Source organism: Verrucomicrobiia bacterium, assembly GCA_036405135.1.
Classification (GTDB): domain Bacteria; phylum Verrucomicrobiota; class Verrucomicrobiia; order Limisphaerales; family JAEYXS01; genus JAEYXS01.
Genome location: DASWYF010000022.1, coordinates 115,344 through 230,686, shown reverse-complemented (window position 1 = coordinate 230,686; position 115,343 = coordinate 115,344). Strand labels below are relative to the sequence as shown.

Annotated in this window: 87 protein-coding genes (1 of these 87 only partly in view); 20 read left to right on the top strand and 67 right to left on the bottom strand. The window is 56.3% G+C overall.

Translation table 11 applies throughout. From position 1 onward, the window contains the following. Window positions 1-464: 464 nt before the first annotated feature. Window positions 465-2,954, top strand: coding sequence for a hypothetical protein (locus tag VGH19_11450; protein HEY1171977.1), 2,490 nt, complete (start codon window positions 465-467; stop codon window positions 2,952-2,954). Between the two features lie 422 nt (window positions 2,955-3,376). Here VGH19_11450 and VGH19_11445 read toward each other — a convergent pair whose 3' ends face one another. After that, on the bottom strand, window positions 3,377-3,601 hold the full coding sequence (locus tag VGH19_11445) for a hypothetical protein (protein ID HEY1171976.1): 225 nt from the start codon (window positions 3,599-3,601) through the stop codon (window positions 3,377-3,379). Between the two features lie 312 nt (window positions 3,602-3,913). Between VGH19_11445 and VGH19_11440 the strand changes: the two genes are divergently transcribed. Continuing rightward, window positions 3,914-4,339: a fibronectin type III domain-containing protein gene (locus VGH19_11440; protein ID HEY1171975.1), complete on the top strand. Its 426-nt coding sequence runs from the start codon at window positions 3,914-3,916 to the stop codon at window positions 4,337-4,339. Window positions 4,340-4,635: 296 nt separating this feature from the next. On the opposite strand, the gene VGH19_11435 is transcribed toward VGH19_11440, so the two are convergent. The 11 genes from VGH19_11435 to VGH19_11385 all read right to left on the bottom strand — a co-directional run bounded on the left by VGH19_11435 (window position 4,636) and on the right by VGH19_11385 (window position 20,740). Then, on the bottom strand, window positions 4,636-7,905 hold the full coding sequence (locus tag VGH19_11435; protein HEY1171974.1) for a DEAD/DEAH box helicase: 3,270 nt from the start codon (window positions 7,903-7,905) through the stop codon (window positions 4,636-4,638). A gap of 361 nt (window positions 7,906-8,266) precedes the next feature. Continuing rightward, the gene (locus VGH19_11430) at window positions 8,267-8,605 is read right to left on the bottom strand and encodes a hypothetical protein (protein HEY1171973.1); all 339 of its coding nucleotides are present in this window, start codon (window positions 8,603-8,605) and stop codon (window positions 8,267-8,269) included. Window positions 8,606-8,695: 90 nt separating this feature from the next. Next, on the bottom strand, window positions 8,696-9,877 hold the full coding sequence (locus tag VGH19_11425; GenBank protein ID HEY1171972.1) for an aldo/keto reductase: 1,182 nt from the start codon (window positions 9,875-9,877) through the stop codon (window positions 8,696-8,698). A gap of 53 nt (window positions 9,878-9,930) precedes the next feature. Then, complete coding sequence (locus VGH19_11420) at window positions 9,931-10,065, bottom strand: hypothetical protein (protein HEY1171971.1); 135 nt, start codon at window positions 10,063-10,065, stop codon at window positions 9,931-9,933. Window positions 10,066-10,128: 63 nt separating this feature from the next. Continuing rightward, window positions 10,129-11,034 carry a hypothetical protein gene (locus VGH19_11415; protein ID HEY1171970.1) on the bottom strand — a complete coding sequence of 302 codons (906 nt, stop codon included), beginning with the start codon at window positions 11,032-11,034 and terminating at the stop codon, window positions 10,129-10,131. Window positions 11,035-11,085: 51 nt separating this feature from the next. After that, complete coding sequence (locus tag VGH19_11410; protein HEY1171969.1) at window positions 11,086-15,993, bottom strand: tetratricopeptide repeat protein; 4,908 nt, start codon at window positions 15,991-15,993, stop codon at window positions 11,086-11,088. Between the two features lie 10 nt (window positions 15,994-16,003). Beyond that, window positions 16,004-17,665 carry a tetratricopeptide repeat protein gene (locus tag VGH19_11405; protein HEY1171968.1) on the bottom strand — a complete coding sequence of 554 codons (1,662 nt, stop codon included), beginning with the start codon at window positions 17,663-17,665 and terminating at the stop codon, window positions 16,004-16,006. 131 nt (window positions 17,666-17,796) lie between these two features. Next, the gene (locus VGH19_11400; protein ID HEY1171967.1) at window positions 17,797-18,723 is read right to left on the bottom strand and encodes a CsgG/HfaB family protein; all 927 of its coding nucleotides are present in this window, start codon (window positions 18,721-18,723) and stop codon (window positions 17,797-17,799) included. 15 nt (window positions 18,724-18,738) lie between these two features. After that, window positions 18,739-19,572: a hypothetical protein gene (locus VGH19_11395; protein ID HEY1171966.1), complete on the bottom strand. Its 834-nt coding sequence runs from the start codon at window positions 19,570-19,572 to the stop codon at window positions 18,739-18,741. Further along, entirely contained in the window at window positions 19,569-20,174 is a 606-nt protein-coding gene (locus VGH19_11390; GenBank protein HEY1171965.1) for a hypothetical protein, read from the bottom strand. Before VGH19_11390 ends, VGH19_11395 begins: the two co-directional genes overlap by 4 nt. Further along, window positions 20,171-20,740 carry an RNA polymerase sigma factor gene (locus VGH19_11385; GenBank protein ID HEY1171964.1) on the bottom strand — a complete coding sequence of 190 codons (570 nt, stop codon included), beginning with the start codon at window positions 20,738-20,740 and terminating at the stop codon, window positions 20,171-20,173. Before VGH19_11385 ends, VGH19_11390 begins: the two co-directional genes overlap by 4 nt. A 287-nt stretch (window positions 20,741-21,027) precedes the next feature. Between VGH19_11385 and VGH19_11380 the strand changes: the two genes are divergently transcribed. Beyond that, window positions 21,028-22,239, top strand: coding sequence for a hypothetical protein (locus VGH19_11380; protein ID HEY1171963.1), 1,212 nt, complete (start codon window positions 21,028-21,030; stop codon window positions 22,237-22,239). A 21-nt stretch (window positions 22,240-22,260) separates the two neighbouring features. Here the strand turns inward: VGH19_11380 and VGH19_11375 are convergent, their stop codons facing one another. Next, on the bottom strand, window positions 22,261-23,544 hold the full coding sequence (locus VGH19_11375) for a Xaa-Pro aminopeptidase (GenBank protein HEY1171962.1): 1,284 nt from the start codon (window positions 23,542-23,544) through the stop codon (window positions 22,261-22,263). Window positions 23,545-23,792: 248 nt separating this feature from the next. Here VGH19_11375 and VGH19_11370 point away from each other — a divergent pair, with 248 nt between their 5' ends. The 5 genes from VGH19_11370 to VGH19_11350 all read left to right on the top strand — a co-directional run bounded on the left by VGH19_11370 (window position 23,793) and on the right by VGH19_11350 (window position 28,111). Further along, window positions 23,793-24,464, top strand: a complete 672-nt coding sequence (locus tag VGH19_11370) for a hypothetical protein (GenBank protein HEY1171961.1) — start codon at window positions 23,793-23,795, stop codon at window positions 24,462-24,464. Between the two features lie 15 nt (window positions 24,465-24,479). Continuing rightward, a complete protein-coding gene (locus VGH19_11365; GenBank protein HEY1171960.1) occupies window positions 24,480-25,835 on the top strand; it encodes a HEAT repeat domain-containing protein in 1,356 nt (451 codons plus the stop codon). A gap of 129 nt (window positions 25,836-25,964) precedes the next feature. Then, complete coding sequence (locus VGH19_11360; protein ID HEY1171959.1) at window positions 25,965-26,474, top strand: hypothetical protein; 510 nt, start codon at window positions 25,965-25,967, stop codon at window positions 26,472-26,474. A 111-nt stretch (window positions 26,475-26,585) separates the two neighbouring features. After that, window positions 26,586-27,722: an aldo/keto reductase gene (locus VGH19_11355; GenBank protein ID HEY1171958.1), complete on the top strand. Its 1,137-nt coding sequence runs from the start codon at window positions 26,586-26,588 to the stop codon at window positions 27,720-27,722. 14 nt (window positions 27,723-27,736) lie between these two features. Continuing rightward, complete coding sequence (locus VGH19_11350; protein ID HEY1171957.1) at window positions 27,737-28,111, top strand: DUF423 domain-containing protein; 375 nt, start codon at window positions 27,737-27,739, stop codon at window positions 28,109-28,111. A gap of 6 nt (window positions 28,112-28,117) precedes the next feature. On the opposite strand, the gene VGH19_11345 is transcribed toward VGH19_11350, so the two are convergent. The 3 genes from VGH19_11345 to VGH19_11335 are packed head-to-tail and all read right to left on the bottom strand — an operon-like array spanning window position 28,118 to window position 31,819. Next, window positions 28,118-29,602: an NADH:flavin oxidoreductase gene (locus tag VGH19_11345; GenBank protein HEY1171956.1), complete on the bottom strand. Its 1,485-nt coding sequence runs from the start codon at window positions 29,600-29,602 to the stop codon at window positions 28,118-28,120. A gap of 11 nt (window positions 29,603-29,613) precedes the next feature. Continuing rightward, window positions 29,614-30,843, bottom strand: a complete 1,230-nt coding sequence (locus VGH19_11340; GenBank protein ID HEY1171955.1) for a PDDEXK nuclease domain-containing protein — start codon at window positions 30,841-30,843, stop codon at window positions 29,614-29,616. Between the two features lie 10 nt (window positions 30,844-30,853). After that, window positions 30,854-31,819, bottom strand: coding sequence for a dihydrodipicolinate synthase family protein (locus tag VGH19_11335; protein HEY1171954.1), 966 nt, complete (start codon window positions 31,817-31,819; stop codon window positions 30,854-30,856). Between the two features lie 318 nt (window positions 31,820-32,137). Here VGH19_11335 and VGH19_11330 point away from each other — a divergent pair, with 318 nt between their 5' ends. Beyond that, entirely contained in the window at window positions 32,138-33,052 is a 915-nt protein-coding gene (locus VGH19_11330; protein HEY1171953.1) for a LysR family transcriptional regulator, read from the top strand. A 117-nt stretch (window positions 33,053-33,169) separates the two neighbouring features. Here the strand turns inward: VGH19_11330 and VGH19_11325 are convergent, their stop codons facing one another. After that, the gene (locus tag VGH19_11325; protein HEY1171952.1) at window positions 33,170-33,553 is read right to left on the bottom strand and encodes a response regulator; all 384 of its coding nucleotides are present in this window, start codon (window positions 33,551-33,553) and stop codon (window positions 33,170-33,172) included. Window positions 33,554-33,718: 165 nt separating this feature from the next. Beyond that, the gene (locus VGH19_11320) at window positions 33,719-36,346 is read right to left on the bottom strand and encodes an FAD-dependent oxidoreductase (protein HEY1171951.1); all 2,628 of its coding nucleotides are present in this window, start codon (window positions 36,344-36,346) and stop codon (window positions 33,719-33,721) included. Window positions 36,347-36,431: 85 nt separating this feature from the next. On the opposite strand from VGH19_11320, the gene VGH19_11315 reads away from it, so the two are divergent. The 5 genes from VGH19_11315 to VGH19_11295 all read left to right on the top strand — a co-directional run bounded on the left by VGH19_11315 (window position 36,432) and on the right by VGH19_11295 (window position 42,759). Next, window positions 36,432-36,761 carry a cupin domain-containing protein gene (locus VGH19_11315; GenBank protein HEY1171950.1) on the top strand — a complete coding sequence of 110 codons (330 nt, stop codon included), beginning with the start codon at window positions 36,432-36,434 and terminating at the stop codon, window positions 36,759-36,761. Window positions 36,762-36,814: 53 nt separating this feature from the next. After that, window positions 36,815-37,801: a hypothetical protein gene (locus VGH19_11310; protein ID HEY1171949.1), complete on the top strand. Its 987-nt coding sequence runs from the start codon at window positions 36,815-36,817 to the stop codon at window positions 37,799-37,801. 70 nt (window positions 37,802-37,871) lie between these two features. After that, window positions 37,872-39,773 carry a hypothetical protein gene (locus tag VGH19_11305; GenBank protein ID HEY1171948.1) on the top strand — a complete coding sequence of 634 codons (1,902 nt, stop codon included), beginning with the start codon at window positions 37,872-37,874 and terminating at the stop codon, window positions 39,771-39,773. A gap of 71 nt (window positions 39,774-39,844) precedes the next feature. Beyond that, window positions 39,845-42,028 (top strand): PQQ-binding-like beta-propeller repeat protein, encoded by a 2,184-nt coding sequence (locus VGH19_11300; GenBank protein ID HEY1171947.1) that lies wholly within the window; start codon window positions 39,845-39,847, stop codon window positions 42,026-42,028. Then, complete coding sequence (locus tag VGH19_11295; GenBank protein HEY1171946.1) at window positions 42,025-42,759, top strand: type II secretion system protein; 735 nt, start codon at window positions 42,025-42,027, stop codon at window positions 42,757-42,759. Before VGH19_11300 ends, VGH19_11295 begins: the two co-directional genes overlap by 4 nt. Before the next feature lie 19 nt (window positions 42,760-42,778). Here VGH19_11295 and VGH19_11290 read toward each other — a convergent pair whose 3' ends face one another. Beyond that, on the bottom strand, window positions 42,779-44,035 hold the full coding sequence (locus VGH19_11290; GenBank protein HEY1171945.1) for a M14 family metallopeptidase: 1,257 nt from the start codon (window positions 44,033-44,035) through the stop codon (window positions 42,779-42,781). 106 nt (window positions 44,036-44,141) lie between these two features. Between VGH19_11290 and VGH19_11285 the strand changes: the two genes are divergently transcribed. After that, window positions 44,142-44,603, top strand: a complete 462-nt coding sequence (locus VGH19_11285; protein HEY1171944.1) for a GNAT family N-acetyltransferase — start codon at window positions 44,142-44,144, stop codon at window positions 44,601-44,603. Between the two features lie 55 nt (window positions 44,604-44,658). Here the strand turns inward: VGH19_11285 and VGH19_11280 are convergent, their stop codons facing one another. From VGH19_11280 to VGH19_11240, 9 genes are all read right to left on the bottom strand, one after another. Then, window positions 44,659-46,434 (bottom strand): phosphoenolpyruvate carboxykinase (GTP), encoded by a 1,776-nt coding sequence (locus VGH19_11280; GenBank protein ID HEY1171943.1) that lies wholly within the window; start codon window positions 46,432-46,434, stop codon window positions 44,659-44,661. A 900-nt stretch (window positions 46,435-47,334) separates the two neighbouring features. Further along, window positions 47,335-49,728, bottom strand: coding sequence for a DEAD/DEAH box helicase family protein (locus VGH19_11275; GenBank protein ID HEY1171942.1), 2,394 nt, complete (start codon window positions 49,726-49,728; stop codon window positions 47,335-47,337). A gap of 14 nt (window positions 49,729-49,742) precedes the next feature. Beyond that, window positions 49,743-50,612: a GIY-YIG nuclease family protein gene (locus tag VGH19_11270; protein ID HEY1171941.1), complete on the bottom strand. Its 870-nt coding sequence runs from the start codon at window positions 50,610-50,612 to the stop codon at window positions 49,743-49,745. A gap of 17 nt (window positions 50,613-50,629) precedes the next feature. Further along, entirely contained in the window at window positions 50,630-51,796 is a 1,167-nt protein-coding gene (locus tag VGH19_11265) for a restriction endonuclease subunit S (protein ID HEY1171940.1), read from the bottom strand. After that, on the bottom strand, window positions 51,793-53,247 hold the full coding sequence (locus tag VGH19_11260; GenBank protein HEY1171939.1) for an N-6 DNA methylase: 1,455 nt from the start codon (window positions 53,245-53,247) through the stop codon (window positions 51,793-51,795). Before VGH19_11260 ends, VGH19_11265 begins: the two co-directional genes overlap by 4 nt. A 230-nt stretch (window positions 53,248-53,477) precedes the next feature. Next, window positions 53,478-54,449: a c-type cytochrome domain-containing protein gene (locus VGH19_11255; protein ID HEY1171938.1), complete on the bottom strand. Its 972-nt coding sequence runs from the start codon at window positions 54,447-54,449 to the stop codon at window positions 53,478-53,480. A gap of 207 nt (window positions 54,450-54,656) precedes the next feature. Continuing rightward, window positions 54,657-55,619: a prepilin-type N-terminal cleavage/methylation domain-containing protein gene (locus VGH19_11250; protein ID HEY1171937.1), complete on the bottom strand. Its 963-nt coding sequence runs from the start codon at window positions 55,617-55,619 to the stop codon at window positions 54,657-54,659. A 265-nt stretch (window positions 55,620-55,884) separates the two neighbouring features. Then, entirely contained in the window at window positions 55,885-56,646 is a 762-nt protein-coding gene (locus VGH19_11245) for a Sir2 family NAD-dependent protein deacetylase (GenBank protein HEY1171936.1), read from the bottom strand. Further along, a complete protein-coding gene (locus VGH19_11240; protein ID HEY1171935.1) occupies window positions 56,643-57,611 on the bottom strand; it encodes a bile acid:sodium symporter family protein in 969 nt (322 codons plus the stop codon). The genes VGH19_11245 and VGH19_11240 overlap by 4 nt, the downstream gene beginning before the upstream one ends. Before the next feature lie 196 nt (window positions 57,612-57,807). Here VGH19_11240 and VGH19_11235 point away from each other — a divergent pair, with 196 nt between their 5' ends. Further along, window positions 57,808-58,191 carry a hypothetical protein gene (locus VGH19_11235; protein HEY1171934.1) on the top strand — a complete coding sequence of 128 codons (384 nt, stop codon included), beginning with the start codon at window positions 57,808-57,810 and terminating at the stop codon, window positions 58,189-58,191. 35 nt (window positions 58,192-58,226) lie between these two features. Here VGH19_11235 and VGH19_11230 read toward each other — a convergent pair whose 3' ends face one another. The 21 genes from VGH19_11230 to VGH19_11130 form a co-directional block, all read right to left on the bottom strand. Further along, window positions 58,227-59,297, bottom strand: a complete 1,071-nt coding sequence (locus VGH19_11230; GenBank protein ID HEY1171933.1) for a prolyl oligopeptidase family serine peptidase — start codon at window positions 59,295-59,297, stop codon at window positions 58,227-58,229. 102 nt (window positions 59,298-59,399) lie between these two features. After that, window positions 59,400-61,358, bottom strand: a complete 1,959-nt coding sequence (locus tag VGH19_11225) for a hypothetical protein (GenBank protein ID HEY1171932.1) — start codon at window positions 61,356-61,358, stop codon at window positions 59,400-59,402. A gap of 75 nt (window positions 61,359-61,433) precedes the next feature. Further along, the gene (locus tag VGH19_11220; protein ID HEY1171931.1) at window positions 61,434-71,966 is read right to left on the bottom strand and encodes a LamG-like jellyroll fold domain-containing protein; all 10,533 of its coding nucleotides are present in this window, start codon (window positions 71,964-71,966) and stop codon (window positions 61,434-61,436) included. A gap of 317 nt (window positions 71,967-72,283) precedes the next feature. Further along, complete coding sequence (locus tag VGH19_11215) at window positions 72,284-73,252, bottom strand: glycosyltransferase (protein HEY1171930.1); 969 nt, start codon at window positions 73,250-73,252, stop codon at window positions 72,284-72,286. A gap of 202 nt (window positions 73,253-73,454) precedes the next feature. Next, window positions 73,455-74,567 (bottom strand): glycosyltransferase family 4 protein, encoded by a 1,113-nt coding sequence (locus VGH19_11210; protein ID HEY1171929.1) that lies wholly within the window; start codon window positions 74,565-74,567, stop codon window positions 73,455-73,457. Next, window positions 74,554-75,429 carry a class I SAM-dependent methyltransferase gene (locus VGH19_11205; protein ID HEY1171928.1) on the bottom strand — a complete coding sequence of 292 codons (876 nt, stop codon included), beginning with the start codon at window positions 75,427-75,429 and terminating at the stop codon, window positions 74,554-74,556. The genes VGH19_11210 and VGH19_11205 overlap by 14 nt, the downstream gene beginning before the upstream one ends. Continuing rightward, window positions 75,426-76,337, bottom strand: coding sequence for an FkbM family methyltransferase (locus VGH19_11200; GenBank protein ID HEY1171927.1), 912 nt, complete (start codon window positions 76,335-76,337; stop codon window positions 75,426-75,428). Before VGH19_11200 ends, VGH19_11205 begins: the two co-directional genes overlap by 4 nt. Continuing rightward, window positions 76,327-77,670 carry an oligosaccharide flippase family protein gene (locus tag VGH19_11195; protein HEY1171926.1) on the bottom strand — a complete coding sequence of 448 codons (1,344 nt, stop codon included), beginning with the start codon at window positions 77,668-77,670 and terminating at the stop codon, window positions 76,327-76,329. The genes VGH19_11200 and VGH19_11195 overlap by 11 nt, the downstream gene beginning before the upstream one ends. 1 nt (window position 77,671) lies before the next feature. Continuing rightward, window positions 77,672-78,529, bottom strand: coding sequence for a methyltransferase domain-containing protein (locus VGH19_11190; protein ID HEY1171925.1), 858 nt, complete (start codon window positions 78,527-78,529; stop codon window positions 77,672-77,674). A 101-nt stretch (window positions 78,530-78,630) separates the two neighbouring features. Further along, window positions 78,631-79,935 carry a S41 family peptidase gene (locus VGH19_11185; GenBank protein ID HEY1171924.1) on the bottom strand — a complete coding sequence of 435 codons (1,305 nt, stop codon included), beginning with the start codon at window positions 79,933-79,935 and terminating at the stop codon, window positions 78,631-78,633. 242 nt (window positions 79,936-80,177) lie between these two features. After that, window positions 80,178-80,855, bottom strand: coding sequence for a 2-C-methyl-D-erythritol 4-phosphate cytidylyltransferase (gene ispD, locus VGH19_11180; GenBank protein HEY1171923.1), 678 nt, complete (start codon window positions 80,853-80,855; stop codon window positions 80,178-80,180). Between the two features lie 157 nt (window positions 80,856-81,012). Then, the gene (gene recJ, locus VGH19_11175) at window positions 81,013-82,731 is read right to left on the bottom strand and encodes a single-stranded-DNA-specific exonuclease RecJ (GenBank protein ID HEY1171922.1); all 1,719 of its coding nucleotides are present in this window, start codon (window positions 82,729-82,731) and stop codon (window positions 81,013-81,015) included. 4 nt (window positions 82,732-82,735) lie between these two features. Next, a complete protein-coding gene (locus tag VGH19_11170) occupies window positions 82,736-83,368 on the bottom strand; it encodes an exopolysaccharide biosynthesis protein (protein ID HEY1171921.1) in 633 nt (210 codons plus the stop codon). A gap of 14 nt (window positions 83,369-83,382) precedes the next feature. Further along, window positions 83,383-84,426, bottom strand: a complete 1,044-nt coding sequence (locus VGH19_11165; protein HEY1171920.1) for a TerC family protein — start codon at window positions 84,424-84,426, stop codon at window positions 83,383-83,385. A 7-nt stretch (window positions 84,427-84,433) separates the two neighbouring features. Continuing rightward, on the bottom strand, window positions 84,434-86,980 hold the full coding sequence (gene secD, locus VGH19_11160) for a protein translocase subunit SecD (protein ID HEY1171919.1): 2,547 nt from the start codon (window positions 86,978-86,980) through the stop codon (window positions 84,434-84,436). A 23-nt stretch (window positions 86,981-87,003) separates the two neighbouring features. Then, on the bottom strand, window positions 87,004-87,351 hold the full coding sequence (gene yajC / locus VGH19_11155) for a preprotein translocase subunit YajC (protein HEY1171918.1): 348 nt from the start codon (window positions 87,349-87,351) through the stop codon (window positions 87,004-87,006). A 182-nt stretch (window positions 87,352-87,533) separates the two neighbouring features. Next, the gene (tgt, locus tag VGH19_11150; protein HEY1171917.1) at window positions 87,534-88,700 is read right to left on the bottom strand and encodes a tRNA guanosine(34) transglycosylase Tgt; all 1,167 of its coding nucleotides are present in this window, start codon (window positions 88,698-88,700) and stop codon (window positions 87,534-87,536) included. Window positions 88,701-88,872: 172 nt separating this feature from the next. Then, the gene (locus tag VGH19_11145; GenBank protein HEY1171916.1) at window positions 88,873-90,594 is read right to left on the bottom strand and encodes a proline--tRNA ligase; all 1,722 of its coding nucleotides are present in this window, start codon (window positions 90,592-90,594) and stop codon (window positions 88,873-88,875) included. 11 nt (window positions 90,595-90,605) lie between these two features. After that, window positions 90,606-91,112, bottom strand: coding sequence for a type II toxin-antitoxin system VapC family toxin (locus VGH19_11140; protein HEY1171915.1), 507 nt, complete (start codon window positions 91,110-91,112; stop codon window positions 90,606-90,608). Next, window positions 91,084-91,260 (bottom strand): hypothetical protein, encoded by a 177-nt coding sequence (locus VGH19_11135; protein ID HEY1171914.1) that lies wholly within the window; start codon window positions 91,258-91,260, stop codon window positions 91,084-91,086. Before VGH19_11135 ends, VGH19_11140 begins: the two co-directional genes overlap by 29 nt. A gap of 38 nt (window positions 91,261-91,298) precedes the next feature. Further along, window positions 91,299-92,054, bottom strand: a complete 756-nt coding sequence (locus VGH19_11130) for a fumarylacetoacetate hydrolase family protein (protein HEY1171913.1) — start codon at window positions 92,052-92,054, stop codon at window positions 91,299-91,301. 230 nt (window positions 92,055-92,284) lie between these two features. Here VGH19_11130 and VGH19_11125 point away from each other — a divergent pair, with 230 nt between their 5' ends. Beyond that, window positions 92,285-93,673, top strand: a complete 1,389-nt coding sequence (locus VGH19_11125) for a S8 family serine peptidase (protein ID HEY1171912.1) — start codon at window positions 92,285-92,287, stop codon at window positions 93,671-93,673. 17 nt (window positions 93,674-93,690) lie between these two features. Here the strand turns inward: VGH19_11125 and folB are convergent, their stop codons facing one another. The 10 genes from folB to VGH19_11075 form a co-directional block, all read right to left on the bottom strand. Continuing rightward, complete coding sequence (gene folB, locus VGH19_11120) at window positions 93,691-94,041, bottom strand: dihydroneopterin aldolase (protein ID HEY1171911.1); 351 nt, start codon at window positions 94,039-94,041, stop codon at window positions 93,691-93,693. 64 nt (window positions 94,042-94,105) lie between these two features. Next, window positions 94,106-95,170, bottom strand: coding sequence for an NUDIX domain-containing protein (locus VGH19_11115; GenBank protein ID HEY1171910.1), 1,065 nt, complete (start codon window positions 95,168-95,170; stop codon window positions 94,106-94,108). Between the two features lie 21 nt (window positions 95,171-95,191). Continuing rightward, a complete protein-coding gene (locus VGH19_11110) occupies window positions 95,192-96,415 on the bottom strand; it encodes an MFS transporter (protein ID HEY1171909.1) in 1,224 nt (407 codons plus the stop codon). Between the two features lie 239 nt (window positions 96,416-96,654). Further along, entirely contained in the window at window positions 96,655-96,954 is a 300-nt protein-coding gene (locus tag VGH19_11105) for a DUF4404 family protein (GenBank protein ID HEY1171908.1), read from the bottom strand. A 100-nt stretch (window positions 96,955-97,054) separates the two neighbouring features. Continuing rightward, window positions 97,055-99,331, bottom strand: coding sequence for a DUF6797 domain-containing protein (locus VGH19_11100; GenBank protein ID HEY1171907.1), 2,277 nt, complete (start codon window positions 99,329-99,331; stop codon window positions 97,055-97,057). Window positions 99,332-99,349: 18 nt separating this feature from the next. Continuing rightward, window positions 99,350-100,309 carry a methionyl-tRNA formyltransferase gene (gene fmt, locus VGH19_11095; GenBank protein HEY1171906.1) on the bottom strand — a complete coding sequence of 320 codons (960 nt, stop codon included), beginning with the start codon at window positions 100,307-100,309 and terminating at the stop codon, window positions 99,350-99,352. A 61-nt stretch (window positions 100,310-100,370) separates the two neighbouring features. Beyond that, window positions 100,371-100,952: a nucleoside monophosphate kinase gene (locus tag VGH19_11090; GenBank protein HEY1171905.1), complete on the bottom strand. Its 582-nt coding sequence runs from the start codon at window positions 100,950-100,952 to the stop codon at window positions 100,371-100,373. 19 nt (window positions 100,953-100,971) lie between these two features. After that, window positions 100,972-102,003: a hypothetical protein gene (locus tag VGH19_11085; protein ID HEY1171904.1), complete on the bottom strand. Its 1,032-nt coding sequence runs from the start codon at window positions 102,001-102,003 to the stop codon at window positions 100,972-100,974. Between the two features lie 61 nt (window positions 102,004-102,064). Then, the gene (locus VGH19_11080; protein HEY1171903.1) at window positions 102,065-103,474 is read right to left on the bottom strand and encodes an NAD(P)H-hydrate dehydratase; all 1,410 of its coding nucleotides are present in this window, start codon (window positions 103,472-103,474) and stop codon (window positions 102,065-102,067) included. 259 nt (window positions 103,475-103,733) lie between these two features. Further along, window positions 103,734-104,195, bottom strand: a complete 462-nt coding sequence (locus VGH19_11075) for a hypothetical protein (GenBank protein ID HEY1171902.1) — start codon at window positions 104,193-104,195, stop codon at window positions 103,734-103,736. Window positions 104,196-104,370: 175 nt separating this feature from the next. On the opposite strand from VGH19_11075, the gene VGH19_11070 reads away from it, so the two are divergent. From VGH19_11070 to VGH19_11060, 3 genes are all read left to right on the top strand, one after another. Further along, window positions 104,371-104,868, top strand: coding sequence for a GNAT family N-acetyltransferase (locus VGH19_11070; GenBank protein HEY1171901.1), 498 nt, complete (start codon window positions 104,371-104,373; stop codon window positions 104,866-104,868). Between the two features lie 95 nt (window positions 104,869-104,963). Continuing rightward, window positions 104,964-105,659, top strand: a complete 696-nt coding sequence (locus VGH19_11065; GenBank protein ID HEY1171900.1) for a glycosyltransferase — start codon at window positions 104,964-104,966, stop codon at window positions 105,657-105,659. A 199-nt stretch (window positions 105,660-105,858) separates the two neighbouring features. After that, window positions 105,859-106,443 carry a DUF1287 domain-containing protein gene (locus VGH19_11060; GenBank protein HEY1171899.1) on the top strand — a complete coding sequence of 195 codons (585 nt, stop codon included), beginning with the start codon at window positions 105,859-105,861 and terminating at the stop codon, window positions 106,441-106,443. Window positions 106,444-106,622: 179 nt separating this feature from the next. Here the strand turns inward: VGH19_11060 and VGH19_11055 are convergent, their stop codons facing one another. From VGH19_11055 to VGH19_11020, 8 genes are all read right to left on the bottom strand, one after another. Continuing rightward, window positions 106,623-107,720: an alkaline phosphatase family protein gene (locus VGH19_11055; protein ID HEY1171898.1), complete on the bottom strand. Its 1,098-nt coding sequence runs from the start codon at window positions 107,718-107,720 to the stop codon at window positions 106,623-106,625. Window positions 107,721-107,803: 83 nt separating this feature from the next. Beyond that, window positions 107,804-108,706, bottom strand: a complete 903-nt coding sequence (locus VGH19_11050) for an alpha/beta hydrolase-fold protein (protein ID HEY1171897.1) — start codon at window positions 108,704-108,706, stop codon at window positions 107,804-107,806. A 62-nt stretch (window positions 108,707-108,768) separates the two neighbouring features. Next, entirely contained in the window at window positions 108,769-110,661 is a 1,893-nt protein-coding gene (gene glsA, locus VGH19_11045; GenBank protein ID HEY1171896.1) for a glutaminase A, read from the bottom strand. Window positions 110,662-110,793: 132 nt separating this feature from the next. Further along, on the bottom strand, window positions 110,794-111,117 hold the full coding sequence (locus VGH19_11040) for a hypothetical protein (GenBank protein ID HEY1171895.1): 324 nt from the start codon (window positions 111,115-111,117) through the stop codon (window positions 110,794-110,796). Next, on the bottom strand, window positions 111,114-112,586 hold the full coding sequence (locus VGH19_11035; protein ID HEY1171894.1) for an aspartate aminotransferase family protein: 1,473 nt from the start codon (window positions 112,584-112,586) through the stop codon (window positions 111,114-111,116). Before VGH19_11035 ends, VGH19_11040 begins: the two co-directional genes overlap by 4 nt. Next, the gene (gene bioF / locus VGH19_11030) at window positions 112,583-113,800 is read right to left on the bottom strand and encodes an 8-amino-7-oxononanoate synthase (GenBank protein HEY1171893.1); all 1,218 of its coding nucleotides are present in this window, start codon (window positions 113,798-113,800) and stop codon (window positions 112,583-112,585) included. Before bioF ends, VGH19_11035 begins: the two co-directional genes overlap by 4 nt. Window positions 113,801-113,820: 20 nt before the next feature. Continuing rightward, window positions 113,821-114,540 carry an SDR family NAD(P)-dependent oxidoreductase gene (locus VGH19_11025; GenBank protein HEY1171892.1) on the bottom strand — a complete coding sequence of 240 codons (720 nt, stop codon included), beginning with the start codon at window positions 114,538-114,540 and terminating at the stop codon, window positions 113,821-113,823. A 7-nt stretch (window positions 114,541-114,547) separates the two neighbouring features. Continuing rightward, window positions 114,548-115,343 carry the 3' portion of an amidohydrolase family protein gene (locus tag VGH19_11020; GenBank protein HEY1171891.1) on the bottom strand. Its footprint extends 425 nt past the window's final position, so 796 of the gene's 1,221 nt are visible here — the last part of the coding sequence; the start codon falls outside the window, past its right edge — the gene reads right to left on this strand; it ends in the stop codon at window positions 114,548-114,550.

The following is a 115,343-nucleotide window of genomic DNA, read 5'->3' as shown; positions in this document are numbered from 1 at the left end:
GAGAAAGCATCGCTATGCTTGATGACCTGGGATTTCGGCTTTCCTGTCCTCAATTCAAAACTTAAAACTGAGAACTTAAAATTACCTAAGCCCTTCCTTTACCAGCAGCGAGCTGCCAGCACTTAAATCTATCTCACAAACCCTCAAGAAAACCATCACTTTTCGCTAAAATTTGCAATGGAAACACAACCATTTGATCCCCAGTAAATTACAAAAAACGTCAATCGCGTAACTCGCATTTTAACTTATTTCTTATTGCGCGACAAAAGCCCGCAATTCGATACTCTTTCATCCCGTCACTGGAATTTGAGGGGCCTTGGAGCATGAATACAATCCGCGCATCCGTCAGGAAACTAGTTGAGCACGCGTTGGCCAATCCTGTTGGCCACGACTCGCAGGAGATTACTCGCACAGTCAAATTCAAGGTTCGCACCGCGTCAGGCACTCCACTTTATGAGGCTCTCATGACGCAATTCGATGCGTTACAAGATTTACGTCGGTCAGTGCTCAGAGAACTGGAACAGATGTGGGTAGAGAAGCCCGAAGATTTCTGGCGTATGGTCAAGGCGTCTCCCACAAACCCTTACGAGGATAAATCCGATTGTGTCGGCTGGTTACTCACTCGCTTTGTCACCGGCAAAAATTTTCCATCGACAGTGGACCGGGACACCATCACAGCCACTGTGCGCGATCTGGCTGGCAACCTGAAAAGCTTCTGCTCTCGGCGTGAAGGTCTCTGTGAAGAGTTCCGCGTCATTATCCAAAGCAATGCCAAACTGTGGCGGGAAGATTTGCCGAAGCTCGCTGCCGAATTGCAACTGACACATATCCCACCGGCCCCACCAGAGCCGGACGCCGCATCCCTTACCGCCGCAGACGTCGCTTCATATAATGACTGGGTGGGGCAATCGCGCGTTTGGTGCAATCTGATATTGTTGCAAAAGCACAAACTCAGCCGTGAAGACGCCTGCTTGCCGCGCAGCATCAAAGGCTATCCCGGTTTCGTTGGCAGTCAGCGTTATGCAGAGATCGTTCCTCTCACCACTGCCATTCAATCATTTTGGAAGGCGGGCCAAAACATCATGACGGCTCAATTAACTACTTTCCCCTCCGTCAGCGATTCCGTTTGGCTCAGTATCTTGGACCGCTTCTCTCCGCCCATTGAGACTTCTTCCATCACTCCGCTCAAGACTCTGACGCTCCGCCTGCACACTTTGGCGCGGTTACATCCAGACTGGTCGCCGCAAGCCATAGTTGCGGAAGTTTTTCGGGGCGTGGCCTGTTCCGTCGCTAAACTCCTTCGTCATCTCGAATCACGGAAATATTCTGACCGTCAAGCCGTCATCAAGCTGCTTAATCTGGTCAACAATTCGGTGAAGCTGGCTTTAGAACCATTGCGTCTGTCTGGAGACTACGTGTCTTTCTTCCGTGCGGACGTCCCTCGGCGTCAAGGATTCGGGGCCGTTCGCGGTGCCCTGCACGAAGCAGGTGATGAGAACGCCATCCTGCCAGTTCTTGGCTTTTCCCTCATGGACAATGGCACCGTCCGTTATCGGGCAGCTCTGGGCATGCGCCGTGAGGGTGGTCACGATGAATGGGCCTTTATCCTCAGCCATCCCAGAGGGAAGCCCATCGTCCTGGCGGAAGCCCATAAATCCGTCCGGGGACGTGTCATCACAGGCTGGACGGGGTTTGCCACGACCGGCGGCTCACGCAAGAAGGCCTTGTTTCGTCCCAAAGCGCTGGTGCGTAAACCGGTCTGGTCGGATGTGGATCATCCGCCCTTGGTGTTGCCGCTGGAGTTCGGCAAGCGTCAGGGCCGCGAGTATCTCTGGCACTTTGACCGTAGTTTGAAGAACACTGATTACTGGACCTTCACTAACGCCCGCCTCATACGGATACTCCCCTCTGGTTCGCGCTCTCGGGCTGAATATTTTCTCACTGTCACCATGCAGCGTGAAACCCCGCCTGTTGCCCAACCCCTGCCAGACAAACTGATCGGCGTTGACCGTGGCGAAGCCACTCCTGCGGCCTATGCGCTGCTCACCCGGCAGGGCAAGGTGTTGGCGGCAGGCAAGATTGCTGAGGAGTATCGGGAGCAGCAGCGCCGGTTCGACGAACAGAAACGCGTTCTGCAGAGCACTAAAGGCGGTTACCACCGCTCCTTAAAGACGAAGGAACGTAATCGCGCTTTATCTCTCTCGGGTGAGGTCACCCGCCATTTGCTTCATTTGGCTTCGGAACATTGTGCCCCCTTGGTCTTGGAGCGCCTCGGTTCCGGCCTCGCCACGCGAGGTGGCAGTGGCACACGCATGAGCCATATGCAGTACGAGCGGATTCTCACCAGCATCGAGCAAAAGCTGGCGGAAGCAGGTTGCTATGAGATGCCTGGTTCCGCCAAGTTCCGCAAAAACCAGAACCATTTCCTTTGGCTAGTCGGGCCCGCCTATACTTCCTCAACCTGCAGCGCCTGTGGCCATGTCCACTCCCGGGAGTTCTATGAGACTCTGGCTCATTCCCTCTCCCGCGATTCTGAGGGTTATTGGTGTGTGACCCTGCCTGAAGCTGGGGGCACACGCCGCTTGCCCGTAGATTATGCCTATTACGTCAGGGGCCAAGGGCTGAAAACGCGGGCAGTGGACGATCGGCTCGCTGAATTGCTGAAAGGCCGCGAGGTCAAATCGCTGCCTGCTGCTCAGTTCAAAATGCTGGCCAATCTTTTGATGAAAGCCTGGCTGCCGTTCCGGCCCAAGCAGGCCGTGTTCATTTGCCTCGCTTGCGGCACACAGGCAGATGCTGACGTGCAGGGTGCCATCAATATTGCTCGCAAGAGCCTCTTTGCTCTGGAGTATCCCAAACTGCCCGATGAAGCAGACGATGCCCGCCGGAAGAAAATGGCCGGTTTATGGTCCTCTTGGTATCGTCAACGGACCTTGGCCGGTTGGGGAGATTGACAGCGCTTGCTGAATACCTTACCTAAGCCTTGTTATTATTTACTTTTGCATACGGCACCTTTCCGCGAACCGGAATAGTTGTCACCTTGATTAATATTGGCTGGTTTAATAGGCGGTGCTGTTTGGGAATCAAGAAGTTGAGCCTTACACGTTTGCTCGCCTCAAAATTTCGAGGGATGTAAAAGATACTTCCTTTCTGATTGTTAAGATTAGGGCGTTTGCACGCCTCATAATTTCGAGGAATGCAAAAGTTTGCTCAGTGTCATATTTTCTCCGTTGTTCGTTTGCACGGCTCATAATTTCGAGGGAAGCAAAAGATGGGGTTGGGTGGTTAGTTATTTATCGCGCGTGCACGCCTCAAAATTTCGAGGGAGGCAAAAGCGCGACCTTCTCCAAGTCGGAGTGCTTTTCGTTTGCACACCTCATAATTTCAAGAGATGCAAAAGGTCAGTGTCATATTTTCTCCGTTGTTGCGCGTTTGCACGCCTGCCACAACCAAAGCCCAATCCAAGCGTAAAGCCAAACCCGTCGCCAACGGCCAAAGCTCCCCCCAATCCGAAGCCAACGCCGCCCACTACTACGTCATCAAAGACCAGCCCCCAGAATACAAAACCAAATAGCGCACGCAGAAACGTCCAAACTGGCATGAGCGCTGGAAATGTTAACCCCCTCTCCCCAAGGGAGAGGGCCGGGGTGAGGGGGAAGGCGATATCCTTAAGCAAATGCCACGTCCAGTTCTTAACCAACGCTTTCTTTTCCGGCTCTATGGTTCATGACCGTCTCTAGTCGAGGAACGAGACTCAACCTCTTGCTTTCGATGTTGGAAGTTGGGCGTTCGATGTTCGATGTTTCCCCGGCTCACCGCCTTTTTGGTCTGTTTTCTCTCCTAAAAAATTTCCCACTTTTCTTCCCACTAGGACAGCCGTTGTCCTACCCTCTCTGCCATGCTTCCCCGCGTTATGGGAAACATTGCTGATCTTGATCATCCGTATTCAACCGCGCTTTACCGCGCCAAACGCCTGCCCGGCTCCGTCCACCGTCTCAACGCCTCTGTGCTGTGCGACCGGACCCTCCTCCTGCGCTGGCAGAAGCCCAAGAGCAAAAGCTGGCTCACCGGCTACCGCGTCGAACGCACCCGCGAAGGCCGTGACTACGAACTGCTCGCTGAAACCACCAGGACCGATTGGTTTGTTTACGACCCACCCCCCGGCGAAGCCTGGTTCTACCGCGTCACCGCCTATAACAATCGCGGTGCCGGCCCTTTCCGCATGGTGATCCTCTATCGTCATGGCCGTCCCGCCGCTCCCGGCCAGGAACCCTTGCGCAACCGCATTCTGAACATCCCGGCCCTCCCCGGCATGAAAATCGACATCGACCTTGATTGACTGCTGGAATGCCCCTCACGAACCGTCTGTCCTCAGCGGGCCGTTTCTTCCTCAGTCGAGGAACGAGACTCAACCTCCTGCTTTCGATGTTGGAAGTTGGGCGTTCGATGTTCGATGTTTCCCAAGTAATAGGCCCGCCGGTGCAACCGGCTTTTGCGCCTTTTGCGCTTTTTTGCGGCCATCTCTCCTCCCCTCTAATTCGTGCAAATCCGTGAAACTCGTGTCTTTTCCCTTTCTTTCCCAAACAAAAAAGGCCGCACATCCCTGTGCGGCCTTTCGAATTCCAAAACCTATCCTCAATCCTCCGAGAACAGATACTCCAGATCCGTCTGCGACAGACTCCGCGCGAACCCTTCTTCGCCCAGCACGTCGCTGATCGTCTGCGCCTTGCGCTGTTGCAAGTCCCAGATCTTCTCCTCCACCGTGCCCGGTGCGATGAGACGATACGCGAACACGTTCCGCGTCTGGCCGATACGGTGTGAGCGGTCGATCGCCTGCGCTTCCACCGCCGGATTCCACCACGGATCGTACAGCACCACGTAGCTCGCCGTCGTGAGGTTCAAGCCCGTGCCCGCCGCGCGCAAGCTCAGCAGGAACAACCCGCCGCGCTCGTCTGCCTGGAAAGCATTCACCACTTCCTGACGGTCCTTCGTCTCGCCCGTGAGCAAGTGTGTGGCGATGTGACGGTTCACGCACTCCGCTTCGATGAGTTTCAACATCTGCACGAACTGCGAGAACACCAGCACCTTCTGCCCTTGCATGACCAATGGCTCAATCAGCTCGAACAACGTCTCCGTCTTGCCCGATGCGGAATCGTTGCCGACGAGTTGCGGATGGCAGCAGATTTGGCGCAAGCGCGTGAGCGCGGCCAGCACATGGATCTTGCTCTTCGCGAGCCCCTTCTCCGCCACCGTCTTGAGCACCTGCTCGCGGCTGCGACGCAGCTCGGCGAGGTAAAGCTTCCGTTGCGCTTCGCCGAGATCGCAATCGCGACGCTCCTCGATACGGTCCGGCAGATCCTTCGCCACCTGCTTCTTCACGCGGCGGATCATCAGCGGGCGCAAGCGCGCGGCCAAGCGACGGCGCGCCACCTTGCCCGACCACTCCGCGCTCTCACCCTTCGGCTCGTAACGCTCCACGAAATCCGCCTGCGTGCCGAGGTAACCCGGCTGGATGAAATCCATGATGCTCCACAAGTCGAGCAACCGGTTCTCCAATGGCGTGCCCGTCAGAGCCAGACGTTGTTCCGCCTGCAATTGCTTCACGGACTGCGTGATCTGCGCCTGCGGATTCTTGATGAACTGCGCTTCGTCCAAGACCATCGCGCCGAAGTCGAACTTCTGCAGCTCTTCCAGGTCACGGCGCAACAGCGCGTAATTCGTGATGATGATGTCGTGCTGCGGGATCTGCTTGCGCAGGTTATGCCGCGCATTACCGCTCTCCAGCACCAGCACCTTCATGTGCGGCGTGAACTTCTCCGCCTCACGACGCCAGTTGTGCAACACGGACGCCGGGCAGATGACCACCGCGGGCTTCGACTTCTTCGAACGCTCCTTGAGCCACGCCAGCCACGTCAGCGTCTGCAGCGTTTTGCCGAGACCCATGTCGTCGGCCAAAATACCGCCCGTCTTCATGTTCGTCAGATGCGCGAGGAATTCGAAACCTTCCTTCTGGTAAGGCCGCAACTCCGCCACCACTGACTTCGGCAGGTCGATCTCCGGCACCGCCTTGAACTCCACCAGCTTCTGCTTCAGTGCCTTCAACTGCGGCTGGTTCGCGAAAAACTCCATCGTCGTGTCAGACGCCTGGCTCGCGTGCAAGATGTCCACCTTCTGCGGCATCGCGTTCAGGCCATCCAGGCCGAAGTCCGCCATCGCCTCATGCGCGGATTGCACCGCACCCGTATCCAGCTCGATCCAGCCGCTGTCCGGCAGCTTCACGAAGCGGCCCGTGGCCGCCTGCAAGCGTTCGAGGTCCGCCTTCGTCAGGCGCATGCCTTCCGCTTCCCATTCGGCAGAAACGGACAACCAGTCGATGCCCGAGCCATGCAAGATCAGCTTCGGCTTCAAGCGACGCGGCGCGAGGAACAACCGTTGGAACGAGGGATTGCCGAGATATTCCGCCCCTTCCGGCTTATACGGCCAAGCCGTCGCCAGCGTGTGCAGGAAATTCTCATTCGCATCACCGATCCACAAACCGGGCTCCGGCGTGAACCAGTCCAAGCGACGCAACCACGCCACAGCGGGATCAAGGCGCGGATCATCCAGCAACTCCGGCTTGTCATCGCTCTTGCGAACGTGCTCGCCATACGGCTGCCAGTCATGCCCGCTCCACTGCCATACGGAACCGTCCTTTTCACTGCGCGCCAGCAGGCGCAGGCGCACCGTGTCATCGCTCAATTCAAACGTGAATTGCGGGATGGCCGCGTGCGTATCGCACAGCTCCTGCCAAGGCAACGCCCCACCTTGGGCCGAGCCCGTATTGCGCAGATGCTTCAGCAAGCGATGCGTCAGCTTCTTCACCGGCAGCACCGGATTCTTCAACCAGTCACCCAGCAACGCCGAGGACGGCGCATTGCGCAGCAGATAGAAACTTCCCCCCACCAACGCCAGCGAAGGCGCACCCGCAAAGAATTTCGCCTCCTTCAACGTCAGCTTCTCACCCGAAGGCAACGAAAGCTGCTGCGTGAACGACAGATCAATGTCGTTGTTCAACAGATGCGGCGTGAGATCCACCAGTTCACCATGGAACTCCAGACGATGCGAACCATCCAACAGCTCCAAGCGCTTCGTATTACCCCACCGCGTGAGCCACTGCACCAGTTCGAGGCCGTTCAGCGAGATCGTCCCCATGTCCGCCGCCCGGGCAGAATACAGATCAGACAACCACGTGATGAACTCCCAATCTTCCGTCGAGAAAAGCTCCTGCTCATGCGCCGCGCGCGTGGTCAGTTCGATGATCTCTTCTAGCGAACGCACTGTCTCACCCGAACGCGGCCGGTTCAGCACCAGCTCCACGCGCAAGGTATGCAGGGAAGGCGTCTCCGGCACCACCACCGGCTCGCACATCACGCGCACCCGCGCACGCGGCGAATCCAAGTGGCTGACTTCCTTCGGCAAGAGCCAGCGCTCCAGCCTTTGCACAAGGGCATTTTCCTTCTCCGCCTGCTCTAGCTCGGCAAAGCGGTCAAAGTTTGCATGGGAGATCAGTTCCGAGGGCAACGGACGGTTCGCCTTCAGGAACAGCATCGCCACTTCTTCGAGGCGGGCTTCGCCCTTGGCCCCGACCAGACGCGGCCACCACTCCTCGCTCGGGAAATCCTTGCGGGAGAGGGACAGCTTCTCGAAATAGTCTTCCAGGATGAGCCAGGCCCGTTGCGGATCCTGACAGGCGGAAAAGCTCTTCAGTATCTCGCTACGTTCCCCGACCGCGACTTTGGAATCGGACAATTCCCGGCGGAGATCGGCCATCGCGCCATAGGTTTTGTCCAGCACCGTATGGTGCGCATCATACCGCGTGGCCCCTGCCGAGCGCGGACTGCCAGTTTTCTTTGCTACTCTTGCCATTGCCAAAAAATGCTCTTTCAGCCCCCAGTACGGGAGCCCTTTATCACCACCTTAAAACGCCTTTGGGGTCAATCAGAATGTTTTTTGAAAACAGGTTGTTTGGGCTTGATTTCCTCCTAAATCCTTCGCGAAAAACCTCACCAGAACCCACCTCCACAGCAGGAAAAACAACCCACCACAGCTTATCCTCCTTCTAAACTCGCCGTTTGTTTCTGCACTCCTGTTTTCTCCCCACTCCCGCAGAGACACCCGACAATAGCCCAGCAATTTGTCGCTCGGGTTTCGATATGGAAATGGAAAAAAGTCCCGTCAGGGACGAAGAAAAGCGAAGCTGCTCCCAGCTTCGACACCCCATGAAGTTCTAATTAAAGAGCATCTTGAGCTTCACCAGATCAACCCCCAGATACTTCACCCTCTCTGTGCTGATAATCTTGTCATAGTGATTAAACACAAGCACTACCCCTTCCCTCTCTTCGTGAACATGGTAGACAGCATCTTCCATCAGTTGCCGTTGTGTGGGTTCCTTTTCATAATCGATGCCATATCTGTGCTTCTTATACGGTTCAGGCATCAAAGGCTCAACCTCCGCCCAGGTCATACCAACTTTGTATCTCTCAGGCTTCAACCACTCCCTCAGCACAAACAGCAAAAGCAAACCGCATATGATGCAGAAGACGTATTTAAATTTTAGTTTCCTCATAACCTGAGGCTCTCAAAATACTCACCCCATCCGCATTCCCCATAGGCTGCCCGACCCGAAACCAGAAACCCAAAACTCGAAACCAACGCCCTAACTCTGGCTCAACCGCTTCACCGGCGCCTCAAACAACATCTCATGCGCCTCCCTTAAAACTCCGGGAATCTTCTCCGCAAACGGACTCTTCGCCAGCACCGGCTTCATCACTGTATCCGAAAACTCCGCCGCCGTATTCCCCGGGAACCAATGGTCCCCCTGCCCCAGCAAGTTGTAACGCATCTTCCCCCAGCCCGTGATATCCAGCGCCTTCGCGTAAGTCCACAGGCGCAGGATCTCCAGCACATTGATATCACCCGGCACCTCGAAATATTCCGGCAACTCTTCGGACCACCGCGCACACCAATCCGCCCCATGCACCCGCTCCAGTTCCGCGCGCAACTTCTTCTCGATCGGCGCAATCACCTCCGCCGCCTTGTCGTAATGATCCAGCATCTGGATATGGTCATCGAAGTCCGATGGCCTTGCCGCGCCGCAGCTCAGCGTATGCACCTCCGTCCGCGCCAGACAGTAGAGGCTGTTGAACTGCATCGGTGTCAGCGGCGCGCACATCTGCACCAGCTTCGGCGGCGGCGCATACAGCTTCCCGCCCTTGTCATTCGGGCTGATGATGAAGACGCCCATATCGTGCTTCGTCGCCGCCTGCACCGCCTTCCAGTTCAGGTCATTCACGAAATACCAATGCAGGTTCACGTAATCGAACTCCCCGCAATTGATCGCATCCACGATCACATCCGGCGTCGCATGCGTGGAGAACCCGATATGTTTCGCCCGCCCCTGCTTCTGAATCTCCTTCGCCACCGCCAGACACCCATTCTTCTTCAACGAAAACTCCAACAACTCGCGATTATTGATCCCATGCAGCGACAGTAGATCGACATGATCCAGCTTCAGATACGCCATGGACTTCTCGAACTCTGCCAAAAACTCCTTGGGATTCGCCCGCGGGGGCACCTTCGTCTGCACGATGATCTTGCTGCGCGGCAGCTTCGGCAGGACATCGCCAAGTTGCATCTCCGATGTCCCATAATGCCGCGCCGTCTCGATGTGATTGATGCCCAACTCCAACGCGCGATGAATCGTCGCCTCCAGATTCCTCTGGTTCTCCGCCGGGATATCCTGCGGCTTCACATCCTGCCACTTGAACTGATACCGCATCCCGCCACACGAGATGACAGGCATCGCCAGTTCCGTCCGACCAAAGCGACGATATTTCATCGCGCCCACACTAGAGGACAGACCTCCTGCGGTCAAACGAGGAGCCGCAACCTTCAAAGCGTCCTTGCCTGCTTCCGCTTCTCCTTCGCAAAGAACTCGATCCGGCTTCCCTTGGGCAATCCCGCTATCAGTAAGCTCTTGGAAAGCGTATCCAAACTGCGCTCACCATCGAATAGCAGGAAATCCATATACGCATACTGCTCCCCCATCGCCCCGCCAATAGATATCCCGCTATCCTCCGCAGCCAATGCCTAAATGGCGGCATCCTCAAATCGACCACGTTCATCCACCTCATTTCCCGCAGACAATATGGCCCGGTCAAACTGTACAAACACAAAATCAGCTCCCGTGTTTGGCAAGGGATTCTCCATCTCGTCACCTGCCGACCAGTGCTCGTTTAATAATATCAAATTTCGTGTGGAGCCGGCAAAAATATCACCGCGAGGATAATCTCCGCCAGCCTCACGTTGATAACTGCTCCACGATTCCACCGGCGAACACTTCTTCCACTCATGCTCCCTTTCAACTTTTTGGATAAACAAGCAGAGTTCCGCAATAGGCATGGCCTCCTTCAATCGATTGTCTGAGAAAGCGATTTCACCGATCCAGTTCTGCGTGCCAAATTCTCCCAGCACCTCATCCAGCATTAGAAACAGCACGTGCCAGCGTTCCTTTTCAGACAAAACATCGAAGAGCGGATGCCAAATGGAGACATCTATTTTTTTGTCATCATGGTTCAGATTTGGCTCAAGCCAGAATTCCTTGGGATCGAACTCCTTGCCACCCGTTTTCATTCTCCAACCGAACGGCTCAGGCGAAGCCTGACGTGACGCATAAAAGGTCCAGCCTTTCAACTCAGGCGCCTGCGTGCGCCAGTATTCAGTCAAAAACTGCTTATGGATGTCTCCCTCGCCTGACACCGTAAAAGAATGCCCTTTGCCTTCGGCTCCTGGTCCAAAAACCCATGCAAAGCCGGGGATCAATTCATTTACTTTGCTGCTCACTTCTTCCGCAATCGGGGTGGTACCCTGCTTAGTTTCACAAACGGCGTAATACCGGTCAGCAACACTCGCATACCATTTCCAAAAATTCTTCACCCTCGTCTTGAACGTTGGTTCCTCCCCCTTGCCGGCAAATCGTTTGAAAAACGACATCATGACTGGCCTTTAATATCGGCTGGCCTTGAGAACGTCGAGCCAGAAGAGGCATCACTTGCTCGCCTGCGCGAGCTTTTCTATCTCGATAAGGTCCTGCTTGTAACCCTGGCTCAATTGCATCAGCGCATACTCATCCGGCTCCAACTTGCCATTCCTGTTCCCGTTCATGTCACTCACCTGCCGCCAGTAGCTCAGCCTCTTCGTCAAATAATCCAACCGTTCCTTCTGCGCCGCCAGTTCACCTTTGACATGGTCCTCCGACCGGGATTCTACGACCGATTTCTTCAGCCACCACATCCGGCCAGACTCCCGATGAAGCAGTGCCAGATGAGTGCCAGTGGCGAAAAGGACTGGCGGAGAACTAAGACTTTCCGATGGAACTGTGTCCTTCGGATGATAGCGGAGCTGCGCCACCAGCGGTTGTTGCACGCCTTTTTTGAAAAACACCAGCCGATGCTCTTCACGCACAGTGGCGGCAGGCTTGCCCGGTGGACTGGATGGATGATACCAGCACCACAAAGAATCCGTCTCCACGGCCAAGGCACGGTGATAATGGAAAAATTGGTCATCCGCCTTCAGTTCTGAAGGAAAGATCCACCGGCAAGTATCAGCCGCATAATTTTGTGCTGCCACGAGCGGAATGATCTCCGTTTGATCGGGCAATAACGCATGGATTGACGGGGCATAACCGAACTGGCTGGACCGGGAAAACAGCATTCCCTGGCCACATATCTCGGTGCGCCACATACCGGATTCAGGCACTACTCCGACTGACCGCCAGCGGTTGCGATCTAGCAGATAGTCCACCACCTTGCCGCCGACGATGATCCGCAATCCGTCCTCTCCGCTCGCCATCATCAAGGCACGGTTCAATTGCAACGTCTCATCCAATGGTGTGAACGCTGGACGACGCCGATTGCTCGCCAGCACACGCACACTGCCATCTGCCAGCAATTCCGAGATGCTTTCCGGAGCGGATACGAACAGGCGGTCATGCGCACTGTGCAACCGGCTTCGCGATGGCAGTTTCCACGCGGTCTTGCTCCATTCTCCCTTGACCACCCCGAGTTCCCACACTGTGTCATCATCCAGATACAGCACCTTGCCTTCCTTCACTACAAACCCCTGATCACCGTTGTAGTAATAAGAATAACTTGGCTGTTTGGACCGGAATCCCTCGGGCATGCTGTAGACACGTTTGCTTCTGTCACGCAGGTTGTAGGAGATCAGTTCTCCTTTCGAAGACATCCGCCCGGCGCTGTAAGCGGTGTTCCATACCTCCGCCCAGAAATGATCCCCTGCTACCATGCAACCGGCCACAAACACTGATTGTGCAAAACCTAATTCATCCCGCGATGGCAGCAGTTTGACCGATTCCTCAAGATTCAATACCAGCGGGGCTTGCGGGGTCCGGGGTTTGGGTGCTGTCGGCAGTTTGATGTCTATCTCCACTTCCTCTTCTGGAATCGTGTTTTGCTGTGGTGGTTTGAGTGACGGCACGGGGGGTGGGCTTGCTTTGGCCACTACTCGCGGAGATGGAGGCACAGTCTCGCCGATCTTTCGGAACACCTCGCCCACTCTTCCACGCACGAATCCTGCAAAAACGTTTCCGGGAGGAATCGCGGCTTCATAACGCAGAAGCGAAGGCAGTATCAGCTTCGCAGCCGTCTCGTTCCATCCCAACATCATGGTCCCATGAATCGCGCTGGCATCGATCGCTTCCCCCGTTTCAGCCGCCCGGTCCATCCGGGCCGCCAGTTGCTTGACCTGGACGATGTTTCTTTGCTCCCGCACCTGCGCCAGCACAGGCACCAGTTTCGCATTCAATGCCGGCTTGAACTCCCCATCATACTTTCTCCGGAGCGGAGTGTTGTAGCCGATCTGGCGGGAGAGCATGTCCACCAACGATGGCAAATTCTCCATGTAGCTCGTCACATCGGCTCCGAAATCATGCTGGTTCTCACCTAGAAAACCCAATAACTCGCGGAACTTGGTCTCATAATTTTCCGGCGAACTGCGCTTCAACGTCATCAATCGCACCGTCAAACCGCCGAGCAATGTATCTTTGCCCTCCCACCGTTCCAAAAACTCTTTCTCCAGACGCATCATATTTTCCGCCGAGTGATCCTGCCAGGAAAGCATCGGCAGGATATATGGCATCCGGCCCAAGGAAGACAGTGACACCGCCAGATACTGGCCCCGACACAATGCGTCATCGTAACGTTTCAACCCGGCTGTCACATCCTCTTCCCACAACATGCCATAGCGCAACTCCAGCCAGTCATAAGAGATGCCGTTGTCCAATCTCGTGGGTACCGAATATTTGGCGAGGTAACCGGCCATCTCACGGCTCATCTCCCGCAACGACTCAGGCCGGACGATCTTGCCGCGCACATGAACCATTCGTTGATGTATCCAGCTCAGTTGCGTCGATGTCCGGAGCAGAACCGCCTCCCCCAGCTTCACCCAATTTTCCGGTGGCGCATTGGTTCCCATCCTGGCCGCCTGCTCCAGATAATATCTGGCCGCGAGCACTGCTTTGTCTACTTGTGCTTCCACCGGCATCGGCGGTCGCGGCATCTTCTTTATGGATTGGTCCTCATAGATCACCGGGTCGGCGGGCAGTTCCTTCACATAAGCGGCGATGCGCATCTCTGCCAATGACATGGAGCGGAATCCCAAGGCCCACGCGGTCTCGGCGGCACGCTGCGATTCCACCAGCGAATTATGCGCCATCTGCCAGCGTGATTCATCGAAATACCGGACTGCTTCCGCCAACGGATCCCAGCCTTTCAATTTGGCATTGGCATCCAGTGATTTCACGATTTGCACCGCGGCTGCTTCCACTAATTTCAGCGGTTCCTCCCGGGGTGCAGTTAACGCAATCTCCTGGGGATTTCCCTCTGGCCGCGTCACTCGCAGATGCAAGGTCATCTGGCCAGCCTGAACGCCCTCACGGTCTATCGTTCCATCCAGCACCAGACTGCCGTTCCAGAACGTTTCATCTGTCCTTTGATATAATTTCTCATCAGCCAGTTTCTCGAGCCGTTTGCGCTCCAGCACGAACAGCTCCGGTTGCTGCATCAGGCGGCGCAGCAACAGCTCGGTGAACATCCGTTCAAACTTGGCACCTTCAGGTGTGGCGATCGCTGAATTGAAATTCAAAAGAGAAAGCGGCACGGCGGATGTCTTGGAAACGCTCAACTTCGGCAAGAACGCTGCTTGCCGTACCGCCATCAACCCTGCCCACACCTCCAGATTTTTCACCGGCCATGACTCCTCCGCCTGGGCTACGATGACGCCCGGCTTCGTTGCCACCAACTGGATGCCGAGCCGGTTGCTTGCACCTTCTGGCATCAGGTCCAAAAAGATCACTCCATCCGCTCCGAGCAACTGGCCCAATTGCACTTTCGCCCCTTTCTGCCCGGCTGAGAGTGCCTGCTCACGCAGCACCCGCTCGATCTGATCGCGCTCCAGTAACATCACCCCGGGTTGACGGCTCCAGAATACCCCCAGAAGATCCGCGATATCTTGCAACCGACGGTCGGTCGTGACGATTGCCACACGGACCGTTTGATCGGCATTCGTGACTACGCTTGATGTTGTGACGACCGTTCCCGTGGCACCGGATGGAAAACTGGAGGCGATGAACTCCTTCAACCATGCTGTTGACTCGGGCTGACCGGCCGCTGCCGCTACACGATGCAAATGCAAAGCCTCGGTGAATCCTGTACCGCTGGTGACTGAGCGCTCAAACAGCCGTGCGGCTTGATATTGTGCATCACGATGTCCCAAGCTTGCCGCTTTTAGAAACCACCGCTGCGCCTCGACAAAGTCCGTCACAGTTCCGAAACCGTTTAGATACATGATCCCAGCCTGATAAAGGGCATCAAGATGATCTTGTGATGCAGCCATCAACACCCACTTCAAGGCCGTCTTGTCGCGCACCGAGAATTCAGCCGCAGGATTCATGCGGTTCGAACCCGGCTGCCGGATGATCTTGTTGGCAGCATCAAAACGGCTAAGGTGACAAAGCATCACTCCCAGCCGGTATTGGGCTGCTGCATCTCCCCGCCTGGCGCGGCTCTCCAACCCACCCGCCGCTTCAGGCCACGAAAGGGAAGCATCATGATACAGACGTTCCGAATGCTCCCATTCGCTTTTGATCACTAACGGACGAAAAGCATTGGCCCGCCGCTGCCCTTCCGCCTGCTCTGCCGTGGAAAATATGGAACGTTCATCCTTTAGATAACTGGTCGCAGCCGGGTCTCCCGCCGCCACGGCAAGGGACAGCCATTTGAACGCCTCGGTCATATCCTTGGCCATACCCCGGCCCGTCATCAGCCGGTTGCAGAGCATATATTGTGCATCGGCAACCCCTTGGTTCGCCGCCTTCAGGCAATACACCGCCGCCACCTCGTCAGCGCGAGACCAGCCGGTCATTTGATGACAGGCGGGGCCATACTCTTCATCCGCCACGGCTTTCACCCGGTTTGGATAGTCAGAGCCCCGTTCTATATAGGCGAGCCGCAGCCGGGCCACGACATTGGATTGCTGCGCCGCCAGCCGATACCACTTGCCCGCTTCCTCGACATTTGTCGGACGTCCGATCCCGCGCTCACAAAGCACCCCCATCTTTAGTTGTGCCTCCGCCACACCGTTGGTCGCCGCCGAATAAAACCAATGAAACGCCTCGGCATGATTCGTCTGCCCCCGTTCACCAGACCAGTTGATCCACGCCAGATAATACTGGGCCTTCGCATCACCGGAACGCGCTGCCGCCTCGGCTTCCGCCAATGGTTTGTCATTCCAAAAGATCTGGGCAGGATGCTGCCACGCTTGCGGTGCCTGTTGGTTTTGCCCATGGCCCCTGCCAACCAACGTCAGAAACAGTATCCCAAAGATCCCCAGCCACCTCAGCGGTCCTTCACCCACTCCGGCCATTCTATTTTTCTGCATGGCGTGCTCCTTATCGGATGAAATTCTGATATTCTCTCATCCAGCCGATCCATACTTTCATCTTCTGGAGCTGGCTTTCGTCCAGTTTGCCCGCCAGCTCTGCGACCTCTGTTTTAGCCGTGGAGTTGCCCGTCGAAGCGGCGAGATACAGCCAAAAACAAGTTTCCTCCAGGTCCTGCGGCATTTCCTTGCCATCAACATACCGGCGGGCAAGCGCGTAAAAATGAGCTCCGTCATTCTTTTTCAACGCCTTGGTCAGAGCCTGATAAACCGGCGTAAATTCTTTTTCCCGCTGGCTCACATTACGGATTTCTTTGCCATCGGGCCCCGCAGTCATGATGCGGGAAAAGCCCGTCATCTGGGCCAGTATGCTTTCCGAGGAAGCGACGCCGTTCATCTGCAACGCCGCTTCATAGCGATAGGCCTTTATGGGATCCGCCTTCACGCGCGAACCGTCCCGATGCAACTCCGCCAGACGGCTTAGAGCCGTAGTATTTCCTTCGATCGCAAACTTGTTCAGGACTTGCACCTCATTCTTTCCCTTTGCAGCCTCGTCCATTTCACGAAGCTGTAAAAACTCACGGGCAGCACGATTGCCGGCATTCTTTGCCAGTTCGAAGTACGGTTTGGCCTCTTCTTTTTCACGCCAGGGTATCTTCTCCTCCCAGATCAGTTTCCCCAAAAGCTGGGCCGATTGCATGTGGCCCGCATTCATCCCCTTTTCCAGATAGTCGTGAGCTTTGACATAGTCCGGGATGAAATCTTTGGGCGGATTCGCCAGGCTTTCCCCAGAGAAGAACCGGCCTAGATTATACCATCCTTGAGGATGATTCCGCAGTGCACCCCGCTCCGTCCATTCCACCGCCAAGATCACATTCCGTTCCACGCCGTAGCCGTGGAAATACATCCAGCCCACCGCCAGTTCCGAAGCTGGCTGTTCCTTCTCCGCCGCCAGCCGGTGCCACTTCATAGCCTGGGCATAATCGATGTGGCCCCTGGTTTCCATGTAAACATTGCCGAGCGCCGTCAAAGCTTCCATATGCCCCAGCTCTGCCGCCTGCTTGAACATTTTGAGGGCACTGGTGACATTCACATCGTCTCCGCCCGGAGGATTGAGATAGAAGTAGCCCAATTGCAGTTGCGCTTCCGTGTCTCCCGCCAATGCCGCTTTTTCGATCTTCTGCCGAAACTCCTCTTTTTTACGAAACCCATCGGGCTGGCGCACCACGATGTTCGCCGCCTGGCGTACCGAGCGCCACATGCCGCGCTCGCCCGCCTGACGAAAATATTCCAGCGCCTTGGCCTCATCCTTCTCCACACCGTTGCCATTGAAATAAAGGACTCCGAGATTGTTCAGAGAATTGGGAAACCCTGCTGCCGCCGCTTTTCGATACCAACGCATCCCCTCTTCCCGGTCAGCCTTTTTCCCCAGACCCTCCGTGTGATAGTAGCCTAGATAATGCTGCGCGGTGAGATCGCCCTTCTCCGCAGCCGCCACCACCTCCGCCAGATTTAACGGCTGCCAGCGCTTGATGATCTCGATCAGCGGGATGACCGGCGTGATTCTTGCGACCGGCTCGGCGCAGAAACCGGACGACAAATGCTGGCAGATAAGCCATAATGCCAGTGCGTATCGCTTGCAGCGCCTGACGTTGAATCGAGTGTCCTTCATTTTTCCTTCACTTTGCCTCGCTTCCGACCACTTTCAATGCAGACTGAATTACCCGCCACACATCATTCCCGCACTTGCACCAGTCCAGGGGTTATCACAGGCTTCAGGTTGCAGGGGGGATGGGTCACGCATCACTTGCCCAGCTTCGGCAGAACGCGTTCAGCCAGTTGTGCCGCGGCATTCTGGAGCGCCGTTTTGGCGGCGGTGCGTTCGGCGATGTCCACGCCCACACTCGTCTGGCGGTCAGTCCACAAAATCTTGCCGGTGCCTTTTTCCACGACCTTGATCTCTACGCGGGCCTTGCAGGAATACAGGTTGCCTTTGCGCATGCCGAATTCGCTGAATGCCTCGCCGGTCAGTTCCACCTCCACCTTGGCCGTGCTGGTAGAATCCGCAATCGAGAAGCCGCTCTCACGCAGCAGCAAACCGAATTCTGTTTCAGCAGCAGGATCGATGATCTGTCCGCCGTAATGCTGCTCGGCGATCTTCACCGATATGAGCGGGAGCCTCTTGCCTTTGAGCGCTTCCTTGAGCGCCGCCACGCGGTCTTGGTGCGTGACAGGTTTGGCGACCAAGGTGTCGGCCTTCTGGCTGACGACCAGACCGATCTTCCTGGCCGCTTCTTGCGCCATGGTGTCGATGGCGTTGACCGAAGCGCCTTTGGTGATGTCACCATGCACCTGGCTGGTTTCCGAACTGATGATCTTGGAGACCATCATCACTTCATTCCCCAGTGTGAAGATGCGACCGGTGACCAAAACCTTGGCTCCGGTCAACTGGCCGACCTTGGCCGCTGTAGCGGAGGAAACATTACCAGAAAGGCCGAGTTCCTGTTCCCCCAACACCTTTTGCAATTCGGCACGTTCCACGGTGATGACATTGGGGTCTGCGGAGAGGTAAGCGCTGACAAGCGTGGCCACCTTGCCGCCCAGATCCTTGCCCAAGTCTTCCTTTGCCTCGAAGTCGAACACCGCCACCGAGAGCGGCTCCGCTGCGCGCACACCGGCAGCTGTGAACAGCAAGGATACGGCGATGAATAATGAAATGATGGTTTTCATGCGAAGCGATTCCATTTAAAGGTTCATCAAGCGGCCAAGCAACATCAGTCTGTTCTCTTCCGATGACCGCGCCAGCTCCACGAGCCAGACCAGCCGGAGTTGTGATAAAGGGTTTTGGGACAAGTCCGACAACCCTATGCCGGTGCCCACCACCAAGGTGCCTTGCCCATGAGGAAATACACACACGGCAGGCTCAGGGGTAAGGGAGCGGCTGTCTGACTCCACGAGCCAGACAACCTTTCCTCCCCATTCCTTGGCGTACTGAGCCGCTAGGCGGCTTAAATCATCATCCTTGCCCTTGCCGGACACATTCACGAGCAAGGCCATATTCGACTTCATATCCTCCCAATTACGGACCTCACGGACCTGACAACCTTGGCTGCGGAGAAGGGTCGCCAAACGATTGTCAGAATCCCCCGCTATCCCGACAGGCTCCCGGCTGGAAAGTTTGCGCAACGGCGCAAAAAGATCGGCAGGACAACCGATGATTTCGGTATCTCCCAATAGCGCCCCCACCTCACTGCTCCATGTGATTCGAAAGCGCGTGGGACTGGTCACTTTGGGCAAGGTCAGCTCCACCGTCGTCTTAATGGTCTGTTTTGCAGGCACGACCAGTTGTTTCTTCTGTTCCCAACCAGGGATCGGTGCCGCTGTGCTGGAAGTCGACTGCAGCAACTTCAGACGCAGTGACTCGGTCACAGCCCGGTCTTCATCGTTACGGATGTCCTGATAGACCGCCGCCGGACGGTCCACAAAGACCACTTGCGTCTGCGTCACCGGTTCCCAGACCAAGGCGGCCTGGATGATCGATTGGCCCAGCAACAAAAGTATGGCGGCGGCAATCCTCATAACTGGGCATGCAGCACTTCGGCATGAATACGGAAGCCATCTACCACTTGGGACGGATTCTGGCTGGTCCATACCTGGTTATCCGCCAGCACGATCAAGCGGTCATCAGCCCCCGTGAACACCTCAATGGAGTGGCCATCCACTTCCAGTTTTTGTCCGCTGAAAGTGATCACTACCTTGCATTTGCCATTCTGGCAGATCTCCACCAGCAAAGGGTTGGTAGCCGGCCGTTCCGGCTGCTCTGCGAGCACCAGTTCCATCTCGCTTCCCCGCACCACCACGCCGCGCAAGCGATCGGGAAATAGCGTGGCGACTTCTTTAAAAAGTTTGGCGTAATCTGGCGTGGCTGCGACCGCACCGTGAGCGGGCGCAGCCGGTTTTTCAGGAAAACGACCGGCTATAAAACCGATTGCCAGGCAAACCGTCGCAAACCCCGCTGCCCACATGGGCAACCGGCTTGAGGGCGCGTCTTCCTTGGCCCGTTGATGGACCGGACGGGAAAGCTGGCGGACCACTTTGCCGGGGAATTCAGCCTTTTCCTCAGGAGAACGCTCCGGTGGCTGCACTGAGCGCAAAAGCTTGTTCAGTTCCGAATCTTTCATGCTTCCTCCTCCGTCATCAAATCTTTCAACCATTGTTTTAACTTGCGCCGGGCCATGAAGATGCGCCAGGAAACCGTCGTTTCCGAACAGCCCAGCACCCGCGCCGCCTCCGCATGGTTCATCTCTTCATATACCGTCAGCACGATCGCTGCACGCTGCTCCGCAGGCAGTTTCAGCAAAGCTTTTTGAACGGCGTCCCCTTGTGCTGAATTCCCATCCCCAGCCGAATGCGACCGCCTAGTGGCTTCATGTTCGGCTTCCGTGGCCCATTTTTCATGGGCTTGGCTGCGGCGTCCCATCGCCTTCCGCCAGTTCAGGCATTTGTTCACCGCGATCTGGTAGAGCCAGGTGGAGAATTTGCTGCGGTCCTCGAACTGGTCCAGACTGTGATACGCTTGGATGAACGTCTCCTGCGCGAGATCCTGGGCATCCGCCAAGGAACCGGTCATCCGCCATGTAAGCGCGTCGATCATCTGCTGATAACGTCCGACCAGCGCCGCAAAGGCTTCAGTATCCCCAGCCCGGGATCGCCTCACCCATTCTGCCTCTTCGCCCTCAAAAGCCATGTTTAAGCTGATCGTTTTGCAGATTAAGACAACGGGGTTTGGAGAATCCTTGGTACAAAATGAAAATATTTCGGGGAATTTCCACAAGGCATACGGCTATGGGGCCGAATGTTAGGCAGTTACGACTCTTGAGGACAATGACCGAGTACAAAAAACGCCCTGATTCTGTAATCGCCAACCTGTCGGGATTCATTCATTATGTCCATCAAGCCTGCCTGCATTGTTAAACAATTTCGCTGCTTTTTGTAACTTTCAGGCAGGAATGCTTAAGTATGAGGTAATTGGATATGAATATTAAAATAATTTTGGCGGTTTCCGTGTTGGCCAATGTGTTGCTGGCGGGCTATGCGTTGCGACCACAACCAACGCCTCCACCTGCCCTCGAAGCCAAGGCACAACCAGTCACCGAGCCCCCCGCCCCCGCTACCAAGACGAAAGTGGAGCGGCAGACGGTCACCAATACCGTCACCAAGCAGATCACCTGGGAGATGGTGGAATCGGGTGACTACAAGGAATATATCGAGAACCTCCGCTCCATCGGCTGCCCAGACGAGACGATCCGTGACATCATCCTCGCAGATGTGAACAAGCTCTATGACAAGAAAAAGAAAGAGCTGCGGGGCGGCCAAAAGAAGTTCGAATATTGGAAGGGCGGCAATCCTTTCATGGGTATGATGGACTCCGATCTCATGAAAAAGATGAAGGCCTTGGATGACGAGAAAAACGCGGTCCTGCGCGCCCTTGGCATCACGCCTGACGCCAAAACGGAGATGGCCCAGGTCATGAATCCGCTGGATGCGATGATGGATTTCCTGCCGGAAGAAAAGAAGGTCAAGCTCATGAAGATCATGAGCGACATGCAGGCCAAGATGGCAGAGGCCAACAAGGACGGCGGCAACGACATGGAAGCGATGGGCAAGGCGATGAAAGAGATGGAAAAAGCCATCAAAGGCGCCCTCACCCCCGAAGAGTATCTCGATTACCAGCTCCGTTTTTCCATGACGGCCAATATGATGCGCAGCCAAGTGGCCGGCTTTGATCCTTCCGAGGAAGAGTTCATGAAGATCTTCAAGATGCGCGAATCTTTTGATAGCGAGTATTCTCCGATGACCCGCGGTAACGAGTCTGATGAACAGCGTAAAGCCCGGGATGCTGCGGAGAAAAAACTGAAGGAAGACATCAAGAACACGCTTGGTGACCAGCGCTATGCTGACTATGAACGGGCTCAGGATTGGAACTTCCAGCAGATCCATCGGGCGGCCAAAAAAGCCGATCTGGGCACGGCCGAGGCGGCCAAGGTGTATGATATGAAGAAGATAGCCGAACAGGAGGCGAACAATGTGCGCCGGAACCAAAATCTGACTGCGGAACAGCGCTCCGAAGCGCTGCAAGGCATCCAGCAACAGACGGAAACTTCCATCAAATCTGTCCTTGGTGAAAAAGGCTGGGACCAATACAACCGGGGCGGCACCACAGGATGGCTTAAAGGGATCAAGTGATGGCCTGACCGGGGCGACCGGCTAACTCATCAGATCCTCGATCTCATCGGCTTCCACCGGTATGGCCGCCATCAAATCCACCTGCCCATTCTCCGTGATGAGGATGTCGTTCTCCAAGCGGATGCCGATGCCTTCTTCGGGAATGTAGATGCCCGGCTCCACGGTCATCACCCATCCTGCCGCCATCGGCTCAGTGGTGAAGCCCACATCATGCACGTCCAACCCCATTGGATGGCCGAGGCCGTGCATGAAATACTTGCGACAGGCGGGGTTCTCGGGGTCTTGTTTCTTGATGTCTGAGGCTTTCAGTAGACCGAGCTTCAGCAATTCCTCGTTCATCATGTCCCAAGATTCGCGCTGCCAATCTCGGGCGAGCTTGCCCGCCACAGCGCCTTTGATACTCGCGCGCATCACGCGGAGGACGGCGTTGTAAACTTGCTTCTGACGGCGCGTGAACTTGCCACTGACAGGAATTGTGCGTGTCAGGTCAGAGTTGTAATTCGCATACGCCGCCGCGACATCGAGCAACAGCAGGTCGCCCTTCCGGCACACTTGATCGTTCTGGTGATAATGCAGCACACAGGCATTCGCACCGGAAGCGATGATCGGGCCGTAGGCGAAAGTGGCGCGATTCCACGTGAACTCATGGATGAATTCCGCCTCGATCTCATACTCCATCACGCCCGGCTTCACGAAATCCAGGATGCGACGGAAACCTTTTTCTGTGATGGCGCTGGCTTGCTTGATGAGCTCGACTTCATGCACAGACTTCACAACGCGCAACGGATGCATCACACGGGCGAGACGTTGGTAATCGTGCAATGGATAGCGCGCCATTAGGTCTTTGATAAAACGGCTGTCACGCGTTTCCACTTCCACCACGGCGCGCTTGTGCTCATTGGTGTTCAGGTAAACGTGTTCCACCTCGCACATGAGCATGTGCAGCACGGAGCGGAGTTCGGAGAGCCACTTCACCGTTTTGATGCCGGAGATCTTTTGCGCGTCCTCCTTCGAGTGCTTGTAGCCTTCCCAGATCTTCAGGTGCTCATTCGGTTCACGCAGGAACAGCACTTCACGCAACTTGGGATCGAAGGAATTGGGGGCGAGGAGCAAGAGCGACTCTTCCTGTTCGATGCCGGTGAGATAAAAGAGGTCGGCATTTGCCACCAATGGCAATGAGCCATCGGCGTTTGTGGGCAGCACGTCATTCGCATTCACCACGGCCAGGGAATTTGGCAGCAGAAGCTTTTTCAACCGCTCACGATTCTCGACGAACAACGCCGGATCTATTGGTGTATGACGCATGGGGAAACGGTGCGATATTTTCAGGCGGAAGACAACTGGGATAAACTGAAGAATACACTGAAACAGAAAACCGCGAGAGCAGACATTGTCTCCAGAAGTTGAAGCATCTATAGTTAGCGACGGCGATGAAACTTCCGGGTATGTTCAAATGGGTGCTTGTGAGTGTAATGTTTGCAGGCCTACCATATTTGCGGAAGAACTTATCCGTTCCGCTGACTGAATCATTGATCACCACAACTGTCTGATACGTGGAAAAATCTGAAACAATCCATCCCGACCCGATCGCTTACTTCAACCGTTGGCTCCGCGAGCCTGTCCTGGTCAAAGACCGCTCGGTGGCCGGGATCATCGCCGCGCTTGACGCACATCCATCCTCCAGTGATGAAAGTCGGCAGAACTATGTGATGCCCCCTGAGCGATGCCACGAGGAAGGAGATGATCGCTATGTGGTGTATAGCGAAAATCAGGATGTCTATTATTTCTTCGTATACGCAGGGGATGAATTGAAGACTGACCCGCCCGTCTATCTCGCATCCTCCTTGGATCTGCCTTTGGATCATGGAGTCGATCCTTCCCAAATCATTGGTGGAAATCATTGCCTCGTGGCGCAGTGCTTCACGGATTTTCTCTGGTTGATTTGGGGGCAATACATCGGTGTGAGATTTGAAGCGGGGGATCATCTGGCCAGTGGGGTATCGGGGCTTCATTTCAAACGAGGCACCCGTTTAGAGACTGGGTTCAGAAATCCTTTGGGCATCGAATTCCCAGCCGGCTACGACTGTTATTTTTCCGAAGACGTGATCTACATCCCGCAATGGGGCGCAGCCTTTTTAAATGAAGCTTCCAAAAAAGCTTTCCTCAATCATTTCAACCCGCAATTCACTCACGAATGGACGGTCACCGGAGATCCCATATCGTAAGGATAACCTTTCTGCATGAAACTTCCGGCGAAGTTCAAATGGGTGCTGGTGAGCGTGATGTTCACCGGCCTGACCATCTTTGCCGGAATCAAAATCCACGCGTGGCTGAATCCGCCACCGATGTATGAAGGGCAACCGGTGCCGCAATGGGTGCGTGAATTGGGCGATGCGAATTATCAGGTGGCGCATCGGGCACAAACGACGGTGCCGGGCATTGGCACGCCTGCGACGCCCTATCTTATCGATCTGCTGGAGAATCCGGAGAGTAAGCTCGATACGATGCGCAATAGCATGGCTCGCAAGTTTCCTTGGCTGAAATTAAAGCCGTATGATTTTGCGCGGGCGCGTTCCACCGCTATTCAGCTACTCGGGCAAATGGCTCCGGGCGATACGAACGCCGTTCCGGCCTTGGTGAAGGCTCTTGACGACAAGGATGAAACCTTGGCCGTTGCTGCCCGAGAATCGCTCTCACAAGCGGGTGAAGCGGCGGTGCTGCCGCTCGCGAAGGCGCTGAAACATGAGTCCGCGTCAGTGCGTTTTCTCGCAGTGTCGGCATTAGCGGATTTAGGACCGAATACTTCCGCGGCTGTCCCTGCTCTGCTGGAAACATTGCACGATGAAGTGCCTCAACTGCGCAGTGCTGCCATTGTGGCACTGGGCCGAAGTGGTGCGGAGGTGAGCACCTTGTTGCCCGCATTCGTGAAAGCCACGAATGACAAAGTCGTGACGGTGAAGCTGGATGCGATCAATGCCATCGCCGCGTTTCAAAGCGAAGCGGCTCCTGCGGTGCCTGCGTTGATCAAATTGCTCAAGGATGAGGAGCAATGGGTGCGTAGCAGTGCGGCGTTTGCTTTGGGACAAATAGGCTCGGCTGTCAATGAGACAACGTCTGCACTGCATGAAGCATTAAATGATTCTTCGGCTCACGTGCGTGTGACGACAGGAAATGCGCTCTGGAAAATCACCGGCAAGAGCGATGGTTTGGTGCCGGTGTTTTTGGAGGCGTTGAAGGAATCGGATTTGCGCCTGCGGAATTATGCTACTCAGGGTTTGCTGCAACTCGGTCCCCCAGCCTATCCGCATGTGCCATTAATATTCTCGGTGCTGAAGGATGAGTTCGAGCCGGGGCGTTATCATTCTGCTCTCCGTTTATTGGGCGATGCGGATGAGACGTTATTGCCTTATTTGCAACCCTGTTTAAAGGACTCGGACGCGCGTATCCGCGGAGGCGCAGTCTTTGTATTAGAGCGATTGGCAGCACGGCTACCGGCGGCGCTGGAATTACTGAAGGAAGCGACGAAAGACATTGATGCTAGCGTGCGGGAGGCGGCAGAGCGAGCTTTGCGAAATTTGAAAAATAACGGCGGTTAGGCGAACGGCAGGCCTGAGTTTAGACATTTCACTTTAGTTTGAGTATATTCCACCCGCCCTTCCTTGCTGGAATAACGGCAGATTTCGATTGAATCGAAAGGCAGATTGGCACGGAATAGGGGCTGAACTATGAAGTTGTCCGACGCACAGAAAAAGACGGTCATCGGCTGGATCGAACAGGGTTTGAAACTGGCCGATATCCAGAAGAAACTTGGCACTGAGATGGGCTTGAACCCCACCTACATGGAGGTGCGTTTCCTAGTGGATGACCTGAAGGTGCTGCCCAAAGATCCCGAGCCGCCGAAGAAGCCTGAGCCTGCTCCGGCCCCCAAGCCCGCTGCCCCCGCCGCTGGCGAAGAAGATTTCGCCGAGGAAGCGCCCGAAGCACCGGCACCAGCAGCTCCCCCTGCTCCCGGTGGAGCGGGTAATGTCTCGGTGACTCTGGACCAAATCACCCGTCCCGGCGCGATGATCAGTGGCAAGGTGACCTTCAGCGATGGCAACACCGCCGAGTGGTATCTGGACCAGATGGGCCGCCTCGGTGTCGTGCCGGCCGTGCAAGGTTACAAACCCACGCAGGGCGATGTGCAGGCCTTCCAGATGGAGTTGCAACGTCAGCTCCAGAAGATGGGCTTTTAAGTCGCCCTTATCCGCAACATCGGTTGAACGATGCGCAACGCAGTGGTATCCGATTTCCGGCGTTGTGATTGATTAAATGGCAAAGAGCCAACGTCAAAAAATTTACATATTATGGACCTGACCCGCACAGCTTACGGCACTTGGAATGGTGGCCGCTTCATGCACTTCGGTGAACCGGTGACCGACGACCGCTTCATCGCCCTCATCCGGCTCGCCTACGATTCCGGTATCCGCACGTTCGTCACCGCCGACGTTTACGGCACTGGCGCGGCTGACGAAATGCTCGGCAAGGCGCTCGCAGGCATCCCTCGCGACAGCTATTGCCTCGTGGGCACCATCGGCCATGACTTCTACGAAGGTAAGCGTGAAGGCTCGAAAGGTTTCCCGCGCTTTACCCACGCGTCCCTACGCGGTCCGGAGAAATATGCGGACTACGTGAAGTTCGCCACGGAGAAGGCGCTCTCCCGCTGCCAGGCGTCGAAGTTCGACCTGTTGTTCCTCCACAATCCCGACTCCATCGGCTACACCAGCGAAGCCGTGTGGAAGGCGATGGAACAAGTTAAGGATGCCGGGCTTACGAACCGTCTCGGTGTGGCCCCCGGGCCCGCGAACGGCTTCAGCCTCGATATCATCAACTGTTTCGAGAAGTTCGATGGCCTCATCGATTGGGCCATGATCATCCTCAATCCGCTCGAGCCATGGCCGGGCCGCTATGTGCTGCCTGCCGCTGAGAAACACAACGTGAAGATTCTCACGCGCGTGGTGGATTACGGTGGCATTTTTCATGACGACGTAAAGCCCGGTCACAAGTTCGCCGAGTGGGATCATCGCACGTATCGCCCCGTCGGTTGGGTGGAAGCGGGCGTGTCCAAGGTGGACCAGATGCGCAGCATCGCGGAGAAGCACGGCCTCACTTTGCTGCAACTCGCCTCCGCGTGGAACCTCACCCATCCGAGCGTCAAGAGCGTCATCCCTACCCTCGTTCAAGAAATAGATCCCAAGTCCAAACCGATTGAAGCGAAGGTGAAAGAACTCGCCGCCATGCCCGATGTGAAACTCACCGCTGAAGAGATGGCGACCATCGATCGCATCGGTGACAATACGAACTGCATGGCGCTCAAGGGCGGCAATCCCGATCACCAAGGCGACAACCTCCCCGATCGCTGGTCCATCACGCCGGAGCTGATCGAGGTCGGCAAGCGCTGGAATATCCAGCCCGAGCGCGACCTCATCTGCAAGCACCACTAAGCCGTAACCGCCGCATGACTTCCACGCTCGCCCTGCGCATCACCGGCATCAGCGGTTTCATCGCTGTGTGCCTCGGCGCGTTCGGCGCGCATGGCCTGAAAAACCTGTTGGAGCAAAACGGCCGTCTGCCCAATTGGGAAACCGCCGTGCTCTACCACTTGGTGCACACGGTCGTCATGCTCTTCGTCTGCCTGCGCTCACCATTCTTCCCGAAACAATGGTGGGCGTTTTTCATCGGCAACCTCATCTTCTCCGGCAGCCTCTACATATTAAGCGTCACCAACATCACCAAGCTCGGCATGATCACGCCTTTCGGCGGACTCGCCTTCCTGGCGGGCTGGCTCATGCTCGCCTTTCAAAGAACACCTGCGCCCCACCAAGCGCAGTGATTTCGTTCACGCCCCGACGTTTTTCTTGATCTCCTTCAGCTTCGCGAACTCCGGTTTCTGCGTGTAATATTTATCCAGCGGATAGCACCCGCTGATCAACCCATTGCGCGGCGCCGTTGTGCAATCGCTGAACGTGCGGCAGATCAGCTTCGTCGTCATCTCGCCCTTCTGCACTGCGTCCGCGATCATCGTCGGATAGCTCAGCACCACGCGACCGATGCCCACCATATCCGCCCAACCGTTCCGTACCACATACTGCGCCACATGCGGCAGATACTCTTGCAAGTAGCTGTAGCCGGAGCCGATGATGATCATGTCCTTCGGCGCTTTCGCACGCAATTGCTTCACCACCTGGATCTGCCGCTCCACGTCGATCAACGGATCATACGCCGGCTGATAACCATCGCTCGGCGGAAACGCCGCTGGCCGTTGCAAGTTCGGCGTGTAATACGGCGAACCCGCGGTGGTATTGATGATTTTCACGCCCAGCTCCGCGCACAGTTCGAGGAACTTGAACGTCTCCGCGATGTCGATCTGCGTCGGGTCCTGCTGATTCACGCCGAAGCCATACACATACGGCAGACAATGCGCGTGCTCTTCCGGAATGCCCGGCCCCAGCTTGCCCGGTTGCGAGAGCGTCGGATCAGGCCGATAGGGCACCTTGTCAAACGTGCTCAAGCGCACCGCGAACTCGATCTTGTTCCCGCTCGCGCGAATGCCCTCAATAATTTCGCGCAACACCCGCGTGCGGTTCTCAAAGCTCCCGCCGTACTTGCCCGGACGCGTATGCGCCCCGAGAAATTCGTGCAGCAGATAACCGTGGCAATGCTTGATGTCCACGAAGTCCGCTCCCACATCCCACGCGATCTTCGCTGCGCGGATGTAGCACTGGATCAGTTCTTCGATGTCCGCATCCGTGAACACTTGGTCATCGCTCGTCACATTGAACTTCTTGTCGAGAATCGGATGCCGGAACGCGATGCGTGATTCCCAGCGCTTCTTGTCCACCGGACGGCAGAACCGCCCCGAGTGCGTGAGCTGAAACCCGATCACCAGGTCATCCGTCGTGCCATACTTCTCCAGATGCGCCTTCTTCAGAATGCCCATCAGCTCCGCGAGACCCGCCTTGTTCTCCTCCACGATGATGATCTGGTTCGGATTCGCGCGCCCATCCGCGCGCACCGCCATCGCCTCCGCGCCGCAGATCAGCTTGGAGCCGCTCTCACCGAAGCGCTGCCAGCGCCGCCGCATCTCCTCCGTCACCCCGCCCGTTGTCGTCCCATCCCACCCTTCCATAGGATGGATCGCATAACGATTGCCAATCTTCTTCCCGTTCACCGTCACATGCGTGATCGGCTGCGCGAGCGGTGAATCCCCCGCCGCGATCTTATCCTCGCAAGGGATATTGATGCCCAACGTCTCGTTGAACTTGCGGAACTCCTCAACCGTCTTGAGCGAGGCAACGCGCGTGATTTTGAATGGTTCAGCCATAAATTAAATTTCTAAACTTTCTTACGTTTCGTTCTCGTCACCTTACCCGCATACCCTTCCAGAGTCTGGCGGGTCTTGCGCAACTCCTCTTCCAACCGCTTCACATTCGGCAAAGCCAATTGATATTTATGCGCCAGCACCTTGTTCGGCAACGAATCCAGCGTGTAATGCACCAACGTTTTATCCGTCGAAGAACACAGAATGATTCCCACTGGCGGATTCTCATCCTTATGTGTCCAATGCTCTCGCGCGTAATTCAGATACAGATGCATCTGTCCGGCATCTGCATGCGTGAACTCACCCAGCTTAAGCTCCAAGATGACTAGACAGCGTAAGCGGCGATGATAAAAGATCAGATCGACGCGATACCACGCCTGCCCGATGCGCAACCTCCGCTGACGCCCCACGAAAGTAAAATCCCCGCCCAGTTCGAGCAAAAACGTTTCCAGATGCCGGATGAGCGCCTCCTCCACGTCCGTTTCCGAATACTCATCCTTCAGATCCAAAAATTCCAACACCAGCGGATCACGCAGCACCTCATTCACCGAAGGCTTTTCGTCAGCCTTCGCTTGAGAACCCTTCTTCAGCATCGCCACTTTGTTCTTGGAGAGCAAAGTGCGTTCGTAAAAGAGCGTCCCGATCTGTCGATTCAATTGACGCACGCTCCAACCGCCTCGCAACGCTTCTTCCTCATAGAAACTGCGAGCTGATTCGTCTTTCACCGCTAGCAGTCGCACATAGTGCGACCAAGGAAGCGGAAAACGTTTCGCTAGAGCATCGAGGAAATATACCCAATCCAGTTCAGAAAAAGATTTCCGCGACGCTGTCGCGGAAATTGGAACGAGAGATTTTGCAGACTGTGTCTGCAAAATCCCAACAGACGAAGATTCTCCCGACAGTGTCGGTAGAATTTGAAAATCTTCCGACATCGTCGGGAGAATCTTGCTATAACTCAGAAAGAATTGCCGATATTTATTGAGGTTTGTATACGAAAAACCCCTCCCATGCCGTTCCGTCAAATCCTTCGCCAATCGCTCCAACAGCTCATCTCCATACTCCGCCCGTTTCTTTCCCCCTTGCTCAAACTCCACAATTCTCCGCCCCACCTCCCAATAAGTCGCCGTCATCAGGCAGTTCACCGAACGTGCCACCGCCCGCCGCGACTGCTCCAAAAGCGCACCGATGCCCCCGACCAATGTCGGATAAGCCACCACTTTCTTCGCTGCGCTTTTAGATTTCATTTTCATCTCCTCACACCAACGGCAACCGCTTCACGATATTCGCCAAAATCTCCCGATCCGAATCCGGCCGCTTCGCCGATTTCGGATGCGTGTCATCACACCCCAGCCACCCGCGCAGTTTCAAAAACATCGCCGCAGAATGCTTGTAAGCCGGCACCGGCGGACGAAACGCCAGGAAGCCCAGATACTGCATCAGATCGTTCAATTCGTAGAACGACGCATCACCCTTCTCCCAAGCCGCATCACGCTTCGCGAACACATCCGGCGCGAACGTGCTCAGGCCCAGCAGATAATCGCTGCCATACATCACCATATCGATGGCGAGGTCATTCCCCGTATACACACGGAAATCCGGTCGCGTCTCATCGCGCAGAATGAGCCGTTGCCATTCCAGATCGCGCCGCAGCGAAGAATGCTTCGCCCCGATGCACTCCTTGATCCGCATCAATCCCTCATAAACCTCGAGCGAGTAAATCTTCCCGAACGGCGCGAACATATCGCCCAGCTCGAACCCGATGAACCGCGAGCTATATTTCGCCAGCTTCTGATACGACGCCACGATGCCCTCATCCGATTGCCCCGTGAGTCCGTACGATTGAAAAATCACCGGCGTCCCCCCGCGCTGCTGGATCATCTCCATCTGCTTCGCATACGCATCGCCATTGAAAGCCGCACCCTGCTGATCCAGCACGAACGCCCCCGCCACAAAATTCCCGTTACCCAATTCCGCCCGCGTCAGGTCCAGCGCCTTGCTGCGGATGCCGTCATCGATGAGATTGCCGAACCCCGTATCCATGTTCACCGCCGGCGCGAGACCCGCCGCCGCCGTGCGCCGCACATGCGCCTTGAACCCCTCCCAATCCACCTCCCCATTCGCCTGAAATGGCAAAAGGATCGCCGAGATCCCTTCGATCTTCCGACGCGGCTTGATCATCTTCAACGGGTCAATCGCATTGATATCAATATTCTGGCTCATAAAATTTAAAGTGCTGTCCGTCCATTCTCCCAAATCATCTCCCCAACTGCAACCAACGACATCCGCCAATCCCTTACCCGAACCGTAGCCGCCGACATTAGTCGGCGCTAACCACCCTCACTCAATGTTCAGAGTTCGATGTTGGATGTTCGATGTTTCCCATCCCGTTACGCTCTCTTCTTTTCCCGTTCCCTTTTCGCGTATTTAGCGTATTTCGCGGTTACCCTCTTCGCTCTGACTTCTTACTTGCCCAAAATCTACCATCCAGAGAACAATCGGAAAAACAGTACTTTCCGATAACAGTTATCGTTTTTTCCGATGGAACTTTATCAGCTCGAATATTTCATCGCCGTCGCCCGCCAAGGCAACTTCACCAAGGCCGCTCGCTCCTTGCATCTCGCCCAAGCCGCCTTGAGTGAGCAGATCAAGAAACTGGAGGAAGACTTGGAAACCAAGCTCCTCATCCGCGATCGTCGCCGCACCCGCCTTACCGCCGCAGGCGATCTTCTTTATCACCGCGCCTGCCTCATGCTCGACATGGCCCGCCAGACCCGCAAAGCCATCAGCGACGTGAACGAACTCAAACGCGGCCGCCTCACCATCTCCGCCATCCCCTCCCTCATCGGCTGCTGGCTCCCGCCCGTCATCGAGAAATACCGCGCCAAACACCCGCACATCGAACTCAACCTCCTGGAAAACAGCTCCTCCGGTGTCGCCGAAGCTGTGAACTCCGGCCTCGCCGATCTCGGCTTCCTGCAACTCCCCACTGACCAACGCAAATTCGAAGTCCACGGCCTCATCCGCGAACCTTTCAATCTCCTCGTGCGCAAAGATCAGGCGAAAGGCAAAGACTCCGCCCGCCTCGTGGATTACCGCGATCACTCCTTCATCTTCTACAAAGGCCGCGCCCGCGATGTCGCCATCGACGCCTGTCGCCGCTCCGGCTTCGAGCCCAAGATCGCCTGCGAATCGGGGGAGCTAGACACTATCCGCGCCCTTGTGAACGCCCGCCTCGGCGTCGCGTTACTGCCTAACCTCGCCTTCACCGCCAAACTCCCCTCCACGCTCAAAGGCCTCGACATCACCCACCCCAAGATCAACCGCCTGCTCGGCTGGATCAACGCGAAGAATCGAAGCCTAAACCCCGCCGCCGCTGCGTTCGCGAAAGAAGTAAACGACCACCTCATCATCCAATGCTTCGGCTACATCCCCGACGAAGCATCCGTATCGTAATCGTTCTCATCGTGCCCTCGCCCCCTCCTCGTAGTGGGGCAGCCTGCCCCGTACCAACAGGTCGGGGGCGCCACCGCCTGTCCAGTCTCCCCTGCCGTGGGGTAGGCACCTTGCCTGTCACCTCGGAGAACCAGAATCCAGCAGCACACTTTCCACCGTTTTAATCAATTCGACGATGCTAAAGGGTTTCCGCAAAACCGCCTTTGCTCCCATATGCTTGGCGATGGGCAGATAACCCGAAGGACCGTTCCTGCCTCCGCCAGACATGGCGATGATACGCACACCGGCATCCACCTTTTTCAGTTCGGTGATGAGTTCCAGCCCCTCCTTCTCAGGCATGATAAGATCCGTCACCACAAGATCGAACCTAGCCGGGCTGTACAGCCTCACCGCTTCGGTGCCGTTCATGGCCCAGACTACTTCATGACCGGCTTGCACCAGGGTTTGCTCGATCAAACGCGCCAGTAAATCATCATCATCCACCACCAGTATTCTCGCCATACAGTTTCCCTCAAAAAACCCGACCGTTTTTTCCCGCCACCAACCTTGCACAACTCTTGACCGGTGCACAGCCATCTTCCCGTTTATTCGCCTGCGGGTAACCCCAGCACTTCTGGTACCACCTGCAAACATGATGCGTGAAAACCCATTCCCAGGCAAACGTTCCTATTCCGGCACGATCTTCAACCAGTTGATGCAGGTATTCTTCCCCTCGATTCCGGAACCGATCTGCAACGTCAGCCATTCATCTTTCACTTCGATCGCCACCGTTTTTTGAAAATATTTGTCCTTGGCCGTCGTGATGTTGTCCGCCACCACCACACCTTCGATCGTCGCACTCTGCCCAGTCTGCTCCGTGGAAGAATCACCCAACGAGATCGTCACCTGATAGCGCCCATTGGGCAATGCGCATTCCCAAATCGCCTTCTCACGAGTGAAGACAAAGGAATCCAGCTCCGATTCGCGCTGCATATAACGCCGTCGAGTGTTCTGGCTCAAATCCTCCATCCAGCCGAACATCCGCTGTGGCGTGCGTGGAAGCCCCACATCGGTAAGGAAACCGCCCACGGGCACGGAATCCGCCGTGGTGAAATTGAATGAGCGCGTGCGCACTCCGCGCCAGACAGCAGGCTCAGCCAATGCGGCATCCACAAAAGGCGGTGCCTTCAGTCGCGGCATCGCCGCGTTCTTGTCATCGAAAGGATTCGCATCTTCCAGATCGGGAATGGCATCCCCATCGGCATCCTTAAAACTGAAACGCAATGTTCCGCGATACGGCAAAACCTTGATGATCTCCCATGCTTGCTGCGCATACTCCGCACGTGAGAGCTCACCTTTGGGCACCTCCATCCTTTTGTCGAAGAAACGGTGATAAAGATTCGTGCTCAATACCGCATGACGCCATTCAGGCGAAGTCTTGTCACCAGCTTTGAAATCGATCTGATCGCGATACAGATCCAGCCCCTGCCGGATGGCGAGCTGGTTGATGGCGACAAAGTTCGGGTGCGACGTCTCCAGATCGCGGAAAGGCCAGAGCATCACCGGCTCACCGCCATCCAGGCGAGCGCACAAGCCCTCCCACACCTGGGCAAGGAAAACAAAATCATACGGGATCTCTCGCGGCTTGATGCTACGCTGCAAAGCCACCGCCGCCGTCGCTCCACTCGCCTGGCCGATGAGAATGCACTGATCCTGCAAGCGCACCGCCGAACTCACGATGCTGCTGAAGCCCAGATTCTTCTGCGCACCCAGCAGTCCATTCATGCGCACAGGGATCAGGCTGCGCAAGGGAAAGACCGAACGCTTGCTCTTTGTATCCCAGCCGCGCCCTTTCTTCAGGTAGCATTGCCATGGACCAGCCGCCCCTTCTTCCGCCAGGAACATGCGGCCAGTAGGATGGAAATCATAGACGAACTGCCACGGAGCCACCCCATCGTAATACATGATGGGCGCGTATTCATCCGGCCCATTGAAGTGACGCCCATCCTGCTCACGCATCATGTAGAGCGCTTTCAGGCGAAGTGATTCGCGCACATAGGGTTTCGGAGGCAGCTTGTCCGCCGTCCCGAACTCATCGGTAAGTTTGAAATTGCGGAACGTGTGCGACTTGTCCGCCATGCGATCATGCACCGTCGTCTGCAAATGATGGAACATGCCGAGCGAATGGCGTTTGGCATCGTCAAAAATGATCTGCCGCTGTTCCCGCGTCATCTCCACCACATTTTTCTTCGAAGCCCCCTTCTCCGTTTTCTCCAACGCATCCACGACATGCTGCGGCAGGACATCGAAAGGATAATCCTGAATGCTCCAGTTCAAGAGAATGACATCGGGCTGGTCGTTCTTCAGCCCGAGGCCGTCGATCAGACGACGTTGTGTGTAAACCGTCTGCTCGCCTTCGTAGAAGCTCTTGGCATCAGGAATCCATGGCGCGTTGAAAGGACGATGCGGTTTGAAAGGCCACTTGAGCTTTTGATAATCGTCCTTCGTCATGCTTGAAGTGAGCCAATAAGCGCGGTCATCGTAGCGGGCGGGCTTGGGGATCAACGCATCTTTGCCGGTGGCCTCGATCACCACGCAATACGTGATCGGGTTCATGTCCGTGATGGGATAACCCTCATGGGTTTCCGGTGCGCTGGGTTCGTTGTATTTGTTCTTCAGGTCAGGGCCATATTCGTATTCCGCTCCGGAGAGTTTCACCGCCTCGCCCCAGTCAGAGGCGTCAATGGTCAGCTTCGCCCGGATGGTGAAGGTGTTCGTATCCCCCGACTTACTCCCGCGAAAGGTCAGCCCTTGCAACGTGTTCTTGTCTTCCGAAAGCAACGCCGCCACCGGATACGCCCACGAGATCAGCCGCACTTGTTTGCGATCAATGTAAGGCTGAAGCATCTCACGAAACACCTTCTCGCCTTCTGCCGGACGAAAGGTGGTGAAGGCCGTCCACGCATTGCCTGGCTGTTTTGCTCCGTATTTCTTGAGGTTGAACGCTTCGATGCGGTCACAGAACTCTTTGAACAAGCCCGAGCGAGGGAAAGGCACTTTGTTATCGAGGCCACGATTCTCATCCACTGCGCTCACCGCTTCCGCCGTGAACTGTCCACCCAGCCACTCGATGTCATTCACGATGACGATGTTGGACACTCCCATACGCGCCGCTTGGATCGCCGCCGCCCAACCGGACTCTGTGCCACCCACGATAAGCAGATCCGCAGACTGGTTCTTGGGCTGAGCATGACCGAGCAAACCGGAAAGAAGCATCCATGCAAAGAACACACGCAGGGTGAAAAATCGTATCATGGTGTTGCCGATACGTTGCCACCTCCGTTCTGCCTCAGCAAGGATGCATTCGACTTTCACCCGTTCCACCGCTACCCTTGCACACATGTTTCCATACGTCGCAAATGCGGATGAAAAGCCTTGGCAACCTGGTCCTTATGAGGGCGTCGAATTGAAGATACTGCATAAGAATCCGGAAACAGGTGGTGTGGTCGTGCTAAGGAAATTCAAGGCAGGCGTCACCGTCCCGGCCCATACACATCCACTGGCGAATGAATGGGCTTACGTGCTCTCCGGCGAATGGGAAGAATCCGGCGTGAGTTACAAACCCGGCACGACCTTCTTCTCACCGAAAGGCGTGCAGCATGGCCCACATGTGGCCAAGGGCGAGGTCATCAGCCTGACCGTCTTCGACGGACCTTTGACAGTTGTGTAAAATCCCGCTCCGTATGGTTGACGGATTGCATCTGATGGATTAGGGAATCAAGTATGCAGTCTCAAAGTGCGCCACGTTTCTTGCTGACGGTCTGCCTGATCGCAGGCCTGGGCGCGCATTGGGCTGAAGCGGGCGAGAAGATCCTGTTCTCCAGCGGCAAGGACAAGGACGCCAAGAAAGCCAACCTGGCCGTTCAGCAAGCCAAACCGGCCTTGGAGACGTTGGACTTTAACCGCATGGGCGGTCGTGGCTCCAAAGCGGAAGAAATGGCCCCCACAGAGCTGCCTCCATCCATGCGCCCGCGGGAAGTCGTGGACCTGCAGAAAAAAAAGAAGGACGGCAAAGACTGGCTCTCAACCGAAAAAGACGAGGCAGACGATACGGATTCCCAAGATCACAAGACCCGCAGCAATACCAAGGATAAGAGCAAGGAAAAGGATCTAGCAGAAAAGAAGGATTGGGACGAACGCCGTGAGAACAAGCGTGACCGTTTTGATCAGAAGCAAAACGATCCCTTCCGCCGGGAAAACCGGCAGGAGAATCTGTCCCCTTTCAGCAACGGCAGCTCCACTAACCGCGTCCTCTTCGGTAACAGCACCCGCCCGGAAAATCAGCCGTTCCGCGCGGAACACGCTCCTGGCTCCCCGATCCGCGAGCATGGCTTGCCACCCAGCGCCGGGTTTAACTCGTCAGCCGAATCAAGCAAGGCTTCCGCCTTGGAGAAACTCGGATTCACACGCCCACAAACTGGGAACCTTGGAACCGGATTCAACGGAAACAATGGCAGCCCCGGCCTTGGCATCAGCCAGAACACTCCTCGCGCTACTGCCGGTCCGCTGGGCACTTTGGAACGTGCCAGCACCTCGGCAAACAATGTTCCCGGTGGAATGGCTCCTCGCAACTCCTCCCTGACTCCGAACTTGGCTCCGGACCCGTCACGCCCGGACCTTTTCCAGCAAAACGGCCAGTTGCGTCAGGAAGAACGCCCCATCTCCGTTCGTCGCCCTGCCATCCTGCCCACTCCCCAGCGGCAGTTCTGATTCTGCAAGCATCACTTCCGCGCCTTTTACAAAACCTTTCCATTCCTGCGCGGTTCATTAGGCTGGGCCCGTGCCAGACTGGTTCTATCGCACCGTTTCCCGTCCCCTGCTCTTCCGTCTGCCTGCGGATAAGGCCCAATCGTTGGCCTGCAGTTTCATGGGTATGATAGGCGATCTGCCGCAAGGACTCGGCGGTGCATTCATTGATTTCCTCGGCCACATGCGGCCCGATGCCCGCCTAGAGAATACTTTGTTGGGGCGCAAGTTCATCGGACCTGTTGGCTTAGGCACGCGCCTGGATGGAACTGGACTTGCGATAAATGCGTGGACGCGTTTCGGCTTCTCCTTCATCGAGCTCGGCCCTCTCACAGATACCGCACAAGAGGCCAAGAACCTCGAACGAGATGAAAGCCGTGAAGCGCTAAAGATGTCTTCACCAGCCACCATCGATGCACCTGGCCTGGCGGATAGATTGAGAGGGAAGCAAACCAGTCCGGTGCATTGCATCGTGCGATTGCGCGTGGAAAAGGCGGACTCGGCTTCGGCAGCAAAATCACTTCTTGAGCTTGCGGGGACGCTGAAAGCCCATACGGGGATTTTTTCTATAGAAGTAAGCACACAAGGAACTTTGCCCGGGTGGTCTGCCGCAGAATGGGGCCAGCTCTGGGAAACACTGCATGCAAATGCGCCGAAGCATTCGTGGCTGCTCGTGGTGCCAGTGACTCAACGCCTTTCGTTTCCGGACAATATTTTCTCTGGTTGCGACGGTGTGATTCTGGATGCCTATCAGGTGCAAGGAGGCACACAGATATACAGCCCGGCAAGCAAACCACTTTTGGTGGATGCGGTGAAGCAAGTTCGAGGAGTGGCCGGCGATACATTGCCTATCATCGCCTCCGGCGGCATTCATCAGCCCATCGATGCAAAGGAGGTTTTGGGAGCAGGCGCTACGTTAGTGCAGATCGATACGGGACTTATTTACTCCGGCCCCGGCTTGCCGAAACGCCTCAATGAAGCAGTGTTGAGCACTCTGCCTGCGGCCGAAGAGACAGCACCGCCACGTCTGGCAAAGCTCTCATGGTTTTGGACGGCGCTCATGGGACTGGGAATGCTCATCGGCAGCGTACTGGCATTATGGATCGCGCTCACACGGATAGTGATGCCATATGATGAAGCCTTCTGCGGCATCAGCCGCGCGCAGTTACAGTTGGTGAATGAACGATTGCTGCCTTTCATGTCACATGATCGCGTGTCACTGGCAGGCACGATGATTGCCATCGGTTTACTCTACATGAGCTTCTCATGGTTTGGCAGCAAACGCGGTGAGCATTGGGCGAAGGTCGCTGTTCTTATCTCCGCTGGAGCCGGTTTCTTTTCCTTCTTCCTGTTCCTGGGATTCGATTACTTCGATCCCTTTCACGGCTTTGTGACCGCAGTCCTGTTTCAGTTATTCGTGCAAGGCATCGTGGGTGATTTACCGCAACGCACTCACTCATCCCCACCAGAATGGACGGAGACGAAAGAATGGCGACGAGCGCAATGGGGGCAACTATTGCTGGTGATTCATAGTGTGGGACTGCTCGGCGCAGGCGTCATCATCTGCTGCGTCGGCATTAACGATGTGTTTGTGCATACGGATCTGAAATTCTTGCAAACGGAGTTCATCACGTTGCGTGACGCGAATCCTCGTCTGGTGCCCTTGGTTGCGCATGATCGTGCCACGTTGGGCGGGATGCTCATCGCTTCCGGATTACTCTACCTGCTCGGCAGCATGTGGGGTTTGCGACGTGGCGCGAACTGGCTGTGGCATGCGTTTCTCTGGAGCGGTCTGGCGGCTTATGTCTGTGCCATTGGTGTCCATTTCCACGTTGGCTATGTAGATTGGCACCATCTGCTACCAGCGTTTGCAGGAATGGGATTATTACTCATAGGGCTGGGACTTTGCCGGGAATGGATGAAGAAAGAACAGTAAATGGATTCATCCTTCAATCGAATACAACTCACGGCTTGCCGTCGAAGGTGGGTATGACAGTTTCTAGGGGAATGTCCCGTTTGCATTCACGGAAAATTGGTTTGGCCATCGCCTTGTTCGCATGCTTGCACACACAAGCTGCGGATAAACCGGATTATTGGGCCGTGGAAGATGCTGCGCCTCGCGCCAAGCTGCCGCTGTATCAAACCATTCCCGCCGCCAAACCGGGTGAACTCACACCTGCCAATGGTTTTCCAAAGACCGAAACATTCAGCAATTGGTCACGCTCTCATGGAGACAATGGTTCGGCGCGATTCTCGGCGCTCACACAGATCAACAAATCCAACGTGAGCCAACTCACCGAGGCGTGGGTGTATCGCTCGGGTGATGGGAAAGGAAACATCCAGTGCAACCCGGTGATCGTTAACGGCGTGATGTATGTGCCGACAGTGGGACAACACATCGCCGCCGTGGACGCGACGAATGGGAAAGAACTTTGGCGCTACAAACCAGAAGGACGCCCGGCGTATCGAGGGCTGATCTATCACGCGGGCAAAGATGCCAAGGAAGCACGTCTCTACTTCACGGCGGGCAAGCATCTGTATGCGCTGCATGCGAAAACAGGGTTGCCGGTAAAAGAGTTCGGCACAGATGGTCGCATGGAATTGCCGGGGAGGTCTTCCGGTGGATTCGGCGCAGCGACGGCTGGCCCCGCCATCTTTCAAAACATCATCGTGGTGCCGGGTTTTGAGAAAGATGTGTGGGGTTTTGATATCAACAACGGCAAGCTGCTGTGGACGTTTCATACGGTGCCGCAGGAAGGCGAATTCGGCTTCGATACTTGGGACAAGCCGCAGAACGTGGCGGCGAATTGCTGGGGCGGCATGGCGCTGGATGAGGTGCGAGGCATAGCCTATATCGCGACGGGTTCGCCGAAGCCAAACTTCATGGGGATGCAGCATCGCGGCGAGAATCTTTTCGCGAATTGCGTCGTGGCCATAGATGCCCGTACGGGAAAACGGCTCTGGCATTTTCAAGAGATCCGCCACGACATTTGGGACCTCGACATCCCTGCCCCGCCTGTCCTGAGCACCATCACGCGCGAGGGCAAACGCGTGGATGTAGTGGCGACGGTGACGAAAATCGGCAACACGCTCCTGCTAGATCGCGTGACAGGCAAGCCGATCTTCCCCGTGCGCTTGCGTCGCGCGCCAACCTCCAGCGTGCCCGGTGAAATCACGGCGCCGTATCAGCCGGACATCGAATTGCCTCAGCCATTTGCGAAACAAGATTTTCATACCAGTGATATCACGCTACGTTCAGAAGAAGCAGCGGAGTTTGTGCGCGATCGCTTGAAGAGTCTGCAATACGGTTGGTTTCAACCACTGAGTGATCGCAAGGTAACTGTTTTCTTCGGTGTGCATGGCGGTGCGGAGTGGACAGGTGCAGCCACAGATCCGACCAAGGGCCGCCTCTACGTGAGTGCGAACGAGATTCCGTGGTTGATGAATCTCATCGTGAATGATGAGCCGCCTTTTGACGCCAAGGCGACACCGACCAAGGGTGAAGAAACCTATCGCGCGACGTGCGCTCAGTGTCACGGGAATGATCGCATGGGCATCGGTGTCGCGCCGCCTCTGCGCGGATTGCGGCATCGGATGAAGGATGCGGAAGTGGTGGAGCTTTTGCAAACAGGGCGCGGCTTGATGCCCATGGCTCCGTCGATGAGCGGCGATGAGCAGAAGGCATTGCTCGATTTCCTGTACTTGCGCGACCGTCCCTTGCCCGCGAACACGGTGAAGCCTGAGCGCCCTAGTTACGTGCAAGCGGGCTGGAATCGCTTCCTCGATCCCGATGGTTATCCGGCCTCGAAACCGCCGTGGGGTTCGTTGAATTGCATCGATCTGAACACGGGCAAGATTCTTTGGAAGGTGCCGCTGGGTGAATATCCTGAACTCACGAAGCAAGGTATGGCGAAGACGGGCACGGAGAACTTCGGAGGTGCTATCGCGACGGCGGGTGGACTGGTCTTCTGCGGTGGCACGCGGGATGAGAAGCTTCGTGCGTTTGATGCAGATACGGGCGCGGAGCTTTGGTCCGTGAAGCTGCCTTTCGGCGGCAATGTGCCACCGGCGACTTACGAGGTGAATGGGAAACAATATATTGTCATCCCGGCCACAGGTGGGGGTAAGCTGGGCGGAAATCAGGGCGATGCCTACGTGGCGTTTGCCCTGCCGGATGTTAAAACGAAATGATGATGACGACACGTCAGCTGTTAAGACAGGTAGCTCGCGGCTTCACGCTGATCGAGCTGCTCGTCGTCATCGCGATCATCGCCATCCTTGCGAGCATGCTACTGCCCGCTCTCTCCATGGCTAAGGCCAAGGCGCAACGCACTTCTTGCGTGAACAACCTGCGGCAGATGAACAGCATCCTGCATCTCTACGCGCTGGATAATAATGGCGCGGTGCCGCTGGGTTATCGCGGTGGGCGCAAGCAGTGGAACACGATGGTTTATAGCGGCACGGTGAATCATTTCGTGATCTTCGGACGGCTTTACACGGCGAACATGCTGGAGACTCCCAAGATACTTTATTGCCCCGCTGAACGTGCGGCGTCGCAGAAGTTTCAAACCTCGGAGAACCCCTGGCCACCGGGAACGAACGGGGTGAATGTGCAAGGCGGTTACGCGACGACGCCGGTGGTGGATTGGGGTGCGACGAATCGTCCGCCCATCTGGCCGCGCCTGGAACGCCTGAGCAAAGTGGCGATCATGGCGGATACGCCGGGACTTCCCGAGCGTTTAGATTCACGTCATGTAACAGGTGTGAACACACTCTTCGGCGATGGTAGTGTGGCTTGGATGGAACGCACACACTTCGACAAGCCGCTGGCGAACTGCACCATCATCAGCCCTACGAACAACGCGGCGCAGGATGAGATTTGGAAGATCCTCAGCCTCGGCAATGTCGCGACGCCTTATTAAGAGATTTTCCAGATCATCTCTAAGGTGCGGGCGAGTTCTGCACCTTGTCCGCTTCGATCAAAAGCTTCATCATCTCTTCCGCAGCGGTGCGGCTTAGTTCGCGGATGAAACTGCGGTCGGTGTTATCGCCGAATTCCAACGTGATCGCGGCGATGCCATATTGTTCGTGGCCCCAGAATTTCGAGGTCGGCATCCCAACATTGTGAGCGCCACTGCGATTCGGCTGATAGTCTGGCAGGCGTTCCTTGATCTGCGCGAGCCAGGTATCTGTGAACTTCGGCGGGAAGATTTTCGCATCCTCTTGCTGCGTATAAAAGATGTCCTGATCCGTGGAGTGGAAATCGATCATCAGATACGGCTTCGCGCCTTCTTCTTTCAAGCATTCCACGATCGCGTCACGAACCGCTTGCGTCTCGGGTTGCGCGAACTTCACCCAATCGCGGTTCAGGTCCACACCACCGAGGTTGTGCCGCCATTGACCTTCATACACGCCATCGGGATTCACCATGGGCACGACGAACACGCGGAAGCGCTCGCGAAATTTTTGGCCTAGCGGGCTATCAATCGTCAGCGCTTCGATGAAGCGCATGAGGCCGAGTTGGCCAGTCACTTCGGGCGGATGCTGGCGGCTGATGAGGAACACGTAATTCGGCGGCGCATCGTCGTTGATCTCGAAGGCTTCAATAGGCCGTTTCGCCATGGATTTGCCGATGTTCGTGCGCGTGATGTAGGACTGGATCACGATGTTATCGAACCACTCGTTCAATGTCTCCTGCGTGATGATCTCCTGACCGGACACCCACAGCGGCTCCGTTTCCACCTTGAGTTGCAGCGTCAGTTCCGTGCGCTTCGGCGAGACTTGCCACAGATTCGTCGCGAGCGGTTCCCATGACATACCATCCGTGCTGGTCTTCGGGCGATAGCGATGTCCCCCGCCCTCGTAGATCACGTGCACCGTGATGGACTTCGCTTCCTTCGCCTGCACTTGGAAGGAATACCACGCGCTGTTGTTCACCGGTGCATTCTCGGGCTTGATGAGGATGCGATACTCGTCTTTACCGAGGCGCGTGCATTCGTTCACGCGTGCTCCGGCGAAGTCGTTGTTGAAGGTCACACCGTCTTCCTTGAAGACCCACTTCTTCCGTTCTTGCAGGATGACTTTTTTCTCCGCGGTCTCAGCGGCTTGCGCGGGCGTGACGGAGAGCAATTGGCCTGCGAATAAAATCGCGGCCAGTAATCGCAGTGAAAAAGTCCGATGACGACGAAACTGCTTCATGACGTAAGAATAGCACACATCGTTCGCCAGTCTGCCTTTACTGCCAAGCGTAAAGACATCTACATCTGCGCTTCACCCGGCGTCTCTTCACCGCTACTCTCTCGCTGTGAGCCAATCCATCCTATGCCGCGCCGCCGTGCCTGCTGATGCTCCCGCCATCACCGAATTCCAGCTCGCGATGGCGTGGGAGACGGAGCAACTGCGCCTCGATCCTCTGAAATGCACTCCGGGCGTGCTCGCTGTTTTCGAGCAACCCCAGCGTGGCCGTTACTACGTGGCCGCGGAGGGCGATCGCGTCCTCGGCGCGCTGCTCATCACCAGCGAGTGGAGCGATTGGCGGAATGGCGACATCTGGTGGATCCAGAGCGTCTATGTCATTCCCGAGGCGCGCGGTCGCGGCGTCTTCAAGCACCTCTTTGCCCACGTGAAAGCGCTCGCAGAATCACGCGCCGACGTCTTTGGCCTGCGCCTCTACGTGGACAAGCGCAACACCCGCGCCAAGCAAGTCTATCAACAGCTCGGCATGAACGGCGACCACTACGAAGTCTGCGAATGGATGAAGGGCTAACCTTTTCCACCATTCGACACTTCAACCTCTCGCCGGGCCGGAGGCCGGCGCTCCGTTACAACCTCGACACCAGCAGCTCCCGCTGAAAGATCATCTCCTTCGGCAGATGCGAGTAGAGCTTCAGGAACAATTCATCCTGTGAAATCAACTCGCGCCGCCACTCTTCCGTATTGATCTCCTGCGCCTTCTCCAGATTGCCGATGTCGAAATCCTTCATCCCCGTCAGGTCGAACGATTCCGGTCCCGGCACCCAGCCCAGCGGCGTCTCATTCGCATTGGCGCGACCGTGGCAACGGTCGATGATCCACTTCAACACGCGCATGTTCTCGCTGAAACCCGGCCACAGGAACTTCCCCTCGCCATCCTTGCGGAACCAGTTCACGTGGAAGACGCGCGGCGGATACTTCACCAGCTTCCGCATGCGCAACCAGTGGCAGAAATACTCGCCCATGTTGTAACCGCAGAAAGGCAACATCGCCATCGGATCACGGCGAACCTGTCCCACCGCACCTACGGCGGCTGCAGTCGTTTCCGAACCCATCGTCGCGCCGATGTAAACTCCGTGTACCCAATTGAACGCCTGGAACACCAGCGGCAACGTCGTTGCGCGGCGACCACCGAAGATGATCGCGCTCACCGGCACACCGTTCGGATCATTCGCTTCCGGGGCGAGCATCGGGTTGTTCGCCATTGGTGCCGTGAAACGACTGTTCGGATGCGCCGCTTTCTCTTTCGAGTCCGGCGTCCACTTGTTGCCTTTCCAGTCGAGGCACTCCTTCGGCGGCTCACCATCCTTGCCCTCCCACCACACATCGCCGTCCGGGAGGAGCGCCACGTTCGTGTAGATCGTGTCCTTTTGGATCGATCGCATCGCGTTCGGGTTCGTCTTGAAATTCGTCCCCGGCGCGACGCCGAAGTAGCCCGCCTCCGGATTGATCGCGTAGAGCTTCCCGTCCGGGCCCGGCTTCATCCACGCGATGTCATCGCCCAACGTCCACACCTTCCACCCCTTATAACGCTCCGGTGGGATGAGCATCGCGAAGTTAGTCTTGCCGCACGCGCTCGGGAACGCCGCCGCCACCCACGTCTTCTCGCCCTCCGGCGATTCCACGCCCAGCACCAACATGTGTTCCGCCAGCCAACCTTCGTTCCGCCCCAGATACGACCCGATGCGCAATGCCAGGCATTTCTTCCCCAGCAACGCATTGCCGCCGTAACCCGAGCCCACCGACATGATCTGGTTATCCTGCGGGAAATGGCAGATGAACCGCTTCTCCGGATCCAGATCGCACGTGCAATGCGTGCCGCGATTGAAGTCACTCCCCATCCCCAATTGCTCGTAAGCCTGCACCCCCATGCGCGCCATCGTGCGCATGTTCAGCACCACGTAGATGGAATCCGTCAGCTCGATCCCCACCTTCGTCATCGGCGAACCCAGCGGCCCCATCAGGTAAGGCACCACATACAGCGTGCGACCGCGCATCGACCCGGCGAGCAACCCGTTCAGCTTCGCATACATCGTCTTCGGATCCGCCCAATTATTCGTCGGCCCCGCGTCCTCCGCCTTCGGCGTGCAGATGTAGGTGCACTGCTCCACGCGCGCCACGTCATTCGGATGCGAGCGATGATAGTAACACCCCGGCAACTTCTCCTGGTTCAATTGGATCAACACCCCCGCCTCCACCGCCACCTGCAGCAGATACGCCTTCTCCCCCTCCGAGCCATCACACCAAAAGACCCTATCCGGCTGGCACAACTTCACCGCGTCCTCCACGAACGCGAGCACGTGCGGATTCTGGGTGCTGCGCTCTCCAAAAAGTTTCGTATTCATAACTCTATTCCCACCGACAACCTTCCCGAACGACCATCGCTTTGCTGGACAGATATTGCCCAACATCAACCATTCATGTGCACTCAAAGTAAGTCGTGAACACCCCTCCGCGCAAGAATGGCCACCCCCCGCCCCCGTGAACCTTCTCATCCACCCCATCGAATCCATTAATCATTTCACCTCAGTAAGGTAAGAGTTCCGCTTTTAAGCAGCTCCCCATTTCCCCTCTCTGAACGTTGAACGTTCCAAGTTGGACGTTGGACGTTTCTTAATCCCCATTAGTCACATCAGCCCCATAAGACCTATTCCCTTTCTTCTATTGTGAGATTTTGAGCGTTGGAATTTACCCGTTCCCTTTAATCGCCCGCCAGTGCAACTGGCACTCCTTTGCCAGCCGAAAACCCTTCTGCCAGCACCAAAACATTCTCACAAACCTCGCAAGAATCAATCACTTTCACTTAAAAAGTTATTCACAATTCTAATGGATTGATAATGAGCAAATTACACAAAACCCACCTTTCATAAGTCACCTAATCCGGTAGGGCGAGAGTCCTCTCGAGCCCATGCATCTCCCTGTCCCGCCCAAACCTTGCCTTTCCCCCTTCCCTCACCCCCCAAGACGCGTCCCCTTTAACAAACACCTTCCCCGTTCCTAAATATATGCCCGCGGGCGCAACCCACCCTCGGCACTTGCACATAAGTGCCGAGGTTTTCCACCAAAAGCAGCCACCGAGGCGATGATCCTCTAACCGTAGTGGGACAGGCGCCATCGCCTGTCCAGTCTCCCCCTTTGGAGTGCGGAGGCTTGACTCCGCTTTCCGCCCAACGCGGCTTGACGCGTCGTCTCCCCCATATAGGCCCACCGGTGCAACCGGTTTGGCCCGCCGGTGCAACCGGCCCCTACGCCGCCCTCTCGTAAAGATACCTCTGAAACCCCGCGAACGCTCTCCCGATCTCCTCTGGTTTCCCGAGCTCCGCAATCGCATCCGATATCGCGCTATACTTCAGCTTCAACAACGGCGTCAGCTTCTCCTGATCCAACTCCTCCACGCCGATGCTCACATAATGCGACAACACAAAATCCAAGAACACCCGTTGCTTCGTACCGAAGTGCGAGCTGATGGATACCTTCGCTCGCGCCGCTCTCTCCTCACGTGTGATCGGTGCCCGCGCGTAGGCCACATGCAGCAGCACATCGAAGAGATCACTCTTCTCCGCATCGATCAGTTTTTGCATCTCCCCCAGCGCATCATGTGTGAACCCTTTCTCCGCCAGCCCTTGCAATAACTTCGCCCGCGTATCCGGCGCACTCCACAGCTCGCGCAATTCATCCTCGTTCTTGAAAAAGTCCGGCAACTTGCCGAACAGCATTTCCATGAACTGCTGGGAAGACATCGGCGTTCCATCTGGATGCCAAAAGCTCGTCATCATCATGTGCTGGATGCTCCGCTCCTTGCCATCCGCCAGCTTCACCTTCACTTTGGGCTTCTTCTTCTGGCACACGCATGGCGTTGCCCCACACACCTCACACGCTTCTGCCGGACACTCGCATGGTTGCTGCCCGCACTCGGGACACGGCTTCTTCTCCGGCTTCGCACAGGCACACGGATACTTGCCGCACACATCACATACCTCTGGGTCCACCGGCTCACCATCCCATTCCGGGTCCATGAAGTGCTGATGCGCCTTCACGAAATCATAGATCGTGAAATACTCCTTCCCGTCATACAGCCGCGTGCCTCGCCCGATGATCTGTTTGAACTCGATCATCGAGTTGACCGGTCGCAGTAACACGATGTTCCGCACATTCCGCGCATCCACCCCCGTAGAAAGCTTCTGCGATGTCGTGAGGATAGTCGGAATGGTCTTCTCGTTATCCTGAAAATCGCGCAAATACTGGTCACCCAGCGCCCCATCATTCGCCGTCACCCGCACGCAGTAGAGCGGATCTTTGCTCATCTTCACTTGGTTGATCAGATCACGGATGAGCAATGCGTGCGCCTGATTCGCGCAGAATACCAGCGTCTTCTCCTTCTGGTTGATCTCGCCCATGAAGATTTCCACCCGCTTCTTCTCGCGCTCACGGATTTCGATGCTCTTGTTGAAATCCGCCTCTTCATAAATCTTCCCGCCCTCGATCTCCCCCTCCACCACCGTGTCATCGGAAGTATAGACGTAGTAATCCAGCGTAGTTTGGATTTGCCGCACGCGGAAAGGCGTCAGGAACCCGTCATTGATACCTTCCTTCAGCGAGTAGATGAACACCGGTTCGCCGAAGTAGGCGTAGGTATCCACGTTATCCTTCCGCTTCGGCGTCGCTGTCAGACCGAGCTGCACTGCGGGTGAAAAATATTCGAGAATGTCCCGCCAACTGCTCTCGTCATTAGCCCCACCGCGATGACACTCATCAATGATGATGAAATCGAAAAAGTCCGGTGGATACTCCCCAAAGTAAGGCGATGGCTGCCCATCCTTCGGCGGTCCACTCATGAACGTCTGGAAAATCGTAAAGAACACACTCGCATTCTTCGGCACACTGCCCTTCTTCCGAATCTCCTCCGGCTTAACCCGTGTCAGAGCATCATCCGCGAAAGCCGCAAAGGATGTGAAATCATTATAGGCTTGGGTCGCCAGCGTATTCCGGTCTGCGAGGAAAAGAATGCGTGGCCGACGCGACGGCTCATCGCCCAGATTCCAACGCGCTTGAAAAAGTTTCCACGCGATCTGAAATGCGATCGAGGTTTTGCCGGTGCCCGTGGCCAAGGTCAGCAGAATACGATCCCGCCCATCTGCTATCCGCTCCAGCACCCGTTTGACCGCGATCTCTTGGTAGAACCGGATGTCCCAGCTTCCGCTCTTGTTCGGATACGGCACCTCGTTGAAGCGATCCCGCCAGGCATTCTCCTTGGCATACGTCATCGCCCACAGTTCATCGGGAGTGGGATAGGCGGCTACCATGCCTTCCCTTCCTGTTTCCATATCTATGCCGTAGATGCCCTGCCCGTTCGTCGCGTAGGTATAGCGGATCGCCAGCTTGCCCGCATAATCCTTCGCCTGCCCCACACCCTCCGTCAGTTCCTCATCCCACGCCTTGGCCTCGATCACCGCCAGTTTCGTATTCCGATACTCCAGCACATAATCCGCAATGATCTCCTTCCCCTTCTTCCCATGACCTTCGATACGCCCCGGCGCAATCTTGTGTTCGCGCCGGATACGACTGCCCTCCACCACGCCCCAACCCGCCGCTTTCAAGGCGGGATCAATATACTCGGCGCGTGTCTCGGCTTCGTTCATAACCTTAATGAATTTTAGGCACTTGCTTGAGCCTCCTGTATTTGCCGAAGTGTTCTACCATTTACGTCTTTCCATTCAATGCGACCATTCGAAGGACGTCCTAACACGATTGATGACGCCAATGAAGGAGAATTAAATGTGTAGTTTTGCGAGAAAACCAATGAATTCCCTTCTCGAGCTAAAACACCATTCTTAACCAATTCAACACGTAAATCGCAGACGTAGCTAAAGTTCTCCATTAAAGATGGCGAATCGTCGATTGAAGCTTTAGAACCAATTTTAACTACAAAACCTTGTGGCGTTTCGTAACCAGACGCAGAAATGCCCTTTTTACTACAAGTCAAGAGTATAACATCTGCACTCGAAGATTGCTGGCTCTGCTCAAAAGCTACAATTCCAAGCACTGGCAACATTCCAAGGATATTATCCAAAAACACATCCATATCAGCTCGATCAGCCTCAGATAAAGTCGGTTCTGCAGGGTGGTTTCCATTCTCCAAAGGGGTGCGCTTGGCTCCTAAAGCCCGTTTAATTAAACGCGCTTCTAAATACTGAACGTGCGCTTTGTTTAGCTGCCCAGGTCCTGCCACAAAGAACACCCCGCGCGTCCAAAAATCCTTCTTGGCATAGTGCTGCTCAAATCGCGGGCGCACTGGATCACCTTCACCAATATATATCATTTCACCATCACCATTGTCTCGCGGTCCTATCAGCAGGTAAACTCCAGTTTGCTGGAACTCGTCTCGATCACGAACTTTCGCATAAAGAGCGCGCGGAAACATCACTGCTTTGCCGATCCAATTGCTACGGTCCACCAAACGGAGCCCGTCAGGATCACCATCGACAATAAAAATACGCAGTGAAAATGGTGTTGATTTATTCATGGTGAAAAATTTCAATCTTAAAGCTTCCCTTCGAAAGCCTGATGCAGCAGCGACTTTTTCAAGGCCTCCAACGCGGCGAGCTTTTGCTGGTAAATGGATTCGAGGCGTTGGGTTTTAGACTGCAAAGTTTCGAACGTTTCAACGATGCGTGTTTGTTCATCAATAGCTGGCAGCGGCAGCATAAATCCTTTGATTTGTTCCGTGCTTAAATTGGGCTGAGCTGCACCTGCTGAAATACGAAGATTCTCCTCAACTTTTGTGGAAAGAAAGTGATAAAGAAAACGCTTGTTGAGTTTTTCTCCCGGCTCAAACTTTCCAACCCGTTGATTCAAATAAGAGACTGTTCTCTGGGTGTTGAATCCAAGTTTTCCTGTAGTTGCACCTGACATCGCTATCAGCAGATCATTCTCAACCACCCGATATCTGTCTAGATTCTCCTTGTAGTCTTTAGGGTCAAAAAAAACGAGCCTGTTATCAGTATCAACTCGGCCATCTTGAATATTAGAAATACGCAGAATCGGGACACCTGATGGCTTAAAAGTGTTGCTCTTAAATGCAAATCCGTTCTGAAATCCGCATACGTCGTCCAGTTTTGATTGAACCCAACCTTTGCCGCGCTGGGTGAAGACGGATTGGAGGTGGCTTTCAAAGATGGCGCGGGCGTTTTGGAGGTTCTTTTCGGTGTTGGCTTTGGCCGTCGCCAACCCGGCAAACGCTTCATCCAACACCCCCACAATCCGCCGCTGCTCATCAATCGGAGGCATGATCAATTCAAAGCCAGCTAACGTTGCGCCTGAAACGTTAGGGAAAGTAGCTCCTGTACCTTTCCCATGAATCTCATCCCGCTTGGAATTGATGAAGTGATTGATCCATGGCTGATATTCCTTAGCTCGGATGGCAGCCACACCACGTCCAATACAAGCATCAAAGCCAGCTATGTTCATTCGCCCAGTCGTCGAACCTCGAACACACAGGATAAGATCACCTCTCTTACAGAATTTCGTGGGCTCAGTGGTGAACTTGGAACGAATTGTCTCGCCAAAAGATTCATCACTGAACTCTACCGGGCCATTGATGAGCGGCACGCCTTCTCCAGTCGTGTTGTAGCTGTCACCATCAGGGCTTTGCCCCATGCTGATTTCGCATACTTCATCCAATCTTTTCCGTTGCCACCCCTTCTTCATCTCAACAGCCCCCTAATTTTTCCCAACACCTCCGCGCTTTCCATATCCAAGGCAGCAATCTCCTCCATAATCTCCTGTGGGCTGCGATGCGTCACTTCTTCGCCTCCGTTCGGGTTCTTCACCGAAAGGTCATACGTTTCCGCATCAATATCTTTTACATTCAAGCTCCAGCTCTTGGGAGAATCGGTAAACGTCTTCTGCAGTTTCACAAACTCCGCCAAGTCATCGTCATTCAGCGGGTTCGTCTTACCCAAGCTGCGGCCCGGGTCTAGCTGGTAGAACCACACCTTTCGCGTCGGCGCGCCCTTCTCAAAGAACAGCACCACCGTCTTCACCCCGGCTCCTTGGAACGTCCCCCCCGGGCAATCCAACACTGTATATAGGTTGCAACTCTCCAACAGCAGCTTCCGCAAACTCACCGAGGCATTGTCGGAATTGGAAAGAAACGTGTTCTTGATGACAATGGCTCCGCGCCCGCCCGCCTTCAGTATCTTGATAAAGTGTTGCAGGAAGAGAAACGCCGTCTCTCCCGTGCGAATCGGGAAATTCTGCTGCACCTCCGGCCGCTCCTTCCCGCCAAACGGCGGATTCGCCAGCACCACATGATACCGGTCTTTCTCCTGAATATCCGCCAGATTCTCCGCCAGCGTATTCGTGTGCACGATATTCGGTGCCTCAATCCCATGCAGAATCATGTTCATGATGGCGATCACATACGCGAGTGACTTCTTCTCCTTCCCGTAAAACGTCCGCGTCTGCAACGTCTGTAAATCCTTCGTCGTCAGCTTCCCTTGCGATAGGTAATCATGCGCCTCGCACAAGAACCCCGCCGAACCCACCGCCCCGTCATAGATCGTCTCCCCAATCTTCGGCTTCACCACCTGAATCATCGCCCTGATGAGCGGACGCGGCGTGTAATACTCCCCGCCATTCCGCCCCGCATTCCCCATGTTCTTGATCTTCGCCTCATACAGATGGCTCAGCTCATGTTTCTCCGTCTGCGAGCGGAACCGCAGTTCATCAATATGATCAATGATGTCCCGCAGATTGTATCCGCTCTGAATGCGATTCTTAATCTCCCCAAAGATTTCCCCGATCTTGTACTCCAGCGTATTCGACCCCGTCGCCTTAGCCTTGAACCCTTGCAGATAGGGGAACAGTTTCCTGTTCACAAACTCCGTCAAGTCATCCCCGCTCAGCGCCTTGTTATGGTCAATCTTCCCATCCTTGTCCTTCGGAGCCGCCCAACTCTCCCAACGATAATCCTTATCCAAGATGAATTGGTATCTCTTCCCTTCCATCTTGGCCTCATCCGCCTTGTCCTGCTCCAACCCATCCAGGTACTTCAAAAACAGCAACCACGACGTCTGCTCCGTATAGTCTAGCTCTGTGGTACACCCCGCCTCTTTCCTGAGAGCGTCGTCAATATTCCTGAAAGCTTGTTCAAACATCTGGTGATTGCCCCCGTTGTGATTCCGTGTTCCTCGGGTTGGCCCCTGTTTAATGCCCCACCCCCTCCCTCTGGTCCAGCCCAAACCCTACCCCAATTCGCGGAATTCGCGTCGAAGGGTGGAGTGAAGTTCGGACGTTGCTCCCAGCCCTTCCCGCCCGATGGCTCCATTGCTCGCTCAGCTTAAAATCGCCGCCGGTCCCCTGGGCGTGCCAAGCGAGTGCAGAGAGCTTATCTCGCCGCAGTTCCGCTGGCGTTGGTAGCCACGCTGGGGACGGCTTCCGGATACACGGCTCCGGCGCGTATCCAGCGGATGAGCTTCATGATCTCTTCCTCGCTCACGGTGCCTTTGCCAGATGGCGGCATCACATCATCGTGGTCCGGCGGCATCATCACAAGGCGAAGCAGGTAACTGGCTGCGGGATCATCCAGCTTGACCGCCGGTTCTCCGCTATCGCCACCTTTGAGGACGGCTTCGCGCACATCCAGCCGCAGATCGCCCTTCTGCTTCTCCGGGCCGTGGCAGGAAAAGCACTTGGCTTCAAAGAGGGGTTTTATGTGTTCCACATAATACTTGGTGGCCTCATCTTTCGGGGGTTCCACGATGGCCGTCGTGCTCTTGCCGCCGGCGAGTTTCTTGATGAACTCCGGCGCGTTCTCCGTGAGGTAGGTGCTGCCGTGAGTGAGATTGCCGCCGAGGTGGCCGGTGATGGTCATCACGCCCATGCACAGGCCGATGAAGGCGAAGTAGAGGCCGCGGATGGCCCGGGCCTTTCCAAGGGCGAAGCTGAGGGCGGCAGTGATGCCGGTGACGACGGCAAAGGCGACGCCAGCCCAGCGGTGGCGGTCGAGGGTGACGGGATCGTAATCCGCGCCCAGGCCGCGCATCCAGCCAAGCCCGGCAGCGAGTGCCGCGGTGAGGGCGGTGAGGACGAGGATAAGGCGGATGACCTTCCGCAAGAGGTCGGCGGGTTGAAAGAAGTGGAGTGCTTCCAGGACGAGGGCGATGGTCATGAAGCCGATGGGCAGATGCAGCACTACGGTGTGAAAGGGCCCGAGGAACGCGGCCCAGCTGAAGGTTTCCGCGGGCTTGGCACCTCCGCCTGAGGCGAATGCCTCGGTTAAAAAAAAGGTGCTGACGAGGGCGAAAATCCCGGCCAGGAGCACTGATTTCTGCAACGATGTCTTCAAACTGTTTTTCATCCGTCATCCGTCCGCCCGTTCATGTTCTGTCCCTTTTGGATAGATGACGACTGGGCTAACGCTTGATTAGACGTTGCCGGATGCCATTTTGTTTACCTGAATTTTAAGAATGAGGTGAAGCACGATTTGTGAAAGAATTGTACATGGAAAATGGGAGCCGACAGGGTATGAGTCGGCTCCCGTTGCCAGTGTTGAGGCAAATTATTGCTAGTCTTTCGCCGTGATGGACCACATGCCGGTCTGCTTGCTGGTGAGCAGATTGGTCTGGCCCAGGGTGAAGTTCCGGCCAAGGAATTCTACATGGGCATCCATCATGAGGTAGTTGTAGGAATCGGCACCGTGATGGGAGCCGTTCGGGAAACCGAGGGCCACGTTGCCGCTGTCGAACTGGTAATCGGAGTTCGGGACCTCGCCGTAGAACGATTGCCCGGCGTAATTGCCCGGATGGATGCGCTCCACGATGGCAAAGGTGGCCACGGTATCCGTAACCAGCGCTGCGCTGATGGCGCGTTGACCGCGGATCTTCCACGCATCCGTGGTGGCGGTGGCGGTGTTGTTGATGCTGTTCGGGTTCGCATCTGCCTTCCAGGTGGCTCCGCCCATGCCGTTAGGTCCGGTGGTGGTGCCTTCAATGGCGCCTTGTTGCAGGCACAGGCCCACACCGCTGCGGCTGATCTGGCTGGGCGGCCAGATAAGGGTATCAAACGCCGGTGCAAACGCCCGCGGTCCCGCATGCTGCGGCAGCGAATAGCTGCGACGCACCGCATTGGCTGATGTGGGCGATACTTTGTCCGCCGGGCACTGTGCCCATTTCAAGGCGTGGTTGTTTGTCTTGGTGTAGTAGTTTCCGCTGAGTTGTTCCAGCGACGCGGTGCCACCCAGATAAGGCTGCAGCAAGTCATCCCAACAAAGGCCTTCCTTGTTACCGTTCATCGTGAAGCGGGCATACGGGATCTCATTCTGGGCATCGCCCAGATACATGTGCATGGCTGTGCCGAGCCCCTTCATGGTGTTCATGCAGGAGGTTTGGGCGGCTTTTTGTTTCGCCTTGCTCAAGGCAGGCAAAAGCATGCCTGCGAGGATGGCGATGATGGCGATGACCACCAGCAATTCCACAAGGGTAAAGCCAGCGGGTGTACTACGACGGGAGGTTTCAATACGACATTTCATTTTCATGTTACAACAAGTCTTGTGCGCAAAATTTGCGAACAAGGCCGCGCAACATGGACGATGAATGATGTCAGAACAACCCCTCCACAGTGACGTTTCCGTTACGTGTCTATGACTATCCCGAGACGCGAACCGGACAGCTATCAACCTGTCACTTGCACTGTAAATGCTAACTCCTTCTCCTAGGGGAGAAGGCCGGGATGAGGGGAAAGGCATCGTCCATAAGCAACGTAGGCTGCCTCTCCAAGCAGTGGCTAAAAACAAATCAACTAACAATTTCAGTCACCGCCTGCGGCAGATAATCCCTCACATCTCCCTCAATGCGCAGACTCACTTCCCGCGCATGGTCATGCTCCGTCACCCCTTGATTGATGATGACGTAAGGCACGCCATTACGCGCCGCCACCATCGGCACCGTAGCAGCCGGATATACGGATAGCGATGATCCCAAGGCGATGACCAGGTCACAGCGCCACGCAGCAAGATTTGCCTGATCGATATCCCTTTCGCACAAATTCTGCCCGAAGCTGATGGTCGCTGGCTTGAGCAAGCCTCCGCAATGACACATGGGCGGCTTGCGCGTCCGCTTAAAAAAATCGTAATGCGCTTGCGGGTCCGTACGTTCATCACACGTCAGACATTCGATGAGCAGATTGGTCCCGTGCAGCTCGATGATCTTCTCCGCCGAATTTCCCGCCTTGGCATGAAGCCCATCGATATTCTGCGTCACTAGCATCTCCAGCCGTCCTGCTTTCTCCAATTCTACGATCGCCCGATGCGCTTCATTCGGCTGCGCATCTCGAAAACCTTCCCAACCCTCCAGCTTGAAATCCCAATGCTCGATACGTGCCTTCTCCGACCGGATGAAGTCATCATAATAAACCGGCTGCCGCTTCTTCCACACCCCGTTCGGCCCGCGAAAATCTGGAATGCCACTGCCCGTGGAAACACCCGCACCCGTGAAAATCAAGATGCGTTTCGCGGGGCGTAATAAACTTACGAGCTTCTCCCTGTCTTGCCTATTCAAGTGTCCTTCCTTTCCGCCCACCGTCCCGCCAGCCATCCACAGATGATCAACTGCACCGAGTGATACACCATGATGGGCAGCAGCAGCAGTCCCAAGGCCGGATGCGCACCAAAGATCAATTGCGCCATCGGTACACCCGCCGCCAACGATTTCTTCGACCCGCAAAACAACACTGTGATGCGCTCATCCATCGGAAACTTCATGCGATCACAGATCTTCCCCGTGATGAACATGACCAGCGAGAACAACACCGCACTGCCGACCACCGTCATCACCACCGTCTGCACTCCTTGCCCGGACCACACTCCTTGCTTCGTAGATTCGGCGAAAGAAGTATAGACCAGGATCAATATCGTCATGCGATCCGCCACATGCACTCCCTTTTTGTGCTTGTGTACAAACGCCCCCAGCCAAGGACGGCACAACTGCCCGCACACCAGCGGCAGCACCAGCCACATGATGAGGTCCAAGATCACCTTCCCGATGGGCAACGATTGCCCCGTGGTCTTCATCACCAACCCCATCCACAAGGGCGTAACGACCACGCCGATGAGGCTCGAGAGTGTGGCATTGAAAACCGCCGTCGGCACATTCCCTCGCGCCGCCGCCGTCATCGCCACGGAAGAAGATACTGTGGATGGCAACGCACAGAGAAAAAAGAAACCAAGCCGCAGATTTTCATCCACACTGCCGCGCAGCAGAAAGTAGATGGCGAAACCGATCACAGGGAAGATCAGGTACGTGGTGCTTTGCACGGCCAGATGCAGCGGCCAGCGCAATGTGCCTGCCTTCAACGCAGCGAAAGAAAGCGCTACGCCGTGTAGAAAGAAGATGAGCGCCACGCCGCACTTGTTCAGCAGATCGGCATGCAGCCATCCGCCCTTCGCTCCTGGCTCAGGATAAAACCACGCGAGCAAAACAGCCACCACCAATCCCGTCAAAAACCAGTCGAATTTAAATTTCATTCACAGACCGCATTCAAAATATGCTGACGCTCCTCACTGGTCGAGCCTCGTGCAAGCGGTCATGGGGAGAATCCCCCACAAGCCGGAGCACGCATCTTGCAAGACATTGAAGTATAAGCCGCGACGGGTCACGCGCTCCTCATCGATTGGGACGCAGCAAAGAATGCATATCCCCAGTCCGGCAGAAAGTCCTACTATGAAATGGCAAAGATTACTCCCTGTGACACTGGCCACCCTCGCGGTCGCTCTCATCATCACCGGTTGTGCCCGGCGCACGCGCACCGTGGTAGTGCAACAACCTGCTCCCACGGTCTACGTCGCCCCGTCACCGACGGCCACTCCCGTAGTATATCAGGTGCAGCAGGCTCCCCCTCAACCCGTCGCAGAAACCCGGCCACCCGCTCCGAGTTCAGGACATGTTTGGATCTCCGGCTACTGGGCCTACTCCAGCACCGGCTATACCTGGACGCCTGGCCGCTGGATGAAACCGCCCCGCCCGAAATCCGAATGGGTGCCCGGCCACTGGCAACGCACCGGCAACGGCAACACTTGGGAATTTCGCGAAGGTTATTGGCGTTAAGCCGCCTTCCTTCATCATCTGATGAGGCAGTGTGTCTAGCGCCCCATCAGATGATGCTCAAAAAATCGGTAAACCAACTCATTGGATTCTTCCGTGGGATCATGCTTTGGCCGGTTGGACATTCCCACACCGTTCTCGATTCCCAGCAGTTTATACACGGAAGCAGCGTGATTCAGCGCCACCCATCGCGCCGGAAAATCTTCCGAACCGCCGGAGACAAAGAATGGTCGCGGCGCCATGAGCGCCTGAAATTCCGGCAAGTCCATCCCCTGCTTCACCATCACCTGATAAGCGCCCGTACGCGGATTCTCCTTTGTAGGCAGTCCACGTTTGCGGGTCACTGACGGGTCTTTTCCCAGATACCATGGTTCCCAATAATTCACGCTTGTGCGCTGCTCATCAAAAGCCACCCCGGGATCGGACCACACACCGCAGGCGAACTTGTCATAGAGGCAGGCCGCGAACATCGCCCACTTGCCACCATAAGAGTGCCCCATGACTCCGATGCGTTTTGCATCCACCTCGGGCAGATTCGCCAGGGCATTGGCACAATTCGCCGCCACATACGCATGGTATGAAAGCGGCTGGCACTGCGCCCCGGCAATGTCCGGGGCAAACGCACTGCCGCCGGGAGAACCGATTGAGAGCGTCACAAAACCGCGCTTGCTAAGTTGCAAGGCAAAATCCCGCAACGGTTTTCCGGCCAGACCCACGCTCGTTTCCGGCTCGTAGAAAGGCACCAGCACAGCGGGAAATTTCCCTTTGCCAGGCGGCTTCAGCAGGTAGCCCTCGTGAAACTGGTTCGCCGAATACTGCACCCTCACCTTGTGCTGGATTAGATCACCACGGTTGGTCGTGCTCAGTATCTCCAGCTTCGGATCCCTGAGCAACTCCGGCCATGGTCCCATCAACTCATGCCACTTGGCCAACAACTCTGCGCGGCGCTTCGGCCAGTCCTTCGCGGACTTCACTTCCGAGCCATCGTAAAACTTAAGCGGCGAACGATAGTTTCCCAGCCTCCCCGCGAATTCAGCCGGTGGCTGGAAATAAGGAGCCAGATCCGCCGGCAATTGTGCCGCTTCAACCCGGAAGCCCAGAAGCGACATGATACCTGCCGTGCATGCCAGAATAAAAAGAAACCCAGCGCGACAACATCTCATAGTGACATCTCAAATCTGTTCTCGGCAGCACCATTGCCACCTGATCCTTCATTCATTGGCTACCCGTCTGACACGGTAAAATCGCCGTGGCAAGCCGCTCGCCCCGGCATCCGTGACAATGCTGGTGCCAGCACCCAGCGTGATGTCATTTACTGGCGACCATATAATGCCCCCAGTCACGCTGTCAGCATGATCCACCAGCAAGCGTGCGCCGGATTTGCCCGTCAACCTGAGTTCAGTCCCGCTCACTGATGTCCAACTCGTGGCCAAGTGGGTGATTTCACCGGCCACATACTCCATCAACCCAAAATCATTCCCCACCGTCACCGTATATTCTCCGGATTGTCCCGCTCCTTGCACAGAGACAGTCAGCATATGCTCATCCGCTCCTGCTAGGATTTCTCCATTACGAAACCATTGATAAGTGTAAGCAGAGGGATTCGCCATGGGGAGAGAGAAAACCCGCGCTTTACCGGTGGTCACTACAGCATGATCTGCGACCAGATCCAGCAACGGCTTGATCCCAAAACTCACCGCAAAAAGATCATCCTCTCCAGAACTGCCAAAACTCGTGCCCGCCATGATCAGCCGGTCACCAGACGCCAGCAAAAGACGGATCGGCCGTTCACTCGCTCCCGTTTCATCATCAAATGAGATGCCTCCCAGAAAAGTCCCATCCCGCCGGTAAACCAATGCCCAAGCATCATCTGCCGTGGCGGCGGCAAAGGAATATCCCCCCAGATATAAGTAACCGCCAGCACCCAAGCCCACCCCTGTAGCCATATCTGTAACTGAACCATCACTGGCGTGACGTCGCACCCCCGCGCCATCACCCTCATCAGCCCAGACAGAGGAATAATTTCCCGTCTCCGTCAACCGCAACAGCACCATGTCCCATCCGGAAACAGACCTGTCCGTGTTCCCCGCCACGATCACATCACCAGTGGTATCCAGGACCAAAGACACAGCTTCATCATTGCGAGTGCCTTCTCCGTTATAACTTGTAGCCCAGGCCAGCACACCTGCTGGATTGAACTTTGCCACCACAATATCTTTTGCCCCGCTCGTAGTCACCGTCCCGGCCACATACACTGCTCCACTGCCGTCGCTCTGCATGGCCGCAGGCACATCGAAACTGGTGCCGCTGTGGTTATAACGCCTCACTCCGGAACCAGAGCCCGCATCAGGCCAAGCCGATGCGGGATTCCCATTCACATCAAGCTGCAGTAAAACCCAGTCGGCCTCCGTGCCATCCCCGGCGGATTCCCCCAAGACCAGCAGATTGCCGCTGGCGGTGAACTTCAAGCTCTTGGGGGTATCCGTGAAATGACCGGGGCCATCATACCGGACCTCCCAAAAAAGAACCCCGTTCAAACTATACTTTAGCAAAAGGATGTCGGAAAAAGTCCCCGGCCCTGCCGAACCCGCAGCCACATACGCGGAACCATTTGCATCCACCAGCACCTGCAAGCCGCTGTCAAAACCGCTTACATCACCATCATAACGTCTGACGCCATCTCCCGCTCCATCATCAGACCAGAAAGGTGATGGACTGCCTTCCTCTGTGTAACGGAGGGTCACGATATCCGTATTTCCCGCACCATTGATCGAACTGCCAGTGACATAGACATCCCCATCCAGGCTGACGACCACCGCGTTTGGAATGTCATCACCACCCTCGCCATCATACTCAACCTGCCAAAGCACCTGCCCCGCTGGACCCAGTTTCAAGGTGATCAGATTCAATCCCTGCACTTCACTGGCAGAAGCGCCTACAAGATATGTATTGCCTGCCGTATCCGTCGTCACCGCTCTCAACTGGTCGATGCGCCCGGCATACACGCTGGCTACCTTCTTCCAATCAAACACCAGTGGGGAGGATATTTCACCCACAACCGGCAACACCACCCCCATCAACATCACCAGCCCCCATAGCAGGAAACTGCGTCTGCCTTCAGTGTTAAATGCTGCACGCTGACCGCTCATCAATGGGTAACTTACAAACATGCAACGCGCGTGAAAACGAAAAAGGGGGGAAGTTTGGCTTCCCCCCATGATTCAATCATTTTTGCGGCTTAACGCTTATTGGCCAGGCTTCAGATCGTAAACCGATACGTTCACCGGAGCTGACACTCCACCGCTGCTGGCTGCATCTGAGACAACGGCTGTGAGTTCGTAATCACCCGCTGCCAAACCGTCGATTGCGAGTTCATAAACACCGTCGCCGGTCGGGACGGCTTGGCCAATCCAGACGCCATTGGCGAGGATGTCCACCCGGGTCATTGGGCTCGTCACGCCCGCCGTCTGAACCGTGACGTTCAAGGACTCACCCGTCAGGCCCACACCACCCTCAACCGGCGCGGTGATCACCGCCGAAAGCGGGAACAGCACGCCAGAGGATGTCGCACCACTGCTGCTCAGGCTGAACCGGGATGTCTGCACACCCGCAGCACCAGAGCTGACGGAACTCAACTGCGCCTTGCCTTTGCCCATGGAAGTGGATGAGGAACCACCCACGAAGTTCATCACCGCCACACCGTCACCAAAGACGATATTCACCGTGATCTCAGCCGACAGTTGGGAACCGTCACTGATTTGGAACTTGAATGAATCCGTAGTGAATGCACCTGAGGCCGGTGGTGTGTAGAACACCTTGCCACCGCTCAACGCGTAAGTCAGCAGAGCCGTGGATGGCGGCGCACTGATCTGGGAGCCCAAGCTGCCCAAGATGTTCTGATAGAGCGTGCCATGTGCCGGAGCTTCCGTGATATACCACGTCAGACCCGTCTGCGCCGTATCCACATCATAAGCATCCAGCTTCACGAGCACATCCGCGCCTCCGATCTGCGCTTCCACCGGCACCTCTACGAACTTGGCTGCCGTACCGCCAGTGCCAGCCAGCAGTGAGGCATCGAAGCCATTGCTGCTGGAGTCATCCGCCGTCGTTGCCACCAAGGCATCATCCAGTTGATACCAAGCAACCAAGCCGGTTTCAGCACTGATCGGTTGGCCCGGGTAGCTGTTGGTGATCTGGGAATCAGAACGGGCCACCGACCAGATGCGGAACTCGTTCACATGTCCCTTGAAGTAGGCCGTCGTGCCCAAGTTGGCCGAGGAGTTGTTGATGGCACCCACGTCGTAGAACAAGCCGCCAGTTGCCCCGCCTTCCCATGGAGCCGTGCGGTCACCCGGCACGAACCCGACCGCCTTCACACCATTCAAGAAACCTTCCGTGCGGCTGGTCGCCTTGTTGTAGCGGACCACCACATGATTCCAGTTGTTGGTTTGCACATACCCCAGCGAGAGCGAGGTCAGGTTCCAAGCGCGTGCCTTGATCTCGCCCGTTTGCAACAACTCGATCTGGCTGGCGCGCCAGCCGTTGAGACCGTTCTGGCCGCGTTCGGAGATCAGCACACCGGGGTTCAAGTTACCCAGGCTGTTCGTGCTTGGACGGAACCACAATTCCAACGTCACTGTCTCATCCGTGAACTTGTTGCGGAGGTTAGGGGTGAACAGATAGTTCGTACCGTTCAGCTCCAGCGCCGTGCTCACAAACTGGGCGATCGGGGCATCCCCCACCGGGCTGACTATCACCTGCGCCGTACCCGTCACTGAGTAGTTCTGGCCGTCATAAGCCTTGAACGTGAACGCGTTTGTCGTGCCGGTATAGTTCATCGGCGGCGTCCATGTGAAGCTCTGGCCCGTGGCCAGCGTGGTCACAAAGTTCGTCACCGGATTGCCCGCCTTCAGCAACGTGCCCGAAGATACGGACTGCAGCACCAGCACCACCGTGCTTGGGCCGTCACCGTCCGAGACACTCATGCCCGTCAAACCAGAGATCACATCACTGTAATTGATGGTGATGGCCGAATCTTCATTGCCCGTCTTCGTCACCGTCGTCGGTGTCAGCGTGGGCACCGCGTTCGCAGCGCTCAGCACATTCACCGTCATTGTCACCGAGGCCGAAACCGCGATGCCGTTGTTCACGCGATACTCGAAGGTCATGGTACCCGGAGTGAGGCCGTCGATATGCACCAACTGGTTGGAGACCGTCACGAACCCGCTGCCGATCGCCATACCGTTGGTCTGCTGCAACTGGGCCACTGTGTTGGTACCCGTCAATCCGCGGACCTGGGCGAACATCGCCCCCGTATTGTCCGGGTCATACCCGTTCAGGGCGATTGTCAGCACCTCAGTATCCAGCATCGTGAACGTCCGGGAAGCCGCGTTGGTCATGGCTCCAGACGCACCCCACACCGGCGTGTTACCCACCACGCTGATGAAGTTATCATTGGCCGTCTCATCCGCCATGATGGTGCCCACACCATCCTCGAAGCGATAGTAAGCCAGCAAGTTGGCCGATTGCGGATCCACCGTCTTGTTCCAATTGGCCAAAATCTCCGCATCCGAGCGGGCGATGTTCCAGATACGCACCTCGTCCATGCTGCCATCGTAAGCAGCACCACTGCCCAAGTGCGTCGTGTTCGCCAGGCCCAGACCGTAGTAGATGCCACTTGCACCGTTCTCGATCGGAGTCGTGCGATCACCCGTGACTGAACTGCCCGATTTCACGCCATTCAAGAAACCATCCAACGTGCCGGAGCCGGACTCGCTATAACGCAGCACCACATGGTTCCATGTGTTCGTGCCCACCGTGCCCAGTGAAAGGCCCGTGGTCGGATACGTCGGCAAGTTCCACACGCGCAAGCGCACATCCAGCACACCCGGGGAAACCTGAACCAGCTCGATCCATGAATCGCGGAAACCTTTCAGGTCAGCGGCACCGCGCTCATCCAAGAGCACACCGGCGGCATCCGCCCGGAACCACATCTCTACCGTCACCGCCTCATGTCCAGTCTGACCCGGAGTGAAGCCGTTCCATGAACCGGAGTTATACAGGTTGGGCGTCAGGCCATACATGCCACTGCCGTCGAAATCAGCCGTCGAACCGCCATTGGCCGCCGTGGGTCCGATGCCGATAAACACCGTCTGGGCACCTGCGCCAGCCGGTGACTGGTTATCCACCACACCCACCGTGTAAGAGCCGGGCACCGTGCCCAACGCCTTGATCGTGATACCCGAATTCACGTTGTTTGTGGTGTAACATTCCTGGAAACCTGCGCCCGAGATCACATCCAGCTTTAACCCGCCAAGAGCACCAGTCACCGGAGCCACAGCGAATTGCAAGTTGCGGTTGGCAAAGCCGAACGCCAGCGGTTCACCGATATAATCCGCCATGTCCACCGTGATGTTGCTCACCACGTTGGTCTTGAAGCCGATCACACCCGCACCCAGATTGAATGTATACTGGGCCGGAGCCTGGGCACCGACGATGAAGTCACCGGCTTTATCCAGTTCATTTGCCCTCACACTCGGGACAGCCCCCGTCACGCGGGCGCCAAATGTCGTGCCGAACCATTGTTCACCCAGACCGTTCACATCCTCGTTGTAACGGCGGATGACAAACTTGCTTTCCTCCGTGTTGACCGTCAAAGCCGTCACATCAGTATCCAAGAAGGCGAACTGGGGATCGAAATCACCCGTAAATCCATCAAGGAAGTCGATTGTCCATGAGCGGTTCAAGATCGTGTCCTTGTTCAGACCCGCCACCTGCTGGCTGCTCACCACGGCTGGCGGATAGCTGGCCTCGCTCGAGCCGACGTAATTCGTCCGGGCTGAAGCCACCAAGCGTCCCGGCCCCGTGATGTCGATGTCCGTGACGATGACCGGCGTGTAGTTCGTGCCATCACCCACGGGGAAGGTAAAGCTCTGGTCATTCACCACCGTGGGGAACGGCTTGGCCAACTGGCCTACCACGTGAGCAAGTGCACCAGTGCTGCCCGTCACATTCGTCACCGTCATCACGATCGGCGAGCCCGCCGGGCTGGTGAAGAAGTGACCCGCTGAGAAGGTGAGGTTGGAAGCCGTGGTGCTTTGGCTCAGCACCACACCGCTGGCGTTATCAATGGAAAGACGCAACACCCGCTGTCCGGCATCACCCGGCAAACCATTACCCGTTACCTGCAACGCACTGCCGTTGTAGGAATAAATGCCGTTAGTGCTGTAATTACGCGTTGTCGTCCGGATATTGCCCGTGGCGCCCGAATCCGTGATGCCGTCCACTGAGCCGATGCCCAGCGTACCGTTGGCATTCAAAGTGAACGTGCCCGTTCCCAACAGGTTGAACGAACCCGTGTTCAGGCGGGCCCCCGCCGTCACCTGTGCCAGACCGGAACCGCTGTTCACCGTCGTATCAGCCGTCAGGGCATAGGTACCCGTGCCGCCGAAGGTGACATTCCGCATGCTCAAGAGTTCCACGTTCACGCCAATCGTTGCCAACCAATCTACCGTGCCGCTCACGGAGGCCGGAATCGTTACTGTCGGGAACATCGAGCTGAAATTCTCATACAACCGCAGTGTGGCGCCCGTGGTTGACATTACAAAGCTGGTGCTGCCGTCACCCGAGATGGTCCGCCCTGCCGCCACCTGGTCCAGTGTGCTGCTGTTTTGCACCGTGATGGAAGTGTTCACCGTGATGCCGCCCGAAGGCACCTGCACTGTGTTTCCCACACCATCCAACACCAACTGGCTGACGGTGATGCCGCTTACCATCGTCTGTGTAACCGTGCCGTTGAAACGGATCTGGCTGTTACCTGTCGGCCCCGTGATGACATTGCCCGTGCCCAAGATATTGCCTGCCACCTGGATTTGACGGGTGTTCAGATTCAAGCCCGCCGCCGGAGCCGTCAGCGTCAAATTGTTCAACACCACAATCGTCGCACTCGAGAGCGTCGCCGCATTCGCCGATTTGTTGATCACCAAGTTCGGGAACGTTCCGGAAACGATGTTCTGTGCGATGCCTCCGCCGAATGTCACACTCGAGGTCGCATTCACCGTCAGGAGCGCCCCTTGCGTCCAGCTCGCACCGTTCATGGTGATGCTCGTGACATCCGAGGTCCAGCTTGCTCCCGAGGGGATGGTCACCGTGCCGTTGAATGTGACCGTCGGGTCACCCGTACCGAGGAATACTACGCCTGTGCTCGCCATGGAGAAGGCACCGCCCACCGTCAACGTGCCTTGGGCGTTCACCGTACCGAAAGTTCCATTCACCGTCATCGCACCCGTCGTGCTCAGGTTGAAACCGCTCGCCAGCGTCACCGTGCCATCCGTCACAGCCACCGTCAGACTGCCGAAGCTGTACGTTTGCGACCCCAAATCAAGCAAGGCAGCGGCTGCCAGTGTATCACCCACAGTCACTGCTCCGGTGACAGTCACATTCGCTTCCAAGTTCTCAAACTCGCCATCCACGATGTTCAGAGAAGATCCCATCGTAGTCGTCCCGCTCGTATCGAACCGGCCCAAGGTGATAAGCACCGCGCCCGTCACATCAGTCGCACCGGCAGACACCGTCGTCGCCGCCGCGTTGTTATTGATCGTCAGTGTGCCATCCACATCGAATGTGCCGAGGTTGTTAATCGTCAACGTCGCCGAACGCTCCACTAAAACATTGTTAAAGATCACATCGACAATAACCGTTTCAGTGCCTGCACCAATGAAACGCACCGTGCTGCTGCCCTTCGTGAAACCGCCACCCGTTGAACCTGTGATACTACCAGAGATCGTCGTCGTGGCGGAACCGGCATTGAATGTACCACCATTCAATTGCAGGTCATCGGTGATGGAGGTCGCTCCCGCACCCGCCAGATAACTGCCGCCATCCATCTGGATGTCATCACCCACCGTAGTCGTCGTACCCGCAGTGAACTGGCCGCCCGTCTGCACCGCGATGTCCGCCGTGACCGCCACCGTATTGCCACTGGCGTCCAAGATACCTTCCGTGATGCTGATGGAACCAGACACCGTGATGTTCTGCGCCAGATCCACTGTATCGGTGGAATCAGCCAAGCTCACTGTCAAATTGCCCAAGGTGATAGGATCCGTCGTGCCTCCGAATGCCACATTGTCGCTGCCATTCAAGAGCAACGTGCCCGTGGCACCTGAACTGAAAGTTCCATTCACTGTGAAGCTCGTGCCAGCCACTGCCAGCGTGCGCGTACCAAGGAGAATTTGTCCATTGCCCGCAATGGAAACATTCCCCGTCACCGCAGTTCCCGTCACCGGGGCGTCGATGTCCAAGATACCGGAGGTCACCGTCAGGTCGCCCGTCACCGCGATCGCAGTCTGCACATCCAGTTTATTGCCCGTACCCTTGTTGACCACCACATGGTGGAACGTCACCGTACCGGCCGTCAGATCAATATCATTGTCAGTGCCTGAGCCGCTGAATGTCACCGTGCCGCCATCAGCCAAGAACACCGTGCCATCGGCACCATTGATAACTGCGGCTGTGCCAACACCTTGCAGCGTCAGTCCGTTGCCATTCATATCTAGTGTGCCAGAGGTCAAAGTCAGCGTGTTCAACACCGTCACCGCACCATTCGCCGATGCTGTCTGTCCGGCTGTTTTGGCGATCACTAAGTTATAGTAACTGCCTACCAGCGTGGAGTCATTCCCGCTCACCGTCACCGTCGGCGTGCCACCCGTCGCCAAACCGTTGCCGGTCCAGTTCCCCGCAATGTTGATCGTGCCCGCGCCCGCAAACGTCATGGTACCACTGTTCGTGATATTGCCGCTCGTGGTGATATCCACGTTGGTGTTGAAGCTCATCGCGCCGTTGTTGACGATGTTCGCCACGCTGGAATCCCCCGAGAAGTTCACCGAACCCGTTCCGGTCGTCGTCAGCGTTCCCGTGATGGTGGTTGCTGCGAAGGTCGCCACCGAAGCTCCATTGGCGATTTCCACATCAAAGAAGGTCAGCCCAGAAGCAACCGTCTGGCCGGTGCCAGTGAAGAGGAATTTAGAATTCTCTGCCGTGATCAAACCGGTCGTGCGGGTGATGTTGCCGCTGACCGTCACTGTTTCCACATCCGCATTGCCCGTATCAAACGTCAGCGTTCCTGCGGTCAACACGAGGTTGGCCACCGTGATGTCATCAAACACCGTCAGGCCGTTGCTGGATTTATTCAACGTCAGGTTATTGAACGTTGTAATACCGGTAACGGTATTGGCCGTAGTGCCGGTGAAGGAAACGGTCGAACCAGTCGCCGTCAACGTGCTACCCGTTACCTTGGTCCAGTTGCCGTTCACGATGTCCAATGTGCGCGTGCCGATGGTGAAGCTGCCCGTGCTCTGCAACTCCACATTGCCAGTCACCGTGTAGGTCCCCGTGCCATCCGCTGCGTCAAACGAACCGGCGATCGTCAAGTTGCCATTGACCGCCACCGTTCCTGTGCCTGTGGTCGTATCGTAAGTTGCCGTATTGGCAATCGTCACCGTGGAATAGGTCGCATTGCCCGAACCCGGCTGGTAATTCGCATTCGCCGTCAAGTCCAAGGTTCCCACCGACACAGCTCCAGAGGATTTGGTGAAAGCACCACCGATGGTCGCCGTTCCGCTGACCGTGAAAGCACCACTGCCATGTGTCAGGCTTGTACCAGAGGGAACATTCAGTGTTGGAATGACAAACGCACCGCTGGACGTGGTGGAAAGCGAACCGTTGCCGGTCAGTGTAACCGATGTCGCCGTCAGCCCGCCAGTGCTGTTGAAGGAGATGGCACCATCATTGCTCAAGCTGCTGACCGTAAGCGTACCCGTGCCTGTGACCGTGACCGTGGCCAAGTCACCAACCGTGACCGCCCCGAGGTTCGCGCCCGTCGCCACGCTCACCGTCGTCGCCGTCGTGGCGGCGATGTCAAACGTATTTGCCGTGATCGCCCCAAACGTCACTCCGGAACCCGTAATCACATCCACATCATTGAAGGTCAGCAATGTTGCCACCGTCTGGGACGAACCGTTGAACACAAACAGGCTGGTGCCCGGCGTGATGGAACCATTTGTTCCCTTGGTGACATTGCCCGTCACCGTGACAGTTTGCGCACCGGGAATCAGTGTTCCCGTCGTGACCGCCAGAACACCGCTAACCGCGATGTTGTTATTGACCGTCAATGTGTTTCCTGCAGCCGTCTTGCTCAACGTCAGGCTGCTGAATGAGTTGGCACCCGTGAAAGTTCCCGTCACCGCACTGTCACCCGTTCCAAAAGTAACGGTAGAAGTTCCAGCCGTGAATGCACCCGAACCATTGCGTGTAAAATCAGAACCATTGATTGTAAGCACCTGGCTGCCCAGTGTCAGCGTTCCCGTGGTATTGATCGTAACTCCGCCATCCACCGTGATCGCGCCACCCGCCGTGCCGTTGTATGTACCCGAAATAGCCAGGGCACCCGTGACCGTCACTGCTTGGTTGCCACTGGAGACCACCGAACCGCCGCTATTGATCGTCAGGCTGGAGAAACTCACCGTTCCGCCCGTCGTCCGGATATTGAGCGTGCCGTCCACGGTCGTTGCCCCCGCAACTGTGAGGCTGAAACCGGTCGAATCATAAGTCGCATTGGCACCCACGGAAAAAGTCCCCGCCGCCGTCAATGAGACCGTGGGCGTCACCGTCCGGTTATTGGCCGAAATTTGTATGCTGCCGTAATTCGCCGTACCTTGGATGGACTGCGCACCCGTGCCGTCCAAGATCACCGTGCTGCTCGTACCCGTGAAGGCACCCGTCAGGTTCCCGCCCACATTGATCGTCGATGTCCCCGCCGTCAAAGTGCCCGCCCCCACCAGCAGGTTGCCATCCACATCCAGGTTAAAATTGCCCGTATCCAAGTTACCCGCGCTGCGCGTCAGATTGCCCTGCACCGTGGTGGCTGCTCCCAACGTGAAAGTTCCCGCCCCGTTGATGATCAGGTGATGGAAGCTGCTCAGGTCGAGCGTGGTCGCCGCCATATATTCCACCGTGCTGCCCGCACCGCGCACAATCGCCACAAAGCTCTGATAATCCGTCGTGGTCGGCGTCGCTCCCGTAGAACGCACACGCAGTGTACCATTGGCACCCACCGTCAGCGTGCTGGTGGTGGCACCGGAGAAATTCCGCGTCGTGGCCGTATTGACGTCCAAGATGCCGGACGTCACATTCAGCGCCCCGTTCACCGTCACCGTGCCCGTCGCCGAAACCAGCACTCGCGCAGTCGCGTTACCATTCACCGTGAAATTATTGAAGCTCATGCCGGGCAATACGTTCTGATCGTTCGCCGCCCCACCCACGAAGTTGACCGTGCCCGTACCAGCGCTAAAAGCCGCAGCCGTGCCGCCGAAATCATCCGCGATATTGATCGTGGAACCATCTGCATTGAAAGCACCGGCTCCACCCGCCAGCGTGATGTCATCCACATTGATCACCGCGGTATCCGCATCAAAAGCAGGACCGGCCCCGGCCAGCGTGATGGCGGCAGCCGTAATCGTTCCGCTGCCCGCGTTGAATGAAGTCCCGTTATTCACCGTCATCGTCGTCCCCACATTCAGATTGAAGCCGCTGGCATTCAATGAAGTCGCCGCCGTCGTTCCGATGGTCAGCGTGGTGCCCACCGTGGTGTTCGCACCCAACACAAACGAACCACCGCCCGTCACCGTCAGGTTGCTGTTGAAAGAGGTCAAATCTACCGTGGCAGAACCCGCCTGGTTGTAAGTGACACCCGCGGTTGCCGTGACCGTCGGGCTGGCCGCAAAACCCGTGAATGCCGTGCTGAAAGGCGTTGTGCCACTCTCAAAAATCGTGAGCGTTGCTCCGGTAAAACTGAATGCGCCACCTGCACCAATCAGATTGCGACCCGCCGCACCCTGGCTCAATGAGCCACCGGCAAAATTGACATTGCCATTCACCGTCACATCACCACCCAAAGTGATGGTACCACCTGTCCTGCTGCTGGTGACATCATTGACCGTCAAACTGCCGCTGCCGCCAAAAGTGGCATTCGCGCTACCGGTGAATTCCACATTGGGCGTACCAGTGATCGAGCCACCGGTCACCGTGAAGCCACCACCAAGCGATAAATTTCTCCCGCCAAGATTCAAGTTACCTGCCGTCAATGTCAGCGTACCCGTTAGCACCCACGGATTCGCAACCCCTGCATCCAAACTCACTCCAGAGGCATTATTGATCGTCACACCACTGAAACTGACGGCGGGAATCACTTGAGCAGAAGTGCCCTGAAAAGTCACAGTTCCCGTCCCAGCCGTAAAAGTACCCGTATGCGTCCACGTGCTGCGCACCGTAGTACCACCACTCGTGCCCTCCAACGTGCCCGCCACTGTAAGTGCCCCTACAAAATTGATCGCACCCGAGGTTCGGGTTATAATACCTCCCGTCTGAATATCCGTCGCCCCATTCACCGTCAGGCTCCGGTTCGCATGCGAGAGCGTCCCCGCCACCGTCAGACCACCCACCCCGATCGTGACATTCCCCCCCGTCGCCGTCACTGTCCGCCCCGCCGCGATGTTCATGCTCAACACACTGATGGCACCAGATGACGTCGGATCAAGATTCGGCCCGACCGGCGAGGCCGGTATCACCGCATCATCCGCCACACCCGGCGGATTTCCGGTATCCCAGTTGGATCCAGTATTAAAATCTGCCGAATCATCACCCTGCCACGTCACCGTCGCTGCCGTCGCCGCGCTCGTACCGACCAGCACGCCCAACATCAAGGTGAGTAAAGTTTTTTTCATAAAAGAATTGGAAAAATTAAAAGAAGACTCCTTTGCGGAACGCACCGCTCCTACCAGACACAATGACCCCATGTTACTGCTCATAATGTTTGAGATTTTAACCGCCCAGAGCCTCTGACACGCGCCTGTTACCCAGAGGCCCCAGACAGGCAGCCCCTCCAGCTTCGTGTGTGGTAATCAGCAGACCGCCCAAGGTCAAGACAAAATCCGAAAGCACAAACAAAAACAGGACACCTTATCCAGTGAAAATTGCAAAGAAATATAGACAAAAACTTATCACTGAGCAAAATATGTCCATATTCACACCACCCCCTCCGTTACCTAATTATCGGATTGTCCACTTTACTGACACACCATCTGGATGCCATCTGGAATACACCCCGCAAAAGGACCGCTGGGCAATAAGCCAAGGAATCCCGTAAAACCTCTGCCGAACCTCGTTTAAACGGATGGCGCAACCAGATCAGCCCCAGTCGGGCAGCGGAATCCCGCCGGATCAGCTCCTTGATTCTCTCGGACACCCCTTCCCTACCGGAAAAGCAGGCATAAATCCTGCGGATGGATTCCCCCGGCGCACCTCGCAGCAAAACCTCCTCCACGTCCTTCATCCCCAGACGCGGCAGCATTTCCGTCAAAATCCTTCTCTTCGCCACCAGTTGTTCAGGCTGATGCACCCCGCTCAAGCCCGTGGGATTCCGCCTTACAAACGTCAGCGGTTCCGGCAGGCAGGCCAGTTGCGTGGTAAAACTCAGGCGCCACCACAAATCAAAATCCTGCCCATAGCGGAACTCCTCACGATAACCTCCCACTGCACGAAACAAAGCTGTCCGCCCCATCACCGCCGGATGCGCCAGCGGATTCTGATAACACAGATACCATTGCAAGTAGTGATGATCGTTCTCGAAACGGAACGTCATCCCCGCCCTTCCCTCCAGATCAATGAATGTATAAGCGCTCCCCACCAACCCGCAAGCCGCGTGATTGTCCAGCCACTCCACCTGCCGCGCAAACCGTTCCGGCCGGCTCACATCATCCGCATCCATCCGCGCCAGATACTCCCCCTTCACCAACTGCACCAATTCGTTCAACGAAGCCGTCAAACCCTTGTTCTTCCCATGCGTCACCACGTGTACCCGTGGATCTTCTCGCGCATACTTCGCCAGCAAGTCCGCCGTCCCATCCTTTGAACCATCATCTACGATCAGGAATTCAAAATCTCGGAAAGTTTGCCCCAGAATGCTGTCGATGGCAGACGCCAGATAGCGTTCACCATTATAAACCGACATGATCACCGAAAGTTTCATCCAGGTATTCGTCCCATCCCTCGCGCAAGAACCAGCCACGCACGATCCCATCCGGCCACACTACTTCCTCTCGACTTCAAAAGTGGTACCAAACAGGCTACCTCCCCAGTAAAGACTGTCGCCCAGCCCCATTTCAACCCGAAATCCTGACCATCTTCTGTCGTGGGCGCGTTCGAAATCCGCCTTAATCCCTGCTGCCCCGCATCCAACCGGCCAGTTTCTGTCTCCACCTCAACCACCGCAAACGCTGCTGCCGCAACCCCAACTCCTCCTCACTCCGTTGCGCAAACCGCTCCTGCGCCGCCCGCCCTATCCCTGCAAAATCGATCTGCGGGATCAATACCCGGTCATCCCGTTCCCGCACCATCAAAGCGCGCCCCTCCCGTTGTAAACGCTCAGACAAACCCTCCTCCCGCACCAACCGCTCCAAAGCCGTCAGGTAAGCACCCACATCGCCCGCCCCGGCCAGAAAACCCGTCTCACCCTCGCGGATGACTTCTGGCACATGCCCCACCCGTGAAGCCACCACTGGCACCCCGCACGCCATCGCCTCCAGCACCGTCGCCGGTCCGCCCTCCTCCCGCGCCGTCACCAGCAACACATCCATCAGCCCGTAAGCCTCCCGCGTGGCATTGCAATCATCGTAACTCCTCCGCACCACCTGCATGCCGTGTCCGCGCAACCTCACCGCGAACTCCTCCCAGCCCGTCCCCGTCAGCACCACCACCGTCGGCCTCTTCTGTGCCCACGCCATCATCACCTGCAAAAAAACATCCGTCCCCTTACGGTCAGCTACATTCGCTCCCGCCTTGCCGACAAACCCCACCACCAGCGCCTCTCCCGGCAAGCCAGCTTCTCGTTGCTTCAATTTTTTCTCCGGCTCAGGGCGGAACCACTCCGTATCCACACTTTGGGGCATCAGCCATACCCGCTGCCCCGTGAGCTTCTGCAAACGTTCCTGCCAAAGCAAAGACCCCGCCGTGACCACATCCACATCTCTCGCCATCCTGCCGGTCTCCGCTTCCTCCCCCGGCAGATGATGATAGATCGTCACCACTTGCGGACACTGCGCCACCGCCGCCGCCCTGCTCGCCCGTCGCCGGTCAAGCCAATGAACCCCGCCCGCCTCCACCCCACGCCCGCAACAATCCGGCAACGATGCTTCCTCCGAAAGCACCACCTCCATCTCCCTGCCCCGCCCATGCACACACCACGTCCGCGCGATCCGCTCCAGGATATGCCCGGCGGCATCCGCGACCAGCACTGTGCGCGGTCTGATGGCCTCAGTTTTTTTCAAGCAGCATCCGGAAAAAATTATGTTTCGCGAACCGTGTCGGCGTTTGCAGCAGTGGAGCCACCACCCGCTTCACCTCTCGTTTCAACCGCTTCATCACCCCCGGTGCCCGCCCCATGTGCAGATAATATTGTCGCCCGAACACCTCATGCCCCGGCGCCACTTTGCGCTCCAGCCATTCCGCCCCCAACCGTCCCGGATCATTTCCCTTGATCCGCAAGCCCGCCGCCTTCACCGCCGCCAATACGGGCGCGATGTCCCGCACACTCTCCCCAAAAGGCTGTGCCGTACGGTAATCCCCGTAATCAAACGTCAGATACAACCAACCGCCCGGCCGCAGCACCCGCGCACAGTTCGCGAATACCTTCACCCACTCATTCTCCGGGATGTGCTCCAGCACGGAAACCAGCGTCACCAGATCAAAGCCTTCGCCCGCCTTTGTCAGATCCCCCGTCGCATCGCCCACCAGCGCCTCCAGCGCGAGACCTCTTTTTTTTGCCACCTCCGCACACGTCGCCACCAGTTCCGCATTCAGATCCACCGCCACTCCTTGATGACCGCGCTCCGCCAGAGCATACGCCAGCACGGCGCCCGCTCCGCCCACATCCAGAAACCTCACCTTGCCGCCCAGCTCCGGCAACCGCTGCAACAACGAGACATACTCCCACAGGCGATACTGGTTCAATGTGAAGAGCCGTTCCGGTCCCTCACTGAAGTTGCTGTATTTCAAGCTGCCGTTCATCACCGGCAGATTTGCCACCGTGTAATCATCCACCAGTGCGCGCAACCGCGTCACCTCGGCCTCGCCCTGCAACCGGCCCAGATCCGCCTCCGCCATCGGGCGGTTGAAACCAGGCTCGTTCACTTCCCTTCCTCCCCGTACAAAAACAAAACCGCTGCCGCATCACGTGGGGTCATGTCTGGCACCATCGTCCTGCCCGGCACGAGCCGTTGCGCCACATAACCCCGCTCCGCAAACCAGGCGAACACCTCTTCCCGGCTGCCGCCTGCTGCCCGCAAAAAAGTGTCCCTGACTTCGATCAAGAACCAGCGCGGCGGCTGCTCCTTCACCAGCGCGCCCATCCCTGCCAGCACCTGCAACTCATGCCCCTCCACATCGATCTTCACTCCGTGTATCATGGTTGCCCCAGTCTCTTGCCACACCGCCTCGGCCGCTCTCGTCTCCACCATTTCCGTCCCGGCCACACCGGCACGCTCGCGGCCTTTGTCCTCTGCCGGTTTCTCCGTCACGATATGGCTGGCGCCCGGGTTTCTTCCGCTCGTCCGCTGCATCATCACCCTGCCTGCTTCGTGGGAGAGCGCGTAAGGATGCACCGTGATGCGTGCAGCCAAATCGGGATTAAGTCTCAGATTCTTCTCCATCCGCAAACGGTTGGCCGTCACCGGTTCAAAGGCATCCACTCTCCCCGCTGCGCCCGCCAGTTGCGCCATGCGCAAACTCACAAAACCATGACACGCGCCCACATCCCACAACCGGTTGCCCGGCCTGATCAAATGCTTCAGATAAAATCCCGTCTCCACCTCATGACCATCATCGATGTAGGTTCCCCGGCACACCGTATCGTCCAGCTCCAGATGGCAGCGCAAGCCATCACTCTCATGCTCCAGCACCCAGCCCTGCTCCGCCAGCCGCCGGTCCAGCCGCTGCGCCACACGGTCCCTCAACGGCCAGCCCTGCGTCCCGCGCAAGACCGCCGCCAGCATCTGCAGATGCCACGGAGGTGGATTCAATTTTTGCAATTCACCGCTCACACAATTTAGTTTCGCTACCCGCTCCCGCCTTCGCATCTTCCCTCCCGCTCTCCTGCAAGCAAACCCGTGCCGCGCGGCCTTGCGGGAACAGCACCACCACGAACGCCGCCAGATACGCACAGGCCAGTCCCAGCGCACCGTATTCTTCCAGCGCCAGCCATGTTAGCACCAGCACCACGCTCCACACCAGCACTTGCCCGCACTGCCACCAGATCTTGCCGGAGGCAGAAAGGATCGTGCGGAAAAAACCGGAACACACCCCCGCCACATTCGCCAGCACCAGCACCACCAGCACATCACCACCCGCCGTGAAACCGAACAGGCGCAGGATGAAGTCCGCTGCCAGCAGCATGGGAATCGCCGCCAGGGACGCAAGCAGCATCAGCAGCTTGAAATTCATCCGCACCACCTCCACCGCCGTGACTGCCCCCTGCGCTTTCGCCAATCCCGCCAGCAATGCCACTCCTGGCACCGTGAATTGACGGGGCAAAAACGCGATCACCTGCGCGCATGTGAAAGCCGCGCTGAAATATCCCAATTGCACAAAACCTTCCGGCTGCCGCACCAGCGAAAGCCGCGCAAACCACTCGAACGGCTGCGAGAGCGTCCCCGCAATGATGAACGGCATCGCCTCATGCAGCAGCCAGCCTTTATCGAAATTCCGCTTTTCTGCCGCCTGCAATCTGATCCCCTCCTGACGCAACAGATGGCGCCGGTAAACCCACGCCACCCCACCCGCCACGCACGCTCCTCCCACGGCTCCCCCCATCCCGGCCACTTTGGCGCCGAAGACCACGCCCAATAAATTGCCCGTGGCTTCCACCGCCATCCCGCGCGCGATCGCCTTGAATTTTTCCAAGCCCCCCAGAATCCCGTTCTGGATCGCGGAAAGGCCGTTGAATAAAACCAATGGGCACCCCAGCCACAAAACGTTCCGCAAACTCCCCTCGCCCAGCCAGCCGTCTGACATCCAAGGCGTGAGACACGCGGCGATCACCGCCGTCACCCCTGCACACATCCACGAGAGCCGCTGTAAAAACTGGATGCGCCCCGCCATCCGCGCCGGATCACTATCCCGAAACTCCGCCACATACCGCACCGCCGCCAGCCCCAGCCCCGCACCTGAAAAAATACCGAAGGCCAGCAGCAAACCGCGCACCGCCGAAAGCTGGCCAAAACTTTCATTCCCCAGCAACCGCGCCGTGAGCAGACCGCCCGCAAACCCCAGCACCTGGCTTCCTACCGCTCCGGCCAATGTCCACGAAGCCGCCCGCACAAGACGGGTCATCAAGGGAGACAACTCGGCAGAGGGGGGCTTGGCCTCGGCGCTCATATCAGGGGGGGAAACCGAACGCCATTTTCACCGCTTTATATTCCGGATGCACCGCCCCATCCGTCTTGCGGATGATCAACGGAGGCTCCTCCCATGTCTGCCCCCGCATATCCTCCGGCAGATGTTCCGCACGCATGAGGATGAACACACCCAGTAACGGCACCTCTCCTTCCCGCAATACAACTGGCCGCCAGCGCACCACACTCATCCCTGCTTCCTTCGCCGCCTCGAACACTCGTTGCTTCTGCGCCTCCGGCTTCACCGGAAACACGCACGCGAACACACCACCCGGCGCCAGCCGCGGTGACGCCGCCTGGCAATAGCTTAAAATATCTCCACGCGTCTCGAAGCGGCAGGCGATCTTCTGCGGATGATCCCCCAGCACACCTGCTTCCAGGGGAAAATATGGCGGACTGCCCAGCACCAGATCAAACACGTCATCCTCGCGCAAAATCCCCGCTTCACGGAAATCCCCCTGCCGGATCTCATAACGCTCCGTCAGCCCGTTATACCTCGCCGACTTCCCCGCCAGCCGCACACTCTCCTCCTGTGCCTCGATCGTTACAAACTTCGCCCCCGGCAATCGCCACGCCGCGATCATGCCCACCGAACCGATACCGCTGCCCAGATCCAGCACCCGATGCGCCGTCGGGCACCAGCTCGTCCCATACCACGCAGTCAGCACATCATCCGTGCTGTAGCGATGCCCCTTCTCCAGTTGGAACAACCGGAACTGCCCGCTGATGGCATCCAAGGTTTCTCCTTCTTCCACCTCGGGCACATCCGTACGCGGTACATCCGGTCCGGGTATCGCCCAACCTTTGAAAAACCGCTTCGGCACCGTCACATCATCCTGCATGCGTGCCGCACGTTATGACGGCAGAAAGCCAGCGTCCAGCCCGCAACCTCGAGAGTTCGATGTTCATCCCCACCATCTACTATCCACCATCAACTCTTCCACTAACCCTTCTTCGCCGCCTTCTTCGCATCCTGCCCCGTGTAGAGCAGAATCCCCTTCAGCAAATCCATCGCCCGTTCCAATTGCACATCCTTCGTTCCGAGAACCTTTTCCTTGTCCTCACCCTCCAACATCTCCGCACCACCGGGGGAACGCAAACGCGCCAGATTCACCTCATCCTCCAGCGACATCGGTACGATGCTATCCGGCGTGATGCCGTGCTCATGGATCGTCTTATGGCTCGGCGTGTAATACTTCGCCGTCGTCAGGCGTAGCGCCGAATCATCCGGCAACGGCAAGATGCTTTGCACCGAACCCTTGCCGAACGACTGCTCGCCCATGATATGCGCGCGCTTCACGTCTTGCAGGCAACCCGCCACGATTTCCGAGGCGCTCGCACTGCCACCATTCACCAACACCACCATGGGGATGTCTTTGTAAATTCCCGGCCCCTTCGCCGAATAAGAAGACTTCTGCGCTTCATTGCGGCCCTCCGTCGTCACAATCAGCTGGCCGCGCGGCAGGAACAATTCGCAGACCTTCACTGCCTGGTCGAGCAAGCCACCCGGATTCGCCCGCAAGTCCAGCACGAGCGCCTTCATCCCCGCCTTCTGCTGTTTCTCCAAAGCCGCCTTCAATTCATCCGCTGTCTTCTCGCCGAACTGTGTCAGGCGTACGTAACCGATGTTATCCTCCAGCAGCTTGAACTCCCGCTTGCCGCTCAGATCCTTCGCCGTATCCACCTTGATCTCCGCACGCACCAGCTTTATCTCTTTCGGTTCTGCCCAGCCTTCTCGAGCCACCTTGATCGTCACCTCCGTGCCCGGAGCACCACGCAAACGCTTCACCGCCTCCGAGATGGGCAGCTTCTCCGCATTCTTGCCCCCGATCTCCACGATTCGATCACCAGACAAAATGCCCGCCGCATAACCCGGCGTATCCTCGATCGGCGCCACCACCGTCAGAAAACCATTTTTGGATTGGATGACGATGCCCACCCCGCCGAACTGGCCTTCCGTGTCATCCTGCAAATCCTTGAACTTAGACGCATCCATGAACTCGCTGTGCGGGTCCAGTGTGGACACCATACCGCGCAACGCCCCATGCATCAGATCCTGATAAGACACCTTTTCCCCATCCACATAATCCTTGCGGATCATCTCCATCACCCTCGCCAGCAACGCGTAATGACTGTACGGGTCATCCTTGCCCGCCGCCTGCACACTGTGGAAATAGATCTGCGCACCGAGGAACAGGTTCACCCCAAGCACCAAGGTCACCGTACTGAAGAGGATTTTTTTCTTCATAACCGCTTATCTGCGTACTACGCGCAAACTAAGACCCATGAACCAAAATAGCAAGCGAGGCTTCGTAGCTTCGCAATGACCCATGACGAAGCCCGAATGACCAAGGAATGACTAAAGCCCAAATGCCTCCGAGCCCCATCCCAAATCTGTGTCATTCTGTTCCATCCGTGGCTAAATGCTTCCTTGGACATTACTGGCCTCCGGTGCAACCGGTTCCTTCGTCATGCGGATTTGGTCATTCGTCATTTCTTTAAGAGTATCTCCAGCCACGGAATATCCGATGGCGCCGTAGCCTTCACATTCGGCGTCGCACACTCCACCAACCGCACCGGCTGCCCAATCAATTCACATGCCGCCGTATCATCCGTCACCAAAAGTCCCCTCTCCTTCACCAGTGATAACGCTTTGCGGATGACCGGCACCTGAAACGTCTGCGGCGTTTGCACCGACCACAACCGGCTCCGGTCCAAGTGCCCGCTGATGGTCTTGCCATCCGTGGATTCCTTCATCGTATCCACCACCCGTTGCGCCGCTACCGCCGCACCCGTCTCACGCGCCGCTTGAATAGTCGCCGCGATAAGTTCATACGTCACACAAGGCCGCGCCCCGTCATGAATGGCCACAATCTCCGCCTTCTCTGAAATCGCCACGATGCCATTCCACACCGAATCCTGTCGTTCCTTCCCGCCCGGCACCAACCGATACGGCTTCTTGAAACCTTCATCCGCCGCCAACTCTTCAAACGCCGATTGCATCCCCTCCCGCACCACCAACACGATCTCATCCACTGCCGCACATGAATCGAACTGCCGCCATGTGTGTACGATGATGGGCTTGCCGTTCACTTCAAGGAACAGCTTGTCCACATTCGGTCCCATGCGCGTCCCGCGCCCCGCCGCCACAATCACTGCTGATACCATAAAATCCTTAATCTGTAGCCGCTGACATCACTCCGCGCTGACAATTAAAATTTACTAGACCTACTGATAACGCCAAACGATTTACCACCCTCTCCCCTCGGAGGGGAGAGGGCCGGGGTGAGGGGTGCCCGTTTTACATCTGTGTGTTCATCTGTGGTTAAACTTTTCCCTCTCTCCAATCCAGCAACTTCAACTGGATCGTTGTCCGCCCATTGTATTCATTCCGCTGCGGCGCGAACGCCAGATCAAACACACCCTTCGGCATCGGCGCCTGCCCCACGCCCCACCACACCACATCACGCACAGACACCCCATCCGTTGCCTGAAACTTCACATGCTGCCCTTCCTTCCCCATGCGACGCGGCTCCCCCACCATCCGCAGATTCCGCGCCGCCAGTTGCACCGCAGCATTCCCTTGTCCCATCGGCTCCAGCTTTTGCAAAGCATCCAGAAACACCATGTCCACCTGCCCCAGCGTGATCTCTGCATCCAGCGAAAGCCGTGGCTGCAGATATTCCGCTGAAATCGTCTTGCGCGCCAGATCGTTCAAACGTGTGCGAAACGCCTCCACCTGCAATGGCACGATCGTCAACCCCGCCGCCATCGCATGCCCGCCATGCTTCACTAAGATGTCCTCACACGAGCGCAACGCCGCCGCCAGATCAAATCCCTCAATGCTCCGCCCCGAGCCACGCCACTCCTCACCCGATCCGCCTAAAATGATTGTGGGTCGATAAAATTCCCTCAACACCCGCGAGGCCACAATCCCCACCACGCCGATGTGCCACATCATCTCCCCCAGCACGATCACGTAATCCCGCTCCGGCTGGAACTGACTGCGCACCGTTGCGATGGCCGACTCCGCTATCCCCTTCTCGATCTCCTGCCGCTCCCGATTCCGCACATCCAACTCGCGCGCCAAAGGCAACGCTTCCGCCACCGATCTGGCGCGCAACAAATCCAATGCCTGCGACGCATTCTCCAACCGCCCCGCCGCATTCAATCGCGGCGCCAGTTGATACCCCACCTCATACACGCCGATATTCCCGCTCGTCTGGCTTACCTCCTTCAACGCGATCAACCCCGGCCGCTTCGTCTCCCCCAACGCCTTCAACCCCTGTGAGACCAGCACGCGATTCTCCCCTCGCAACGGCACCAAGTCCGCTACCGTTCCTAGCGCCACCAGATCCAGGTATTGCCGGATATCATACGTGGCCATCTCTGCGAAATTCAGCTCACGCCCACGTTTCACGATCGCGTGCAGAAGTTTGAATACCAACCCCACGGAGCACAACATCTGGCTCAGTTTATCATCACTGCGCTGTGGGTTCACCAACCCTAGCGCCTTCGGTTCCGGTGAAGAAACCTGATGGTGATCCAATACCAACACATCCACTGCCCGCTCGTTCAACCACTGAATCGTCTCTACCGCCGTAGAACCGCAATCCACCGCCAGCAACACCTTCGCCGGATACTTCCTCAGGCAGTTCTCCACGCCATCGCGACTTAGCCCGTATCCCTCCTCCATGCGATGCGGCAGATACGTTTCCACCTTCCAACCCAATGCCGTCAGCGATTCACTCAATAACGTCGTGGAAGTCACACCGTCCACATCGTAATCACCGAAGATGACGACCAGTTCACCCTGCTTCCGCGCAGAGTAAAGCCGTTCCACCGCCTTCGCCATGTCCGGCAGCAAAAACGGATCGCGCAAGTTCTTCAACTTGGGATCAAGAAACTCAGCAGCGGCAGCCTCCTCCGATATCTCGCGGTTCAACAGGCATTGGGCAAGCAGCGGCGAGACCTTCAGGCCCTGGCTCAAGACACGGGCCAGCTCCAGTTGGACGGGCGCAAATGACCAGCGATACGATTTCACTTACTTAAAATCCGAAAAATTGACGGATGTTATCCGAATATTTCTCAAAGATTTCCACGGCTCCCTTGGATAAAGCCAGCAGATAAATCACCGATGCCGCCGAAAGAAAATAACCGACCCACACCAGCACCGCATCCTCCTCCATCAGGCTCACGCACAAGAAGATGACCGCCAGCCCAGGACCGGAATTGGTGAATGGCAGCGGCAAAGGCAAAACCAGCAACACGCCCAAAAACGCGATCAGCAACCCGTTCGCCCGCAGCGATATCGTGTGCCCGATCCACTCACGTCCGCGTGGCTTCGCCATCTTCTCGATCCGTTTCACCCACTTGATGCTCGCCGCGATGATCTTACGCTGACGTTCCACCGGGATGACCTTCTTGCCGATGAAACCGGGCAATTTCGGCGGCAGTCCCAAAGCCATGCGCATGCCCGCGATGATGATGATCACTCCGACAACCAGACTGAAACCCGGCAGTGGAATCGGCGTGATGAACGGCAGACTGATGAGGATGAGGAAGAGGTAAATACCACGACCGCCTGTCCGCTCGATAAGCTCGTTCAGAGTCAGCACCGCGTTGTCATCCGCTGTCCCCAGCAACGCCTCCAAACTCTGGGATAACGGCTGCCGGTGCATACGTCAGGCTCCTGTCACTTAGGACCGCTGCCCTTGTCCTTGCCAGCGGCTTCGTCCGTTTCCGCCGAAGGCTGCGCACCCGGTTTCTGGTCATCCGGCGGCAATTTTCCTTCCTTCTTCGAGACAAGCAATGAGAGCAAGATGGATCCGATGATGATGCCCGCGATGACACCGAGAGAGATGGTGATGGGTATCTTGAACTGATACCACTCTGGCGTTTTGCCATGCGGATCGGCCAGCATCTTAACGCCGATGAACACCAGCACCACCGACAGTCCGACCTTCAAATAGCGGAACATACCGATGGCATCCGCCAGCACGAAGTAAAGCGAGCGCAAACCGAGGATCGCAAAGACGTTCGAGGTGAAAACGATGAACGGCTTGTCCGTGATCGCAAAGATTGCCGGGATGGAATCCACTGCGAAGATCAGGTCCGTCGTCTCCACCATCACCAGCACCAGCGCCAGAGGAGTCAGTATCTTCTTGCCATCGATCTCGGTCGTGAACTTCTGTCCGTCAAACTCCTTGGCCACCGGATAGAATTTCCTCACCAGCCGGATGATCGGATTCTTCTCCGGCTCCACGCCCTCGTCATCACCGAACATCATCTTGATGCCAGTGAAGACCAGGAACGCACCGAACACATACAACGTCCACGCAAACGTCTTGATGAGGGCGGCACCCACCCCGATCATCACGCCACGCATCACCAGCGCTCCAAGGATGCCCCAGAACAGCACCCGATGCTGATAGGCGAGCGGCACCCGGAAGTAAGCGAAAATCAGCGCGATCACGAAGACGTTATCCATCGAAAGCGACAACTCGATGATATAACCCGTGATGTATTGCAGAGCCTCCTCCCGCCCCCGCAGGTGATAAACATAACCAGAAAACGCCATGGACAGCGTAAACCACACTGCCGTCCAGCCCAGCGCTTCTTTGAAACGCACCACCCGCGCTTCCTTGTGGAACACCCCAAGGTCAAGGGCGAGGAAGAACAGGATCACCAGGATGAACCCGGCATAGTGCCCGCCCGTGATTTCCGTGATCGCAAGCATCAGACTTTTAACGAACCTCGACCGTCTCCACCGCCCGGTCCATCACCACTGCGGAACCGCTGGTCTTCGGCTTCTCGCCCTTATGATACCACAGTACGATCGCCGCCGCGATGTAGATACTGGAATAGCAGCCGGTGAGGATGCCGACCAGGAACGTGAACGCGAAGTCGTTGATCACACCGCCACCCCAGATATAAAGCGCGCCCGTGGAGAGCAGCACCGTGCCGGAGGTTATGATCGTGCGGCTCAAAGTCTCATTGAGTGCGCTGTTCATGATCTCTTTGAACGAACCGCGCGCACCCATCTTCAGATGCTCGCGGATACGGTCAAAGATCACGATGGTATCGTTGATCGAGAAACCGATGATCGTCAGGATGGCCGCCACCATCGTGGCGCTCAACTGGCGGTCCGTGAGAAAGAACCAGCCCAACGTCATGAACACGTCGTGAAGCACCGCCACCACCGCACCCAAGGCGAAGGAAAACTCATAACGCAATGCCACATAGACCAGGATGCCCAGCAAGGAAAGCAACGTGGCCACGACCGCCGATTTGACGATCTCCATGCCCACCGCCGGGCCGACCTTGTCCAGGCTCACCAGCTTGAAGCCTGCCTTCTCGAAAGAACTCTTCAGGATGCTTTCCACCTTGGACCCTTTTTCAAATTCCGTCAGGATGCTCAGACGCTCCTTCTCCCCGCTTTGATATTGGATCGTGAATTCACCCAGTTCGGCCTTTTCCAGGACATTACGGATCTCCGTCTGCTCCACCTTCTGGGTGTATTCGAAGATGGCGTTGTCACCACCTTTGAAATCCACGCCCAGAGCATGAGACCCACGATACAGGCCATACCCTGAACCCACGATCACCAGCGTCCAGGACAGGATGAACGCCGGCTTGGCCAGCTTCAGGAAGTCGAAATTAGTCTTGCCGACGAGCTTGAACATCTTCAGTGAACTGATCACGTTCTTGTATATCAGCCAGTCAAAGATCAGACGCGTCACCACCAATGCAGTGAACATGCTCACCGCCACACCGATAGAGAGCGTGACACCGAAGCCCTGCACCGGACCGGTACCGAAGTAGATCAGCAAAACGGAAGAGATCAACGTGGTGACGTTCGCATCCAAAATCGTGCTGAAAGCTTTTTCATAGCCTGCCTTCAGAGCCGCACGCAATGCCTTCCCCGCCTCCAGTTCCTCGCGCATACGCTCGAAGATCAGCACGTTCGCATCCACCGCCATACCAATGGTGAGCACGATACCCGCAATGCCCGGCAGCGTGAACGTCGCATCGATCGAGCACATCACGCCAATCAGGATCACGATGTTAAGCATCAAGGCGATATTCGCGATCAAACCCGCCAGCATATAATACACCAGCATGAATCCAGCCACCAGAATGATACCATACATTGAAGCGCGGATGCCGCTTTCGATGGAGTCTTTGCCCAATGACGGGTCCACAGAACGCTCCTCCTCGATCTCCACCGGGGCTTCCAACGGATTCTCCAAAGCATTGGCAAGGCGATAAGCCTCCTTCAAATCGTAATTACCCGTGATCTGGCAGTTGCCGCCCAAGATCGGTTCATTGATGTTTGGAGCAGAATACAGCTCACCATCCAGCACAATGGCCAGTTGCTCACCCACATGCGCCTTCGTCACATTGCCGAACTTGGTCGCACCCTCGGCATCGAAAGTAAGGTGGATTTCCGGCTTGGAGGTGATCGGGTTCAAAGCCACACCGGCGCGCTGCACATACTTGCCCGTCAGACCTTCCGAAGCCTTCTTGCTTACTACATAAGCGCGGCTGCCTTTGGTGCCGTCCTGCAAGGAAACTTCTTCACGAAGGATCTCGTAACCCGGCGGCACCAGACCCTGCTGGAGATAACGGTCGCTCTCGCGATGCACCATGCGGAACTCCAGATGGGCCACCTTTTGCAGCGTCTCACGGACCGCTTCACGATCCACCTCGGAAAGACCCGGCATCTGTATCAGGATACGTTTCTCACCCTGCGGCTGGATGATCGGCTCGGACACACCGAACCGGTCCACACGCTTACGGAGCACTTCCACCGCCTGGGTAAGCGCTTCCTGTTTGCGATGCGCCCGTTCGATCTCACTGAGCGTGACTGCATTGGTGCCCTGCTGTTGGGCATTGTTCACCGCAGCGTCCACATCCACGCCCACGAGGAACGCGGTGCCGCCTTGCAGGTCGAGACCCAACCGGATCTGGCCCGATGCATCACGCTGCAAACGGTTCAGGATCGTGCGCTTGGCATTGGTGGTCTGGCCTTTGGCATACGTTGGAAAGTAGGAAGCGATGTCGTTCGTGCCGATCGCATCCCACAAGCTGCCATAAACCCGGGTCGGATTCTCCGCTTCCAGCTTTTTCGCCTGAGCGACGATGGCCGTGAAATTGGTATCCGTATTGTTGACTGCCTTCTCTTCGAAAACTTGGATCAGATTCCGGCTCGTCGGCGGGTTCATCTCGTTCACGGACCACGCCACGACAAAGACGACCAACAATAACTTCCAAAGATGACTGGAATTCATGCGAACTTTCTAAAGGCTAAAAATTAGGCTTCCTTGACTTCTGGACCGGTGCTGCTGCCGCGCTCAGTGATCTCCGCGATGGCCGTACGCAAGACTTCAAACTTCGAATCTTCCGAACGTACAGTCACATGCTTCTCTTTCACCGTGATGATGACGCCGACGATGCCGCCGTTCGTCACCACTTTGTCCCCACGCTTCAAAGTCTTCAGCAGTTCCGCATGCTCCTTGGCCTTCTTCTGCTGCGGACGGATCAACAGGAAATAGAAGATCACGAACATCAGCACCATCGGCACCAAACCGGCCCAAGCTGGTTGTTGCGACTGTCCACCTGCGGCCTGTGCGAGCAAAAATGTCATTCCTGTTTCAATCATACGTGCAAAATAAGAGCGATAACTCTATGTATCAAAGTCGCCAACGCAAGTCATTTGGCTCAAGTTTTTCGTTATCGTAACGCCTTTCCTAGACCAAGGAACACCGCTTCCCACTCAAAAGTTCAGTCTAGAATGCCTTTCCTCCCTGCCGATTTTAAAAATTCAGCGCGCTTTTGAGTGCTTTACTCACCCCGGCTGGCGGTGTCCGTTTTACGCAGATGCTCTTCCCGAGCCGCCAAAACCTTCTCCGTCGGGATGTAATTCTTGATGAATTCCGCCCGGAACTCCCCGAACGTGCCAGCAGCCAGATGCTTGCGAATATCCGCCATAACCCGTTGGAACATAAAGGTGTTATGCACACTGAGCATACGCAGACCAAGGATTTCCTCCACATTCAGCAGATGCCGCAGGTAAGCCCGCGTAAAATTCCGGCAGGCATAGCACTCGCACCCCTCTTCAATCGGCCCAAAGTCCGCCTTGTTAAAACCACCCTTGATGCTGATGGTGCCCTTGTATGTGAATGCTGTGCCATTCCGCGCCACCCGGGTGGGCAACACGCAATCGAACATATCCACCCCTCGCGCCACTAATTCAACCAACTGCGCCGGAGTTCCCAAACCCATGGCGTAGCGCGGCTTGTTCGCCGGGAGATGCGGTTCCGTGTATTCCACGGCCTTCATCATCTCCGGCTCCGGCTCGCCCACGCTCACGCCACCAATGGCATAACCATCAAAATCCATGCCCACAATCGCCTTAGCGCACTTCTCGCGAAGCTCCGCATGCCCTGCCCCTTGAGCGATGCCGAAGTAGAACTGCCCTTCCGCTCGCGGCTGCACCCGACACACCTCCGCCCAACGGATCGTCCGCTCCACTGCGGCTTTGATCTCGTTATACGGCTTGTCATGCGGCGGGCATTCATCGAACACCATCGCGATGTCCGAACCCAACTCACGCTGGATGGCCATCGACTCTTTCGGCCCCATGAAGATCGGCGAGCCATCCAGATGCGAACGGAACTCCACACCATCTTCCCGCACCGTGCGGATCTTTCCGAGACTGAACACTTGAAACCCGCCCGAGTCCGTAAGGATGGGCAGATTCCAATTCATGAACTTATGCAGGCCACCTGCCAGCTTCATGATGTCCATGCCGGGACGGATGGAGAGATGATACGTATTCCCCAGAATGATCTGGGTATTCATCTCCATCAACTCACGCGGGTCCAATGCCTTCACGCTCGCCTGCGTGCCCACTGACATGAACACCGGCGTATCCACCACACCACGCGTCGTCGTCATGCGCCCCAATCGCGCTTTAGACGTCGTATCCGTTTTTAAAAGCTCAAACATTCAGACAAAGAGTAAACCACAGATGGACACAGATTAACACAGATGAAAACTGGGAAGTGACACGAATTTCACGAATTAGCACAAATTGAAAACTGCTTAATTTGTGAAAATCAGTGCAATTCGTATCTTCCCTATCTGTGTTGATCTGTGTCCATCCGTGACTAAATAGATCTTACTTGCCCACCAACTCGAGAATCTTCGCGAGCGCTTCTTCCTGCTTCACGAAAGTCACCGCACCACCGCGCGGCTTGACTTCGATCTCGCCTTTCGCCAGCGATTTCTCGCCGATGCCGATGCGGATCGGGAAACCCACGAGGTCAGCGTCCTTGAACTTCACACCCGGACGATCATCGCGATCATCGAGGATGACTTCGACACCCTTCGCCGTAAGTTGCGCGTAGAGTTCTTCTGCCAGCACCATTACAGGACTGCCGGGAACCACACCCAGCGGCGTGATACACACCTGATACGGCGCGACGGATAGCGGCCAGAGGATGCCGTCTTTGTCGTTCCGTTGCTCGATGATCGCCTGCATCGTGCGCGTCACGCCGATGCCGTAGCAACCCATCACGCACGGCTTCGCCACGCCATTTTCATCGAGATACTTCGCGTTCAACGCCTCGCTATACTTCGTGCCCAGCTTGAACACGTGACCGACTTCGATCGCGCGACGAATCTTCAACGGCTGACCGGTGGCGACACATAGTTCGCCCACCTTCACCGTGCGCACATCCACCCAATGATTCACTTCGATGTCGCGTTCGATCTCCACATGGCGGAAATGGAAGCCATCTTCATTCGCGCCCGTGGTCATGCCCTTGCTGCCGCGTAACACTTCATCCGCGTAAACCGGCATGGTGGACTTCATCGCGGCCTTCACAGCACCGAGACTGCCGGGACGCGCACCCATCGCTTCAAAGATGTCATCCGCTGTAGCGGGACGATATTCGTTCGTGCCGATGAGCCCCGCGAACTTCGCTTCGTTCAACTGGTCATCACCACGCAAGAGCACGATCACCAGCTTGCTCTGCACCATGTAGATCAGCGTCTTGATCTGCTGATGAGCGGCAACGTTGTAAGGATCTTTGCCTAGTGCCTCGATGGTCACCACGCCTGGCGTCGCGAATTTCTCAACTGCAGCGCCAGTGGATTCCTTCGGCGTCGCGGCCAAAGGTCCTTGGCTCGAAGCTTTCTCGATGTTCGCGGCGTACTTGCCAGATTCGCAATACACCACGTCGTTCTCACCCGTCTCAGCCGGAACCATGAACTCATGCGAGAACTTGCCGCCGATCACGCCAGTATCCGCTTCCACCGGGAAAGACTGGATGCCGCAACGCTCAAAGATGCGCGTGTAGGCGTCATACATCTTCTGGTAGCTCGCTTGCGCTGCTTCATCCGTCGCGTCGAAACTGTAGGCGTCCTTCATGATGAACTCCTTCGCGCGCATCAGACCGAAGCGCGGACGGATCTCATCACGGAACTTCACCTGGATCTGGTAAAAATTCTTCGGCATCTGGCGATAGGAACTGATCTCGCCTGCGGCCAGGGTCGTGATGACTTCTTCATGCGTCGGGCCGAGCACCCATTCCTTGCGGGCGCGATCCTTAACTTTGAAGAGCACGTCGCGAGCGGTTTCATAACGGCCGGTCGCCTGCCAGATCTCCGGCGGTTGCAACGCGGGCATCAAAACTTCAAGCGCACCAGCGCGATCCATCTCTTCGCGCACGATCTGCTCCACCTTGCGCAACACACGCAAACCGAGCGGCATGAACGTGTAGAGGCCGCCAGCCAGCTTGCGGATCAGGCCCGCACGCAGCAGGAGTTTATGGGACGTGATCTCCGCATCACTCGGAGATTCTTTCAAAGTCGGTATCAGTGCTTGTGTCCAGCGCATATAAAATCAATTCAACGGTAAAACTTCTTAATCAAATCATCCGGCGATGCGATCAACGGCACCGGCAAATCCAACTGCCGGAACAGAAATGCCAATCGCTCACGGTCAATATCAAACAAATGGCTGTCTTTGCTTACCAACAGAACGCAGTTCAAGACCGCGGACTCGGCAATGACAAGCGCATCGTTCCGCTCTTCATACGGTAACAAGCCACTATCACGCAAACGTAAGACGGCATTATTTACTATCGCCTCCTGAACGGCATTCAAAACTTGGGGAAAGAAACCCCAATCGCTTCGAAGTTGCCGCAATGCCTTAAGGGAAAGCTGTGAAAGAAACGGATGGTTATCCTTGGCTGACTTAGCCATCAATTCATCCATCGCCGTGTGCGGCACGAGGAATTGCACAGGCTTAAGGCGACGTTTGAGCAACTCTACAGCGTCAATGGTTGAGTCATCTTCGCCTGCCAGTCGCAACAAAATATTCGTATCAACCGCGACTAGCGTGGGGCGTTGCATCAGAACTGTAGATGATACGAAGGGCTTGATCCCGATACTTGCGGCGTTCCTCGTCCGTCAATTTGTTGCCTTCCTGACGGATTTCTTCCGAAAGTTTGTCCCAATCGATCTTGGGACTCGTTTTCGTTTTGGCACTCTTCACTTTCACAGCAGCAACCTCGACTGCGTAGTCCGAGGAATCAAGGCCTATTTCACGGTGTTCACCAACGGCGCGAGCCCTTGGATACGCACTTCCAAGCGATCCCCCGACTCAATCGGTCCCACACCGCTAGGTGTGCCCGTCAGGATGACGTCACCCGGAAGGAGGGTCATATTCGTGGAAATAAAGCTCACCAGATCGAAGCAATTGAAGATCAACTGGCTCGTATTGGAGTTCTGACGCAATTGGCCGTTTTGGAAAAGCTGGATGGTCAGATCATGCGGGTCGATTTTCGTTTCCACGTATGGCCCAAGGGGCGTAAATGTGTCGAAAGACTTGGCGCGCGTCCGCTCGCCTTCCGCATTCTGGATGGTACGATCGCTGATGTCTTGGGCAGCAGTATAACCAAAGATGTAACGTGCCGCCGCTGCCGGAGTTACGTTGCGGACGCGACGTCCGATAACGATGGCCAGCTCGGATTCGAAATCCGTGCGGTGATTGGCAAAAGGCACCTCGATCTTCGCCCCATCAGGAATCAAAGAGGTCGGAGCCTTCAGCCAGAAAAGCGGTTCTTTCGGCAGCGCCTTGCCCGTCTCACGAGCGTGATCGGCGTAGTTCAGCCCTACGGCGATGATCTTGGAAGGTGCTACGGGCGTGAGGGTTTTAACGCCCTTAAATGGCATCGGCTTCTTCGAGTAGGAGGGCGAACCAAAGACATCACCCTTCAGACGGAACAGCTCTCCGTCGACAACTTTTGCGTAAAAGATTTCGTCACCCTTTTGAAATCGGCCGATGGCTGCCATATAATTGTTTGGTTTTTCTATCAAAAAGTATTGACAAACAGCAAGTCGAAAGTCAGGAACGACCACTTCAACAACCCGATCACACCCCCGCCAAGCCCTTATGGTACAAAGGATTACCTCATGAAACGCGCCCGGCTAGAATTTGCCCACCCAACGGACAAACCTGCCACTTCGGGCGCAACCTTTTGGTGGCAAAGGGGTTTAGTCTAAAGTAGATTGTCACTGAAATTATGCGCCAAGTCATCGCCATCCTGCTCCTCTTCACGGTGCTAATTTCACCCCCAGCTGCCGCCCCAGTGTCTCCCACCAGCAGCAAGGAAAGCAAATCGCCCTCTCCTTTGGTTTGGAAGGAAACGGAAAACAAGGTATCTGCCTCAGTCGATGACTGGAAACTGGACCGTCTGATGAAGGAGATCGCCAAAGTCAGTAAATGGCAGGTCTTTGTGGAGCCGGGCAGTGACATCACCGTGTCCGTCAAGTTTCAGGATCAGACGGTGCGCGAAGCCCTCAGCCGGATGCTCCAGGGCATCAATTACGCCGTCGTTCGCGAACCAGACTCAACCACCAAACTCCTCATTTTTAAGACTAAGGCGCAAAACGCCATTCGCGCCATCAAGCCCATCACGGAAGAAGAACTGGCCGCGGAGATCACCCGTATCGGTAACGAACTCATCGTTTCCGTGAAACCTGGCACGGATATCAACTCCATCGCAGCCCGTTACGGGGCCAAGGTGGTCGGCGCCATACCGGAGTTGGGTCTCTACCGCCTCCGGTTCGATGACCAGGAAAAAGCGGATTTCGCCAAAACTCAACTGGCAAACTTCCCCGAAGTCAAAGCTGTGGAATACAATTACACCATCGCCCGCCCGGATTCACCCGTAGTCGCCGGCACTTCATCATCCCTGCCCTTCTCCCTTAATCCTACTGCGGCCTCGGGAGGAAATGGTCTCGTCATCGGTTTGGTGGACACCGCTGTCCAACCGCTCAGCGGCAATATGAATGATTTTTTGCTAAAAGCCATCTATGCCGCCGGTGCCCCTGATCTCAAGGCTGGCCTGCTCCACGGCACCAGCATGGCGGATACCATCCTGCGGGCCATGTCCGCCGCGAGTGAGGGCGGCTCCAGCACCACCAAGATTCTTCCGGTCGACGTTTTTGGCGCTAACGCCAACTCCTCCACTTTCGACCTCGCCAACGGTATCTACCTCGCTGTGAAGAATGGAGCGACCATCATCAACATGAGCCTGGGCAGCCCCACCACGGCGGGTTATCTGGAAACCTTGATTGCCAACAGTTCAGCTCAAGGCGTCCTCTTCCTCGGCGCTGCTGGCAACGAACACACCGATTCCGCCACTTACCCGGCCGCCTACAACCAGGTGATCGCCGTCTCGGCTGCAAACCGCAATGGTGAGATCGCTTCCTATGCGAACTATGGGGAGTTCGTAGATGTCGTGGCTCCAGGATCCTCCATCGTCACCTATAACGGCAAAAATTACGTTATCAGCGGCACTTCATCCGCCACCGCCACCGCTTCCGGCGTGGCTTCCATTTTGAAGTCGAACAAGGCAACAGCAGACCAGATCCGCCAAAAACTCAGCCAGCTGTGGCCTAAGAAATGATTCCACCGCGCCGATACTTAGGCGTGCGTGCGGTGCGTCTTGACTGAGACATACCGCGTCTCCGGCAAAATAAATTTCTTCACCTCCACCGTCACCCCTTTCAGCGAGTAATCACGTATAAGCGATTCCGCCACCTCGACCGCCAACGCCTCGATCAATCTCCAGCTCCGCCCCTCCCCCATCTTGAGCAAACGGCGCGAGACTGAGTAATAATCTACCGTCTTCTCTATGTCATCCGTGCTGGCGCAGGTGGTGAAGTCTGTCTCCATCTCCACCGTCAGCAAAAGCCTTTGGGGTTTCGCCCGCTCATCATCAGGCACGCCTACATGATAGAATACAACCAAATCAGAGATAGTAATGATGTCCATGTGCTAAACCTCAGCGATAAAGGACCTGGGAATTATTGCCCGACGTTGCTAACACTGCCGTCCGTCAAAAGTTTTGCACTTTTTTCAAAAAATTTACAGTCGGCACGTTCAAAGGCAATTTCATGGCTTCAGCTAATGTTACCCAGCGCCATTCTTCAGCCTCCTCATTCAACCTCACCATCTGTGCCCCTCGGCTGCGACACGTGTAATTCAGCAAAATAAAGTGTGCATCCCGGTAAAATTCAGTGGAGTGGATGCAGTCCTGCACCAATACAAACTGGACGTCTTCCACTGTCAGGTTAGTCTCTTCCAGCAACTCCCGTCTCAAAGCCTCCTCAGAGGTCTCACCCCATTTGATTTTACCGCCGGGAATCCCCCAAAGATCCGACCACTTATGCGTCCGCACCATTAGCACCTTGCCCGCATCATTGAAAATCAAGGCCCCGACCGTAGCAATGGGCATATGACCAACCGTTTTTTGCTCTGACTGTTTGACAAACCTCAGATCATTTCGTTTCAGCAAACCTTGCAATTCGCCTAAATGCTCCACGATCAGATCAGGTTTGCTCTCCCGCAATTGTGACAAACGATTGAACCCCGTCAGCACCGCACAAGACCAGATGCCACCATGGCGAGCCGTCTCCACATCATGCTGCATGTCCCCGATGAACAATGTCTCCAATGGATTCAGCCCATGTTCTGCGATGATCTCCTTGATACGCGTGCGCTTGTCCCAAATGCCCACGTAAGGATGATCCAGATACTTATCGAAACCGTTCTTCTTTGTCTGCTCGCGGAAATGGTCTGGATGAATCGTACTAAGCGCAAACGTTCGTATCTTTTCCTTGCGGCAAAACTCCAAGAATTCGCGCGCATGTGTCAGCTCCTCCACAGAGTCCTGCACTTCATTGAATCGCGCGTGATACCATGACTCCAGTTGCGCGATGGAGATGTGCGGCACGTATCGATCGTAGAAACCTTTGAACGGCAGCACGAACTCTGCACGGAATGTTTCCAGAGAAATCTCCGCCACACCCGCCTGACGGAACACATGATTCGTCGCCTGCCACACCGCTGGCAGGTCATTCACCAATGTGCCCGACCAGTCAAAGATGATGTTGCGTATCACAGACACTGGATGACTCGACGATCAAACCTTCGTTGGCATCGCTTCAGGAAGGGGCACAGTGCCGTGCAACTTCTTCCAGGCGATCAATCCCGCAATCAAAGCGATGAACGCGCAGGACAGATAAGGAATGGCCGGACCATAATGAAACAGGCCCGCCGCGAAGATAGGCCCCACAATGCGCGCCAGACTGCCAAAGCTCTGCGCCACACCTAGCGTCGCCCCTTGCTCATTCGCCGAAGTCAGCCGTGAGATCAGGCCGAAGATCGGCGCCCGGGCCAAGCTGGAACCGATCGCCAACAACGCCAGTGCGAACAGCATCAGCGGCCAAGTCTTCACCAACGGCAGCATTATCAGGCTCAACGCGGTCAGCACCATGCTCACCGTCACCAGCAGCGGCTCACCCATTTTCTTCACCGCCCGGCCGATGCCCCCGCCTTGCACCATCGCACCGATGATGCCGCAATAAGCAAAGAGGTAGCCGATCTTCTTCTCGTCATCCGGATTGCCCACGTTGAAATTGAACGTCTTGCTGATGAGCAATCCCAAGGTCGTTTCAAAACAAGTGAAGGCGAACGTCGCGAGGAAGAACAGCCAGATGAGCATGCCCACCTTGGGCTGATTCATGGTATGCAACCACTGGGCCCAACGTGGGCGTTGCGGAGCGGCCTCACTGTCCGGTTTCCGGCTTTCCGGCAAACGCGCCAAGGCCATCAGAAAATTGCCGAAGCAAAGAGCCGATGCCACCCATCCTGGCCCCGAAACACCAAAGCTCGCCAGGCTGAATGCGCCCAGCGCCGGTCCCAGCACAAAGCCAAGTCCGAACGCCATGCCGATAAGTCCCATCCGCTTCGAGCGATCTTCAGGTGGAGTGATGTCGGCGATATACGCTTGGGCCACCGAAATGTTCGCCCCACAAACGCCTGCAAACAAACGGGACAGGGCGATCACCCACAACGCTGCATTTCCTTCCATCCCCGAGCCGACCGCAAAGATCGCGTAAGAAGCAGCCGAACCAAAAGTACTGACCAGCAAAACTGGCCGACGCCCGATCCGGTCCGACAACCTTCCCCAAGAAGGCGCGAACAGGAACTGCATGAACGAGTAGGAGGAAAAAATCAGACCGATGACGAGCCCATGCGCCCCTAATTTGTCGCTATACAGCGGCAACAACGGCAGGATCACACCAAACCCGATGAGGTCGATAAAAACGGTCAAAAAGATGACCAGCAAAGACGGCTTCTTCATTTACAGCTAAAACAGATAGCGCAGCACCATAGGCAAACCATCCGTCGCGTGAAACAAGAAAAAGATACGTCTGCGGACAATCTCGCAGGCGTAGCTGACAAGAAGAAGATCTGACCTGAAAAAAAATGACGAATGACCAAGCATCAATGACGAAGGAATGAGCAATGACTAATGACGCAAATGGGTCATTGGACATTTGTCATTCCTTGGGCATTCGGATTTAGGCATTGGTCATTTCCTCAAATCCCAATATTCGACAGTGTATTCGTGATGGACTGCGCCGCCTGAAACAGTCGGGGATGGGATTTCTCGAATTTGGCAGCGGACTGGGTCAGATCATCCAGAGAACTCTGCAGCAATTCAGGAGCATCACCCGTCTCGACTGTTCTGGAAACAATACTCTTGCCGCTATCGGTCAACTGATTGACCTCAGCTTTCAAAGTATCCAACAATTCATTCAACTCTTCGCGCCGCTCAGGGGTGAGAGACGTCGAGTTCTGTATCTGGGCTTCGATTCTTGCGATCGTATCTTTTATCATAAGCACCTCGTTTCCCCGCTTATCCTTTGTGAATACAATACCGCTGTTTTAGGGCTTTTGCTGCCCATCTAATGTCGTTTCACAATCCTTTGCTGTCCACTTAATTTCTTGCCGCCCCCAAGTGATGGATTGTGTGGAAAATCTCCTGTCTTAGCACGGCTCCTTCTGCCGTCTCCAGATTGTAGCGCAGATGCACCTGCATGGCTGGATGCAATTCCGGTATCTCCAAAAACACTGTCTTGCCATCGGCGGAGAGCTTGGCCGATTTGATCACGAGAGTGTCATGCTCTTTGATCATCATCTGCTCTTTCGTCCATTCCGTGCCACCCTTGTCACCCGGCTTCAAAGCCGTGCTGCTCCTCGCTGAAACCTCAGGCGAACCATACGATGCTGACCACACGTAATTCCACTGCCGGAGCGAATAGTTTTCCAGGTCGTTGGCCAGTTCTTTATCCAGTGCGTCACTGAACTCCATCACCAGTCCACCTTTAACCGCATGCAACTGGCGCGGCAGGTTCAAGGGTTTGCCCGTGTAACGAACGCGTTGAAAACAACCGTTCTTGCCCGCGCTCGTCTGCCAGCCCTTCATGCCCACGAGATAAAGCTGCCCATCCTTGGGGCTGAATCGCGCCCGCATGATTCCGCTTTCAAAGCTCAACGGCAGCTTCACCACCCCGCCCTGCATCAGTCCGTTCACCTCTTCCTTCAAGACGAGATAAAGCGAGCAAGTGCCGTAAGCTGTGTGCAGCAACTCGCCCTTCAGCGGTCCCCATTTATCACTCGTCACCCACACCTGACCGCCGCTGGAGTTATCCACTTCTTTCGGGAACCAGCATAATGGACGGTCATAATCGGTCGGCAACGGCGTCTTGTGCGCCAGATCCACCACGCCGTAGAAGCCGCCTTCCTTGATCCAGTTCAACCGGCAACGCGGCGTCCAGGTACCTTCGTTATCGCCACTGGTGATCTCACCATTCGGTCCCACGCCGATGCCATTAGGCGCACGCAGACCAGTCGCGACGACATCCAATTTACTACCGTCCTTCGAGACACGCATTAACGTGCCGTGATGCGGCAAAATCTCCATGAAACCGCGTCCACCATTGTTCACCGGACCTGCTTTCGCGAAATAAAAATTTCCCTTCGCATCCGTATGCAGATCGAGCGCGAACTCATGGAAATTCTTCGTGATGAGCATGTCATTATTGAAGTTTTCGTAGAAATCCGCTTCACCATCCTTGTTCAAGTCATGCAAGCGCGTGATCTGATCGCGGCCTAAGACATACACCGTGTCATTCACGATCTTGAGTCCGAGTGCGTGATACATGCCCGCCGCGTAACGCTTCCACGTCACATTCTGCAATTTGTCGTCCAGGCCGGACACGATCCACACATCGCCATGAAACGTACACACAGCGGCGCGACCATCACTGAAAAAGTCCACACCCGCCAAAAGCATGTCCGCCTGATAGGAATTCTCGAAAGGGACGGGAATAGTATCCACCGTGTAGGCACTGTTGTTGAGGCCCGACAGACCTTTGACTGTGACTGTCTGCGGCCAACGCGCAGGTCCTCCCTGTGTCAGCGGCTTCAAGGACGTCACGGCTTTGACCGCCACGCGTTGTTCAATTTTCCCAATACTGACAGAGACATTCTGTGTGTTTTTTGCTGCTGGCAAAACCAGATACAAATGACCATCCCGCACTTCCCACTTCGTGGCTACACCCAAGCCATCACACCAGACATCAAAACCTGATTCCGCCAGCTTCATCGTTTCTGCCTGCGTGATGGACGGCTTCTCCTTCACCCGCGCCACTAACACATGAAACGGAACTGTATGAGCCGATACCTCCAGCGTACGAGTGAACAGACTATCTGTGCTTTTGACCTGCTCCAGCACTTCCGCATTCGCCACGGTGTAAGCCATCACCGGCACTGATTCATTCAGATATAATCCCCGATAATGCGCTACGCTCTTCGGCAACGGCCCATGCGGGTCTTTGCGCGGGTCGCCAAATTTCCCATCCACCACCCAACCCGGAATCGCATCACTCGAGAACACGATCTTGCCGATATTCGTCGGATACTGCCCGCGCGACATCATGTTCACGCCCTGCACAAAACCACCCGTCCATCCCGCAGAAACACGCAACAGTTCAGTATCAAAACAGATCGCCGCTGGCTCATTCGTTGTGCCCACTTTGATGGCCAAACCCTTTAAAGAAGTCGTATCCGATGAGATCGTCGCCGCCAGATATGGGATATGCTCGCGATACTCCGCCTTGGGCTGAGCTGGTGCCGCTGAAACTTGGATCGCTGACAAGGCCAACAATGTCAACGCGACAATTTTTTGCAATTTATCTGTGTACATCTGCATTCAATCTGTTGCTAAAAATCATTCCCCGTAAAAAACATCCCCAACTTTGACTGCCTGCCCCGCTGAAAACTCAGCCGCCGTCATCCGGCGTCCTCCTTCGCGTTGCAATGACGTGATGCGTAGCGCCCCTTCTCCACACGCAACAACGATTCCCGTCTTGTCCGCCTGCAACACCTTGCCCGGCTGACCACTCACATCCACGACCAATTCCGTCTGCCAAATCTTCAGCAGGCGCAGTTTGTTCTCTGGCGATAAAAACGTGAATGCCCCCGGCCACGGCGTGAGCCCACGGATGCGGTTGAACAGCACGCGCGCGGGTTGCGCCCAATCCATGCGCCCATCATCTTTCGTGATCTTCCGCGCATAAGTGCTGCCTTCCGGCGGTTGCGGCTGCGGCTTGATGTCACCATTGATGTAGCCGGGAATCGTCTCAATCAGCGCCTTCGCGCCTATAATCGCCAGCCGGTCATGCAAGGTGGCTGTATTATCTTCCGGCGCGATCGGCGTTTTGGAGATGGTCACGATGTCGCCCGTATCCAATCCTGCATCCATCTTCATGATCGTCACGCCTGTTTCCGCTCCCCCATCGATGATGGCCCACTGGATCGGCGCCGCACCACGATACTTCGGCAGGATGGAGGTGTGAACATTCAGGCACCCATACTTCGGCAGATCCAAAATGCTCTGCGGCAGTAACTGCCCATACGCCGCCACCACGATAAGATCGGGCGCAAATGTCTTGAGATGCTCAACGAACTCCGCCGCCCGCGCCTTCAGTGGTTGCTCCACTGGCAGCCCCAACTCCATTGCCGCAGCCTTAACCGGCGTGGGTTGCAGCTTAAGATCGCGCCCCTTTGGCTTGTCGGGTTGGGTTACCACCAAGACGACCTCAAACAACGGCGACTCATGCAATGCCTTCAAGCTGGCGCATGCCAGCTCCGCCGTGCCCATGAAAATGATGCGATAACGCGTACTCATTCAAAAACAACGCCCGGCCTTCCAGCCGGGCGTATGAAAACCGACCTTGCGCGATTGCGCCTTAAAGTTTCACCAAAATGTCCAAGATGGACCGCAGAACCTGCACGGGAGAATTCGTGGAGTCGATGTTGTGGACCAGTTGCGGACCGTAGTAATCCAGCACCGGCTTCGTCTCCTTGTCATACGTGGCCAGACGCGTGCGGATGACATCCAAGTTCGCATCATCCAGACGGTTCTCGCGAAGAGCGCGGCGTTGCAAACGCTGCACCATCTTCTCCATGTCCTGGCAGGTGAGATACAAGATGCCCTTCACATCGAGCGTGTCTTTGAGCATCTCCGCCTGCGCGACGTTGCGAGGGATACCATCCAGCACCAGCGTATCTGTCGTCGGCTCGAAGTAGCCAAGCTGACGGCTGCCTTCGATGTTCCGTCGCCAAAGATTCACCGTATGTTCATCCGGCACCAGCAAACCCTTGCTGGAATACTCGATAAAGATTTTACCCAACTCGCTGCTGACGGTCAGATTGCGGAAGACATCACCACATGCGCAGTGATAATAATTGGGGATGGTCCCGAGAATCTTGCCTTGCGTGCCCTTGCCCGCGCCGGGCGCACCGAAGAGCAATATCGTCTTGTACTTCATACTAGATTAAATCCACCGCTTACTGCTCCGGCGCATCTTTATGCCGGATCTGGATCTCGAAGATGTCCGCGATCGGGAACGTCTCTTCGATGGAAGCGCCGCTCTCATTCGTGATCTGCAAGCTCATGTCCGTTTGGGTCACCTTGCTAACGCGATTGCCCACAAACTCGCCTTTCGAAGACTTCACCACGAGCCGCAAATCCTTCTCATTATCACCGATGATCACACGGAAGAACGGTGCGAACTTCGTCTCGATAAAGCGGCGGTTGATCGCCACTTCACCGCGTTTGAACACCTGCGTCGCCGGGATCTGCACCACCACAGGGGCCGCCTCCATCACTGGTGCTACTTCTTCCACCACTGCTTCCAGCTCTTCCGCCGTCAGAGCCTCGGCCGTATCACCAGGTTGCGGCAAATGAGCTTCATCTGCGGCCGACTTTTTCTCCTTTGTCGGCATGCACAAGAATATCACGAAACCCAGCACCGGCAGCACAGCCGACGTACCGCACACGATCGGGAATGGATAATTCCGGAAAAATGCCACCTCATACGCGGCATAGAGATTGGCCACATATACTGCCAGCAAAAGCATCAGGCCGGACCCGGAAAAGAGCGCGCCAAACAGGCTGGCATCCGCAAATTCACGCTTCGCCTTGGGCACCGGCTTCACATCCACTGGCGGGCGTGATTTGCGTTCGGGCAACGCCTCGTCCTGCACATTGTTCAGATCCTCCGTCTTGATCTCGATCAGCAATTGCACGAAATTCTTCACCCGGTTGTCCTGCAAGAAATCCTTCAACGTCTCCTGCGAAAACTCCTCCCATTTATAACGCTTCGTGAACTTGCCCGCCATGTCCCCTTCCGTATATCGGAAAAGGACACCCACTTGATTTGGGCTGCTCACGTCCGCGGATATCTCCGTTCCGTCCTTGAACTTGAACTTGCCCCGTTTCACCTGGCCATTTTCCACCACCACCTCCGCGCCGAGCGATGATGCGAACATCACCACCGCGATCACGACGGCCAAAACTGGGTTAAAGATTCTACGCATGATTTTCCTTTTGATAGCAAATCTCCGGGCAGATTGAAACCCTAAAATACCGTGCCCTCAGTTAAATTGCGCCCATCCATGGCAATACCTCCTCCACACTCCATATCTTCCTCTCCTCCGCCAGCGCATCCGCCGCCGCCCCATGCTGCCAAACCCCGTATGAAATAGTTTTCAAGACATCCTCCTGTAATTTCGGCTGCGCCAGCAATCCCCCCAGATATCCGGCCAAAACATCCCCGCTCCCGCCCTGTGCCAGCCCCACATTCCCCGAGCCGTTCACCAAAACCTTTCCCGCCGCACGCCCCACCAGCGTATGTCGCCCCTTCAACACCACCCATGCCCTTCCCCACCTTGCCGAAAGCTCCTTCAACGCCTCACCTCGCTTCCCCTGCACCTGTCCCGTCGTCCAGTTCAACATCCTCGCGGCTTCACCCGGATGCGGCGTGATCACCCGCGTCGCCTCTCCATCCACCGGACCGGTTGGCAACCACCCCAAAGCACTCGCATCCACAATCACCGGGCACTTAGACGTCCGCCAGATATCTATTGCAAACTCCCGCAACTCCTCCGGCACCCCCTCCGTCACCATCCCCGGCCCAATCACCACCGCAGTATTACTAGCTGGCAGAGTCCACCCTGCCCGCCACGGATGCACCATCACACTCTGCAATTGCGAAGCCACCGTCACATACACACTCTCTGGCACGCACAAAGTCACCAACCCGGGCATCGCACGTTGCGCCGCCCTCGCCGCCAGCACCGCTGCTCCATGATAGCCCAAGCTCCCACCCAACACCGTCACATGCCCGAACGTCCCCTTATGTCCCTCCACCGGACGCTTCGGCGGAAACCCTGAAAAACCTTCCTTCGTGATCCATTCCAAATCACTCGCCTCTTCGCACCCCACCAACCCGATCTCCGGCACCACCTCCAACCGCCCCACATAGGGTGCCGCCTTCCCCTCGATCAACCCCACCTTCGGTGCCCCCAAAGTCATCGTCCAACCTGCTCTCACCGCCGCTCCCCGTACCTCACCCGTCTGCGCATCTAGACCCGATGGCGTATCCACCGAGAGCACCCGACACCCGGATTCATTCACCGCATCGATCACCGCACACCAATCCGGCGTAAGATCGCGATTCAATCCGATGCCAAAAAGCCCATCGATCACTAGCGCCGGTCCGCGCTTCAGCAACTCCTTGATCTTGTCCAAGGCTCGTAAAGGCTCCACCACCTTCAACACCCACACCCGACGCTCGATCAAATGCGGTTCCACCGCACGAGCATCCGCCCCATTGTTCCCCTTGCCCGCCAAAATAAAAACCGCATCCCCCGGCTTCGTCAGCTCCATCACGCGACGCGCCAGCAGTTTTCCCACCTGCGCGATGACCTCCTCCTCTCGACGTCCCGCTTCCCAAGACGCCGCCTCCCATCGCCTCATCTGCTCCACCGTTATGACCGGTATTCCCATATGCTTAAATCGTCGTCGCCCTCGATTCCTCTCAACTTCCCCGCCACTCTACCATCCCCCCTGTGACATTTATAGTCACAGGGCCAAAAAATTCCCCAGAGAGCCACATGGCTCAAACGCCCAAGCCCATTGACAATCCTTTTCCCAATCTGTGTGATCCGTGATTATCTGTGGCTAAATCTCTGTGGTTCCCTCTTTCGATGTAGGGCGTTGGATATTCAATGTTTCCCCGATCATCGGCCCGCCGATGCAATCGGCTTCATCCCTCATAATTCCTCTCCACCCTCCTCGCCTCCTGTTCCATCTCCCCATTCGGATACCCCACCGTCAGGCACTCCATCAGATACTTCTCCAGAAACGGCGCGAACCCGCCCAACCGCTCATACTGCATCGTATGCACCAGCTCATGCGCCACCAACCGCCGATCACCCCAGCAATCGCCACGGATGAAAATGCCATAACGCAATGTCAGTCCAGCCGTCAGCGGTGAAAGCAACCCCGTCTCCTCAGCCGCCGCCTGCAATGTCACATCCATCGGCATCGGCACCTCATCCACCACCCGCAACCTCACCCGCTCCGGGTGCTTCACCCCGATGGCTCGCGCATCCGCCAGCAACCGTTCCGTCAAAGGAACGCCTTCGCGCAAAATCAAAGCCTCCTGCTCCTCCGCCCAAGCCACCACCAATGGCAGCAACATCTTGAATTCAACCGGTGTGATCACGCGCCCAACATGCACCACAACCCGTCATTTCACATCCAATATTTTCAACGAAGCAGCCGCCCTCGGTTGCCTTGCATGTAGTGGGACAGGCGCCACCGCCTGTCCAGTCTCCCCAGCATACGCTCGACAACACACTGCTTGACCAACTCCCCATCAACCTCTCATTTTCAATCCATTGAACACCCCTGCAAACATCACCATCCAAACCGCCGACCCGCTCAGCGAAACCGCCACCCGTTTGCTCGCTGAATTCTCAGCCGACATCGCTCAACGCTACGCTGACATGGGTGAAGGCGAACCCGACTCTTTCAATCCCGCTGAACTCCTCCAACCGCGCCATGCCTTCGTCCTCGCCACTCGCGATGGCCACCCTGTCGGGTGCGGTGCCCTCTGCCCCTTGTATACCAACACAGCCGAATTCCGTCGCATCTACGTTTCACCCTCAGCGCGCCGCCTTGGCCTTGGCCGCGCGATACTGACTGAACTCGAAAAACTCGCTGGTGTTCTGGGCTACCAAACCATCCGCCTCGAAACCGGCACCCGCCAGCCCGAAGCCATCGCCCTCTACGAACGCTACGGCTTTCACCGCATCCCCGCCTTCGGCCGCTACATCGGCGACCCCGTCAGCCTCTGCTTCGAGAAACCAGTTAAGACAGGTATTCGATCGCTGTAAGAGACGCGCACAAGCATTCGTAGCGCACGCTTCCTAGTGTGCGGGTTAAGCCGCATCTTGCGGCGTGTCCACCACCGCTTTACCCTATCCATACCATGCTCTCCTTCATCATCCCCGCCCACAATGAAGCGAGATCCATCGCCGCCTGCATACAAGCCATCCGCCAATCCGCTCAATCATTGGATCAACCCTACGAAATCATCGTCGTAAACGATGCCTCCACGGACGACACCGCCCAACTTGCCGAGCAACACGGAGCCAAAGTCCTTAACGTCACCCACCGCCACATCGCCGCCACTCGAAACTCCGGTGGACGCGCCGCCCAAGGCGACATCCTCTTCTTCATCGACGCCGACACCCTCATCAACCCACGCTATCTCAAGTCAGCCCTAAAGGCTTTGGAAAAAGGCCGAGTTGGTGGCGGTGGCATCCCAGCTTTCGATAAACCGCTCCCGCTATGGTTCTACTTCGGCTACCCCATCTTCTGGCTCGGCATTCATCTCCTCAGACAACCCGGCGGCTCATCACTCTTCTGCACCCGCGCCGCCTTCATCGCCACTGGTGGCTTCAACGAAACCTACTACGCCGCCGAAGACGCCATCTTCGTCTCCGCCCTGAAAAAACAAGGTCGCATCACCCTCGCTGGAACCGTCCTCACCTCCGGACGCAAAGCCCGCACCTACTCCCTCTGGTATTTCCTCCGCACCCTGTTTACAGTCGGTGCAAAAGGTCCCAAGGGCCTCCAACACCGCCAAGACCTGGACATCTGGTATGACTCCAAACGCGAATAGACCATGGATCGCAAAAGCTCTGTCACATCTGCGCAAGCTGGTAGGGCGCGGTGTCCTCACCGCGCCGCCGCCGAAGCATCTGCTTTCTCAATTTATATCAGAGTTTGCTGACGTTCGCCGTGTCCAATCCTCCTTCTCCCCTCGGAGGGGAGAAGGATTGAGGATGAGGGGTGCTCCCTCTCTCGATGTTCAGCGTTCGATGTTTTGGCCAACCGGTGCAACCGGTGTTGGATGTTTCCTGCTTCTGTTCCCGCTACTTTGCTTCGCCGAAATCAATGCCCAAAAACTCGTCACCTCCGCCTGCTCCCAGATCGGCATCACCAAATCCTACGACCCTGCCTACCGCACCCTGAGCTACCCCGGCGGCGATGTCCCCAAGGAAACCGGCGTCTGCACCGATGTCATCATCCGCGCCCTGCGCCAGCAATCCCTCGATCTCCAAAAAGAAGTCCACGAAGACATGCGCGCGAACTTCTCCGCTTACCCAAAGAAATGGGGCCTCACCAAGCCCGATAAAAACATCGACCACCGCCGCGTCCCCAACCTGATGACCTATTTCAAACGCAAAGGCTATTCACAGACTATCACCCAAAAGCCCGCTGATTATCTCCCCGGCGACATCGTCACTTGGGACCTCGGCAACGGTATCACCCACATCGGCCTCGTCTCCGATCGTCGGAGCTCAAAAGGCATTCCCCTCATCATCCACAATATCGGCTCCGGCACCCAAGAAGAAGACCTCCTGTTCGGCTTCACCATCACCGGCCACTACCGCCTAAAGTGACCAACCAACCAACCATCTATCCCATCGTAATCGTCCTCGTTCTCGTCGTCGTCCTCGAATCGAATCCGCATACTTTTCTTCCCCTATCCGTGTGATCCGTGTTTAATTTCACCCCAGCTTTAGTCGGGGCTGTGGCTCTAAAAATCCCTTCTCTGAGCCCTCCGTGTCTCCGTGGTAAACTATTTCCGCTTAATCAGTTCTTCGACTACCCGACCCGCCTGCGGCACCTCTGCGCAATAATCCTTCCCCAAGAACGCCGCTACCGTCGCCGCGATCTGGTTCTGCCCTACATTGCTGATATTCGTCCGCTCACCCAATGGCGGCGTATCCGGCCCGAGAGCTCCCAGCCAGATATGATCCGCCCCGATCGTCGCCGCGCCATGATTCTTCCAATCACTCTTCCCGCCACCACGACCATGATCCGTCGCAATCACAATCGTCGTCTTGTCCTTATACTCCGGCAGCGATTGGATTGTCTCCCACAACTTGCGGATCATCCCATCTGCCAGCCGCGCCGATTCCAGCACCAGATCATACCGCCCCTCATGCGCCCAATCATCCGTATCGCCAAATGAAAGATACATCAGCCGTGGCTTCTGCGTCTTGAGGTTCTCCACCGCTGCGTGATACACAAATGAATCCGGCAACACGCCCTTGAACACTGGCACAGTATCGCTCGCCAACTGCTTCAACACATCATTATTTCCACCGGCTGGTAGTTTCTGAAACGATTCGACATCCCCATACACCGGCAATCCGCTCCGCTCCACATTGATGATATATGGGAACACATCCCAGCACGTGAACGCCACCACCTTGCCCTTGAACTCCGGCTTGCCGTTCAGCCATTCCAGCATCGTCACATTCGGATTCAGCCGCTTCGCATTGCTGTTGATCCGTCGATCAGGAAACCCGCATAGCAACTCGTTGTAACCCGGATACGAGAAATTCATCCCATTCGTCACCCGCACCGCACTGCCCTTGTTCGTATTGCCGAGCAATTGTCCCTGCTTGGCCACCACGCCCCAGAGAAACGGCATCAACGCCTCGCGCCGCGCTTCCGGCGTCTCCCGCCAATACGCCTGTCGCACCGCATTCGTGTCCCGCACTCCGCCATTCTCCTTCGTCAGCAACTGCTCTTCCGCTCCCGTGAACACCTCCTGCCAGCGCAATCCATCCAACGTGATATAGATCACATTCTTGGTCTTAAGTTCAGCCGCCGAAACCTGAAAACCTCCCAAAACCGTCAAAGCAATCGCCAGCAATATATGTCGCATAAGTCCTATATGTCCTAAAAAGAACGCGTCGAATTATTCAAATTCGACGCGCTCCAAGTTTTCCCATTCAGCCAAATCCGCCCTTATTTCTTATAGTCCCGCCACATCCACTTCATCGCCTCCGGGAACAGTTGCGTGCCATGATTCGCACTATGCACACCTTCGCCAAAGACAAACTTGTGGTCATACCCCTTCTCCTTCAGCGCTGCCGCCATCGCCTTGTTCGCCTCCGGCCAGGAGCCGAACTGGTTCACGATGTCATTGGAACCGTCCTGCTGGAAGATACGGATCGGTTTCTTCTCCGTGTTCTTCACCAGTTCAGGATACTTGTTCCCCCCACGGATGTTCGTAAAGCTGCCCACTGTGGTAAAGCACTTGCGGAACTGATCCGGACGCTCCCAACAAACCGTCCACGCACAGATGCCACCCGAACTGCTGCCCGCGATGCATCGGCCTTCCGGATCTTTCGTCAGATTATACTTCTTGCCCACCTCCGGCAGGATCTCCTCCAGCAGGAACTTGGAATACACATCGCTCAACGTGTCATATTCCGTGCTGCGATTCGTAGCGGATGCTGGACGTCCATCCGGACGCTTGCGCGGCGGTTCACCCGGCTTCATCGGCCTGTCACCCGGCCGGATGAAGATACCAATCGTCACCGGCATCTCCTTCTTGTGTATCAAATTATCGAACACCGTCGGCGCCTTATACATCACGCCATCCTGGCAGACGAACACACACGCAGGCTTGCTCGCATCATACTGTGCCGGGACATACACAGAATACTTTCGCACCGTATTAGGGTAAATCTTGCTGTCGTTCCACTCGTATTCCGTGACCTTCCCCTTTGGCACACCCGGCTGCTCCATGGAGTCCGGCGTGAGCTTCTTGTATTGGTCATCTGGTGAAGAGGCCTTCGGTGCATCAGCCGCATGCAAAAATGAAGCGGCCAGCAAAATTGTGCAAAGCAGCACTGGAGATTTCATGATGCAGCGAGTCTTGCGCTGGGGAGAAAGAACTGCAAGCCGTGAATCGCCTCACTTCACCATCAATAGTCAAACACACTGATCTCGCGATTCGCCTTGCGTAACTTGCGGCAGAGTCCCAGTGCCAGGTTCTTCAGCAACTTGATCTTGATGGCCGGATGCGTCTCGCCCAATGCCTCGAAATCCCCCAATGTCAGCAGTTCGCATATCACCTTGGTGTCCGCCACCACCACCGCCGACCGCGGCGCCCCATCCAGCAATGCCATCTCTCCGAACGCCATGCCGGGCGAGAACGTGGCGATCCGTTTCTGCACGCCGCTGGCCAAGGTGACCGTCACACTGGCACTGCCGGACTTCAAAAAGAACAGTTCTTTCGCCGCCTCCCCGAACTGCACGATGATCTCCCCCTTCGCATAATGCTTGGATTGTAGCAATCCCTTCACCAAGCGTTTCTCCTCACCCTTCAGCCCCTCAAACAATTCATACTCCTCTGCTTCCTCCGTCACCTCCGAAGACCACACGGGCAGATACTGGCTCAGTATCTGGTTTTCGCACCACTCCAACGCCGGGTCCACATCGCTGAAAGTCTGGTACAATGCTTCAAACCGCTCTTTCAGCTTGATTCGCATGTAACGCCGCAATCCCGGGACCTTTGCGGTATTGGTGAAGATCACCGTCTTGTCGGCAGCAGCCAGCTTCACTACCACATCGTAGATCAGATGACTCGCACTCTCGTTGAGGCTCAACGTATGTTTGAAGTCCAGCACCAGATAATCCAGTGTCGCCATCGAATCCACCACGCTCCTCACAAACACTTCGGCCGTGGCAAACATCAGGTGCCCCTGCAATTGGTATATTTGGATGCCCCGACCGTGTTCCCGCAAAAGCAACGTCTCCTCCTTCGTCCGGACCCGGCTCGAATTCACTTCCGAACCATTAAATTTTAACCGCACCACCGACTTGCTCATCGATGGCGTGTTGAACAGATGCAAATCCAGATGCCGTGAAATCGCATCACAGACCTTGATCCCCCGCACGCTGTTGCCGTGCTCGTCCAATCGCGGTGAGAACACTCCGATGCCCATTTGCCCCGGTAAGACCGCGATGATCCCGCCCGCCACCCCGCTCTTGGCCGGCATGCCGACTCGGTAAATCCACTCACCCGCATAGTCATACATCCCGCAAGAACCCATCACACTCAGCACACTCTCCACATATTCACCACGCATCGCCTGCTTCCCGGTCACGGGATTCACTCCGCGATTCGCCAGCGTCGCTGCCATCATAGCCAGATCACGGCATGTCACCGAGATCGAGCATTGCTTGAAATATAAATCCACAACGGGCTCTGGTGCCTCAGTGAGAATGTCAAAGTTTCTCAGCATATGACCGATCGCCCGGTTTCTATGTCCCGTCTCGCTTTCCGAACGGTAAACCTCTTCGTCCAATGACAATTCCCGCCCAGCCAGCGCAGAAAATGTCTGCAAGATCCGCTGAAATCGTATTTGCTGCGTCTTGCCCGCGATCAGACCAGCCGTGGCAATCGCCCCCGCATTGATCATCGGATTACGCGGTCTGCCCGTTCCCTGCTCCAGGCTGATCGCATTGAACACATCACCCGTAGGCTCGACTCCCACCTTTGACATCACTACCGCTCGGGTGTTGTCCTCCAAGGCCATCCCATACACAAACGGCTTGGAGATGGATTGGATGGTAAAATGCTGACCGCTGTCTCCCACCTCATAGACATTTCCGCCTGCGGTGACGACGCAGATGCCGAACCACTCAGGATTCGCTTTAGCCAGTTCAGGGATATATGTCGCCACCGCTCCGCTCCGTACCTCTGCGAAGGACTGCTGCAATCGGGTCAGATAATCCTCTACCGGCGATGAAGCTCTTAATGTCTCGTGAGAGAGTCCCTCATCTCCGATGGGCGAGCTGCTTGCTTGGATCATGCAAATAACAACAGGTTTTTGGCGGCAACCTTGTTTGCAGTGAACAGGAACCTGCACACAGTTGCCACCGTAACCGCCGTTATGGACTTTCAAAAAAGTCACCGCAAGCAAAACGTGCAAAACGCCCGAAAATCATCCCAATTCCTGCTGCAACGCCACCTGCAACTTCTGCGCACACTCCTCCGAGCAAAGCTGAAACATCGCATCCTTCCCCGCCTTCTTCGCTGGAGAATCCTCCGTCACCACCATCATCGCCACAGTCTTGCCCGCAGAAAATAGCAGCAACGGTTGCACGCTCCCCGGCGTGAATTCCTTGAACGCCTCCGCACGCAAACTGATGCTGATGCCGAATACCGGATCATTGGCCTTGATGATCTTCGTGCACCACGCACATCGCTTCTGCCACTCCGCCATCGTCCACGATGTTTTCTTCGCTTTCTTCTTCGGCTCGCTCATGACCCGTTCGCTTTCGGAAAAGTTTCTTCGATCGCCTCGCGCAACACCGCCACCATCCGCTTCACCTGCGCTGGCTTCATGCAATACGGCGGCATCAACGCGATCACACTCCCGATCGGCCGCGTCAACACCCCCCGCTTCGCCATCGCCTGACACACCCGTATCCCAGCCTGCTCTTTCAACTCAAACGGCTTCCGCGTGCGCCAATCCTTCACCAACTCAATCCCCGCCACCAACCCCACCTGCCGCACATCCCCCACATACGGCGATGCCCACAACGCCTTCAACTCCTCATGCATCGTCTGTTGCAAGACCGCCCGCTCACGCAAAGATTTCTCCGTCTCCAACAGATCCAAGCTCGCCAATCCAGCCGCCGCACCCAACTGATTCCCCGTATAGCTATGCCCATGAAAAAACGTCTTGAACTCGTGATATTCACCCAAGAAAGCATCGAACACCTTTTGCGTCGTCAACGTCGCCGCCATCGGCAGATAACCACCCGTCAGCCCTTTCGCGAGACACAGAAAGTCCGGCTCCACCTCAGGTCGCTGACACGCGAAGAGCGTCTTGCTCACCGGCCGCTTCTCCGCCCGGATGATTGCCTCCCGATGCACGCGGCAACTGATCCCCGTGCGTCCAAACCCCGTCATCACCTCATCCGCGATGAGCAATGCCCCATGCCCCTTCGCGATATCCGTCACCGTTTTCAACCATCCCGAAGGCTGCGCGATCATCCCCGCCGCCCCTTGCATCAAAGGTTCAAACGCAAACCCCGCATATGCATTGCCCTTTTTCTTCTGCGCTGAAAAAACCTTCTCCGCCTGCTTCGTGCACTCCCAATTGCACTTCCGATATGTCCGCGCATCCGCCCGCTCCGGCTTCGCCTTGTTGAACGGACAACGATAGCAATACGGCGCCTTCAACTTATCCGCCGAAAACAGCAACCCCTTGTAAGCCTTATGAAACAAATCAATGTGCCCCAAGCTCACCGCCCCCACCGTGTCTCCGTGATACGCCCCTTCGAGCGATATGAACTTCGGCTGCTTGCTCTTGCCCGAGCGACGCGTGAATTCATACGCCAGTTTCAACGCCACCTCGAGCGCCGTCGACCCATCGTCCGAATAAAACACCTTCGCGAAGTGCTTGCTCGCTCCGTTCACCCCCGTGTTCGCCGCTTTCACCAATCGCTCCGCCAAGAACGATGCCGGTTGATTCGCCAGTCCTAGAGCCGAACTGTGCGCGATCTTCCCAAGCTGCTTCTTGATTGCCTCATTGATTTTCGGATGCGCATGGCCGTGCAGATTCGTCCAGATAGACGCATTGCCATCCAGATACTCCCTCCCCTTCGTATCACGCAGCACCGCACCTTTGCCCGACGCGATCACGATCGGCTCCATACGCAGCCAGTCACGCATCTGCGTGAACGGATGCCATACATATTGCTGATCAAGTTTGGCAGGCGTGCTCATGCTTCAGGAAATTTATTCAACGTCTCCGCCAGCACAACGCAAAGCTGCTGAATCTGCTCCACTTCATGATTCGCCGTCATGGAAACACGCAACCTCGCCTTCCCCATCGCCACCGTCGGATAACGGATGGCCGGCACATAGATGCCGCGCTTCAACAACTCCGCCGCCACCTTGCGTGCCCTGTCTTCCTGCCCCAAAAGAATCGGCACAATCGCACTCTGCGTCGGAGGTAGCGTGATGCCGCGTTCCAGCAATTCCGATTTCAAATGATCAATCAACGACCACACGCGCTGTCTCCGATGCTCACCCTCTTCACTTTGAATCAACCGAATCCCCGCCGTAGCCGCTGCAGCCACTGCGGGCAAAGGTGCCGTGGAGAAAATAAAACTGCGCGCCTTGTTGATGAGGAAATTAATAAGTGTCGCATTCCCCGCCACATAACCACCCGAAGCCCCAACCGCCTTGCCCAACGTACCGAAATGAATATCGATGTCATCATGCATCTCGAAGGCTTCTGCCAATCCCCGCCGTTGTTCACCGAATAACCCTACCGAATGCGCCTCATCCACCATCAGCCACCCGCCATACTGATGTGTCAGCTCTGCGACATTCTTTAGCGGCGAAATATCCCCATCCATCGAGAACACACTCTCCGTGATCACCAGAATGCGCCGCGCCTGCGCCCCTTCACCTTGCGGACGCGTCGCCCACTTCAAAATCGTCTCCAGCTTCTGCAGATCATTATGCGCAAAGATACGCAGCTTCGCCCCGCTCAACCGCGCTCCGTCAATCAGGCTCGCATGACACAGTTTATCCAACACCACAATGTCATCGCGACCGAGCAAGGCACTGATCGTCCCCACTGCCGCTGCATAACCGGATGAAAATGCCAGCGCCGCTTCCGTTCCCTTGAACGCGGCAATCGCCTCCTCCAGCTCCACATGCGGCCGGATATTCCCACAGATCAACCTCGAAGCCCCCGAGCCGACACCATACTTCTCGATCGCCTTGATCGCCGCTTCTTTAAGTAAAGGATGATTCGCCAGCCCCAGATAATCATTGGAGGAAAAATTCAGACACTCGCTGCCCTCCACCTGCACAGTCACGCCCTGCGGCGAATCCACTTCACGCAGATTCCGCATCAGGCCCAGCTCGAGTATCTCATCAAGCTGTTCATCCAGCGCACCGGACAGATTATGTTTTCGCGACGCCACGGTGCGGCCATTATGCGGTTTCACGTCCAAGGTGCAATGCGGCTGTCGAGCTGGAAAACCTGCCCTGAAACGTTCTTCATCTCCGCCAGATTCGCAATGAACCGCGCCACTTCCTCTACTTCATTGATCCGCCCCAGCGCATTCGCTTCCGCAAACGCCTTCATGACTTCCTCTGGAAGCCCCTCCGTCATCCCAGTCGGCAGCACCCCGGGCAAAATCACATTCGCCTGCACATTACGCCCCCCGCACTCTTTCGCCATCGATTGCGTGAATCCGATCAACGCCGCTTTCGCCGCCGCATATGCCGCCTGTCCACGCGGTCCCGAACGCGCCGCAAAACTCGAAATATTGATCACATGACCGGACCGCTGCTTGAACATCCCACGAATTACTGCCTTGGAGCAAAGAAACGCTCCTCGCAGGTTCACATCGATCACGCGATTCCAATCCTCCTCTGAAGTCTGCGGCAGCATCTGGTTCACCGTCACTCCCGCATTGTTCACTAGCAGATCGATTTTGCCACATCGCTTCAAAGTCTCCTCCACCGCCTTCGACACACTCTCGGCATTTGTCACATCCAAAGCCACCGGGTGCATCCCCCCGGCTTCCGTCACCGCCCTTCGATTCCATCCCGCCACCACTTCCCAACCGCTCGACACCAATTCCTTCCCCACTGCGGCACCTAATCCGCCAGCAGCACCCGTGATCAAAGCCACCCGTTTGGAAATCGTTTCACTCATACTCTCATTACTTGATTCGACGTCCATTGATGAAGCTCGCTTCCACCCGTGCATCCGAGGACAAAATCGATTCCTCCGCCAGCTTCAGACCTCCGTTATAAGGGATCGCAATGGCATCTGCCTTGTTTCCCGCCTGCAAGCTCCCCAAATCATTCGCCACTCCCAATGCTCGCGCCGCATTCACCGTCGCCATGGCCAGGACATCGCGCGCCATCAAATCCATATGCTTCAGCCGGAAGCGGCGCATCTCCGTCAGCATGTTCAATTCCGGCGCGCGCCCCCCTTCTGGATTCATCGTGGCCAAGCTGTCCGTGCCCAGACAGATGTTCACACCGCTCCGTTTCAGATCAAAACAACGAAACTCCTCGTGCTCGAAGAAGGCGTGCGAACTTGGACAATGCACCACACTCGCTCCACTGTTGCCGGTGAGGACCACATCGTCATCCGTAAGATAATTGGCATGCACGAGCACCGTTTTCTTTTGCAACAGCCCGCTCTTTGCTACCTGCTGCAACGGCGTGCGCCCATCGCAATCCTCCATCGGCCGCCCCAGCGAGGCGATCAGCTCATACAACGGCCCGCACCGCTGCGTGAACATCTCAAATTCATCAGCCGATTCCGCCACATGGATCATCACCACCCGCCCGTTTTCCGCTGCCTGCGTCGCCGTCAGCTCCAGCAAACCCGGCATCGTGGCATAAGGAGAATGCGGCGAATAACCACCTCCGCCTTTTAAAAATGTGTCCGCTTCCGTGAGCAGATCAACTGGCGCACGACGGCTGATCACCCCCGTCATCTCGATG

Excerpts from the sequence above, each read along its gene's own strand:
- VGH19_11450 (HEY1171977.1), top strand. The coding sequence starts at position 465 with ATGACGCAATTCGATGCGTTACAAGATTTACGTCGGTCAGTGCTCAGA.
- VGH19_11445 (HEY1171976.1), bottom strand. The coding sequence starts at position 3,601 with ATGCCAGTTTGGACGTTTCTGCGTGCGCTATTTGGTTTTGTATTCTGG.
- VGH19_11440 (HEY1171975.1), top strand. The coding sequence starts at position 3,914 with ATGGGAAACATTGCTGATCTTGATCATCCGTATTCAACCGCGCTTTAC.
- VGH19_11435 (HEY1171974.1), bottom strand. The coding sequence starts at position 7,905 with ATGGCAAGAGTAGCAAAGAAAACTGGCAGTCCGCGCTCGGCAGGGGCC.
- VGH19_11430 (HEY1171973.1), bottom strand. The coding sequence starts at position 8,605 with ATGAGGAAACTAAAATTTAAATACGTCTTCTGCATCATATGCGGTTTG.
- VGH19_11425 (HEY1171972.1), bottom strand. The coding sequence starts at position 9,877 with ATGAAATATCGTCGCTTTGGTCGGACGGAACTGGCGATGCCTGTCATC.
- VGH19_11420 (HEY1171971.1), bottom strand. The coding sequence starts at position 10,065 with ATGGATTTCCTGCTATTCGATGGTGAGCGCAGTTTGGATACGCTTTCC.
- VGH19_11415 (HEY1171970.1), bottom strand. The coding sequence starts at position 11,034 with ATGATGTCGTTTTTCAAACGATTTGCCGGCAAGGGGGAGGAACCAACG.
- VGH19_11410 (HEY1171969.1), bottom strand. The coding sequence starts at position 15,993 with ATGCAGAAAAATAGAATGGCCGGAGTGGGTGAAGGACCGCTGAGGTGG.
- VGH19_11405 (HEY1171968.1), bottom strand. The coding sequence starts at position 17,665 with ATGAAGGACACTCGATTCAACGTCAGGCGCTGCAAGCGATACGCACTG.
- VGH19_11400 (HEY1171967.1), bottom strand. The coding sequence starts at position 18,723 with ATGAAAACCATCATTTCATTATTCATCGCCGTATCCTTGCTGTTCACA.
- VGH19_11395 (HEY1171966.1), bottom strand. The coding sequence starts at position 19,572 with ATGAGGATTGCCGCCGCCATACTTTTGTTGCTGGGCCAATCGATCATC.
- VGH19_11390 (HEY1171965.1), bottom strand. The coding sequence starts at position 20,174 with ATGAAAGATTCGGAACTGAACAAGCTTTTGCGCTCAGTGCAGCCACCG.
- VGH19_11385 (HEY1171964.1), bottom strand. The coding sequence starts at position 20,740 with ATGGCTTTTGAGGGCGAAGAGGCAGAATGGGTGAGGCGATCCCGGGCT.
- VGH19_11380 (HEY1171963.1), top strand. The coding sequence starts at position 21,028 with ATGAATATTAAAATAATTTTGGCGGTTTCCGTGTTGGCCAATGTGTTG.
- VGH19_11375 (HEY1171962.1), bottom strand. The coding sequence starts at position 23,544 with ATGCGTCATACACCAATAGATCCGGCGTTGTTCGTCGAGAATCGTGAG.
- VGH19_11365 (HEY1171960.1), top strand. The coding sequence starts at position 24,480 with ATGAAACTTCCGGCGAAGTTCAAATGGGTGCTGGTGAGCGTGATGTTC.
- VGH19_11360 (HEY1171959.1), top strand. The coding sequence starts at position 25,965 with ATGAAGTTGTCCGACGCACAGAAAAAGACGGTCATCGGCTGGATCGAA.
- VGH19_11355 (HEY1171958.1), top strand. The coding sequence starts at position 26,586 with ATGGACCTGACCCGCACAGCTTACGGCACTTGGAATGGTGGCCGCTTC.
- VGH19_11350 (HEY1171957.1), top strand. The coding sequence starts at position 27,737 with ATGACTTCCACGCTCGCCCTGCGCATCACCGGCATCAGCGGTTTCATC.
- VGH19_11345 (HEY1171956.1), bottom strand. The coding sequence starts at position 29,602 with ATGGCTGAACCATTCAAAATCACGCGCGTTGCCTCGCTCAAGACGGTT.
- VGH19_11340 (HEY1171955.1), bottom strand. The coding sequence starts at position 30,843 with ATGAAATCTAAAAGCGCAGCGAAGAAAGTGGTGGCTTATCCGACATTG.
- VGH19_11335 (HEY1171954.1), bottom strand. The coding sequence starts at position 31,819 with ATGAGCCAGAATATTGATATCAATGCGATTGACCCGTTGAAGATGATC.
- VGH19_11330 (HEY1171953.1), top strand. The coding sequence starts at position 32,138 with ATGGAACTTTATCAGCTCGAATATTTCATCGCCGTCGCCCGCCAAGGC.
- VGH19_11325 (HEY1171952.1), bottom strand. The coding sequence starts at position 33,553 with ATGGCGAGAATACTGGTGGTGGATGATGATGATTTACTGGCGCGTTTG.
- VGH19_11320 (HEY1171951.1), bottom strand. The coding sequence starts at position 36,346 with ATGATACGATTTTTCACCCTGCGTGTGTTCTTTGCATGGATGCTTCTT.
- VGH19_11315 (HEY1171950.1), top strand. The coding sequence starts at position 36,432 with ATGTTTCCATACGTCGCAAATGCGGATGAAAAGCCTTGGCAACCTGGT.
- VGH19_11310 (HEY1171949.1), top strand. The coding sequence starts at position 36,815 with ATGCAGTCTCAAAGTGCGCCACGTTTCTTGCTGACGGTCTGCCTGATC.
- VGH19_11300 (HEY1171947.1), top strand. The coding sequence starts at position 39,845 with ATGTCCCGTTTGCATTCACGGAAAATTGGTTTGGCCATCGCCTTGTTC.
- VGH19_11295 (HEY1171946.1), top strand. The coding sequence starts at position 42,025 with ATGATGATGACGACACGTCAGCTGTTAAGACAGGTAGCTCGCGGCTTC.
- VGH19_11290 (HEY1171945.1), bottom strand. The coding sequence starts at position 44,035 with ATGAAGCAGTTTCGTCGTCATCGGACTTTTTCACTGCGATTACTGGCC.
- VGH19_11280 (HEY1171943.1), bottom strand. The coding sequence starts at position 46,434 with ATGAATACGAAACTTTTTGGAGAGCGCAGCACCCAGAATCCGCACGTG.
- VGH19_11275 (HEY1171942.1), bottom strand. The coding sequence starts at position 49,728 with ATGAACGAAGCCGAGACACGCGCCGAGTATATTGATCCCGCCTTGAAA.
- VGH19_11270 (HEY1171941.1), bottom strand. The coding sequence starts at position 50,612 with ATGAATAAATCAACACCATTTTCACTGCGTATTTTTATTGTCGATGGT.
- VGH19_11265 (HEY1171940.1), bottom strand. The coding sequence starts at position 51,796 with ATGAAGAAGGGGTGGCAACGGAAAAGATTGGATGAAGTATGCGAAATC.
- VGH19_11260 (HEY1171939.1), bottom strand. The coding sequence starts at position 53,247 with ATGTTTGAACAAGCTTTCAGGAATATTGACGACGCTCTCAGGAAAGAG.
- VGH19_11255 (HEY1171938.1), bottom strand. The coding sequence starts at position 54,449 with ATGAAAAACAGTTTGAAGACATCGTTGCAGAAATCAGTGCTCCTGGCC.
- VGH19_11250 (HEY1171937.1), bottom strand. The coding sequence starts at position 55,619 with ATGAAATGTCGTATTGAAACCTCCCGTCGTAGTACACCCGCTGGCTTT.
- VGH19_11240 (HEY1171935.1), bottom strand. The coding sequence starts at position 57,611 with ATGAAATTTAAATTCGACTGGTTTTTGACGGGATTGGTGGTGGCTGTT.
- VGH19_11235 (HEY1171934.1), top strand. The coding sequence starts at position 57,808 with ATGAAATGGCAAAGATTACTCCCTGTGACACTGGCCACCCTCGCGGTC.
- VGH19_11230 (HEY1171933.1), bottom strand. The coding sequence starts at position 59,297 with ATGTCGCTTCTGGGCTTCCGGGTTGAAGCGGCACAATTGCCGGCGGAT.
- VGH19_11225 (HEY1171932.1), bottom strand. The coding sequence starts at position 61,358 with ATGTTTGTAAGTTACCCATTGATGAGCGGTCAGCGTGCAGCATTTAAC.
- VGH19_11220 (HEY1171931.1), bottom strand. The coding sequence starts at position 71,966 with ATGAAAAAAACTTTACTCACCTTGATGTTGGGCGTGCTGGTCGGTACG.
- VGH19_11215 (HEY1171930.1), bottom strand. The coding sequence starts at position 73,252 with ATGTCGGTTTATAATGGTGAACGCTATCTGGCGTCTGCCATCGACAGC.
- VGH19_11195 (HEY1171926.1), bottom strand. The coding sequence starts at position 77,670 with ATGAGCGCCGAGGCCAAGCCCCCCTCTGCCGAGTTGTCTCCCTTGATG.
- VGH19_11190 (HEY1171925.1), bottom strand. The coding sequence starts at position 78,529 with ATGCAGGATGATGTGACGGTGCCGAAGCGGTTTTTCAAAGGTTGGGCG.
- VGH19_11185 (HEY1171924.1), bottom strand. The coding sequence starts at position 79,935 with ATGAAGAAAAAAATCCTCTTCAGTACGGTGACCTTGGTGCTTGGGGTG.
- ispD (HEY1171923.1), bottom strand. The coding sequence starts at position 80,855 with ATGGTATCAGCAGTGATTGTGGCGGCGGGGCGCGGGACGCGCATGGGA.
- VGH19_11170 (HEY1171921.1), bottom strand. The coding sequence starts at position 83,368 with ATGCACCGGCAGCCGTTATCCCAGAGTTTGGAGGCGTTGCTGGGGACA.
- VGH19_11165 (HEY1171920.1), bottom strand. The coding sequence starts at position 84,426 with ATGCTTGCGATCACGGAAATCACGGGCGGGCACTATGCCGGGTTCATC.
- secD (HEY1171919.1), bottom strand. The coding sequence starts at position 86,980 with ATGAATTCCAGTCATCTTTGGAAGTTATTGTTGGTCGTCTTTGTCGTG.
- yajC (HEY1171918.1), bottom strand. The coding sequence starts at position 87,351 with ATGATTGAAACAGGAATGACATTTTTGCTCGCACAGGCCGCAGGTGGA.
- tgt (HEY1171917.1), bottom strand. The coding sequence starts at position 88,700 with ATGTTTGAGCTTTTAAAAACGGATACGACGTCTAAAGCGCGATTGGGG.
- VGH19_11145 (HEY1171916.1), bottom strand. The coding sequence starts at position 90,594 with ATGCGCTGGACACAAGCACTGATACCGACTTTGAAAGAATCTCCGAGT.
- VGH19_11140 (HEY1171915.1), bottom strand. The coding sequence starts at position 91,112 with ATGCAACGCCCCACGCTAGTCGCGGTTGATACGAATATTTTGTTGCGA.
- VGH19_11130 (HEY1171913.1), bottom strand. The coding sequence starts at position 92,054 with ATGGCAGCCATCGGCCGATTTCAAAAGGGTGACGAAATCTTTTACGCA.
- VGH19_11125 (HEY1171912.1), top strand. The coding sequence starts at position 92,285 with ATGCGCCAAGTCATCGCCATCCTGCTCCTCTTCACGGTGCTAATTTCA.
- folB (HEY1171911.1), bottom strand. The coding sequence starts at position 94,041 with ATGGACATCATTACTATCTCTGATTTGGTTGTATTCTATCATGTAGGC.
- VGH19_11110 (HEY1171909.1), bottom strand. The coding sequence starts at position 96,415 with ATGAAGAAGCCGTCTTTGCTGGTCATCTTTTTGACCGTTTTTATCGAC.
- VGH19_11105 (HEY1171908.1), bottom strand. The coding sequence starts at position 96,954 with ATGATAAAAGATACGATCGCAAGAATCGAAGCCCAGATACAGAACTCG.
- VGH19_11100 (HEY1171907.1), bottom strand. The coding sequence starts at position 99,331 with ATGCAGATGTACACAGATAAATTGCAAAAAATTGTCGCGTTGACATTG.
- fmt (HEY1171906.1), bottom strand. The coding sequence starts at position 100,309 with ATGAGTACGCGTTATCGCATCATTTTCATGGGCACGGCGGAGCTGGCA.
- VGH19_11090 (HEY1171905.1), bottom strand. The coding sequence starts at position 100,952 with ATGAAGTACAAGACGATATTGCTCTTCGGTGCGCCCGGCGCGGGCAAG.
- VGH19_11085 (HEY1171904.1), bottom strand. The coding sequence starts at position 102,003 with ATGCGTAGAATCTTTAACCCAGTTTTGGCCGTCGTGATCGCGGTGGTG.
- VGH19_11080 (HEY1171903.1), bottom strand. The coding sequence starts at position 103,474 with ATGGGAATACCGGTCATAACGGTGGAGCAGATGAGGCGATGGGAGGCG.
- VGH19_11065 (HEY1171900.1), top strand. The coding sequence starts at position 104,964 with ATGCTCTCCTTCATCATCCCCGCCCACAATGAAGCGAGATCCATCGCC.
- VGH19_11060 (HEY1171899.1), top strand. The coding sequence starts at position 105,859 with ATGTTTTGGCCAACCGGTGCAACCGGTGTTGGATGTTTCCTGCTTCTG.
- VGH19_11055 (HEY1171898.1), bottom strand. The coding sequence starts at position 107,720 with ATGCGACATATATTGCTGGCGATTGCTTTGACGGTTTTGGGAGGTTTT.
- VGH19_11050 (HEY1171897.1), bottom strand. The coding sequence starts at position 108,706 with ATGAAATCTCCAGTGCTGCTTTGCACAATTTTGCTGGCCGCTTCATTT.
- glsA (HEY1171896.1), bottom strand. The coding sequence starts at position 110,661 with ATGATCCAAGCAAGCAGCTCGCCCATCGGAGATGAGGGACTCTCTCAC.
- VGH19_11040 (HEY1171895.1), bottom strand. The coding sequence starts at position 111,117 with ATGAGCGAGCCGAAGAAGAAAGCGAAGAAAACATCGTGGACGATGGCG.
- VGH19_11035 (HEY1171894.1), bottom strand. The coding sequence starts at position 112,586 with ATGAGCACGCCTGCCAAACTTGATCAGCAATATGTATGGCATCCGTTC.
- VGH19_11025 (HEY1171892.1), bottom strand. The coding sequence starts at position 114,540 with ATGAGTGAAACGATTTCCAAACGGGTGGCTTTGATCACGGGTGCTGCT.